The organism is Ruegeria sp. BC2, assembly GCF_056539245.1.
In genome coordinates this window covers 1,575,793-1,686,897 of sequence record NZ_JBQFUQ010000001.1, presented here as the reverse complement: position 1 = coordinate 1,686,897, position 111,105 = coordinate 1,575,793, and the positions used below count along the sequence as shown (strand labels likewise).

The 111,105-nt window shown below is 61.7% G+C and carries 117 protein-coding genes, 1 tRNA gene and 1 riboswitch (2 of these 119 cut by a window edge); of the genes, 65 read left to right on the top strand and 53 right to left on the bottom strand.

The features are described 5' to 3' along the window. A protein-coding gene (locus tag ACR0CU_RS08350) for a hypothetical protein (RefSeq protein WP_480642978.1) crosses the window boundary here: on the top strand, positions 1-595 show its 3' portion. It extends 20 nt beyond the left edge of the window; 595 of the gene's 615 nt are visible here — the last part of the coding sequence; the start codon falls outside the window, past its left edge; it ends in the stop codon at positions 593-595. Positions 596-679: 84 nt separating this feature from the next. Further along, entirely contained in the window at positions 680-1,390 is a 711-nt protein-coding gene (locus ACR0CU_RS08345) for an alpha/beta fold hydrolase (RefSeq protein WP_480642811.1), read from the top strand. On the opposite strand, the gene ACR0CU_RS08340 is transcribed toward ACR0CU_RS08345, so the two are convergent. Both ACR0CU_RS08340 and phaZ read right to left on the bottom strand, forming a co-directional pair. Continuing rightward, on the bottom strand, positions 1,387-1,971 hold the full coding sequence (locus ACR0CU_RS08340; protein WP_480642810.1) for a DUF6151 family protein: 585 nt from the start codon (positions 1,969-1,971) through the stop codon (positions 1,387-1,389). The genes ACR0CU_RS08345 and ACR0CU_RS08340 overlap by 4 nt on opposite strands. Beyond that, a complete protein-coding gene (phaZ, locus tag ACR0CU_RS08335) occupies positions 1,971-3,242 on the bottom strand; it encodes a polyhydroxyalkanoate depolymerase (protein ID WP_170337826.1) in 1,272 nt (423 codons plus the stop codon). Before phaZ ends, ACR0CU_RS08340 begins: the two co-directional genes overlap by 1 nt. A 111-nt stretch (positions 3,243-3,353) precedes the next feature. Here phaZ and ACR0CU_RS08330 point away from each other — a divergent pair, with 111 nt between their 5' ends. The 3 genes from ACR0CU_RS08330 to phaR all read left to right on the top strand — a co-directional run bounded on the left by ACR0CU_RS08330 (position 3,354) and on the right by phaR (position 6,422). Then, positions 3,354-5,156, top strand: coding sequence for a PHA/PHB synthase family protein (locus ACR0CU_RS08330; protein ID WP_480642808.1), 1,803 nt, complete (start codon positions 3,354-3,356; stop codon positions 5,154-5,156). Between the two features lie 128 nt (positions 5,157-5,284). Further along, a complete protein-coding gene (locus ACR0CU_RS08325) occupies positions 5,285-5,731 on the top strand; it encodes a phasin, PhaP (protein ID WP_170338288.1) in 447 nt (148 codons plus the stop codon). A 136-nt stretch (positions 5,732-5,867) separates the two neighbouring features. After that, positions 5,868-6,422 carry a polyhydroxyalkanoate synthesis repressor PhaR gene (gene phaR / locus ACR0CU_RS08320; RefSeq protein WP_170438704.1) on the top strand — a complete coding sequence of 185 codons (555 nt, stop codon included), beginning with the start codon at positions 5,868-5,870 and terminating at the stop codon, positions 6,420-6,422. A 48-nt stretch (positions 6,423-6,470) separates the two neighbouring features. On the opposite strand, the gene ACR0CU_RS08315 is transcribed toward phaR, so the two are convergent. The 5 genes from ACR0CU_RS08315 to ACR0CU_RS08295 all read right to left on the bottom strand — a co-directional run bounded on the left by ACR0CU_RS08315 (position 6,471) and on the right by ACR0CU_RS08295 (position 12,530). Continuing rightward, positions 6,471-7,685: a DegT/DnrJ/EryC1/StrS family aminotransferase gene (locus ACR0CU_RS08315; protein ID WP_170446674.1), complete on the bottom strand. Its 1,215-nt coding sequence runs from the start codon at positions 7,683-7,685 to the stop codon at positions 6,471-6,473. A gap of 111 nt (positions 7,686-7,796) precedes the next feature. Beyond that, positions 7,797-9,101: an NAD(P)/FAD-dependent oxidoreductase gene (locus ACR0CU_RS08310; protein ID WP_170446672.1), complete on the bottom strand. Its 1,305-nt coding sequence runs from the start codon at positions 9,099-9,101 to the stop codon at positions 7,797-7,799. 12 nt (positions 9,102-9,113) lie between these two features. Continuing rightward, positions 9,114-10,472, bottom strand: a complete 1,359-nt coding sequence (locus ACR0CU_RS08305; RefSeq protein WP_170338296.1) for a glutamine synthetase family protein — start codon at positions 10,470-10,472, stop codon at positions 9,114-9,116. Beyond that, positions 10,472-11,152 (bottom strand): type 1 glutamine amidotransferase, encoded by a 681-nt coding sequence (locus ACR0CU_RS08300; protein ID WP_170446670.1) that lies wholly within the window; start codon positions 11,150-11,152, stop codon positions 10,472-10,474. The genes ACR0CU_RS08305 and ACR0CU_RS08300 overlap by 1 nt, the downstream gene beginning before the upstream one ends. 58 nt (positions 11,153-11,210) lie before the next feature. Beyond that, complete coding sequence (locus ACR0CU_RS08295; RefSeq protein WP_170446668.1) at positions 11,211-12,530, bottom strand: glutamine synthetase family protein; 1,320 nt, start codon at positions 12,528-12,530, stop codon at positions 11,211-11,213. 275 nt (positions 12,531-12,805) lie between these two features. Here ACR0CU_RS08295 and ACR0CU_RS08290 point away from each other — a divergent pair, with 275 nt between their 5' ends. Beyond that, complete coding sequence (locus ACR0CU_RS08290) at positions 12,806-13,093, top strand: sll1863 family stress response protein (protein ID WP_170446666.1); 288 nt, start codon at positions 12,806-12,808, stop codon at positions 13,091-13,093. Positions 13,094-13,118: 25 nt separating this feature from the next. Here ACR0CU_RS08290 and ACR0CU_RS08285 read toward each other — a convergent pair whose 3' ends face one another. From ACR0CU_RS08285 to secG, 10 genes are all read right to left on the bottom strand, one after another. Next, positions 13,119-13,925 (bottom strand): ABC transporter permease, encoded by an 807-nt coding sequence (locus ACR0CU_RS08285; RefSeq protein ID WP_170358529.1) that lies wholly within the window; start codon positions 13,923-13,925, stop codon positions 13,119-13,121. Next, on the bottom strand, positions 13,922-14,809 hold the full coding sequence (locus tag ACR0CU_RS08280; RefSeq protein WP_170446664.1) for an ABC transporter permease: 888 nt from the start codon (positions 14,807-14,809) through the stop codon (positions 13,922-13,924). Before ACR0CU_RS08280 ends, ACR0CU_RS08285 begins: the two co-directional genes overlap by 4 nt. Positions 14,810-14,889: 80 nt before the next feature. Further along, a complete protein-coding gene (locus tag ACR0CU_RS08275; protein ID WP_093962541.1) occupies positions 14,890-15,639 on the bottom strand; it encodes a transporter substrate-binding domain-containing protein in 750 nt (249 codons plus the stop codon). Between the two features lie 32 nt (positions 15,640-15,671). Further along, on the bottom strand, positions 15,672-16,448 hold the full coding sequence (locus ACR0CU_RS08270; protein WP_093962540.1) for an ABC transporter ATP-binding protein: 777 nt from the start codon (positions 16,446-16,448) through the stop codon (positions 15,672-15,674). 128 nt (positions 16,449-16,576) lie between these two features. Beyond that, positions 16,577-17,329, bottom strand: coding sequence for a phosphate/phosphite/phosphonate ABC transporter substrate-binding protein (locus tag ACR0CU_RS08265; protein WP_367647554.1), 753 nt, complete (start codon positions 17,327-17,329; stop codon positions 16,577-16,579). Beyond that, positions 17,326-17,763, bottom strand: a complete 438-nt coding sequence (locus ACR0CU_RS08260; protein ID WP_093962539.1) for a tellurite resistance TerB family protein — start codon at positions 17,761-17,763, stop codon at positions 17,326-17,328. Before ACR0CU_RS08260 ends, ACR0CU_RS08265 begins: the two co-directional genes overlap by 4 nt. Before the next feature lie 20 nt (positions 17,764-17,783). Continuing rightward, a complete protein-coding gene (locus ACR0CU_RS08255; protein ID WP_170340012.1) occupies positions 17,784-18,233 on the bottom strand; it encodes a tellurite resistance TerB family protein in 450 nt (149 codons plus the stop codon). A 39-nt stretch (positions 18,234-18,272) separates the two neighbouring features. After that, the gene (locus tag ACR0CU_RS08250) at positions 18,273-18,566 is read right to left on the bottom strand and encodes a DUF1330 domain-containing protein (RefSeq protein WP_170363112.1); all 294 of its coding nucleotides are present in this window, start codon (positions 18,564-18,566) and stop codon (positions 18,273-18,275) included. An 80-nt stretch (positions 18,567-18,646) separates the two neighbouring features. Beyond that, complete coding sequence (locus ACR0CU_RS08245; RefSeq protein ID WP_093963011.1) at positions 18,647-20,290, bottom strand: CTP synthase; 1,644 nt, start codon at positions 20,288-20,290, stop codon at positions 18,647-18,649. Between the two features lie 160 nt (positions 20,291-20,450). Further along, positions 20,451-20,816: a preprotein translocase subunit SecG gene (secG, locus tag ACR0CU_RS08240; protein WP_093962537.1), complete on the bottom strand. Its 366-nt coding sequence runs from the start codon at positions 20,814-20,816 to the stop codon at positions 20,451-20,453. Here secG and ACR0CU_RS08235 point away from each other — a divergent pair. From ACR0CU_RS08235 to ACR0CU_RS08205, 7 genes are all read left to right on the top strand, one after another. Next, a complete protein-coding gene (locus ACR0CU_RS08235; protein WP_480642805.1) occupies positions 20,797-20,952 on the top strand; it encodes a hypothetical protein in 156 nt (51 codons plus the stop codon). The genes secG and ACR0CU_RS08235 overlap by 20 nt on opposite strands. Positions 20,953-20,966: 14 nt before the next feature. Continuing rightward, a complete protein-coding gene (gene nthA, locus ACR0CU_RS08230) occupies positions 20,967-21,581 on the top strand; it encodes a nitrile hydratase subunit alpha (protein WP_170446662.1) in 615 nt (204 codons plus the stop codon). Beyond that, positions 21,578-22,255: a nitrile hydratase subunit beta gene (nthB, locus tag ACR0CU_RS08225; protein ID WP_170446660.1), complete on the top strand. Its 678-nt coding sequence runs from the start codon at positions 21,578-21,580 to the stop codon at positions 22,253-22,255. Before nthA ends, nthB begins: the two co-directional genes overlap by 4 nt. Continuing rightward, positions 22,252-22,578: a nitrile hydratase accessory protein gene (locus ACR0CU_RS08220; protein WP_170446658.1), complete on the top strand. Its 327-nt coding sequence runs from the start codon at positions 22,252-22,254 to the stop codon at positions 22,576-22,578. The genes nthB and ACR0CU_RS08220 overlap by 4 nt, the downstream gene beginning before the upstream one ends. A 218-nt stretch (positions 22,579-22,796) precedes the next feature. Further along, entirely contained in the window at positions 22,797-24,092 is a 1,296-nt protein-coding gene (locus tag ACR0CU_RS08215; protein WP_170337852.1) for an adenylosuccinate synthase, read from the top strand. Further along, the gene (locus tag ACR0CU_RS08210) at positions 24,092-24,334 is read left to right on the top strand and encodes a DUF2842 domain-containing protein (protein WP_093962533.1); all 243 of its coding nucleotides are present in this window, start codon (positions 24,092-24,094) and stop codon (positions 24,332-24,334) included. Before ACR0CU_RS08215 ends, ACR0CU_RS08210 begins: the two co-directional genes overlap by 1 nt. An 83-nt stretch (positions 24,335-24,417) precedes the next feature. Further along, entirely contained in the window at positions 24,418-25,134 is a 717-nt protein-coding gene (locus ACR0CU_RS08205; RefSeq protein WP_480642803.1) for a porin family protein, read from the top strand. Positions 25,135-25,203: 69 nt separating this feature from the next. Here ACR0CU_RS08205 and ACR0CU_RS08200 read toward each other — a convergent pair whose 3' ends face one another. Further along, on the bottom strand, positions 25,204-26,940 hold the full coding sequence (locus tag ACR0CU_RS08200; RefSeq protein WP_170446654.1) for a hypothetical protein: 1,737 nt from the start codon (positions 26,938-26,940) through the stop codon (positions 25,204-25,206). A gap of 124 nt (positions 26,941-27,064) precedes the next feature. Between ACR0CU_RS08200 and ACR0CU_RS08195 the strand changes: the two genes are divergently transcribed. Then, positions 27,065-27,772 carry a thiamine diphosphokinase gene (locus ACR0CU_RS08195; RefSeq protein ID WP_170446652.1) on the top strand — a complete coding sequence of 236 codons (708 nt, stop codon included), beginning with the start codon at positions 27,065-27,067 and terminating at the stop codon, positions 27,770-27,772. Here ACR0CU_RS08195 and ACR0CU_RS08190 read toward each other — a convergent pair. The 3 genes from ACR0CU_RS08190 to ACR0CU_RS08180 are packed head-to-tail and all read right to left on the bottom strand — an operon-like array spanning position 27,717 to position 30,492. Then, positions 27,717-28,631 (bottom strand): DMT family transporter, encoded by a 915-nt coding sequence (locus ACR0CU_RS08190; protein WP_170446650.1) that lies wholly within the window; start codon positions 28,629-28,631, stop codon positions 27,717-27,719. The genes ACR0CU_RS08195 and ACR0CU_RS08190 overlap by 56 nt on opposite strands. 45 nt (positions 28,632-28,676) lie before the next feature. Next, positions 28,677-29,093: a GFA family protein gene (locus ACR0CU_RS08185; RefSeq protein ID WP_170443217.1), complete on the bottom strand. Its 417-nt coding sequence runs from the start codon at positions 29,091-29,093 to the stop codon at positions 28,677-28,679. A 25-nt stretch (positions 29,094-29,118) separates the two neighbouring features. After that, positions 29,119-30,492 (bottom strand): L-serine ammonia-lyase, encoded by a 1,374-nt coding sequence (locus tag ACR0CU_RS08180; protein WP_170446648.1) that lies wholly within the window; start codon positions 30,490-30,492, stop codon positions 29,119-29,121. A 242-nt stretch (positions 30,493-30,734) separates the two neighbouring features. Here ACR0CU_RS08180 and rpiA point away from each other — a divergent pair, with 242 nt between their 5' ends. The 6 genes from rpiA to ACR0CU_RS08150 all read left to right on the top strand — a co-directional run bounded on the left by rpiA (position 30,735) and on the right by ACR0CU_RS08150 (position 36,937). Next, on the top strand, positions 30,735-31,520 hold the full coding sequence (rpiA, locus tag ACR0CU_RS08175; protein ID WP_170337865.1) for a ribose-5-phosphate isomerase RpiA: 786 nt from the start codon (positions 30,735-30,737) through the stop codon (positions 31,518-31,520). Between the two features lie 119 nt (positions 31,521-31,639). Then, positions 31,640-32,998: a glutathione-disulfide reductase gene (gor, locus tag ACR0CU_RS08170; RefSeq protein WP_480642799.1), complete on the top strand. Its 1,359-nt coding sequence runs from the start codon at positions 31,640-31,642 to the stop codon at positions 32,996-32,998. Positions 32,999-33,070: 72 nt separating this feature from the next. Further along, a complete protein-coding gene (gene hflK / locus ACR0CU_RS08165) occupies positions 33,071-34,219 on the top strand; it encodes an FtsH protease activity modulator HflK (protein ID WP_170338334.1) in 1,149 nt (382 codons plus the stop codon). 3 nt (positions 34,220-34,222) lie between these two features. Further along, positions 34,223-35,119 carry a protease modulator HflC gene (hflC, locus tag ACR0CU_RS08160; RefSeq protein ID WP_170338336.1) on the top strand — a complete coding sequence of 299 codons (897 nt, stop codon included), beginning with the start codon at positions 34,223-34,225 and terminating at the stop codon, positions 35,117-35,119. After that, a complete protein-coding gene (locus tag ACR0CU_RS08155; RefSeq protein WP_093962522.1) occupies positions 35,119-35,313 on the top strand; it encodes a DUF2065 domain-containing protein in 195 nt (64 codons plus the stop codon). The genes hflC and ACR0CU_RS08155 overlap by 1 nt, the downstream gene beginning before the upstream one ends. Positions 35,314-35,443: 130 nt before the next feature. Continuing rightward, complete coding sequence (locus tag ACR0CU_RS08150) at positions 35,444-36,937, top strand: Do family serine endopeptidase (protein WP_480642798.1); 1,494 nt, start codon at positions 35,444-35,446, stop codon at positions 36,935-36,937. Between the two features lie 241 nt (positions 36,938-37,178). Here ACR0CU_RS08150 and ACR0CU_RS08145 read toward each other — a convergent pair whose 3' ends face one another. The 5 genes from ACR0CU_RS08145 to ACR0CU_RS08125 form a co-directional block, all read right to left on the bottom strand. After that, positions 37,179-37,847, bottom strand: a complete 669-nt coding sequence (locus tag ACR0CU_RS08145; RefSeq protein ID WP_170337872.1) for a Crp/Fnr family transcriptional regulator — start codon at positions 37,845-37,847, stop codon at positions 37,179-37,181. 131 nt (positions 37,848-37,978) lie between these two features. Then, positions 37,979-38,584: an inner membrane-spanning protein YciB gene (locus ACR0CU_RS08140; RefSeq protein ID WP_170363125.1), complete on the bottom strand. Its 606-nt coding sequence runs from the start codon at positions 38,582-38,584 to the stop codon at positions 37,979-37,981. A gap of 17 nt (positions 38,585-38,601) precedes the next feature. After that, positions 38,602-39,504: an EamA family transporter gene (locus ACR0CU_RS08135; protein WP_093963009.1), complete on the bottom strand. Its 903-nt coding sequence runs from the start codon at positions 39,502-39,504 to the stop codon at positions 38,602-38,604. A gap of 79 nt (positions 39,505-39,583) precedes the next feature. Then, the gene (gene ftsY, locus ACR0CU_RS08130; protein WP_170446642.1) at positions 39,584-40,735 is read right to left on the bottom strand and encodes a signal recognition particle-docking protein FtsY; all 1,152 of its coding nucleotides are present in this window, start codon (positions 40,733-40,735) and stop codon (positions 39,584-39,586) included. A 57-nt stretch (positions 40,736-40,792) separates the two neighbouring features. Continuing rightward, positions 40,793-41,428, bottom strand: coding sequence for a lysoplasmalogenase (locus ACR0CU_RS08125; protein WP_170446640.1), 636 nt, complete (start codon positions 41,426-41,428; stop codon positions 40,793-40,795). Positions 41,429-41,555: 127 nt separating this feature from the next. Between ACR0CU_RS08125 and ACR0CU_RS08120 the strand changes: the two genes are divergently transcribed. Next, positions 41,556-41,948, top strand: a complete 393-nt coding sequence (locus tag ACR0CU_RS08120) for a hypothetical protein (RefSeq protein ID WP_170368712.1) — start codon at positions 41,556-41,558, stop codon at positions 41,946-41,948. A gap of 13 nt (positions 41,949-41,961) precedes the next feature. Here ACR0CU_RS08120 and xseA read toward each other — a convergent pair whose 3' ends face one another. Then, a complete protein-coding gene (gene xseA / locus ACR0CU_RS08115) occupies positions 41,962-43,455 on the bottom strand; it encodes an exodeoxyribonuclease VII large subunit (RefSeq protein WP_480642795.1) in 1,494 nt (497 codons plus the stop codon). A 74-nt stretch (positions 43,456-43,529) separates the two neighbouring features. Here xseA and purD point away from each other — a divergent pair, with 74 nt between their 5' ends. Then, positions 43,530-44,792: a phosphoribosylamine--glycine ligase gene (purD, locus tag ACR0CU_RS08110; RefSeq protein ID WP_170446636.1), complete on the top strand. Its 1,263-nt coding sequence runs from the start codon at positions 43,530-43,532 to the stop codon at positions 44,790-44,792. A 52-nt stretch (positions 44,793-44,844) separates the two neighbouring features. Here purD and ACR0CU_RS08105 read toward each other — a convergent pair whose 3' ends face one another. Together ACR0CU_RS08105 and ACR0CU_RS08100 are read right to left on the bottom strand one after the other, a co-directional pair. After that, entirely contained in the window at positions 44,845-45,591 is a 747-nt protein-coding gene (locus ACR0CU_RS08105) for an FG-GAP repeat domain-containing protein (RefSeq protein WP_170447085.1), read from the bottom strand. 32 nt (positions 45,592-45,623) lie between these two features. After that, positions 45,624-45,947, bottom strand: coding sequence for a 2Fe-2S iron-sulfur cluster-binding protein (locus ACR0CU_RS08100; protein ID WP_093962514.1), 324 nt, complete (start codon positions 45,945-45,947; stop codon positions 45,624-45,626). 262 nt (positions 45,948-46,209) lie between these two features. Here ACR0CU_RS08100 and ACR0CU_RS08095 point away from each other — a divergent pair, with 262 nt between their 5' ends. The 3 genes from ACR0CU_RS08095 (at position 46,210) to ACR0CU_RS08085 (ending at position 47,913) form a co-directional block, all read left to right on the top strand. Then, positions 46,210-46,524: a hypothetical protein gene (locus tag ACR0CU_RS08095; RefSeq protein WP_093962513.1), complete on the top strand. Its 315-nt coding sequence runs from the start codon at positions 46,210-46,212 to the stop codon at positions 46,522-46,524. 102 nt (positions 46,525-46,626) lie between these two features. After that, on the top strand, positions 46,627-47,064 hold the full coding sequence (locus tag ACR0CU_RS08090; RefSeq protein ID WP_170358563.1) for an OB-fold nucleic acid binding domain-containing protein: 438 nt from the start codon (positions 46,627-46,629) through the stop codon (positions 47,062-47,064). Positions 47,065-47,100: 36 nt separating this feature from the next. Further along, a complete protein-coding gene (locus ACR0CU_RS08085) occupies positions 47,101-47,913 on the top strand; it encodes a class I SAM-dependent methyltransferase (RefSeq protein WP_170446633.1) in 813 nt (270 codons plus the stop codon). A gap of 49 nt (positions 47,914-47,962) precedes the next feature. Here ACR0CU_RS08085 and ACR0CU_RS08080 read toward each other — a convergent pair whose 3' ends face one another. Together ACR0CU_RS08080 and ACR0CU_RS08075 are read right to left on the bottom strand one after the other, a co-directional pair. Beyond that, the gene (locus tag ACR0CU_RS08080) at positions 47,963-49,030 is read right to left on the bottom strand and encodes a Hint domain-containing protein (protein ID WP_254437556.1); all 1,068 of its coding nucleotides are present in this window, start codon (positions 49,028-49,030) and stop codon (positions 47,963-47,965) included. 129 nt (positions 49,031-49,159) lie between these two features. Further along, the gene (locus tag ACR0CU_RS08075) at positions 49,160-49,858 is read right to left on the bottom strand and encodes a glutathione S-transferase N-terminal domain-containing protein (protein ID WP_170446631.1); all 699 of its coding nucleotides are present in this window, start codon (positions 49,856-49,858) and stop codon (positions 49,160-49,162) included. A 105-nt stretch (positions 49,859-49,963) separates the two neighbouring features. Next, positions 49,964-50,041, top strand: a riboswitch (SAM riboswitch). Between the two features lie 67 nt (positions 50,042-50,108). Here ACR0CU_RS08075 and metZ point away from each other — a divergent pair. The 5 genes from metZ to ACR0CU_RS08050 all read left to right on the top strand — a co-directional run bounded on the left by metZ (position 50,109) and on the right by ACR0CU_RS08050 (position 56,562). Then, a complete protein-coding gene (gene metZ, locus ACR0CU_RS08070) occupies positions 50,109-51,299 on the top strand; it encodes an O-succinylhomoserine sulfhydrylase (RefSeq protein ID WP_170446629.1) in 1,191 nt (396 codons plus the stop codon). A gap of 192 nt (positions 51,300-51,491) precedes the next feature. Beyond that, on the top strand, positions 51,492-52,595 hold the full coding sequence (gene folE2, locus ACR0CU_RS08065; RefSeq protein ID WP_170446627.1) for a GTP cyclohydrolase FolE2: 1,104 nt from the start codon (positions 51,492-51,494) through the stop codon (positions 52,593-52,595). 109 nt (positions 52,596-52,704) lie between these two features. After that, positions 52,705-53,481 carry a hypothetical protein gene (locus ACR0CU_RS08060; RefSeq protein ID WP_217356787.1) on the top strand — a complete coding sequence of 259 codons (777 nt, stop codon included), beginning with the start codon at positions 52,705-52,707 and terminating at the stop codon, positions 53,479-53,481. Positions 53,482-53,533: 52 nt separating this feature from the next. Further along, positions 53,534-54,982: a TrkH family potassium uptake protein gene (locus ACR0CU_RS08055; protein ID WP_170370728.1), complete on the top strand. Its 1,449-nt coding sequence runs from the start codon at positions 53,534-53,536 to the stop codon at positions 54,980-54,982. After that, the gene (locus ACR0CU_RS08050) at positions 54,982-56,562 is read left to right on the top strand and encodes a thiamine pyrophosphate-binding protein (RefSeq protein WP_170446623.1); all 1,581 of its coding nucleotides are present in this window, start codon (positions 54,982-54,984) and stop codon (positions 56,560-56,562) included. The genes ACR0CU_RS08055 and ACR0CU_RS08050 overlap by 1 nt, the downstream gene beginning before the upstream one ends. 53 nt (positions 56,563-56,615) lie before the next feature. Here the strand turns inward: ACR0CU_RS08050 and ACR0CU_RS08045 are convergent, their stop codons facing one another. Further along, positions 56,616-58,361 (bottom strand): serine protease, encoded by a 1,746-nt coding sequence (locus ACR0CU_RS08045; protein ID WP_480642793.1) that lies wholly within the window; start codon positions 58,359-58,361, stop codon positions 56,616-56,618. Positions 58,362-58,567: 206 nt separating this feature from the next. Between ACR0CU_RS08045 and ACR0CU_RS08040 the strand changes: the two genes are divergently transcribed. The 10 genes from ACR0CU_RS08040 (at position 58,568) to glmM (ending at position 71,815) form a co-directional block, all read left to right on the top strand. Then, positions 58,568-59,497, top strand: coding sequence for a glycine--tRNA ligase subunit alpha (locus tag ACR0CU_RS08040; protein ID WP_093962505.1), 930 nt, complete (start codon positions 58,568-58,570; stop codon positions 59,495-59,497). Between the two features lie 31 nt (positions 59,498-59,528). After that, entirely contained in the window at positions 59,529-60,053 is a 525-nt protein-coding gene (locus tag ACR0CU_RS08035; protein WP_480642791.1) for a DUF6446 family protein, read from the top strand. Positions 60,054-60,062: 9 nt separating this feature from the next. Then, the gene (gene gltS, locus ACR0CU_RS08030) at positions 60,063-61,274 is read left to right on the top strand and encodes a sodium/glutamate symporter (protein WP_170402268.1); all 1,212 of its coding nucleotides are present in this window, start codon (positions 60,063-60,065) and stop codon (positions 61,272-61,274) included. A 9-nt stretch (positions 61,275-61,283) separates the two neighbouring features. Beyond that, complete coding sequence (glyS, locus tag ACR0CU_RS08025) at positions 61,284-63,503, top strand: glycine--tRNA ligase subunit beta (RefSeq protein WP_170446619.1); 2,220 nt, start codon at positions 61,284-61,286, stop codon at positions 63,501-63,503. Positions 63,504-63,569: 66 nt separating this feature from the next. Beyond that, entirely contained in the window at positions 63,570-66,131 is a 2,562-nt protein-coding gene (locus ACR0CU_RS08020) for a putative PEP-binding protein (RefSeq protein ID WP_170446617.1), read from the top strand. A gap of 186 nt (positions 66,132-66,317) precedes the next feature. Then, positions 66,318-66,959: a cell wall hydrolase gene (locus ACR0CU_RS08015; RefSeq protein ID WP_170418097.1), complete on the top strand. Its 642-nt coding sequence runs from the start codon at positions 66,318-66,320 to the stop codon at positions 66,957-66,959. A 79-nt stretch (positions 66,960-67,038) separates the two neighbouring features. Beyond that, positions 67,039-68,415 (top strand): multicopper oxidase family protein, encoded by a 1,377-nt coding sequence (locus ACR0CU_RS08010; protein ID WP_170446615.1) that lies wholly within the window; start codon positions 67,039-67,041, stop codon positions 68,413-68,415. Between the two features lie 102 nt (positions 68,416-68,517). After that, positions 68,518-69,438 carry a dihydroneopterin aldolase gene (locus ACR0CU_RS08005; RefSeq protein ID WP_170370719.1) on the top strand — a complete coding sequence of 307 codons (921 nt, stop codon included), beginning with the start codon at positions 68,518-68,520 and terminating at the stop codon, positions 69,436-69,438. After that, a complete protein-coding gene (gene folP, locus ACR0CU_RS08000; protein WP_170446613.1) occupies positions 69,435-70,433 on the top strand; it encodes a dihydropteroate synthase in 999 nt (332 codons plus the stop codon). Before ACR0CU_RS08005 ends, folP begins: the two co-directional genes overlap by 4 nt. Positions 70,434-70,468: 35 nt before the next feature. Beyond that, positions 70,469-71,815, top strand: coding sequence for a phosphoglucosamine mutase (gene glmM / locus ACR0CU_RS07995; RefSeq protein WP_170446611.1), 1,347 nt, complete (start codon positions 70,469-70,471; stop codon positions 71,813-71,815). Here glmM and ACR0CU_RS07990 read toward each other — a convergent pair. Continuing rightward, complete coding sequence (locus ACR0CU_RS07990; RefSeq protein WP_170358597.1) at positions 71,809-72,711, bottom strand: DMT family transporter; 903 nt, start codon at positions 72,709-72,711, stop codon at positions 71,809-71,811. The two genes, glmM and ACR0CU_RS07990, sit on opposite strands and share 7 nt — an antisense overlap. A 72-nt stretch (positions 72,712-72,783) precedes the next feature. Continuing rightward, positions 72,784-73,806 carry a ketol-acid reductoisomerase gene (ilvC, locus tag ACR0CU_RS07985; RefSeq protein ID WP_170390472.1) on the bottom strand — a complete coding sequence of 341 codons (1,023 nt, stop codon included), beginning with the start codon at positions 73,804-73,806 and terminating at the stop codon, positions 72,784-72,786. 131 nt (positions 73,807-73,937) lie between these two features. Here ilvC and ACR0CU_RS07980 point away from each other — a divergent pair, with 131 nt between their 5' ends. Both ACR0CU_RS07980 and ACR0CU_RS07975 read left to right on the top strand, forming a co-directional pair. Beyond that, positions 73,938-74,393: an Lrp/AsnC family transcriptional regulator gene (locus tag ACR0CU_RS07980; protein WP_170366436.1), complete on the top strand. Its 456-nt coding sequence runs from the start codon at positions 73,938-73,940 to the stop codon at positions 74,391-74,393. Next, complete coding sequence (locus ACR0CU_RS07975) at positions 74,390-74,848, top strand: Lrp/AsnC family transcriptional regulator (protein WP_170363151.1); 459 nt, start codon at positions 74,390-74,392, stop codon at positions 74,846-74,848. The genes ACR0CU_RS07980 and ACR0CU_RS07975 overlap by 4 nt, the downstream gene beginning before the upstream one ends. 3 nt (positions 74,849-74,851) lie before the next feature. Here the strand turns inward: ACR0CU_RS07975 and ACR0CU_RS07970 are convergent, their stop codons facing one another. Then, complete coding sequence (locus ACR0CU_RS07970) at positions 74,852-75,553, bottom strand: GntR family transcriptional regulator (protein WP_170363152.1); 702 nt, start codon at positions 75,551-75,553, stop codon at positions 74,852-74,854. 231 nt (positions 75,554-75,784) lie between these two features. On the opposite strand from ACR0CU_RS07970, the gene ACR0CU_RS07965 reads away from it, so the two are divergent. Beyond that, positions 75,785-76,912 carry an aminotransferase class V-fold PLP-dependent enzyme gene (locus ACR0CU_RS07965; protein ID WP_170390471.1) on the top strand — a complete coding sequence of 376 codons (1,128 nt, stop codon included), beginning with the start codon at positions 75,785-75,787 and terminating at the stop codon, positions 76,910-76,912. 13 nt (positions 76,913-76,925) lie between these two features. On the opposite strand, the gene ACR0CU_RS07960 is transcribed toward ACR0CU_RS07965, so the two are convergent. From ACR0CU_RS07960 to ACR0CU_RS07950, 3 genes are all read right to left on the bottom strand, one after another. Continuing rightward, positions 76,926-78,122, bottom strand: coding sequence for a UbiH/UbiF family hydroxylase (locus ACR0CU_RS07960; protein ID WP_170446609.1), 1,197 nt, complete (start codon positions 78,120-78,122; stop codon positions 76,926-76,928). A 74-nt stretch (positions 78,123-78,196) separates the two neighbouring features. Further along, a complete protein-coding gene (locus ACR0CU_RS07955) occupies positions 78,197-78,445 on the bottom strand; it encodes a hypothetical protein (protein WP_170446607.1) in 249 nt (82 codons plus the stop codon). A 122-nt stretch (positions 78,446-78,567) separates the two neighbouring features. Continuing rightward, a complete protein-coding gene (locus tag ACR0CU_RS07950) occupies positions 78,568-79,212 on the bottom strand; it encodes a pyrimidine 5'-nucleotidase (RefSeq protein WP_005982272.1) in 645 nt (214 codons plus the stop codon). 101 nt (positions 79,213-79,313) lie between these two features. On the opposite strand from ACR0CU_RS07950, the gene ACR0CU_RS07945 reads away from it, so the two are divergent. Further along, positions 79,314-79,961, top strand: a complete 648-nt coding sequence (locus ACR0CU_RS07945; RefSeq protein ID WP_093962488.1) for a GntR family transcriptional regulator — start codon at positions 79,314-79,316, stop codon at positions 79,959-79,961. On the opposite strand, the gene ACR0CU_RS07940 is transcribed toward ACR0CU_RS07945, so the two are convergent. Together ACR0CU_RS07940 and carA are read right to left on the bottom strand one after the other, a co-directional pair. Beyond that, entirely contained in the window at positions 79,918-81,837 is a 1,920-nt protein-coding gene (locus tag ACR0CU_RS07940) for a glycosyltransferase family 2 protein (RefSeq protein ID WP_170446605.1), read from the bottom strand. The two genes, ACR0CU_RS07945 and ACR0CU_RS07940, sit on opposite strands and share 44 nt — an antisense overlap. A gap of 89 nt (positions 81,838-81,926) precedes the next feature. Then, positions 81,927-83,093, bottom strand: a complete 1,167-nt coding sequence (carA, locus tag ACR0CU_RS07935) for a glutamine-hydrolyzing carbamoyl-phosphate synthase small subunit (protein ID WP_170446603.1) — start codon at positions 83,091-83,093, stop codon at positions 81,927-81,929. 183 nt (positions 83,094-83,276) lie between these two features. On the opposite strand from carA, the gene ACR0CU_RS07930 reads away from it, so the two are divergent. Next, a complete protein-coding gene (locus ACR0CU_RS07930; protein WP_170338416.1) occupies positions 83,277-83,762 on the top strand; it encodes a GatB/YqeY domain-containing protein in 486 nt (161 codons plus the stop codon). Positions 83,763-83,768: 6 nt separating this feature from the next. On the opposite strand, the gene ACR0CU_RS07925 is transcribed toward ACR0CU_RS07930, so the two are convergent. From ACR0CU_RS07925 to ctaD, 3 genes are all read right to left on the bottom strand, one after another. Continuing rightward, complete coding sequence (locus ACR0CU_RS07925) at positions 83,769-84,260, bottom strand: DUF2244 domain-containing protein (RefSeq protein WP_170446601.1); 492 nt, start codon at positions 84,258-84,260, stop codon at positions 83,769-83,771. A 43-nt stretch (positions 84,261-84,303) separates the two neighbouring features. Next, the gene (locus tag ACR0CU_RS07920; RefSeq protein ID WP_170438771.1) at positions 84,304-84,903 is read right to left on the bottom strand and encodes a 2-hydroxychromene-2-carboxylate isomerase; all 600 of its coding nucleotides are present in this window, start codon (positions 84,901-84,903) and stop codon (positions 84,304-84,306) included. Positions 84,904-85,058: 155 nt separating this feature from the next. Beyond that, positions 85,059-86,717: a cytochrome c oxidase subunit I gene (ctaD, locus tag ACR0CU_RS07915; RefSeq protein WP_170446599.1), complete on the bottom strand. Its 1,659-nt coding sequence runs from the start codon at positions 86,715-86,717 to the stop codon at positions 85,059-85,061. Between the two features lie 292 nt (positions 86,718-87,009). Between ctaD and ACR0CU_RS07910 the strand changes: the two genes are divergently transcribed. After that, a complete protein-coding gene (locus tag ACR0CU_RS07910; RefSeq protein WP_093962481.1) occupies positions 87,010-87,429 on the top strand; it encodes an HIT family protein in 420 nt (139 codons plus the stop codon). Here ACR0CU_RS07910 and ACR0CU_RS07905 read toward each other — a convergent pair. Continuing rightward, the gene (locus tag ACR0CU_RS07905; protein ID WP_480642784.1) at positions 87,410-87,856 is read right to left on the bottom strand and encodes a MerR family transcriptional regulator; all 447 of its coding nucleotides are present in this window, start codon (positions 87,854-87,856) and stop codon (positions 87,410-87,412) included. The two genes, ACR0CU_RS07910 and ACR0CU_RS07905, sit on opposite strands and share 20 nt — an antisense overlap. A 77-nt stretch (positions 87,857-87,933) precedes the next feature. Between ACR0CU_RS07905 and ACR0CU_RS07900 the strand changes: the two genes are divergently transcribed. Further along, entirely contained in the window at positions 87,934-88,887 is a 954-nt protein-coding gene (locus tag ACR0CU_RS07900; protein ID WP_480642782.1) for a cation diffusion facilitator family transporter, read from the top strand. Between the two features lie 314 nt (positions 88,888-89,201). Here the strand turns inward: ACR0CU_RS07900 and lipB are convergent, their stop codons facing one another. After that, positions 89,202-89,858, bottom strand: a complete 657-nt coding sequence (lipB, locus tag ACR0CU_RS07895; RefSeq protein ID WP_170446591.1) for a lipoyl(octanoyl) transferase LipB — start codon at positions 89,856-89,858, stop codon at positions 89,202-89,204. A 39-nt stretch (positions 89,859-89,897) separates the two neighbouring features. Next, positions 89,898-90,557, bottom strand: a complete 660-nt coding sequence (locus ACR0CU_RS07890) for a DsbA family oxidoreductase (protein WP_170447082.1) — start codon at positions 90,555-90,557, stop codon at positions 89,898-89,900. Between the two features lie 142 nt (positions 90,558-90,699). Between ACR0CU_RS07890 and ACR0CU_RS07885 the strand changes: the two genes are divergently transcribed. The 10 genes from ACR0CU_RS07885 (at position 90,700) to ACR0CU_RS07840 (ending at position 99,196) form a co-directional block, all read left to right on the top strand. After that, positions 90,700-90,786: transfer RNA gene (locus ACR0CU_RS07885), tRNA-Leu, on the top strand. Between the two features lie 139 nt (positions 90,787-90,925). Beyond that, positions 90,926-91,771, top strand: coding sequence for an arsenate reductase/protein-tyrosine-phosphatase family protein (locus ACR0CU_RS07880; RefSeq protein WP_170390461.1), 846 nt, complete (start codon positions 90,926-90,928; stop codon positions 91,769-91,771). After that, complete coding sequence (locus ACR0CU_RS07875; RefSeq protein WP_170446589.1) at positions 91,768-92,766, top strand: ArsJ-associated glyceraldehyde-3-phosphate dehydrogenase; 999 nt, start codon at positions 91,768-91,770, stop codon at positions 92,764-92,766. The genes ACR0CU_RS07880 and ACR0CU_RS07875 overlap by 4 nt, the downstream gene beginning before the upstream one ends. Continuing rightward, entirely contained in the window at positions 92,763-94,040 is a 1,278-nt protein-coding gene (arsJ, locus tag ACR0CU_RS07870) for an organoarsenical effux MFS transporter ArsJ (protein WP_170366406.1), read from the top strand. Before ACR0CU_RS07875 ends, arsJ begins: the two co-directional genes overlap by 4 nt. Then, positions 94,037-95,080: an ACR3 family arsenite efflux transporter gene (gene arsB, locus ACR0CU_RS07865; RefSeq protein WP_170390458.1), complete on the top strand. Its 1,044-nt coding sequence runs from the start codon at positions 94,037-94,039 to the stop codon at positions 95,078-95,080. The genes arsJ and arsB overlap by 4 nt, the downstream gene beginning before the upstream one ends. A 108-nt stretch (positions 95,081-95,188) precedes the next feature. Then, on the top strand, positions 95,189-96,226 hold the full coding sequence (gene dusA / locus ACR0CU_RS07860; protein ID WP_170446587.1) for a tRNA dihydrouridine(20/20a) synthase DusA: 1,038 nt from the start codon (positions 95,189-95,191) through the stop codon (positions 96,224-96,226). Between the two features lie 33 nt (positions 96,227-96,259). After that, the gene (locus tag ACR0CU_RS07855) at positions 96,260-97,084 is read left to right on the top strand and encodes a sulfite exporter TauE/SafE family protein (RefSeq protein WP_170337959.1); all 825 of its coding nucleotides are present in this window, start codon (positions 96,260-96,262) and stop codon (positions 97,082-97,084) included. 59 nt (positions 97,085-97,143) lie between these two features. Then, positions 97,144-97,863, top strand: a complete 720-nt coding sequence (locus ACR0CU_RS07850; RefSeq protein ID WP_367647549.1) for a hypothetical protein — start codon at positions 97,144-97,146, stop codon at positions 97,861-97,863. A 33-nt stretch (positions 97,864-97,896) separates the two neighbouring features. Next, positions 97,897-98,625, top strand: coding sequence for a SpoIIAA family protein (locus ACR0CU_RS07845; protein WP_170337963.1), 729 nt, complete (start codon positions 97,897-97,899; stop codon positions 98,623-98,625). A gap of 352 nt (positions 98,626-98,977) precedes the next feature. After that, the gene (locus tag ACR0CU_RS07840) at positions 98,978-99,196 is read left to right on the top strand and encodes a hypothetical protein (protein WP_170446583.1); all 219 of its coding nucleotides are present in this window, start codon (positions 98,978-98,980) and stop codon (positions 99,194-99,196) included. A gap of 3 nt (positions 99,197-99,199) precedes the next feature. Here the strand turns inward: ACR0CU_RS07840 and ACR0CU_RS07835 are convergent, their stop codons facing one another. From ACR0CU_RS07835 to ccmI, 3 genes are read right to left on the bottom strand one after another with little or no spacing between them, the layout of a single operon-like run. After that, positions 99,200-99,433 (bottom strand): DUF1289 domain-containing protein, encoded by a 234-nt coding sequence (locus tag ACR0CU_RS07835; RefSeq protein WP_170337967.1) that lies wholly within the window; start codon positions 99,431-99,433, stop codon positions 99,200-99,202. An 18-nt stretch (positions 99,434-99,451) separates the two neighbouring features. Continuing rightward, entirely contained in the window at positions 99,452-99,916 is a 465-nt protein-coding gene (ruvX, locus tag ACR0CU_RS07830) for a Holliday junction resolvase RuvX (protein ID WP_170446581.1), read from the bottom strand. Continuing rightward, entirely contained in the window at positions 99,913-101,142 is a 1,230-nt protein-coding gene (gene ccmI, locus ACR0CU_RS07825) for a c-type cytochrome biogenesis protein CcmI (protein WP_170446579.1), read from the bottom strand. Before ccmI ends, ruvX begins: the two co-directional genes overlap by 4 nt. Before the next feature lie 175 nt (positions 101,143-101,317). Between ccmI and ACR0CU_RS07820 the strand changes: the two genes are divergently transcribed. Further along, positions 101,318-102,562 (top strand): sarcosine oxidase subunit beta family protein, encoded by a 1,245-nt coding sequence (locus ACR0CU_RS07820; protein ID WP_170446577.1) that lies wholly within the window; start codon positions 101,318-101,320, stop codon positions 102,560-102,562. Positions 102,563-102,564: 2 nt separating this feature from the next. On the opposite strand, the gene ACR0CU_RS07815 is transcribed toward ACR0CU_RS07820, so the two are convergent. Next, complete coding sequence (locus tag ACR0CU_RS07815) at positions 102,565-102,765, bottom strand: hypothetical protein (protein ID WP_170418158.1); 201 nt, start codon at positions 102,763-102,765, stop codon at positions 102,565-102,567. A gap of 11 nt (positions 102,766-102,776) precedes the next feature. Between ACR0CU_RS07815 and ACR0CU_RS07810 the strand changes: the two genes are divergently transcribed. The 3 genes from ACR0CU_RS07810 (at position 102,777) to ACR0CU_RS07800 (ending at position 106,747) form a co-directional block, all read left to right on the top strand. After that, positions 102,777-103,106: a sarcosine oxidase subunit delta gene (locus ACR0CU_RS07810; protein WP_170446575.1), complete on the top strand. Its 330-nt coding sequence runs from the start codon at positions 102,777-102,779 to the stop codon at positions 103,104-103,106. Between the two features lie 67 nt (positions 103,107-103,173). Next, positions 103,174-106,188, top strand: coding sequence for a sarcosine oxidase subunit alpha family protein (locus tag ACR0CU_RS07805; protein WP_170446573.1), 3,015 nt, complete (start codon positions 103,174-103,176; stop codon positions 106,186-106,188). Next, a complete protein-coding gene (locus ACR0CU_RS07800; protein ID WP_170446571.1) occupies positions 106,181-106,747 on the top strand; it encodes a sarcosine oxidase subunit gamma in 567 nt (188 codons plus the stop codon). Before ACR0CU_RS07805 ends, ACR0CU_RS07800 begins: the two co-directional genes overlap by 8 nt. A gap of 52 nt (positions 106,748-106,799) precedes the next feature. Here ACR0CU_RS07800 and ACR0CU_RS07795 read toward each other — a convergent pair whose 3' ends face one another. Next, entirely contained in the window at positions 106,800-107,129 is a 330-nt protein-coding gene (locus ACR0CU_RS07795) for a hypothetical protein (protein WP_170446569.1), read from the bottom strand. A gap of 165 nt (positions 107,130-107,294) precedes the next feature. Beyond that, entirely contained in the window at positions 107,295-108,056 is a 762-nt protein-coding gene (locus tag ACR0CU_RS07790) for an FkbM family methyltransferase (protein ID WP_170446567.1), read from the bottom strand. A gap of 97 nt (positions 108,057-108,153) precedes the next feature. Here ACR0CU_RS07790 and ACR0CU_RS07785 point away from each other — a divergent pair, with 97 nt between their 5' ends. From ACR0CU_RS07785 to ACR0CU_RS07775, 3 genes are all read left to right on the top strand, one after another. Beyond that, positions 108,154-108,753: a superoxide dismutase gene (locus tag ACR0CU_RS07785; RefSeq protein WP_093962459.1), complete on the top strand. Its 600-nt coding sequence runs from the start codon at positions 108,154-108,156 to the stop codon at positions 108,751-108,753. Between the two features lie 3 nt (positions 108,754-108,756). Next, positions 108,757-109,638 carry a metallophosphoesterase gene (locus ACR0CU_RS07780; RefSeq protein ID WP_170446565.1) on the top strand — a complete coding sequence of 294 codons (882 nt, stop codon included), beginning with the start codon at positions 108,757-108,759 and terminating at the stop codon, positions 109,636-109,638. A gap of 216 nt (positions 109,639-109,854) precedes the next feature. Then, the gene (locus tag ACR0CU_RS07775; RefSeq protein ID WP_170446563.1) at positions 109,855-110,316 is read left to right on the top strand and encodes a host attachment family protein; all 462 of its coding nucleotides are present in this window, start codon (positions 109,855-109,857) and stop codon (positions 110,314-110,316) included. A 48-nt stretch (positions 110,317-110,364) separates the two neighbouring features. Here the strand turns inward: ACR0CU_RS07775 and ACR0CU_RS07770 are convergent, their stop codons facing one another. Beyond that, the gene (locus tag ACR0CU_RS07770) at positions 110,365-110,916 is read right to left on the bottom strand and encodes an LOG family protein (RefSeq protein WP_170338492.1); all 552 of its coding nucleotides are present in this window, start codon (positions 110,914-110,916) and stop codon (positions 110,365-110,367) included. Between the two features lie 127 nt (positions 110,917-111,043). Between ACR0CU_RS07770 and ACR0CU_RS07765 the strand changes: the two genes are divergently transcribed. After that, on the top strand, positions 111,044-111,105 hold the start of the coding sequence (locus tag ACR0CU_RS07765) for a LysM peptidoglycan-binding domain-containing protein (protein ID WP_170446562.1). Its footprint extends 1,354 nt past the window's final position; the window shows 62 of its 1,416 coding nt (coding positions 1-62); it begins with the start codon at positions 111,044-111,046; the stop codon falls past the right edge of the window.

The following is a 111,105-nucleotide window of genomic DNA, read 5'->3' as shown; positions in this document are numbered from 1 at the left end:
GGGCCGCGTGCGTCTGTCGCGCCATTTCTTCATGCGCGATTTCCTATATTCCGAGATCGGGAACTTCCACGAAAAACAGAACCTGCCGGACAACCCGGATCTGGCCATCGAAACCGGCCGTGCATTTTGCGAAACCCTTCTGGACCCGTTGGAGGAAACATTCGGGCGTGTTGCCGTCCGGTCTGGATACCGGTCGCCCTCGCTGAACCGGTTTGGAAACGAGAACAAGTTGAACTGCGCCCGCAACGATCATCCACTTGAATGCCACATCTGGGACCGCGGCACAGGCGAGGCGCGAATTGCCGGAGCCTCGATCGTGATCCCATGGTTTGCCGACCGTTACGCACAAGGCAGAGACTGGCGCGATCTGGCCTGGTGGATGCACGATCATCTGGATTATTCCGAGATCTGGTTCTTTCCCAAACTCTGCGCCTTCAATCTGGTGTGGCGGCCCACCCCGCTGCGCCGGATCGACAGCTACATTGGGCCCCGTGGCAGTCTGCTCAGGGCCGGTGCCGATCCGGATGAGACTCTGAGCGAACGCCGGCGGCGCTATGCGGACTTTCCCGAATTTCGCGCAATCCGCTATCCCTAAAGTTTTTCTTGCCCGTCTGCGCCGAAACTCTCATCCTGATCAACAAAACGGCCGAGCCGATCGGCCAGTACAAGGAGGCCCTGCGTGATCGAGCCGCTGGTCTTGTTGCCAGGATTGATGTGCGATGCACGGCTGTTTCAGCCGCAGACAACCCGGCTGTCTCAGACCCGGCCGGTGATGGTCGCGCCGATCGGCGGCGGTGATCGGATCGAAGAGATTGCCTCGGCGCTTTTGGACCAGTTGCCGCACCGCTTTGCGTTGGCTGGTCTGAGCATGGGGGGCATTGTCGCGCTGGAACTGGTGCGCCGGGCCCCGGAACGCGTGACCCGCCTTTGCCTCATGGCGACGGATGCGCAGGCCGATACCCCCCAGATCGCCGCTGACCGCGAAGAGTTGATCGTTGCGGCGCAGGCTGGCCGTCTTGAGGATGTCATGCGCAAGGTTCTGGGCTCGGACACGCTGGCCCCCGGGCCGCAGCGGATCCCGATATTGAACGACATGCTGGAAATGGCGCTGGAGCTAGGGCCGGAACTGTTCGTGCGCCAAATGCGCGCTCTGCAGCGCCGTCCGGATCAGCAGGGCACCTTGCGGCGAATAAAGATGCCGACCTTGGTTCTGTGCGGGGCACACGACACTTTAACGCCGGTCAGAAAACACAGTTTCATGGCCGAGTTGATCCCCGGTGCAGCCTTGCATGTGGTGGACATGGCGGGGCATCTACCAACGCTTGAAGCGCCGAGTGAAACCACCGACGCGCTGTCCGATTGGTTGAACATACCCGTGCGGGCTTTCTAGTCGTACAGCGCCTTGCGTTCTTCAAGGCTGATGACATGCGGAGCCACGACCGAATCGCCGGTTACGACGTCGAAGAACGGCGTCTGCTTCCAACGACCGGAAAGGCGCGCCGCAATGACTCTGCGGATCATGCCGAGAACAGCAGGAGCCACATTTTCGTGCTTCCATTTGCCATTCGCCTGCGGGACATGGGCGCGGGTCTTCACAGGCCCCAGAGGGGATGGATCGGAAAACCTGGCGACATCAAATCCGGCAAAGGGGAATTTCATGCTGCTGGTGGTGGTCGCCAAAGGCGCGTTGCAGCATTTGGCGTACCATCGGAACAGACCTTTGGGTCCCAGCCGCATCACGGCCAGGTACTCGGCGCCTTTGGTGATGCGGATATATTCGGGCGACATCTGAAAAATGTCTACCGGTCCCGGTGCGGGGTCAGGTTGACCGAAATACAGCTGTCCGGCGCGGCAATCTGGGCAGAAACAGACGACATGGGTGCCACTGGACACCCCTTTGGCCGTGATCTCGCCGCTAATCTCACCGCAGTTGCAGGCGAACGGAAGGGCAGGCGCCGGGTCTGCGGACATCAAGCAACCTTGTTGCTGTTGGCCGCGCGGCGGCGCGGTTTGCGGCTGTTTTCGTTCATGAAGTCTATGACCAGCGGGCGGATATTGTCACGCCAACTGCGTCCGGCGAAGATACCGTAATGGCCCGCGCCGGGTTCGACATGGCTGGCCTTCTTGCTGTCGGGCAGGCCGGTGCACAAGTCCAGCGCCGCGATACACTGACCGGGGGCCGAGATGTCGTCATTGGCGCCTTCGACCGTCTTGACCGCCACATCCGTGATTTTGCCGATGTCGACTTTGTGGCCAGCCACGATGAACTCATTCCGGGCGATCTCACGGTTCTTGAAAACCCGCTCGACCGTCGAGAGGTAGAACTCTGCCGTCATGTCCATCACGGCCAGATATTCATCGTAGAAACGGTTGTGGGCGTCATGATCCGACGCCTCACCCCGCATGACGCGCTGGATCTGGTCGGAGAACGCCTTGCCATGGCGCTCGGCATTCATCGACATGAAGGATGCCAATTGAAGAAGCCCGGGATAAACCATGCGTCCCACGCCCTTGTATTTGAAGCCCACCCGCTGGATCATCGTTTCCTCAAGCTGGCCCATGGTCACCCGGCGGCCGAAATCGGTGACTTCGGTCGGGGTTGCGTCAGGGTCAACCGGGCCACCGATCAGCGTCAGCGTGCTGGGCTGCGCCTTGGGGTCGGTTTCGGCAAGGTACGCCGTCGCCGCAAGGGTCAGGGGCGCGGGCTGGCAGACAGCGACGACATGCGTGTCCGGCCCCAGCTCCTTCATGAAATCGACAAGGTACAGGGTGTAGTCCTCGACATCGAACTTGCCTTCGGACACGGGGATGTCGCGAGCGTTATGCCAATCGGTCACATAGACTTCGCAATTGACCAGCAGGCTCTTGACGGTCGAGCGCAGCAGGGTGGCGTAGTGTCCGGACATCGGCGCAACCAACAGCACCTTGCGCGGTTGCTCTTTGCGGCCATTCACGCGAAAGTGGACCAGATCGCCAAACGGGCGTTCAAGCACGGAGGTGACATCCACCAGATGATCTTTGCCGTCTTCGCAGGTAAACGTTCGGATACCCCAATCGGGTTTCACGACCATGCGTTGAAACGTGCGTTCGGTTACTTCGCCCCACGCGGCCATCCAGTTGAATGCCGGGTTGGGGATCATGGAAAACTGGGGGTAGGATGCCATCGCGCTTGCGGTTGCACCAAGCCATTGGTTGGTGTTGCGCATGGTTTCCATCAGGTCGTAGGTCATCATGTAACGCACGGGAATGGCCTCCTAAATGTCAGCCTGAGAGTTCGGACCATTCGTCGCTTTGCCCCCCGGTGCCCACGACGATATTCTGCACAGCAGCGAGGTTAGGGGGGATTTGTTAAAATGACAACAAGTGAAGGCCACATGCCCGACTTAAGTGACGAACACGTTGAACGCCTTAAGGAAAACATGCTGAAAGTCGAAGATCTGTCCAAGCGGCTGATCGAGGTGATGGCGTCGAAAAAAGCTCATACTCCCGCGCTGGACGGCCCGAATCAGGAACTTTTTGCAAGAGCAGCAACAGCTTATTGGGCCGAGGCCCTGCAGAACCCGGCCAAGTTGTTGGAACAACAGCTGGAATACTGGGGCAAGTCCGTCCTGAATTTTGCTGCGGCGCAGCAGGCCCTGCTGGCCGGCGAAGGCGAAGCGGACGAGGCTCCGACCAAGGATAAACGCTTCTCCAACCCGCTGTGGGATACGAACCCCTATTTCCGTCTCGTCCGTCAGCAATACCTGACCAATGCCGAAGCCATCGCGAACGCGGTGGAGTCGGTCGAGGACTTGGACGCCAAGGACAAGCGGCGGCTGAAATACTTCTCGCAGCAGATTGTCGACATGATGTCGCCGACGAATTTCCTGCCGACCAACCCCGACGCTCTGCAGAAGGCGATCGAAACCGATGGCCAGTCGCTGATCCAGGGGCTGGAGAACCTTGTTGCCGATCTCGAAGCGAATGATGGCGAGTTGATCGTCAAGCTGGCGGATGAAAACGCGTTCAAGGTGGGCGGCAACCTGGCTACAACGCCCGGTGAAGTCGTCTATCGAAGTCGGATGATGGAACTGATCCAGTACAATCCCGCGACCGAGACGGTCTATGAAACTCCCGTCGTTCTGTTCCCACCCTGGATCAACAAGTTCTACATACTGGATCTGAAGGCACAAAACAGTCTGATCAAGTGGATCACCGATCAGGGATATACCTTGTTCGTCGTCAGCTGGGTCAATCCGGATGCCAGCTATGCCGAAACGGGAATGGAAGACTACGTTCAGGACGGATTCCTGACGGCGGTCGAAGAGGCCAAGAAGATCTGCAAGGTCAAACAAGTCAATGCGGTCGGGTACTGCATTGCCGGAACGACCTTGAGCCTCACTCTGTCTCTTTTGAAACAGCGCGGTGACAAGTCGATCAAATCCGCCACGTTCTTCACGGCGCTGACCGATTTTTCGGATCAGGGCGAGTTTACCCCCTTCCTGCAGAATGATTTCATCGACGGGATCGAGGAAGAGGTGAACAAGGAAGGGGTGCTGCGGTCATGGATCATGGCGCGCACGATGTCGTTCCTTCGGTCTCGCGACCTGGTCTATGGACCGGCGATCCGCAGCTACATGCTGGGCGAGACGCCACCCGCCTTTGACCTGTTGTACTGGAACGGGGACGGCGCGAACCTGCCCGCGAAAATGGCTGTGCAGTATCTGCGTGGCTTGTGTCAGCGCAACGAGTTCGCCTCGGACGGGTTTGAATTGATGGGCCACAAGCTGCATGTCCGCGATGTGGATGTGCCGTTGATGGCGATCACCTGCGAGACGGACCATATCGCCGCGTGGAAAGACTGCTATCGCGGCGTGCAGAAAATGGGGTCACGCAGCAAAACCTTCATCGTTTCGGAATCGGGACATATTGCAGGCATCGTCAATCCGCCCAGCAAAAAGAAATACGGTCACTATACCAACCCCGATCTCAAGGCGGATGCCGATACCTGGATGAAAGAGGCAAGCTTCCACGAAGGCTCGTGGTGGCCCCGCTGGGAGGCTTGGTTGAAGAAGCGGTCTGGCAAGCAGGTTCCGGCACGCGAACCGGGTGATTCGAGCCACCCACCGTTGGCTCCGGCGCCGGGAACCTATGTAGTCGCCAAACCAAAGTCTTGATTTCACATTGAAACAAAAAATTCTGCGTCGCAGCAAAAAAAACTTGAAATGCTGCGACGCAGCAATCATATTGTCCTCAAGCTGATGAAACCCGGGGTGGGCCCGGACCGGCTGAAAGGATTAGGACAATGGCAAAGACCCAAGACTTTACCGCGATCATGAAAGACATGATGGGCGCGTTCCCGGTGGACACCTCCGCCGTTGAAAATGCATTCAAATCGACCGCTTCGCTGAACGAAAAGCTGTCGGGCGTTGCTCTGGAAGCTGCCGAGAAATCGGCTGAAATCTCGAACAAGTGGACCAAGGAAACTCTGGCCAAGCTGAGCGAGATGTCGAAAGCCAAGGCAGAGCCGGCCGACTACGCCAAAGCAGCAACCGATTTCGCCAGCGCTTCGGCTGAAGTTGCTGCCGAGAACCTGGCTGCTTTCGCTGAAATCGCCAAGAAAGTTCAGTCGGAAACCGTCGAGCTGCTGATGGCTGCTGGCAAAGAAGCTGCGGAAGAAACCACCGCGGCCGTCAAGAAAGCCACCAACGAAGTGACCGCTGCTGCCAAGAAAGCAACGGCTGCCAAGTAAGCAAGATCCGCGAAACGCACCCATCCCTCCCAAATTGGTGCAATCGCTAAGGGCAGGTCCATTGACCTGCCCTTTCTTTTTGTTCTGCAGTCGCATAACCTCTGCTGCAACGCATCATCCTTGGGGAGGGTAAACGGTGTCGGACAAAGAAAAACCTCTGCTGATCAAGCGGTATGCCAGCCGTCGGCTGTATAACACCGAGACCAGCGACTACGTCACGCTCGAGGACATCGCTGGGTTCATCCGCGACGGGCGCGAGGTTCAGATCATCGACCTGAAAACCGGCGACGACCTGACACGACAGTATCTACTTCAAATCATTGCCGAACATGAAAGCCGGGGTGAGAACGTTCTGCCTGTGAACGTGCTGAATGACCTTGTCCGCAGCTACATGGTGCCGGGCGGGGGCATGATGCCGCAATTCCTGCAGTCCAGCTTTGAGATGCTGCGCGAAAGCCAGGCCAAGATGATGGAAAACATGAATGCGATGAACCCCATGAGCAGCATGCCTGGGTTCGAAGCAATGCAGGCGCAGCAGCAGGCGTTCCTGAAGGCCATGACAGGCGGGCTGTCGGGCAATTGGTCCGGGCCGGACAAGGACGAAGAAGGCAAGTCCGAGTCCAAAGAAGACCTGGACGACATCAAGAAACAACTGGCTGAATTGCAGCAGAAGCTTTCCAAGCTCAGCTGATACCAGACAGGCCCGGACAACCCGGGCCTTGTCTTTCTTGTGTTGGGGTCAGGTGCCGAAGGCCACTTCGGGCGCGGTAACCTCGCCGACCGAGGCCAGGATGATGTCGGCGATTACATCCAGTTCAGCACGGGTCAGGCGCACCGGCAGACGCACGTCACAGGCCGACATCAGCATTGCGCGTGTTCGAGGCAACTCGACCTGCTCTGGCAGAAACTGCCAGTTCCAGAAGGCGCGGGCGTTGTCCTCGCTCAGACCAAAGACCTGCACCTTGACGCCACGGCCCTCGGCGGCAGCGGCAAATGCCTTGATCTGGTCTTTGTTCAGGTCGACAAGGTTGAACTGGATCGAATCCGGCGCACGCCGTTCCGGTGTCAGCGGGTCGGGTACGTGGACGTGCGGTGAGCTGTTCAGGCGCTGCGCGACATAATCGTGGTTGGCCAGCCCGTCCCGCACCCGCCGCGCCAATTCGGGCAGTTGGGGGCGGATCACCGCGGCACTGAGGTTGCTCATGCGCAGATTGTAGAGCGGCAGCTTGTTCTGCCAGCGGGCAAAGGCCAGCTCCAGGTCGGGAGTATTCTGGCCGTGCGGGCCTTTGTGTTTTTTCCAGTTGTGCTCGTAGGCGCCCGACATGATCACGGCGCGGGCGACCAGGTCGGCATCGTCTGTGACAAGGATGCCCCCTTCGCCTGCGTTGATCATCTTGTAGGACTGGAACGAGAAACAGCCCACCTTGCCGATGGTGCCGATGTTGCGGCCATGCCAAGTGGTGCCCAGCGAATGGGCCGCGTCCTCGATCACTGGGATGTCGCGCGTGTCGCACAGCGCCATGATCGCGTCCATGTCCGAGGTATGGCCGCGCATGTGGCTGATGATTACCGCCTGAACCCCGTCGAGCTTGGCCGCAAAATCGTCGATGTCGATGCGGTAATTGTCGCCCACCTCGCACAGGACCGGAACGCAGTCTGCATGCACCACCGACGAGGGCACCGCCGCAAAGGTAAAGCCCGGGATCAGCACCCGCGCGTCCCGCGGTAGCCCCAGCGCCTTGAGCGACAGGAACAGAGCCGCCGAACAGGACGACACCGCCAGCGCGTATTTGCTGCCCAGCAACTCGGCGAACTCTGCCTCAAGCAAAGCAACCGGCGCGTCCTGCGGCGCGGTATAGCGGAACAGGTCCCCGGATTGCATCAGGGACTCGATCGCGTCTTTGGCGGCGGCAGGGATGGGTTCGGCGTCATGGACGTTGGGTGGCAGCGTCATATTTGATAATCCCAAATTCTATGTTTGGAAAAGATAAAATGAAAAGCTGAGCAAACCAAGCCTTCATTCGCCTGCTGGGCGAAATTTCACCGAACCGTCACAAGTGGTGGGTCAAAGGCCCAGCCGATCACGCAGGGCATACCAAGTCATCGCCAGTACCAGCAGAGGGCTGCGCAGGGCCGAGCCTCCGGGAAAAGGCAGAGCGGGCACGCGGGCCATCGTTTCGAATCCTTCGGCCTGGCCCTGGATGGCCAGCGCCATCAACTGACCGGCATGGGTCGCAGTGCCGACCCCATGACCGGAATAGCCCGAGGCCGACAGGATGTTTGGCGCCAGACGCGTCAGGTACGGCATCCGCCGCATGGTGATGGCCAGCGTACCGCCCCAGGCATAGTCGATCCGAGCGTCGCGCAGATGCGGAAAGATCTCGGTCATCGGTTTGCGGACCTTGGCGGCGATGTCGGATGGAAAGCGATAGCCATAGCTCTCGCCACCGCCGAACAACAGCCGCCCATCGGCGCTGAGGCGGAAATAGTTCACCACGAATTTCGTGTCGGCAACGGCCACGTCCTGCGTCAGAACCTTTGCGGCCTCGGCGCCCAGCGGCTCGGTCGCGGCGATGAAATTGTTGATTGGCATGACCCGCGCAGCGACCTTGCGGTTCAGATTGCCTAGATAGCCATTGCAGGCCAGAACCAGATGGTCGGCCGTGACCGAACCCTGTTCGGTGCGAACGGTGACGCGTGGGCCTTCCTCGATGCCCAGAACCTCGGTGTTTTCGTGCAGCGTCAGGCCGGCGGCCAAGGCGGCCTCGGCCAGGCCAAGCGCATAGTTCAGCGGGTGTAGATGGGCCGCGCCCATGTCCAGATATCCGCCCGCATAGGCCGGCGAGGGGCAGAGCGCGCGCCCGGCTTCGGCATCTAGAAGCTCGATCTGGTCATAGCCATAGGCGGTTTTCAGGTGATCGGCGTGAGCGTGCAATTCGGCGCGTTCGCCGTCACTGAAGCCCAACGTGGCGATGCCCGGTTTCAAGTCGCAATCGATGCCCTGGCGTTCGATCAGCGATTTGGTCAGCGTCTTGGCGTCTTCGGCCAGATCCCACAGCTTGGCCGCGTCGTCGCGCCCCACCAGCTTCTCCAGGTCTTCCTGATCCATGCGCTGGGCGCTGCCCAGTTGCCCGCCGTTGCGCCCCGAGGCGCCGAAGCCCACGCGGTGCGCTTCAAGCAGGACCACCCTGAACCCGGCCTCGGCCAGGTGCAGCGCGGTCGAGAGGCCCGTATACCCTCCACCCACGACGCAAACGTCGGCGGTGACATCGCCGCGCAGCGGCTCGGTCGGGGTTCGCGGGTGCGCGGTGGCGGCATACCAGCTGGGCGGGTAGATGCCGCGTTTGTCATTGCTGTACAGCAGGTTCATGGCGCACATGGCTCAGACGTTCAGCAGCAGGTGTTCACGCTCCCACGGCGAAATCACCTGCAGGAATTCCTCGTACTCGGCGCGTTTCACGATGCTGTAGACCCGTGCGAACTCGGGGCCCAGAACCTGATGCAAGGCTTCGGCCTCGTCGAACAGATCCAGCGCGTTGCCCATGACCTGCGGAATGTCGCCGTCACCTTCGTAAGCGTCGCCATAGAACTGACGGCGCGGCCGGTCCTGATTGACCAGACCAAGATAGCCGCAGGCCAGCGACACGGCGATGCCCAGATAGGGGTTGCAATCCATCCCGGCGATGCGGTTTTCCACCCGGCGGCTGTCGGGACCCGACAGCGGCACACGTATCCCCGTGGTACGGTTGTCGCGCGCCCATTCCAGGTTGATCGGGGCGGCATGGTCCTTGACGTAGCGCCGGTAAGAGTTGACGTAGGGCGCCATCACCGCCAGTCCGGCGGGCAGGTGCAGCTGCAGACCGGCGATGAAGTTGTAGAACGCGTCCGTTTCGCCGCCCTGAGGCCCCGAGAATAGGTTTTTGCCCGTCTCCATGTCGATGATCGAGTGATGGATGTGCATGGCCGATCCCGGCTCGTCCTCGATCGGTTTGGCCATGAAGGTGGCAAAGCAGTTGTGGCGCAGCGCAGCCTCGCGGATCAGGCGTTTGAAATAAAACACCTCGTCCGCCAGCTTGACCGGATCGCCATGGCGCAGGTTGATCTCAAGCTGACCGGCGCCGCCCTCCTGGGTGATGCCGTCGATCTCGAACCCTTGCGCCTCGGCGAAATCGTAGATGTCGTCGATCACGGGGCCGAATTCATCCACGGCGGTCATGGAATAGGCCTGCCGTGCGGCAGCCGGACGGCCCGAGCGGCCCATCATCGGCTCGATCCCCTTGGCCGGGTCCACGTTGCGGGCGACCAGAAAGAACTCCATCTCGGGCGCGACAACCGGTTTCCACCCTTTGTCCTTGTACAGCTGGACAACGCGTTTCAGCACGTTGCGCGGGCTGAACGGAATCGGATCGCCGTCCCGGTCGTAGGCGTCATGGATCACCTGAAGGGTCCAGTCACCGGTCCACGGTGCCGCCGAGGCCGTGCTGAAATCGGGCTTGAGGATCATGTCGCGTTCGATGAACCCATCCTCACCCGCGGCCTCACCCCAGTCTCCAGTGATGGTCTGGTAGAAAATGCTGTCGGGTAGATGGAAATAGGCCTGCTTGGCGAATTTCGATGCCGGAACCGCCTTGCCGCGGGCAATCCCCGGCAGGTCCGAGATGATGCACTCGACCTCGTCCAGCCGGTGCCCTTCGATGTAATCCCGTGCTGCTTGTGGAAGTTGGTCTGTCCAGTCGGCCATCAGGCCCTCTCTTTCTTCAGGAACTCTGACATGAAACGCCCGATATTGGCGTTGTCATCCGGAGCGTTCCATCGGGTTTTTGCGTCGTCCATCAGGGCGTCGGGTACCACGCCTTTACCGCGTGTCTCCATGAGGCCCTGAATGAAATCGTTGGAGTATTCGGGATGTGCCTGCACCGTCCAGATCGTGTCCCCGTAGGCAACCATAGCGTTCTTGCAGAACGCGTTGCTGCCCAATAGCTGGGCGCCGTCGGGCAGGGCCGTCACCTGATCCTGGTGCCACGCGTTTAACGACACCTTGCGCCCGTCATAGTCATACTCCGTGCGTCCGATCGCCCAACCCTTGTCGAACTTTTCAACCTTGCCGCCCAACGCCTGAGCGATGATCTGATGGCCGAAACAGACCCCGATCAACGGTTTCCGTGCCGCTTGGATCTCGCGGATCAATTGCTCGAGCTTGGGGATCCACGGATGATCTTCGTAGGCGCCATGCCGCGAGCCGGTAATCACCCATCCATCGCAGTCGCTTGCGCTGTCGGGGAACACATCATCCACCACCGCATAGGTCACGAACTCGAAATCGTTGCCGTCCAGAAGCTGTTGAAACATCAGGTCGTAGTCGCCGAACGATCGTTCCAGCGGTTCGGGCGCGTGGCCGGTCTGCAGTATGCCGATTTTCATGAGTCACCAAATTTGATCAAATTCAATCTACCCGAGTCTCGATCCACGGGCAAGAGGATCATACGGACTCCAGATAGCTCAGCCAGTGACTGTCGGGGTCCATGTCGGCAAAGCGTGCGGATTCCTGCCTTTTGGTCATCACCATGTTTCGGATCAGATCCTCGGAGAAGATGCGCGCGATGATCGGGTCCGTCTCGAATGCCGAAATGGCCGAATCCCAGTCCCCCGCCAATTGCAGTAGCCCTTCGATCTCGTATGCATTTCCCGTGATCGGGGGTGGAGGTTGAAGGCCGTCCTCGATGCCGATCAGAGCCGCGCCCAGAACCGCAGCCAGCATCAGATAGGGGTTGATGTCGCCGCCGGCCACACGGTGCTCGATCCGGCGGGCGGCGGGCGCACCGCCCGGAATGCGGATTGCCGCGGTCCGGTTCTCATAGGCCCAGGCCGCGCCTGTGGGGGCATGGGCTCCGGGCACGAGCCGCGTGTAAGAATTGCCATGCGGAGCAAAGATCAGCGTGCTGCCGGGCATGGCGGCCAGACAGCCGGCGACGGCAGAGCGCAGGATTTCGGTCCCTTCACGCCCGCCATTGTCAAACACGTTGCGTCCCTGGTCATCCAGCACGGAAAAATGCACATGCATTCCGTTCCCAGCATCATCGGCATAGGGTTTGGCCATGAAGGTCGCGGTAAAGCCGTGCTTGCGGGCCAACCCACGGGTCAATGCCTTGAAAAGCCACGTATCATCGGCGCAGCGCATGGCATCCTGATGGTTCAGATTGATTTCGAACTGGCCGATACCGCTCTCTGAGATTGCCGTTTGGGCGGGAATCCCCATTTCGGCGCACCCGTCATAGAGCTCGGTGAAGAAGGCGTCGAAGGCGTCCATTTCGGCCATCGACAACACCGCCTCGCCGCGCAGCCGACGACCGGTAACCGGGTTATGCGGGGGTTTTGGTTGCGCGTCCGAAGAGTCAAGCAGGGTGAATTCTAGTTCGGTCGCGGCAACAACTTTCCATCCGCGCTGGGCATAGCGCGACAGGACCGCGGCCAGCGCATGGCGGGGATCGCCGGCAAAGGGTGTGCCGTGATCGTCGTACAGGCACATCGGCACCAGCGCCGTGGGTGTGGTCAGCCAGGGCATCGGCACCGGGCCGCGCTCGGTCGGGCGCAGCACACCATCGGCGTCGCCTGTTTCGAACACCAGCGGGCTGCCCTCGATATCGGCGCCCCACAGATCGACGTTCAGCGCCGAAAACGGCATGCGCACCGCGCCGCTGTCCAGCTTGTCGGCGTAAGACGGGGGCACGCGTTTGCCGCGCATCTGGCCGTTCAGGTCACAGGCGGCGACGCGAAATGTATGCAGGGCGGCAAGGTCCATCTGGGGCTCCGTAGCTGTGCTGCGGCAAACCTAGTCGAGCTTTCTGCCCTTGTCACGATTTTTGATCAAATTATTCGGGTGACAATCTCGGGCGCGGCAGGAATAAACGAAACATCAGGATATGTACCCATTCCAGCACATGCATTGCACGGTTTTTTGCAACTTCAATCGGCCGGCTCGGATCAACACTCGGTTGCGTATTTGTGGGAATCGCGAGGGCTGGGTTACGCTTTGATCCGCAGTCAGGAAAGTTTTCACAAGAAAGGAATGTTCGGATGTCGGAGAGAGATGTTTACGTCGAAAAAGCCAAGGCCATGCTGGACCAGTGGAACGCCGAAATCGACAAGACCAAGGCCAAAATCGACGAAGCCGCGGCGGACAGTAAAATCCAGTACCAAAAGCAGTTGGAAGAGATGCGGGCGCAGCGGGACAAGGCCGAAGCCGAATTGAAGGAAATGCGCAAGGCCAGTGACGCGGCCTGGGCCGATATGAAAGCCGGGTTCGACAAGGCGTGGGACAACATGTCCGAGGCTTTTGACTCCGCGATGGCGCGCTTTAAGTGAAACGACAGTTAAAGGGCTTGGCGCCTCAGCGCGCCAGGTTCAGGCGGAACCGCATCTTGGCCTTGCGCGCCACCGGCAGGTGCCGGTTCAGCCGCTTGTTGATCAGGCCGAACACGCCCACGATCACCAGCGTCAGCAGGATGAAATAGAACGCCAGGATCGGGTAGGGGACGAACGGGTTGAACGTCTTGTCGGCGAAATAGCTGGCATAGTAAAGCGCGTCCCCGCGTTGCTGCCAGGCCGGAAAGGCCGAGAAGAAGACCAGCGTGGTGGCATGGAACAGGAAAATCGCCTCGTTCGTGTAGGCAGGCCAGGCCAGTCGCAGCATGGTGGGCCACACGATCCGGCGGAAGCGCGACCAGCCGGACATGCCATAGGCATCGGCGGCCTCGATATCTCCCTTGGGGATCGACCGCAGCGCGCCATAGAAGATCTCGCCCGAATAGGCGGCAGTGTTCAGGAACAGCACGATCAGCGCCCCCAGCCAGGCCGAGGTGAAGGCGTCGAACATCGGGTAAGTCTTCTTGAGCGACAGGAACAGGAAGTAGGCAAAGAAGAACTGGATGAACAGTGGTGAGCCGCGGAAGATGAAGATGAACCATTCGGAGGGTTTGCGCAGCCACTTGCGGCTGGACGCCTTGCCCAGGGCCACGGCCGTGGCCAGGAAGAACCCGGTGGCCAGCGCCATCACGCCGAAATAGATGTTCCAGATCATCCCTGAACCGATCAGGGTGAACTGTTCGCACAGGGTGAAATCGCTGCGCGGCAGCAGGCGCTCGCCAAACCCGATCGAACGCAGGCCGTAATCCTGGATGGTCTGCAGGCAGCTCATGCGGTGGTCTCCTTGCGCAGCAGCTCTCCGCCCGATGTGGCCTGACCGTGAGATAGCCGGCGCATCAGCCGTTCGAGGCCGATCTCGGAAACGCGGGTCATGCCAAGGTAGAAAACCAGCAGGAACAGGAAGTACCACATGCGCCAGTCGCCATGCGGATAGGCGGTGAATTTCGAGGTCTTGGTGCCGCCCAGTTCGCGCGCCCAATAGACGATGTCCTCGACCCCCAGCAGGAATAGCAGGGGCGTGGCCTTGATCAGCACCATCCACAAGTTCGACAGACCGGGCAGGGCATAGACCCACATCTGCGGCACGAGAATGCGCCAGAAGGTCTGGCGGCGGGTCATGCCATAGGCCTCGGCGGTTTCAAGCTGCGCAAGCGGCACGGCGCGCATACCGCCGAACAGAACGTTGGCGGCGAAGGCACCGAACACGATCGAGAAAGTGATGACGGCCAGGAAAAAGCCGTAGGTTTCGTGCACCCATTCCGGTGCGGTGCCCAGCGGCAGCTTGGCGGCGGGGCAGACGAGAAAGTCGTTGCCCTGGCGGATCGGATCGGTCCAGTCGGGACACAGCACCTGATGCCGCATCCACTCGAACCCCTGGTCCAGGGCGATCACGAAAAACAGGAAAAACGCAATATCGGGCACACCGCGCACGATGGCGATATAGCCTTTGCCCAGCCAGCCCAGCGGCGGGAAATGCGACCGCGCCGCCATTGCCCCCGCAAAGCCGAAAGCCAACGCCACCGGGGCCGTCACCGCCAGCAAGGCCAGAACCTTGATGAACGACAGGTAGAACGACCAGTGCACGCCGTTGGTCAGATAGCATGAAAACCAGCGGAACGTGCCGAGCGTGTCGGGATCAGCGCAGTAGGAAAACATGGGGCGTCTTTCGAACGTCGGGTCCGGCGCGGGCCGGGGTGGGTTCGGCGCGTGTGGCGCCGAACCGCAGGACCGGATGCTTAGTTGGTGACGACCGAGCCGTCAGGTGCGTAGGTGGCGGTGTCTTCACCAAACCACTTTTTCAGCATCTCGTTCAGGGTGCCGTCCTCTTTCATCGAGGTGATGGCGGCATCGAACTTGCCGCGCAGTTCGGCATCGCTTTCGCGCAGGCCCATGCCGACGCCACCGCCCAGCGGAACCGGATCGCCGACAAAGACCAGTTCGCCATTCGATTCCTCGACCAGCGGCACCAGGTAGTCGCGGTCGGCCAGAACGGCATCAGCCTCACCGTTGCGCACGGCGGCGATGGTTTCCTCGGGCGTCGCGAACTCAACCAGAGTTGCGCCCGACTCGGCCACGTGGCCGGCCTGGATGGTGGCGGTCTGTGCGGCGACGACGCCGCCGGTCACGTCAGCATCCGCCGAGGTTGCGACATAGGCCGAAGCGGTCGGCGGATAGTAGTCCTGGGTGAAGTCGATGACCTCATCACGCTCGGCCGTGATCGACATGCCCGCGATGATGGTGTCGTAGTTGCCCGAGACCAGGTTCGGAATGATCGAATCCCAGTCATTCTTGACCCATTCGCATTCCAGCTGGGCGCGTTTGCACAGCTCGTCGCCGACCTCACGCTCGAAGCCGTCGATCTCGCCGGCGTCGTTGATGAAGTTGTACGGAGGATAGGCGCCCTCGGTGCCCATGCGGACCGTGTCGGCCATGGCCATACCAGCGCCAAGCGCCAGCGCTGCAGTGGTCAGAATCAGGTTTTTCATTGGTAACTCCCCTGTTTGGTTCTGTCCTGATTTTACGCCGCCTTTGTGGCGGAGAGAAAGCCCCGAAGCCTTTCGGATTCGGCAGCAGTGAAAATATCTTCGGGCGAGCCTTCTTCTTCAATCAGGCCCTGGTGCAGAAACACCACGTGGCTTGAGATGTCGGCGGCCATCTGCATGTCGTGCGTGACGATGATCATGGTGCGGCCTTCGGCGGCCAGATCCTTGATCACCTTGATCACTTCCTGTTCCAGCTCGGGATCCAGCGCCGAGGTCGGCTCGTCGAACAGCAGCGCCTCGGGCTCCATGCACAGGCCTCGCGCGATCGCGGCGCGCTGTTGCTGGCCGCCCGACAGTTGCGCGGGATAGGCGTCGCATTTGTCGCCGATGCCAACTTTGTCCAGGTATTTGCGGGCGCTGTCCTCGACCTCGTGCCGGTCACGGCCCAGCACGGTGATCGGGGCTTCCATCACGTTCTGCAAGATGGTCATGTGGGCCCAAAGGTTGAACTGCTGGAACACCATCGACAGGTTGGTACGGATGCGCAGCACCTGTTTGGGATCGGCGGGGCGGCGGTGATCGCGGGTTCCGGTCCAACGCACCGGCTCACCTTTGAACAGGATCTCGCCCTCCTGGCTGTCTTCCAGCAGGTTGCAACAGCGCAGCAGGGTGGACTTGCCCGACCCGGATGATCCGATCAGCGACACCACGTCGCCGCGATGGGCGGTGATGTCCACTCCTTTGAGGACTTCGAGATTGCCAAAGCTTTTGTGCAGGTTCTTGATCTCGATGACGGGAGTGCTGTCTGTCACGGGTCGTCCTGGTGTTGTTGATTGCGTTGGTGCGGTACTAGGGCCGAAAAACAAGAGCAATGCAATGCGCAAATGACAAGTTCAAGTCCCGAAACCTCCGATTCGGCCACGGTCAGTGGTCAAATTGGTCAGCTTTCAGGCAGCAAAGCCGCAGGCGATGGCGGGTTGGGAACGGCTAGGTAGAGATCAGCTGCAATGTCGATCAACCCGCGGATGTGCAGCGCTGCCCGATCAGCCGGGGAAAGGTCTGAGATCGCGGCGCGAACCGCAGAGGCGACCAGGCCCGGATCGCGCTTGATCGCGGTGATGTAGGGCAACGCCGGGGTGGGGCGCGTGATTGCCACTTGGCGCAGGCGCTTGCTCAGATCGGTATGCTCTTGCAGCAGCACCCATGTAAGCGCGTCCAGCGATGCGAAATCGGCATGTCCATCGGCCACGGCCTGCGCCGACAAAGCGTGTCCACCGGTTTCCAGCAGGCGTGCCGGAGCAAGGCCCAGTTCGGACAGATGCGTGACCGGCGCGGCCCAACCCGATTGGGACAGCGCCTCGTTAAAAGCAAAAAAACCTGCCGCCAGTTCAGGCAGATCGCGCGCGTCTTCAGCGCGGGCCACGAAAACCGAGCAGTAGTGTCCCGGCGGACAGCCCGGCAGGTCATAATCTGGAGTGCCAACCAGGTGCACCTTGCCGTGCAGGCGCGTGCGATAAGGCATACCGCAGGTCTGGGCAAAGACCAGGCTCGGATCCTGCCAGATGTCCCAGAAATCACGATCGCGGGCCAAATGGTTCGGACCTTCGCCCAAATGTGCGCGAATCAAACTCCAAAAGCGATCGTTGGCCGGTTGCAAAGCGGGCATGTCGTACATGCCCAGAATCGCCGTCACGATTTGGCGGCCTTCTGCCGGGCTAGAGCTGAATCCACGTCGCTGACGCCCAGAAGGCTGACGACCAGTCGCAGCAGCGAGTCCTCGTCCTGCGAGCGCTGACCGTCGGCCAGCGCCACCGACCACAGCGCCTGAACCACGCCAAGGCGATGGTCGTACGGCACCGCATCCTTGATAGCCCGGGTAAAGCGGACGGTATCAGGGGCCTCGGCCTCGAGATCTTCGGCTTGGGCGCGCAGCCCTGCGGCCTCGAACGGCGAAAGGCCATAGCGCTCGGCCAGAACCTTGTCGATGCGCGACATCTCGGTATCGGCATAGTCATCATCGGACCGGGCAAGGCGAACCAGCAGGGCGGCCAAGGCCAGCCGGGCGTCGTCATCGGTCAGTGGGTCGGGCTGCGGCTGGGTCAGCCGGGACAGAAAGGCGTTGAACATGGCCTAGATATAGCGGCCACTCAGCCCGCGTCCAAGCGGCTTTGCACCCGTTCGCGCGCGGCTTGGCTGTCATTGTAGCTGAGGCCCATGGCGATACGCGCTTCTTCGACGATCTTGATCTCGCCCTCGTCCGAATTGCCGTCGGCCAGCACAACCTCCCAAAGGGCCTCCATTGCCGCCAGACGTTCGTGCAAATCCGTCGTTTCGCGGATCAGTTTGCCGAAGGTATCCGTGTCGGGGGCCGCGGCGTGCAGCTTCTCGCAGGTGGCGCGGACCTTTGCGGCCTCGATCGCGTTGTGCTGATAGAGCCGTGCCAAGATGCGGTCGATCAGGCTGATTTCCTCGATCTTGTAGTCGCGGTCGGCCTGCGCGACACGCACCAGCAAGGCGCCAAGCGCCAGTTCCGCATCGGGGTCCGGCAGCGTGGTCTGCTGAGGAGGGCGCAAAGCCTGCAGGAAGTTCTTTAGCAGTGGCATTGGGGAATCCGTATTTCTGTCACCGTGTCCGTGCTAGGCGTCATACCCTTCGATGATCACCAGATCACCGGATGAAACAGGATCGCGCAAGGCTTTTGCCTTTTGGTACAGGTCGCTTTCATAGCAGGCCAGGGCGGCCTCGTAGCTGGGAAATTCGATAACGACGGTTCGCGCCCGCGCTGCGCCTTCCCGCACCTGCCGATCTCCACCGCGCACCAGAAAACGGGCACCGTATTCGGCAAACGCCTCGCCATTGGCAGCGATGTAGGTCTTGTAGGTCTCCATGTCGTCTACATCGACATGGGCCACCCAGTATCCTTTGCTCACGCGGTCTGCTCCTTTTGTCCGTTCCGGCTCAAACTGAACCGGAACGCTTTGCAAAGCAAGGCCAAGCCGAACAGTCCGCTTCAGACCAGACGCGACGTGTCCTTGGCCGCGCGTACGAAGTCGCGGAACAACGGGTGCGGATCGAAAGGTTTGGATTTCAGTTCCGGGTGGTACTGCACACCGATGAACCACGGGTGGTCTGACCATTCGACGATCTCGGGCAGGCGTCCATCGGGTGACATACCCGAGAAATTCAGGCCTGCTTTCTCAAGCTGTTCGCGATACTTGGTGTCCACCTCATAGCGGTGGCGGTGCCGTTCTTCGATCTGGGTGCTGCCATATACCTCGGCCACTTTCGAGCCTTCGGTCAGAACCGCGTTGTAGGCACCCAGACGCATGGTGCCGCCCTTGTCGTCACCAACCTTGCGTTCGATCTTGGCGTTGCCCTGAACCCATTCCTTGAGGTGATAGACCACCGGTTCAAAGCGTTTTTTGCCGGCCTCGTGGTCGAATTCCTCGGACCCCGCGCCGGAGATGCCGGCCACGTTGCGGGCGGCCTCGATCACTGCCATCTGCATGCCCAGACAGATGCCCAGATACGGCACCTTGTGTTCGCGGGCATATTGCGCAGCCTTGATCTTGCCTTCGGTGCCGCGCTCGCCAAAACCGCCGGGAACGAGGATGGCGTGGAACCCTTCCAGATGCGGGCCGGGGTCTTCGGTGTCAAAGATCTCGGCATCGACCCACTCAACCTTGACCCGGACGCGATTGGCCATGCCGCCATGGGTCAGCGCCTCGGCGATGGACTTATAGGCATCTTCCAACTGGGTGTACTTTCCGACGATCGCGACCTTCACTTCGCCCTCGGCGTTGTGGATTCGGTCGCTGACGTCTTCCCACTTCGACAGGTCTGGCTTGGGCGCCGGGCTGATCTGGAATGCGTCAAGCACGGCCTGATCGAGACCTTCGCGGTGATAGGCCAGCGGCGCGTCGTAAATGGTCGAGAGATCCTGCGCGGCGATTACCGCGTCGGGGCGCACGTTGCAGAACAGGGCCAGCTTTTCGCGCTCTTTCTGCGGGATCGGTCCTTCGGAACGGCAGACCAGAATGTCGGGCGCCAGGCCGATTGAGCGCAGTTCCTTGACCGAGTGCTGGGTGGGCTTGGTCTTCAGCTCGCCAGAGGCCTTGATGTAAGGCAACAGGGTCAGGTGCATGAAAATGCACTGGCCGCGCGGTTTGTCCTGGCTGAACTGGCGGATGGCTTCAAAGAAGGGCAGGCCTTCGATGTCGCCCACGGTGCCGCCGATCTCGCACAGCATGAAATCGACCTCATCCTCGCCGATGGCGATGAAGTCCTTGATCTCGTTGGTCACGTGCGGGATCACCTGAATGGTCTTGCCCAGATAGTCGCCGCGGCGTTCCTTTTCCAGAACGTTTGAATAGATCCGCCCCGAACTGACCGAGTCGGTCTTTCGTGCGGCAACACCCGTGAAGCGCTCGTAGTGTCCCAGGTCCAGGTCGGTCTCGGCTCCGTCGTCGGTGACGAAAACCTCACCATGTTCGAACGGCGACATCGTGCCGGGATCGACATTCAGGTAGGGATCCAGCTTGCGCAGCCGAACCGAGTATCCCCGAGCCTGCAGAAGCGAACCCAGAGCAGCGGACGCCAGCCCTTTGCCCAAGGATGATACAACACCACCAGTGATGAAAATAAATCGCGCCATGTTTCTTCGGCTGCCCCCGTGAGACGTAAACATCAACTGCCCGGCGGTTCGAAAAAACCGCAGCATCACGGGACTTCACGTATAAAGGATTCGCGCAAAAAGCGCAAGAGAACCGCAAGATGCTGTTGTGGTTCTCTTTCAGATTTCTAGGTTTTGTGGATCAGTCGGCCTGTGGGATCAGCGGCGCGTTGTCGCCCTGCGCCGGCGGCAGCAGGTCCTCGGCCGAGGGAACAGCAGGTGTGCTCTCTTCGGTCGCGTCCTGAGCCGGAACGCCAAGCCGGTCGATGACCGAGCTTCCAGCCGATTTTTCTGCGGCAAGAATCGTCAGCGTGATCGAGGTCACGATGAAGCAGGCTGCAAGGATCCAGGTCACCTTCGCCAGTGCCGTCGTTGCCGAACGTCCTGCAATGGCGCCACCGCCGCCGCCACCCATGCCCAGGCCACCGCCTTCGGACCGCTGCAGCAGAACAACGGCGATCAGGCCCAAAGCCAAAAGAAGGTGGATGATGAGAACGACGTTTTCCATGGTGTTCCTGTGCGGCGTGGCGTGTATCGCCGGGTACTTAAGCAAGTTTGAGGCCGGGGGCAAGCCACGAGTTGCCATCACCGCAGGGGATTGTGCCGAACAGGCCAAATGGGGCTGGACACCCGGCGGTGCCTAGCTCAGGCTGCGGCCATGCCACATGACGACCACGACCACCCGCACGCTTTGCTGCCCCCGGACCCCGCTTTGCGCGTCAAAGCGCTTGAGACGATCCTGACCCGCAAGGGTTTGATCGATCCGGTCGCTCTGGACGAGATCATAGACACCTATCAGAACCGGATCGGCCCGCAAAACGGTGCGAAGGTTGTCGCCAAAGCTTGGTCTGACCCGGACTTCAAACGCGCCCTGCTGGACGACGCTACGCCTGTGCTCTCTGAGATGGGGTTTTATGGCCGGCAGGGCGAGCATATGGTCGTGGTCGAGAATACTCCCCGGACGCACAACATGGTCGTCTGCACCTTGTGCAGCTGTTACCCATGGCCGCTGTTGGGTATCCCCCCGGGCTGGTACAAATCTGACGCTTACCGCGCCCGAGCCGTGCGCGAGCCGCGCCGCGTCCTGGCTGAGTTCGGAGTTGAACTGCCCGAAGGTACCACGGTTCGTGTCTGGGATTCGACTGCCGAAGTACGGTATCTGGTCTTGCCCATGCGCCCAGAAGGCACTGACGGTTTGAGCGAAGAGGACTTGGCCGCGCTGGTCACGCGCGACAGCATGATCGGCACGGGTTTGCCGAAGGTGTCGGCATGACCCGTGTCCACGACATGGGCGGGCGGTTCGGTGACGGGCCGGTACGCCCCGAGCCTGAGGACGCGCTGGTTTTTGCCGAAGACTGGCACGCGCGGGCCCTTGCAGTGACGCTGGCTGCGGGCGCGTTGGGCCAATGGAACATCGACACTTCGCGCCATGCGCGGGAAAGGCTGTCCCCCAAGGACTATGCCCGGTTCAGCTATTACGAGAAATGGATTTCGGCCCTGGCCGACCTGTTGGTCGAGACCGGGGTTCTGCGGATCGAGGATCTGCGCGGGCAGGGCGTTGACGGGCCACATCCGCTTGCTCCGCGAAAGCTGCCGGCAGATGCGGTGGCCCGAGTTCTGGCCAAAGGTGGACCGGCCGATCGCCCGTCGAACATCCCTGCCGCTTTTGAGGTCGGCCAGACCGTTCGCACGCTGCGCCCTTCGGCCAATCGTCTTGTTGAAGGGGGGCACACGCGGCTGCCCGCATACGGAGCGGGCGCGACCGGACGCATTTTGCGGTTTCACGGCACACATGTCTTGCCGGACTCCAGCGCGCATGGTCTGGGTGAAGCGCCCGAGCCGCTTTATGCCGTTGCTTTTCCCGCGTCGGAACTGTGGGCCAATCCCGAACACCCGGACGACGAGGTGATTCTGGATCTCTGGCAAAGCTATCTGGAACCCGCATGAGCATCTGTCCCGATCACAACGCCCCAAGTCCGGTTTTTGAGAGCCCCTGGCACGCTCAGGTGTTTGCGGTGACGGTGGCGTTGAATGAGGCCGGCCGGATTTCCTGGAGCGATTGGGCCGCTCGGTTCTCCGAGACTTTGCGGCGCCACGGGCTGAACCGCGAGCTGGACGGGGGCGACGATTATTTCATGGCATGGCTCGAAACGCTCGAGTCCGTTTTGGCCGAGCAGGAAACGGTATTGCCCGAAGAAATCCACGAAATGCGCGCAGCTTGGGAGGAGGCGTATCTGAAGACGCCTCACGGAATGCCGTTGCGCCTGTAGCGCAAGTTGGCTTTCCAGGTGCTGCCCGTTTCGGGGGGTATCCCGGCATCTTTTAAGCCAAATGTACAGCGGCGCGGACTCCGTCCGGTGGCCATGATCCCCGACAAGAGCATTGCGCTTCGGCGCGATTGGTGGCTGCGGCGAAATACCGGTTTCCCTGTTGCCTGCGCCCCGCTATATGGGCCGGGTTTGGTAATTCAGCGCAAAAAGGACCGGATATGGCCAATGTGGTTGTTGTCGGCGCCCAATGGGGTGACGAAGGAAAAGGCAAGATCGTCGACTGGCTCAGCGAGCGGGCAGACGTGATCGCGCGTTTTCAGGGCGGGCACAACGCCGGGCATACGCTGGTCATCGATGGCGAGGTCTACAAGCTGCATGCACTGCCGTCTGGTGTGGTGCGTGGTGGCAAGCTGAGCGTCATCGGCAACGGCGTTGTCCTGGATCCCTGGCATCTGCTGAAAGAGATCGAAACGATCCGCGCGCAAGGCGTCGAGATCACACCTGAAACGCTGATGATTGCCGAAAACACACCCTTGATCCTGCCGATCCACGGCGAGCTGGACCGCGCGCGCGAGGAAGCAGCGAGCAAGGGCACCAAGATTGGCACGACCGGACGCGGGATCGGCCCGGCCTATGAAGACAAGGTTGGTCGCCGCTCGGTGCGTGTGGCCGATCTGGCGGATGAGGCGACTCTCGAGGCTCGGGTCGATAGGGCGTTGCAACACCACGACCCGCTGCGCAAGGGTTTGGGTATCGACGCCGTGGATCGTGACGCACTGATCGCCCAATTGAAGGAAATCGCGCCGCAGATCCTGCCTTTTGCGGCGCCCGTCTGGAAAGTGCTGAACGAAAAGCGCAAAGCGGGCAAGCGCATCCTGTTCGAAGGCGCTCAGGGAGCCTTGCTGGATATCGATTTCGGCACGTATCCTTTTGTGACCTCGTCAAATGTGATTGCAGGGCAGGCGGCGACGGGCGTGGGGATCGGTCCGGGGTCGATCGACTTCGTTCTGGGTATCGTGAAGGCCTACACCACCCGTGTTGGCGAAGGCCCGTTCCCGACCGAACTGCACGACGCCGACGGGCAGCGACTGGGAGAGCGCGGACATGAATTCGGCACCACGACAGGCCGCAAGCGGCGCTGCGGCTGGTTTGACGCCTGCCTCGTGCGACAAACCTGCGCCACAAGTGGTGTCAACGGAATCTCCCTGACCAAGCTCGATGTTCTGGACGGGTTCGAGACGCTGAAAATCTGTGTCGCTTACGAATTGGACGGCAAACGTTTGGACTATTTGCCGACGGCTGCGGATCAGCAGGCGCGGTGCACACCGATCTATGAAGAAATGCCGGGCTGGAGCGAGTCCACCGAAGGCGCGCGCAGCTGGGCAGACTTGCCGGCAAACGCCATCAAATATGTCCGCCGGGTGGAAGAACTGATCGAATGCCCGGTGGCGCTGCTGTCTACCAGCCCGGAGCGGGACGACACCATCCTGGTGACCGACCCGTTTGCCGACTGATGGCAGGCGCGGACAAACCCGGCCTCAGCTACAAGGCCCGCAGGCGGTGGTCGCTGGTTCTGTTGCTGGTGGGGCTGCCGCTGTACATTGTGGCGGTGGTCACCATCGTGAACTGGCTGGACCGACCATCAATCCTGGTCGAACTGCTGGTCTATGTGGTTTTGGGTGTTCTGTGGGCGCTGCCATTCAAATTTGTGTTTCGTGGCGTTGGCAAAGAAGACCCGGATCAAGATCAGCAATAGACCGGACCGTTGTAAGAAACCTGCCGACGTGACAGGCTTGTCCGAAAAACAGTTTCGGTAAGCACAAGTCGGCAGGTGGATCCTTGATGAAAAATGCTGTTTTGGTCACATTGACCAGTCTCGCAACCCTGAGTTCAGGCGCCGTCTGGGCTGATGATTGGGAGTTCGTCATTGCCCCTTATCTCTGGGGGCCGGATTTCAGAACCTCTCTGGACATTGGGCCGAACCCTCCGGTTGATGGCAGCAAATCCATCTTCGACATTCTAAACAGTGCTTTCCTGATCGCGGGCGAGGCCCGGAAAGGGCGTTGGACGATCGGAGGCGAGTTCAACTATCTGAATCTGGGCGACACCGTTTCCATCGGACCGTTCAGCAACGCCGCGAGCTGGGAGCTGGACGGGATCATGACCTCGCTCGCGGGCAGCTACGCGGTGGCAGAGGACAGCCGGTCCCGAATTGAGGTGCTGGGCGGGCTGCGCCATTGGGATCTTGATCTGTCGACAACCGTAGCCGGTTTCACGGCAAGCACTGACCAAAGCTGGACAGATCCAATCATTGGGGCACGATACTCTCGCGCGCTGAATGAGCGTTGGAAGCTTGCGGCCATGGGCAACATCGGTGGTTTTGGCTATGGGTCGAAATTCCAGTGGGAAGCCCTCGTTCAAGCCAATTGGAGCTGGACCGAGACCATCGATGTTGCAGCCGGCTACCGTCATCTGAGCGTTGATTTTGAGGACGGCCGCAACGTTGTCGATCTTATACTTACTGGCCCATACGTGGCGTTGGCGTTCAAGTTCTGAGCTTTTTCGTAAAATGCAAAAAAGGCCGGAGAGGATCTCCGGCCTGTCTTGGGCAGTTGGGGGGTCTTGTCAGCCCGCGGCGCGCTTGTCGTCGGGGCGGAAGCCGATCTGGTTCGAGGCGGCAAAGCGCCCTCCGCCGGCTTTTTCGATCTTTCCATCGCGCAGAAGCTGGCCGAACGAGCGCAAGCTTTCTTCGCGGTTGAACTCATCCTGCTTGAGTGAACGCACCTTGTTCATCAGCTGCGGACGCGAGAACTGCTCCTGACCTTCGATGAAAGACAGGTAGGCCGCCGCCGCCTCCAGCAGGTCGGGCAGGGATTGTGCGCCCTGCTCCTGAGCGAAATGGGCAAAGCCGCCTTCTTCGGATGGGTCGTCGTCTTGTGCTGCGGTCACGCGGCGCGGGGTGACCGGACCGGCGTCCGCGTCCTGCGTATCGATGCGCTGCTCGGCAACCAGCTTGAGCGGCGCGGCCGTATCCGACTCGGGGCGCATGCTGGTGACATGGATTTCGGGACGACGGGGGCTGACGACCGAGGCCAGGTCTCCACGATATTTCTGGTTTTCGTCCTCATCCGCATCGCGGGCCTTGCCGCCTTCAGCTTCGGTGGCTGCTACAGCTGTGCGCAGGTGGGAATAAGTTTCCCGCTTGTCCGAAGTGGCCGGGTCGTCCATTTGGGCGTCGGCCTTCTCCATCAGGCGCAACACGTCCGAGTCCACGTCCTGAGGCTTGTTTGCGTCGCGTTTCGAGCGCGCATCCATTTCCGCTTCGATTTCCGAGATCTCACCCAGGATGCTCTCTTCGTCTTCGGCAGTCAGGACGCCGTCTTCCGCGAGTTCAGAGACTTCCTCATCGGCATCTTCGGGCTGGTCACCCAAAATGTTGAGGATGTCGTCAGCCTCGGGCTCCAAGTCGGTGTCCTCTTCAAGATCCGCGAAGAGAATCTCGGACGAGGCTTCTTCATCACGGGCGGCCTGGTCGTCTTCGGGCGTTTCTTCCGCCGCGGCTTCCTCAGCCTCTTCCAGATCAGCTTCAACTTCCGGAGCATCCTCGGCGCCTTCATCAGCCTCCGCTTCGACTTCCGGTGCTGCCGGGAATTCTTCTTCCGCTTCGAATTCGACCGCGGCCTGAGGTTCTTCCTCGGCCAGGTCGACAAACGGGTCCGTCGGCTGTTGTGTGGCCTCTACCGGAGCATCTTCCTGTATCACCTCTTCAGTTGCATCCAGATCGTCGGGGTTGAGCGCTCCGGCTTCGAATGCGGCCGAGATGGCGTCAATCTGCGGCTCGGGCGAGGCTAGAAAACCGCTTTCTTCGTCTTCGCTGTAGGCGGGGGGCGTCTGGTCATTATGCGAGACGACCGCGCGGATGCGCTGCAGTTTGGCGGCGATGCTGTCGGCGCCTTGGGGGGCTGCGGATTCGACCGGCTCCGCATCGGCAAAGAACGCGGCAGCACCAGCCGCCGGTGCCGTGTCGACCACGCTCAGGTCAGGGCTGGCGGGCGCCGGTGTGCTGGCTGCGGGTGCGGTTTGTTGCGGGGCCGCATCATGGGCTTCGTCCGTGGCGCGCAGCAGCAGTCCGGTGTCGTTCTGCTTGGCTTCCACACGGCGCGAAGCGTCACGCTGAGCGATACGGGTCAACATTTCTGCGTCTGGTTGCGGAGGCTCGGAGCCGAAATACCTGTCATCCGCGGCAAGATCGCGGAAGTATTCGGCAATCGCCTTCATCGTCTCAAAGGAATCGTCAAAGCCTTCCAAAGTGCATGAGAAGGTTCCGTAGGAAACGGTCAATACCTTGTTGTTCTGTACCATCAGACGCACGTCCTCTACAAACTACACAGAGCCAACCCGCGCGACGCTGGGCGCGTCTGTCAGCTCGAACCTGTTCTAAAGAACCTATCATTTTGTGGTCTCAATGTGTCCAAAAGCGGGAAAAATGGTCAATCTTGGAAAAAACGGCGAAATTGTTCATTCCAAAAGACCAATTGCCCTGTTCGGAGGAGGGGAAATCGGCCCCGATGACCTGAATCTGGCGCTAAATCGCGTCAACGGCGCGGTAGCTGCGGATGGCGGGGCCGCCGCATTGATCGATTCGGGGCGCGTTCCGGATGCGGTGATCGGCGACTTCGATTCGTTGGAACACGCTTATCTTGCACGGATACCAGAGGACCGTTTGTTTCCGGTCCGGGAACAGGACAGCACTGATTTCGACAAGGCCCTACGCAATATCCGCGCGCCGCTGGTCTTGGGCGTCGGGTTTCTCGGAGGTCGGCTGGACCACCAACTGGCGGTGCTCAATACGCTGGTTTGCCACCAAGACAGGCCGTGCGTCCTGCTGGGCGCACGCGAAGTGGTCTTTCACGCCCCGCCTAGGATATCACTGTCGCTCACGCCGGGCGACACAGTGTCATTGTTTCCATTTCAGCGGGTAACCGGGTGCAGTTCGGGGTTGGAATGGCCGATCGATGGTTTGGTGCTTGAACCGGGCGGCCGGGTCGGAACATCGAACCGTGCGCTGGCTCAGGTTACTCTCGAGACCGACGGACCCGGGTTGCTGGTCATGGTGCCGCGCGACGCTCTTGATGCTGTCATGCGGGCGTTTGCGTCGGGGCAGACCGGGCGCTGGCCCGCTCGCGCAGGATGACATAAAGCCCGGCCGCGATCGTGATGGCGATCCCCAGGGCCGCCAGACCGTTTGGCAGGTCGTGAAAGATGAGCCAGCCGATCAACGTCGCCACCGGTATTTCCAGATATTGCATCGGCGCCAGCGTTGCCGACGGCGCGAACCGCAGCGCCCATGTCATCAGCAGATGTGCCACGGTTCCGAGAACACCGATGGCCAACAGCAACCAATGAGCGTTGTCTTGCGGCAGGGTCAGTGCCAGATCCGGAAGACCTGTCAAAGCCCCGATCGCAAGCACTGGAGCCAGGACCCCAGTGGCCAGCAGCCCGGACACGGCTTGCAGGGCAATTGGATCGGTTTCTTTGGCAATCTGCCGGGTCACCAGCATGAACAGGGCAAAGACGACAGCCACGATCAGCGGCAAAAGGGCCGGAGCACCAACCTCGGCAAAGCTGGGCTGGATGACCAGCAACGTGCCAGCAAAGCCGACAATGCAGGCGATCAGACGACGATGCCCGACTTCTTCACCCAGCACATACTTGCCCAGCAGCAGCATGATGAATGGCATGACAAAGGCGATGGCGACGGCATCGGCCAGCGGCAGATACTGCAGCGCACTGAACATCGCTGCGATACCGACAATGTGCAGCAGAGTGCGCAGCACGGTCAGCCGCAGCACGCGCCCGCGCATTCGCCAGGTCCGACCCGTCAGCGCCACCAGCGGGATCAGGATGGCCGCCTGCACCGCAAAACGCACCAGCACAAGAACGCCAAGCGGAGTGGTTTCTCCCAACAGCTTGGCCAAGGCATCGCCCAGCGGTGCAAGCACGCAGAAACCAAGCATCAAAACGATGCCGAAGACGGGACGATCCTGTGTCATGGGGGCGACGCTAGACGTTTCCCGCAGAATGGGAAAGGCCCGTCGTCAGTCCTCGGGCAAGGGCTGAACCTTTGTGTAGTCCGGACCGATGCAAGTGGGCAGCTCGTCACCCAGTTCGAGCCACGTCAGTTTCTCTTCATAGGCGACATGCAGCGTTGGCCGCAGGGCTTCGGGGTTCTCCAGTGTCGCTACATAAAGGTGCAAAACGTCGGACATCGTAGTGGATCGGAACGAGATCGGCGTTCCGCAATGCGGGCAAAAGCTGCGCTCGACACCGGGGGAAGAGTTGAACCGCTTCGGTTCCTCTCCGGTCCAACGCCACTGACCGTCGCGCACCCCAAAATATGTGGTCATCGGCGCGGCACACTGGCGGCGGCAGCTGTCACAATGGCAGGAAACACAAGACAGGACTGGAGGGTCGACCTCGAACCCGATTCTGCCGCACAGGCAATGTCCATGCATTGAGCTGCCCTCCCTGTTTGTTCCCTCAGCAGTTTGGCACGTTGACGGCCAGGCCACCCAGCGAGGTTTCCTTGTACTTTTCGTGCATGTCGTGGCCGGTCTGGCGCATGGTCTCGATCACCGCATCCAGCGGCACGAAATGCTGCCCGTCTCCGCGCAGGGCCAGCGACGCCGCCGAAACCGCCTTGATCGCGCCCAGCCCGTTGCGCTCGATGCAGGGAACCTGCACCAGCCCGGCGACCGGGTCGCAGGTCATGCCCAAGTGATGCTCCAGCGCGATCTCGGCGGCGTTTTCCACTTGTTCCGGTGTGCCGCCCATCACCGCGCAAAGACCCGCCGCGGCCATTGCGGCCGCGCTGCCGACCTCGGCCTGGCAACCAGCCTCGGCACCCGAGATCGACGCGTTGTACTTCACCAGACCGCCGATGGCGGCGGCGGTCAGCAGGAAATCCTCGATATGGTTTTCTGACGCGCCGGGAACGTGGTCGAGGTAGTAGCGCAGCACCGCCGGTAGTACGCCCGCAGCGCCGTTGGTGGGGGCGGTGACGACCTGGCCCCCGGCGGCGTTTTCCTCGTTCACCGCCATCGCATAGACGCTCATCCAGTCGTTGATCGTGTGCGGCGCGTTCAGGTTCATGCCGCGCTCGGCCATCAAGGCGTCGTGGATCGCCTTGGCCCGGCGCCGCACCTTGAGGCCGCCGGGCAGGATGCCTTCGGTGCTCAGCCCGCGCTCGATACAGGCGTTCATCACCTCCCACAGTCGAGCGGTGCCCTTCGCGAAACTGTCGGCGCAGCCGCGCGCGATCTCGTTGGCGCGTTTCATTTCGGCGATGGTCTTGCCGCTGCTGCGCGCCATTTCCAGCATTTCGGCGGCGGTCTTGAACGGGAAAGGCACCGGCGGGCCGTCATTTGTGTCCTTGCCTTCGGCCAGTTCCTCTTCGGTCAGGACAAAGCCGCCGCCGACCGAGTAATAAACCTGCCGCAAGATCACGTCGCCCTGCGCGTCGGTGGCCATCAGGATCATGCCGTTGGCATGGCCGGGTAGGGTGTTGTCGTAGTCGAAGATCAGATCGGCCTTTGGGTCGAACTGAAGGGTTGGCAGACCCTCGGGTGTGACAGTGCCGGTTTCGGCAATTGCGGCCAGTGCCGCTTCGGCACGGCCGTGGTCATAGCTGTCGGGGACAAACCCAGCCAGCCCCAGGATCGTGGCGCGGTCCGTGGCGTGGCCGACGCCGGTGAAGGCCAAAGATCCATGCAGAGACGCGCGCAAGCCAGCGAATTCGAATGGCGAGGCGCGCATCAGATCGAGGAACCGCGCAGCCGCCACCATCGGCCCCATCGTGTGGGACGAGGATGGGCCAACGCCCACTTTGAACATATCGAAGACGGATAGAAACATGTCTGGTCGCTGAGCCTTGTGGCGAGTTGGCGGCCGGGCCGGTTTGAACCGCCCGAACCGCTGGGAAACTGTATGCGCTTTATTTACACAACCGAGCCGACCACTGAAGATTTGATTGCGACGTTTCCGATGGGAAACGCGTATTCGAGTATCGATTATTGCGCCGGTCCCGCGGATTTTGGGCCTCGCAGTCGGGCAGGGCTTTCCGTATAAGTTCCCCAAAGAACTGAGGGGAAGCCGCAATGACAGCAGAGTTGTCACCCATCGACCGGGCCAAGAGTGTCGCCGCCTATCGCGCGGCGGAGATGGTCGAAGACGGGATGCGCGTGGGTCTGGGTACCGGATCGACCGCGGCATGGTTGGTACGTCGTCTGGGAGAGCGGGTGCGGGACGAAGGTCTGCGGATCAAAGGCGTTCCGACGTCGACGGCTACGGCACAGCTTGCGCGCGAGGTCGGGATCGAGGTTGTTTCGCTGGATCAGGCGGGTTGGCTGGACGTGACGATCGATGGCGCCGACGAGTTCGACGGTGAATTGAACCTGATCAAGGGCGGCGGCGCGGCGTTGCTGCAGGAAAAGATCGTGGCCACGGCCAGCGACCAGATGATCGTGATCGCCGATGCGGGCAAAGAGGTAGAGGCGCTGGGCGCGTTCCCGCTGCCGGTCGAGGTCATTCCCTTTGGCTGGCAGACCACGCGCACGCTGATCGAGGAGTTGCTGGACACGATGGACGTGCTGGGCACTTCGGCGACCCTGAGGATGAACAACGAGGCGCCGACCGTGACGGATGAGGGAAATCACATACTCGACCTGCACCTGCAACGTATCGGCAACCCGAGGCAACTGGCTCTGGTGCTGAACCAGATACCGGGTGTGGTCGAAAATGGGCTGTTCATCGACATCTGCGACAAGGTCGTGATCGGCCACGGCGACGGCCGGGTCGAGCTGCGCGATTTCAACAGCGGTACGATCGAGCTGGATCGGTTGGGCGACGAGCACGATAACCTCTTTTCGGACCTGGCCGACTGAGCCGACCGCGCACCCTGCTTCACAGCGGTGTGCGATTTCCGGGCCAAGGGGTTGGCACGATCATTCACGCCCCCAAATACTCAGGGCAATTTCAGGCAGGCTGACAAAAGGAACGCGGCATGAGCTTTGACTATGATCTTTTCGTCATTGGAGGCGGTTCAGGCGGTGTCCGCGCGGCGCGCGTGGCGGCGGGCGAAACCGGGGCCAAGGTCGCGCTGGCCGAAGAGGACCGCTATGGCGGAACCTGCGTGATCCGTGGCTGCGTTCCCAAAAAGCTGATGGTGTTTGCCAGCGAATACGCGGGAATGGTCGAGGACGCTCGTGCCTATGGTTGGGACATTCAGCCGGGCGCTTTCGACTGGCCGCAGTTCCGCGGCAAACTGCATGCCGAGCTGGACCGGCTGGAAGGGATCTATCGCAACATCCTCAAGAACAACGGCGTCGAAACCTTTGACCAGCGCGCGAAACTGGTCGACCCGCATACGGTTGAACTGGCCGACGGCTCCCGCAAGACGGCCAAGCACATCCTGATCGCCACCGGCGGGCGCCCTGTGGTGCCGGAATTCCCCGGTTCAGATCTGGCGATCACCTCGAATGAGGTTTTCCACCTTGAGAAGCTGCCCGAGACCATGCTGATCGTCGGCGGCGGCTATATCGCCTGCGAATTCGCCGGAATCATGAACGGCATGGGCGTCAAGACCACGCAGTTTTATCGCGGCGCGCAAATCCTGCGGGGTTTCGACGACGAGGCGCGCGGGCTGATCTGTGAAGAGATGTGCCAAAACGGGGTCGACGTGCATCTGGGCACCAATGTGCTTGAGATGAAAAAGCAGGGCGACAAGATCTGGGTCAAGGCGACCAACGGGTCGGAACAGCTGTTCGATGTGGTGATGTATGCCACGGGCCGGGCGCCAAATGCGGATGATCTGGGCCTTGAGGCGCTGGGCGTCGAACGTGGCCGCAAAGGGCAGATTGTCGTGGACGAATACAGCCAGACCGCGGTGCCCTCGATCTATGCCATCGGGGACGTGACCGACCGGGTGAACCTGACGCCGGTCGCCATCCGTGAGGGCATGGCTTTTGTCGAGACCGTATTCAAGGGCAACCCCACCCCGGTGGATCATGAGCTGATCCCGACCGCGATCTTCACCCAGCCCGAGATGGGCACCGTGGGCCTGAGCGAGGAGCAGGCCGCCGAGCAGGAGCCGATCGAGGTTTACGCGACCTCGTTCAAGCCGATGCAGAAGGCGTTCGCGGGCGGCACGCAACGGGTGTTGATGAAGCTGATCGTCAGCCAGGCCACCCGCAAGGTGCTGGGCTGTCACATTGTCGCCCCCGGCGCGGGCGAAATGATCCAGTTGGCGGGCATCGCGGTCAAAATGGGCGCGACAAAGGAAGATTTCGATCGCACGGTTGCGGTTCATCCGGTGATGGCCGAAGAACTGGTAACCATGCGGCAACCCGTGCGTACCGCTTGATTTGCAACCGCGCGCACACAGGTTACAAGTGATCCCGTAAGAACACGGGCCAAAACAAGGGAAATGAAACACATGGCGGGCAACAGCGGAGGCCCCTGGGGGGGCGGAGGCTCATCCGGTGGCGGAGGAAACCGGGGAAACAATGGGGACGGGCGACGCCCGCCCGAAGGCGACGGGCCGCAGATCCCCGAGATCGACGAGTTGATGAAAAAAGGCCAGGAGCAGCTGCGCGTGCTGATGGGCGGGCGCGGCGGCGGTGGCCGAGGTGGCAACGGATCCGGCCAGGGCGGCGGTGGCGGCCCGGCGATCACCAAAGGCACCATCCTGTTGGGCGGGGTTGCCGCCTTGGTTCTGTGGGGCTTTGCCAGCGCCTATACGGTCAAGCCCGAAGAGCAGTCGGTTGAGCTGCTGTTCGGTCGCTTTACCGGAATCGGCACCGAAGGTCTGAACTTTGCACCGTGGCCTGTCGTCACGGCCGAAGTCATCCCGGTGAAGGTCGAACAGACCGAAACCATCGGATCTGGCGGTCGCGGTTCGGACGCCGGTCTGATGCTGACGGGCGACGAAAATATCGTCGATATCGATTTCCAGGTGGTCTGGAATATCTCGAATCCTGCGGACTACCTGTTCAACCTGCGCGACCCGAAACAAACTATCCAGGCCGTGTCTGAGTCGGCCATGCGCGAGATCATCGCGCAGTCGGACCTCGCGCCGATCCTGAACCGCGACCGTGCTATCATCGCCGAACGGCTTGAGGAACTGATCCAGTCGACTCTGGACAGCTACAACTCGGGTATCAACATCGTCCGTGTGAACTTTGACGGCGCCGACCCACCGGAACCGGTAAAGGATGCCTTCCGCGAGGTTCAGTCGGCTGGACAGGAACGCGACCGGCTGGAGAAGCAGGCCGATGCCTATGCGAACCGGGTTTTGGCCGGCGCGCGTGGTGAAGCCGCGCAGGTGCTGGAAGAGGCCGAAGGCTATCGGGCACAGGTCGTGAACGAAGCTCAGGGTGAGGCCAGCCGGTTTGGCGCGGTTCTCGAAGAATACTCGAAAGCTCCGGATGTGACCCGCAAACGTCTGTACCTTGAACGGATGGAGCAGGTTCTGGGCGACGTGGACAAGATCATCTTGGATGACAGCGCAACAGGCCAGGGGCAGGGCGTCGTGCCTTATCTGCCGCTGAACGAACTGCGCCGCAACTCGGGTGAGGGGAACTAAGACATGCGTAAATCAACCTTTCTCCTACCTGCCATTTTCGTGGTTATTGTGATCGCCCTCTCAGCGATCTTCATCGTGGACGAGCGTGAAAAAGCGCTGGTTCTGCAATTCGGTCGCGTGATCGACGTCAAGGAAGACCCGGGCCTGGCCTTCAAGATTCCGGTCATTCAGGAGGTCGTGCGCTACGATGACCGTATTCTAAGCCGCGAGGTCGGGCCGCTGGAAGTCACGCCGCTGGATGACCGCCGCCTGGTGGTCGACGCCTTCGCGCGCTATCGGATCACCGATGTGCGGCAGTTCCGTGAGGCCGTGGGTGCCGGTGGCATCGACACAGCGGAGCAGCGTCTGGATTCGATCCTGCGCGCCAAAACCCGCGAGGTTCTGGGTTCGGTAAGCTCGAATGACATTCTCAGCTCGGACCGGGCGGCGCTGATGCTGCGCATTCGCAACGGCGCGATCGCCGAGGCCCGCGATCTGGGCCTTGAGGTGATCGACGTTCGCCTGAAACGTACCGACCTGCCGCAGGCCAACCTCGAAGCGACCTTTGCCCGGATGCGCGCCGAGCGGGAACGCGAGGCGGCCGACGAAGTGGCGCGCGGTGAAGAAGCTGCACAGCGGATCCGTGCCCAGGCTGACCGGACCGTGGTCGAACTGGTCTCCGAGGCCCGCCGTGAGGCGGAGATCGTTCGCGGTGAGGCTGATGCCGAACGGAACGCGATCTTTGCGGAAGCTTATGGCAAAGACCCGGAGTTCTTCGAGTTCTACCGCTCGCTTTCGGCCTATGAGAACGCTCTGAAAGGCGGCAACAGCTCGCTGGTGCTCAGCCCGGATTCCGAGTTCTTCAACTACCTCGGATCTCCACAAGGCCGTTCGGCGCCCGCCGCGCCGGCCTCCCAGTAATGGGTATGATCCTGCTGGCCTTCGGGCTGGTGTTGATTGTCGAGGGGCTGGCCTATGCGCTGGCCCCTTCGCTTGTCGAGCGGATGCTTGAGGCGTTGCGCAGCATTCCCGAACCGGCCCGCAGACTGGTCGGACTTCTTTGTGTGGTCAGTGGCTTCGTCCTGTTGTGGACGGCCAATCGGTTGGGGTTTTGATCGGTCGAAGTAAACTGGCAGTGAATTCCTCAACTTCCCGAGTTGCGGGCGGTCGCAAACTGACTACATTGTTTCCCAGCAAGCTGCTCAGGCAGCCACCAACAGAGCAATGTCGACAAGGAGAGACCAAGTGCAGGCAGTAGCACGCAGTGTATCCGTCCGCCGGGACGATGTGGTGACGATGGCGCGGCTTTTATGGCTGGCCTTTGCCGCGGTTTCCCTTTTGTTGTTCCAGACGATGGCTGCACAGGCCCGTCAGGAAAGCCTGGCGCCGCTGGTCAACCGGATCAGCCCGGCCGTGGTCAACATCACCACGACGACCCTGATCGAGGGGCAGTCGGGTGCGCAGGGGATCGTTCCCGAGGGTTCCCCGTTCGAGGACTTTTTCCGCGAGTTCCAGGACCGCAATGGCGACCAGGACAATCGCCCGCGCCGCAGCAATGCCTTGGGATCGGGGTTCGTGATTTCCGAGGATGGCTACATCGTCACCAACAATCACGTCATCGCAGAGGCGGATGAAATTCTGATCGAGTTCTTCCCCGGCGATGGTCAGCCCGTAAAGGAGCTGCCGGCCAAGGTTATCGGAACGGATGAGAAAACGGACATTGCGTTGCTCAAGGTCGAGGCGTCGGGTCCGCTGAAATACGTCACTTTCGGCGACAGCGACACAGCGCTTGTAGGGGACTGGGTGGTTGCCATGGGCAACCCGCTGGGCCAGGGGTTCTCGGTATCTGCCGGGATCGTGTCGGCGCGCAATCGCGAGCTCAGCGGTTCCTATGACGACTATATCCAGACGGATGCGGCCATCAACCGGGGCAACTCAGGCGGTCCTCTGTTCAACATGGACGGTCAGGTAATCGGTGTGAACACCGCGATCTTGTCGCCGAATGGCGGGTCGATCGGTATCGGGTTTTCGATGGCGTCGAACGTGGTGTCCAAGGTTGTCGATCAGTTGCGGGAATTCGGCGAAACCCGCCGCGGCTGGCTGGGTGTCCGCATTCAGGACGTGACCGAGGATATGGCCGAGGCGATGGGCCTGGACAAGCCGGGCGGCGCGCTGATCAGCGATGTGCCGGACGGCCCTGCCAAAGAAGCGGGTCTGCTCGCAGGGGATGTGATTCTCAGCTTTGATGGTGTCGAGGTGAAGGACACGCGCGGATTGGTGCGGCAGGTCGGTGAGACACCGGTCGGCAAGTCCGTGCGCGTGGTCGTTCAGCGGGACGGCAGCACTCAGACCGTGCTTGTCACTCTGGGGCGTCGCGAGGATGCCGAGCGTGCGGAAACCGGTGATGATGATGGTGCGGAAGAGGCGCCGCTGGACGAGAATGCCGACATCCTTGGCCTGACGATTTCGCCGCTGACCGACACATTGCGCGAGGATCTGGGTCTGGACGCGGACGCGGATGGTCTGGTGGTGACGGATGTGGATGAAGCCTCCGAAGCCTACGCCAAGGGCCTGCGGGCAGGCGACCTGATCACCGAGGCTGGTCAGCAGAAAGTGTCGTCGATCTCCGATCTCGAGGATCGGATGGACGAGGCTCGGGAGGCGGGGCGCAAGTCGCTGCTGCTGCTGGTGCGCCGTGGTGGCGATCCGCGCTTCGTCGCGCTGAGCCTCGAAGAGTAGGACAGCCAGTTTGGTCAACATGATCGGCCGGGGCAGATGCTCCGGCCGATTTTCATTTTGGCTGAAGAAATCAAAAGAGCCACACGCCGGGGAGGCGCGTGGCTCTGGTGCAGGGAGATGCCAGTGGACAGATATCGGGGATGATACTCTGGCACCCTACGGTAACAGTTCATTACCTAATGGAAGCGAATCCCGTTGTATGTGAAGCGGATCACATCCGGGCCATTTTCCGGGCAGCAGGTCAGATCAGATCGGATTCGGCGAGTTGGCGCAGGGCGTCAAAGTCGTGGATCTGCAGCCCACCGCGCGAAGCCTCGACCACGTTCGAGCGTTTCCACGTCGAGATCGTCTTGGATACCGCCTCGCGCGTCGCGCCGACGAATTCCGCTAGCTCGCTCTGCGACAGGGCGATGCGCTCGGACGGCGCGTCCTGCTGGTTGGCCAGAAGCAGAAGCTTTCGCGCAAGTCGCACAGGCATCGGCAGGAATACCTGCTCGTTCAACTGCGCCCCCATCCAGCGCATGCGCAGTCCGGCCAGCCGGATCATGTCCTCGGCCAGTTCGGGGTGCTTGCGGATTTGTTCCATCAGATCCTTGCGGCGCACGCGCAGTACACGCGACGGCTCGGCTGCGGTGATGGTGGCGGTGCGCGGGCCGCTGTCGAAGAGGGCGATTTCGCCGAACACTTCGCCCGGGCGCATCAGGCTGAGCGCCAACTTGCGCCCGCTCATGGCCAGGAAGGACACCTCCAAAGCGCCTTCCAGCAAGGCATAGAGGGCGTCCCCCTCGTCGCCTTGTTCGAACAAGACCTCGCCGCGGTCCAGCGAGACAGAAGTGGCTAGCGCAGAGAGCATATCACGAAGCCGGTCTGAAGCTTCGGACAGGAACCCGCTGTTCGGAAAGGCGGTCATGGAAGACACGGTTCTCCGGATGAGTGGTGTGGGTGGTTTCCCAGCTTTCCACAGCTTTGGAGCTAAGCCAAGGATTTTATCCGGTTTTCCTAAGGTTTCCCCAAGGTCCGCCGGCCCGTGTCAGGGACGCATTACTGCTTGTCCGGATCGTCCATATAGCTTTGCAGGATGCTGAATTGCAGCATCAGGAACCCCATCAAAGCGATCGGAAAGCCAAAGGTTTCGATCTTGACCCACAAATCGGTGGACAGGGTGCGCCAGACCAGTTCATTGGCCACGGCCAGCACGGCGAAACAGGCGCAAAGGCGGCGCGTCAGGATCATCCATCCCTCGTGGCGCATCGGCAGCATCTCGTCCAGAACATAGGCGAGGTAGGACTTGCCCTGCAGCAGACCGATGCCCAGCATCAGCGAGAAGAACCCGTAGACCAGCGTGGTCTTCATCTTGAAGAACCGCTCGTCGTTGAACCAGGCGGTCAGGCCACCGAAGAAGATGACCATGATGGCGGTGAAGATCTGCATCCGGCTGAGCTTGCCGGTCAGATACCACAGGATACCCATCGCCCCCAGCATCAGCGGAACGAAAATGATGGTGGCCACGATGAAGCCGGAATATTCGGTGCCGCCGATCAGAAAGCTGTCGTCGCGCAGGCGCAGGTAGATGAAGAAGAAGGCCAGCGGTGGTCCCAGTTCCAGCACCTGTTTCAGAAACGGATTGATCTCTTTCTTGTCTGCCATGCCTGTCGTCCTGCTGTTCACCCGCCCATTTCAACTATAACCGCGCCCAATGCAATCAATGCCATCAGGATAATGCGCCGAGGCCCCACGGTCTCCTTCAGGGCCAGCCAGCCGATCAGGGCGGCAAAGACGGTCGAGGTTTCGCGCAGTACCGCGGCTTCGCCGACCTTGTCCAGCCGGGTGGCCAGCATGATCGCTCCGAAAGACATGGGGGCGATAAGCCCGCCTGCAAGCCCCCGCAGCATCAACGGCCCGATTGCCGGACGGTGAACCATCGCCCGCCAGCGCAGGAAGGCGTAGATCGGCATTGTCGCCCCGTCGATCATGAAGAACCAGGCCAGAAAGGTGAACGGATCGGCCGTGGCGCGGATGCCGTAGGCGTCATACGTGGTGTAGAGCGCCACGAAGAGGCCGGTTGCAACCGCAAGGGCCAATGCGATGCCTAAAGTCTCGCGGTTGGTTTCCAGGAAGCGGAAATTGTAGGCGGCCAGCCCGAAGATGCCGGTCAGCAGCACGGCAACGCCCAGCCATTGGGTCGGTGAGAAGGTTTCATTGAACAGAAGATAGGCGCCGATGACGGTGAACAGTGGGCCGGTGCCACGCACCACCGGGTAAACCACGGTGTAGGACCCCTTGGTATAGGCCATCGCCTGCAGCGTCTTGTAGGCGACATGGATCAGCCAGACCACGGCGAATATCGGCCACATGAAAGGTTCGGGCCAGGGCACGACGAAGAACGCAAAGGGTGCGGCCATCAGGCAATAGCAGGCGTCGATCGCGCCGCGCGACAGCCAGGGGTCGTGCCGACCCTTCTGCAGCGCGCCGAACACCGCATGCAGAAAGGCCGCCATCAGGGCGAGGCCAAGGGCCAGCCTGTGTCCGGCCTCGGTGCCTTCGAGAGAGATCAGCCAGTCGCTCACGCTGCGGGTCTTTCGCTGGTGGAGAAGCTGGGGGTTTTCCACCCCCAGACCCCTGAGGATATTTGGGGCCCGATGAAGGTCAGTTGCTGTCGAGCCCGGTCAGGGCGGCGGCGAATTCCTCGGGGTCGAAGGGGGCCAGATCGTCGATCTGTTCGCCGACGCCGATGGCGTGGATCGGCAGGCCGAACTTGTCGGCCAGCGCCACAAGCACGCCGCCCTTGGCCGTGCCGTCGAGCTTGGTCATCACCAGGCCCGAGACATCGGCCAGCTTGCGGAAGGTTTCCACCTGGCTGAGCGCGTTCTGGCCGGTGGTGGCGTCGAGCACCAGCAGGGTGTTGTGCGGGGCGGTTTCGTCGATCTTGCGGATGACGCGGACGATCTTGGCCAGCTCCTCCATCAGGTCGGCGCGGTTCTGCAGGCGGCCGGCAGTGTCGATCATCAGCAGGTCGGCGCCGTCGGCCTGCGCCTTGGTCAGGGCGTCGAAGGCCAGCGAGGCAGGGTCGGAGCCTTCGGGCGCGGTGAGGACGGGAACTCCGGCGCGGTCGCCCCAGACCTGCAGCTGTTCCACCGCGGCGGCGCGGAAAGTATCGCCTGCGGCGATGACTACCTTTTTGCCGGCGGCCTTGAACTGGCTGGCCAGCTTTCCGATGGTCGTGGTCTTGCCCGAGCCGTTGACGCCCACCACCAGCACCACCTGCGGACGCTTGGGGTAGAGGGGCATCGGTTTGGCAACCGGCTCCATCACGCGGGCGATTTCCTGCGCCAGCAGTTGCTTGATTTCTTGGGTCGAGAGTTTGCGGCCATAGCGCCCCTCGGCCATGTTGGCGGTGACGCGCAGGGCGGTGTCGACGCCCATGTCCGAGGCGATCAGCAATTCCTCGAGCTGTTCGAGCATGTCGTCGTCCAGTGTGCGGCGCACCACAGGCCCGGCATCGCCGCGACCGAAGAGACGCCCGATCAGGCCCTTGGATTGCGCCTGTTCCGGCAGTTCCGGCGGAGGGGGGGCGGGGGTTGGGTCGGCCGGCTCGGGCGAAGGCGTCTCGACCGGTTGCGGTGTGGGCGTGGGTTCGGGGATTTCCGGGACGGGTTGCGGCTCGGGCTCGGGCTGGGGGATCACCGGGTCAGGGGCGGTGGTTTCTTCGCCGCCGTCCTCGACGATTGCCTCAAGCCCCTGTTCGAGGCGGGACGAGGATTTGAACAGCCGGTCCTTGAGCTTGGTAAAAAACGCCATCTTGGTCTCCGCAGGTGTTCCCTTCACCTAATGCGGAATGGCGGCAGTTGCAAAGGGTCAGGTGAAAGCCAGGAAAAAGCCAAACTGCGCACCCCAGTAGAGCGGCCAGACCAGGTATGGCGTCAGCCGCAGGGCCGGGTGGCCGGACGGCAGCAGGAACCTTTCGGTTGCCAGGATCAGGTCCGAGGCGATGAAGGCCATCGCGGCCGGCAATGCCCATCGCAGCGCCCCGGCCTCGGGCAGGGCCAAGACGGTGATGCCCATGCCCAGAATGATCGGGATATAGGCCAGGACCGGTCCGCGCAGATCACCGGCCCGCTGGGCCAGCAGCGTGGCCATCACGATGCCCAGAATGACCAGCGTCCAGGCGTATCCGGGTTTGTCCAGGATCAGGTCGGTGTCGCTTGCCGGATGGGTCAGGAATAGGGCGATGTATACCAGATGCCCGGCGGCGAACGCCCCGATGCCGGCCATGAAGGTGCCTTCGGTCTCACGCGATAGAAGGGCGTCGCCCAAGGCGCAGAGAGACAGCGCGAGGATCAGAAGCAGAGGGCCGGACTGCACCGCCGCCTCGACCGCCAGCAGGGCGACGCTGGCGGTTTTCAACGCCGTGCGTAGCAGGCTGGCCGGACGGGCCGTCAGGGCCAGGTAGGCCAGGGCACAGGCCAGCGCCGCGAGTACGAGTATCGTCATGTCCTGCCTTCCGATGGCTCCGATGCAATGCAGTGTCGCCGCGGAGTGAGTTTACGCTCAACCCATAACGTTGGGGCAGGGCGTTCCAAGATTGGCGCGCGGCCGTGGCATCTGCCAGAATGAAACGATGTGGATACGTTCGTTGATTCTCGGATCTTTGCTGGCCCAGCCGGTCGTCGCGCAGTCTCTGTCAGGGGCGGAATTCGATGCCTACACGCGCGGTAAAACCCTGTTCTACGACTTTGGTGGAACGACTTATGGCGTCGAACGGTATTTGCCCAACCGGCGCGTGGTCTGGTCGTTTCTGGATGGCGACTGCAAGGAGGGCATCTGGTACGAACAGAACGGCCAGATTTGCTTTGTTTACGAAGACCGCACCGACCCGCAATGCTGGGTCTTTACCCGCTCGTCCCAGGGGTTAATCGCGCAGTTCGAGGGCAACCCCGAAGCCACCGAACTGTACGAAGCAGCCGACGTCGACGAAGATATGATCTGTTACGGACCCGAGGTCGGCGTCTGAACGTGGGTCTTCGTCAGAACAACGATCCTTGATCCGGGGCCGGTGGCTTGGACGGTTTCTTGGCGGTCGGGGTTGTCCCGGACAGCGGTTCGGTCTTCAATTCTCCATCGGCAAACTCGATGGTCAGTGCAGCGTGCTTGCTGGCTTGCGCCTTTGTGGTGACCACGCCGCTTTCGGAATGCACCACGGCGTAGCCGCGTTGAAGCGTGGCTTTGTAGCTGAGCGTCTCGCGCAACCGGTCAGTCGCATCCAGTTGCTGGCGGAGCCGGTCCACCCGAAGGGTCTGCGCGGCCGTCATGCGCTGAGCCAGTTGATTGACTCGGTCGCGCTGCTGCTGGATGTCGCGTTGGATCGGGCGGATCGACAGGCGTGAGGACAGGTTGCGCAGCGTGTCCCGCCGCGCGGCCACGAGGTTGCGCAACGTTGACGGGCGCAGGTGCCCAGACAGTTCCACCACCTGCAAGCGGCGGTTCTGCACACCGCGTTGCAACGCAGGAGCCAGACGATCTGCAATCAGGTCCAGTCGCTGGCGCGGACCGTCCAGCAGAGTCTCGGGCCGCGGCAGGGCGCGCGACAGATCGCGCAGGCGTTGCGCCCGGCGTTGTACCGCGTCGGTGGCCGCGCGGGACAGACGCGCGCCCTGTTCGCCGGTCCAGGCCAGCAGTTCCATCCGCACCGGCACGGCCAGTTCGGCGGCGGCTGTGGGGGTCGGCGCGCGACGGTCCGAGACATAGTCGATCAGCGTGGTGTCGGTTTCGTGCCCCACCGCCGAGATCAGCGGGATCTCGGACGCGGCGGCGGCGCGGGCCACGATTTCCTCGTTGAAGCCCCACAGATCCTCGATCGAGCCACCACCGCGGGCGACGATGATCAGGTCGGGGCGGGGCAGCGCGCCGCCGGGTGTCAGGCGGTTGAGGCCCTGGATCGCGTTGGCGACCTCGGACGCGCAATTGGCGCCCTGCACGGCCACGGGCCAGATCAGCACCTTGCGCGGGAAACGGTCGCGCAGCCGGTGCAGGATGTCGCGGATCACCGCGCCCGAGGGCGAGGTGACGACGCCGATGATCTGCGGAAGGAAGGGCAGGGGTTTCTTGCGCTCGGGCGCGAACAGCCCTTCGGATTCGAGCTGTTTCTTGCGTTTTTCCAGCAGCGCCATCAGCGCGCCTTGCCCGGCTACGGCCACCTCGTCGACGTTCAGGTTGTATTTCGACTGCGCGCCAAATGCGGTGAGGCGGCCCGTGACGACGACTTCGAGCCCCTCTTCCGGCACCACCGACAGGCCCGCGATCTGGCCCTTCCACGTGGTGCAGGCCAGCACGTTCCGGTCGTCCTTGATGTCATAGTACAAATGCCCCGAGCGCGCCTTGAACACGCGCCCGACCTCGCCCCGCACGCGGATTCGGCCAAATGTGCCTTCCAGCGTGCGTTTCACCTCGCCCGAGATATCGGACACGGTGTATTCGGGCGTATTCTGGCCGGGAATTGGATCGTCAAGCAGGTCGGACATTTCAGCGCCTTGTTTCGATTGCCCGCGCAGCTTAGAACGCCGCGCAGGCAAGGCCAAGCAGATCGGAGACTTTCATGAACATCCTCATTCTCGGCAGCGGCGGGCGCGAACACAGCCTGGCTTGGGCGGTGATGCAAAACCCCAAATGCGACCGCCTGATCGTGGCGCCGGGCAATGCCGGGATCGCGCAGATCGCCGATTGCGCGGCGCTGGATATCGAGAATGGCGGCGCGGTGGTCAGCTTTGCCGAGGAAAACGCCATCGACTTCGTGATTGTCGGCCCCGAGGCGCCCTTGGCCGCCGGGGTGGCCGACCGGTTGCGCGAGGCGGGCATTCTGGTGTTCGGCCCCTCGGCCGAGGCAGCGCGGCTGGAAGCCTCGAAAAGTTTCACCAAAGAAATCTGCGATGCGGCCGGTGCACCGACCGCCGCCTATGCCCGGTTCACCGAGGCCGAGCCCGCCAAGGCCTATATCCGTCAGCAGGGCGCGCCGATCGTAGTCAAGGCCGACGGTCTGGCCGCGGGCAAGGGCGTGATCGTGGCGATGGATGAAGCGACCGCGCTGGATGCCGTGGACGACATGTTCGGCGGCGCCTTCGGCGGGGCCGGGGCCGAGGTGGTGATCGAGGAGTTCATGGACGGCGAAGAAGCCTCGCTGTTCGTGCTGTGCGACGGCGAGAACATCCTGTCGGTCGGCACCGCGCAGGACCACAAGCGCGTTGGCGAGGGCGATACCGGCCTGAACACCGGCGGCATGGGCGCCTATTCTCCGGCACCGGTTCTGAGCCCCGAGGTCGAAGAACGTGCGATGGAACAGATCGTGCGTCCGACGATGGCCGAGATGGCCCGGCGCGGCACGCCGTTTCAGGGGGTGCTGTATGCCGGGCTGATGATCAAGGGCGGGTTGCCGAGGCTGGTGGAATACAACGTGCGCTTTGGCGACCCGGAATGTCAGGTTCTGATGATGCGGCTGGGGGCGCAGGCGCTGGACCTGATGCATGCGGCGGCCGAGGGACGGCTGGACGAGGCGCGGGTCAACTGGGCCGACGATCACGCCTTGACCGTGGTGATGGCCGCGCAGGGCTATCCCGGGGCATATGAAAAAGGCAGCGTGATCCGGGGGCTGGATGACTTGCCCGAGGACAGCAGCTATATGGTTTTTCACGCAGGCACCAAAGCGCAGGACGGGCAGATTGTGGCCTCAGGGGGCCGGGTTCTGAACGTGACGGCGCGCGGAGCAACACTGCAGGAGGCGCGTGACAACGCTTATGCGATGGTCGAGGCCATCGATTGGCCGGGCGGCTTCTATCGCAGCGATATTGGGTGGCGGGCGCTTTAAGGGCCCGCAGGTAAAGGGGGCCTCGGGATTTCTTGACCAGATGAACCCCGGATCAGCAGTTCAACGCGCTCATAAGGGCTTGTCGGTTTTTTAACGGGCCAAGATCCTGGGTTTGCCAGCCGCCATCGTAGCGGACGGCAATGATCCGGCGCCAATCGCCGCTGGCGACGATCAGCTCGGGTTGGCCGTTGCAGGTACGAAGCCCGCCTGAAATGAAATCCTCTCCGATCCGGTGATTGGTCAGGCCGGGGAGCGCGGCGATTTTCGTCAGTCGGCCGTCTGAGAAGCGCCAGATGCGCAGGATTTTTGCCAAGTGGGGGCGATCGACATAGGCGATTTCGACATGTCCGTCGCCGTCGAGGTCGGCGGCTCCGACCGGGGCAAGCCAACGGAAACGGGTGCCGATATGCGGTGTCGCCGTCATTCGGCCCTGCGGGCCGTAGATGGCAAGGCGCGCGCCCTGTCGTGCGTCACTCTCCACCGCGATGACTTCTGGAAGACCGTCGCCCGTGACGTCGAACACGCGGGGCGCGAGATCTTCGAACACCAGATGATCGGGCAGCGCGAAGCTGCGGCGCTTGCCATTTGAAAGCGTGAGTTCAATCGAACCCCATTCGATCTGGTCACCCAGAACGCCGTGGGGATAGCGGTTGGTCGGATCCGTGTAGCGGGCGGTCGCTATGGTTTCGGCGGCCAAGGCAGGACCTGCCAGCCACAGGCATGCAGCCATCAGCGCGCCGCGCACCCGGCATGGCCAAAAGCGCACCGCCGGACGCGGCGCTTTGAAGCCGCAGCGCATGCCGCCGGACGAGCGGGGCATGCGTCGTCGCATCAGATCTGCTTTTCCGGCATCTGGACGACCAGCCCGTCCAGTTCGTCAGTCACCTTGATCTGGCAGGTCAGTCGCGAACGGGCCGGGTCGGGCTCGTAGGCGAAGTCCAGCATGTCTTCTTCCATGTCGTCCTTGGCAGGCAGTTTCTCGACCCAATCGGGATGGATGTAGACGTGACAGGTCGAGCAGGCGCAGGCGCCGCCGCAATCGGCCTCGATGCCGGGAATGTTGTTGTCACGGGCGCCTTCCATGACGGTCAGGCCGTTGGCGACCTCGACAGTGTGTTCGGTGCCGCCATGCTCGACATAGGTGATCTTTGCCATTGCTCGCGTCTTCCTTCTGCGGTGTTCAGGTTCCTCATTAGTCAAGGGATTTAGGTCTTTCCAGTGCCATTTGCGACCAATCGGGGCGTGATCGGGCAAACGGTCCGTCATTGTCGCCCAAATTCCACGCGTTCGCGCCGCAACCGAATGGTTTGGCCGGTTTGTTCCATCAAAGGTTGAGGCGCGGGTAACGGTTTCGATTGTTGCGTGCATGGATTTGTGTTCTGGTCGTGTGACCGTGATTTGATAAGGGAGTGAGCAGATGCCGTTGACGGTTCAGGACGCAAAGATTGTGGTTGGGATGAACGAGCGGGGCGATGCCGAGCATGACATTGCCGCGTGGTTTGGCGAAAGCCAGGCGAAAATCGTGGAGGTGATCGACGGGATCAGCCATGGTGCATTGGCAGCAGCGAATGACGATGAGCTTCATCCGGTCGGAGCACCGGGCCCCAAGGCTCTGCGGTTGCGCAGTGACGTTTTGCGGGCGCTGGATGCGTTGGACGGGGATGACCTGGCCAAGGCCAAGGCGGTTCTGCGGGAAGGTTTGGCCACGTTCAACGCGCATGACGCCAAGTGACCCTTGTCTGCGCTGCGGTCGCGCGTAGCGCATGACCTTTCTGGCTGTGGTTTCGGTCCCCTGCATCTGGACATTCAGGGCATTTGTTCTATTTTTGTTCTTATGCGTATCGCATCGACACCACAGCCCAGTTCGGGCCGCCCATGGCCCAGACCACCGGCTTGCCTTCCAGCCGACCGACTGGACGACCCGCCCGAGGGTGCGCGGGTTGCTGTGGCGGGATTGGTGATCCTGCGGCAGCGGCCTGGTACGGCCAAAGGGGTGATCTTCATCACGCTCGAAGACGAGACCGGCATCGTGAACGTGATTGTCTGGCGCAAGATCTATGAGCGGTTCCGCCGAGCGGTGATCTCGGGGCGGTTGCTGCGGGTAACCGGGCGGATGCAGCGGGCCCATGCGGTGACCCATGTGATCGCGGAAGAGATTGAGGACATATCGGGCATGCTGGACCTGCTGGTGCGGGGTGACGGGGCGGATGCCTACCGGCCCCAGCCGACTGCAGAGCACAATGAGTTCGCCAAAACGCGCAATTTCGGCTAGTCTTTTGCATCATGCGGTTGCCGGGGGGGAGCGCAGATGTCAACAAATTCGGCTGGTTTCGTGGGCAATATTCCAAGTCATTACGACGCGGGGTTGGGCCCGAATATCTTCACAGACTACGCAGACAGACTTGCCTCCCGTTGCGCCGAAGAGCCGGTGGCCAAGGCCATTGAACTGGCCGCGGGTACGGGGATCCTGAGCCGCAAGCTGTGCGATGTGCTGCCGAGCGAGGCCCAAGTTCTGATCTCGGACCTGAACGCGCCCATGCTGGAGGTTGCAAAGGCCAAATTCTCGGCGGCGGACAACGTCGAGTTCGCGGTCGTCAACGCGATGGATCTACCGTTCGAAGACGGCGCGTTCGACCTGATTACCTGCCAGTTCGGGGTCATGTTCTTTCCCGACAAACCCGCTTCGTTCCATGAGGCGGCGCGGGTGCTCAGACCGGGTGGGCGCTATGTTTTCAACGTGTGGAGCCCGATGTCCGAAAACCCGTTCTCGCAAGTCGCGCACGATGTGGGGGCGCATTTCTTTCCGCAGGATCCGCCGGGATTCTACAAGGTACCGTTTCACTATGGTGACCCCGAGGCTGTCCGGGCTGATCTGAGGGCCGCAGGCTGGACGGATATCGAACACGAAACGATCCGGTTGACGAAGACCATCGTCAACCCAGAAGCCTTTGCCCACGCTCTGGTTTTTGGCAACCCGTTGGTCGATGAGATACGAGAGCGCGGCGGCGTGGAACCCGCGGAGGTGGCGGCGCGGATGTTCTCTGAATTGAAGCGCGTCTTTGGTCCGCAGGGCATGACGATGCCACTGTCAGCGACCACGTTCGTCTGCCGAAAGACCTGACGGTAGGTCGCGGACACTCCGACCCGGGTCAGAAAATACCCAATGACGATCAGGCCAACAACGCCTGACTGTTCTTGAGGTGACGCGAAATCAGAGCGCGCTGCTTGTGACCCTTTGGGATCAGGGCGGCTGGCAGCGGTTCAAAGCCGGGGTCCTCAAGCTCTGGGAAAAGGGCCAATATCTCGGCGCGAGCCGCCTCGGGGATGGACTTCAACGCTTCGGGACCGGCGAACAGGCTTTCGCTTGGGGTGTCGTTGGCAAAGATGACCTGATGCGTGTCGAAAAGAAGGTGGAAATAGCAAACGGACTCCGTGGCACAGACCCGGTCAATGCCGTCCAGCGGCAGCAGCGACTTGGCCGAAACCAGCACCTCGTTGGTGTTGAACATGCGCTGCGCGATCTTTGACCGCACCAGAATGCGGTGCTGGGGTGAAACGATCAGGTCCTGTGTTGGCAGCCCTGCGCAGAGCGCGCCGGCGGAAATCCGGATTGGAACCAGTTTCGGATTGGCGGAGAAGTCGACGCTGTCCAGCTCACGGCGCCCGATCCAGCGGATCGGTTCATAGCTGCCGGCGTAGGTCAGAACCAGATCTCCGACCGACAAGTCTTCGATCCTTGTTGTCCCGTCCTTGGTGGTGATCAGTGTGCCGGCGGTAAAGCATGGGACATTCGAAATCGGCGATGCCTGACCATCACTGCTGCCGGCAACCTCATAGGTCGTACCGGGCGTTGGCAGGACGGGGCCGCTGATGCCGACATTCACGCCATCGATGCGAATGACCCAGAACGTGTCGCCGGAGGTTGTCGTAAAACCGAACTCAAGCTCGACCTGATCGCCGGGCTGAAAGGTCTGTCCGTTGATCGTCACCGCCTGGCTCAATACCTGGTCGTTGTTGGCCGTACTGGGCGACGACCCGTCGCCGGGCGTGTCGATGTAACCGTCCGAAAACAGCTGGCTGGCCGTGCCGTCGTCATCCTCGACGTTGATGACGGTCAGCGCTGCACCAGCATTCAGGGAAAAGGTCGTTCCGACAGGATAGCCGACAGTGTTGTTCGTCGATGCGCCGGTCCATTGGTCGAACCCGTAAATCGGAACCGTGAAATTGAATGTCGCCAAACCTTAACTCCTTGTTACCGCTTGTAGTTACAGAACGGCCAACGCGCAATTCAACTGTCGTCAGGGTCTTGATGCAGAAAGAGGTGCGATACGCTCCAAGTTGCCTGAAATTTCAGCATTTGGTGAACGCTACCGTTTGAACAGAACGTTCTGCGCGTCTTTGCTGCGATGGTCTCCGCGCAGCTCGGCATGCAGGGCACGTCCCGCCTGAACTCCGGGGCGGGCTCCCACGGTTTCCAGCCACCGGACAAAGTGGGGCTTGTACTCCAGCGTCTGCTGTTGACCCTCCCACAGGCTGGCCCAGCCCCAAATCGACATATCGGCGATCGAATAGAAGTCGCCGGCAACATACTCGTTGTCGGCAAGGCGCCGGTCCAGAACGCCGTACAGGCGCGCAACCTCGGTGCGATAGCGGTCCTTGGCATAGGGCAGGTCCTGCGGCGGGTCCAACTGGGGGGCATATTTCAGAAAGTGGTGTGCCTGACCGGCCATCGGTCCGACGCCACCCATCTGCCACATCAGCCATTCCTCGACCGCGATCCGGTCACGCTCGGTCGACCCGTAGAACTGGCCGGTCTTGCGGGCAAGGTACATCAGGATCGCGCCGCTTTCGAAAACCGAGATCGGCGCGCCATCCGGGCCGTCTGGGTCGACGATCGCAGGCATCCGGTTGTTGGGTGAGATTTTCAGAAACTCGGGCGCGAACTGATCGCCTTTGCCGATGTTTATGAGGTGGGTCTGGTAGGGCAGCCCCATCTCTTCAAGGGCAATGGATACTTTCCAGCCATTTGGCGTGGGCCAGAAATACAGATCGATCGGGTGTGTCATGGGGCCTCCGTGTTGCGGGACGATCATGAGCCATTCGCTGCAAAGGGCAAGTGCGCGGTGGATGTCGCGGCTTGACGCCCGCGCGCCCGAGGCGTATGCGCAATCCAGAAACCACGTGGCGATTTGTTACCGGATTGCGGGCCACGCTAAACAACACCGCTAAAAGGTCAGGATGAAAGACCCCTTTCGCTTGACCGCGTCTGGGGTTTTTTTGATTTGCCCTCGGGTTTCGGGGCCGAAAGGTAAAGACATGAGCGAAAGCTGGAACAAACGCACCCAAGCCGTCCACGGCGGTATCCGTCGCAGCCAGTACAACGAAGTCAGCGAGGCGATTTTCCTGACGCAGGGGTTCGTCTACGACACCGCCGAGCAGGCCGAAGCTCGGTTCATCGAGACTGGCCCGGACGAGTTCATCTATGCCCGTTATGGCAACCCGACGGTTGCGATGTTCGAACAGCGCATCGCTGCGCTTGAGGGGGCCGAGGATGGTTTTGCGACGGCGTCCGGTATGGCGGCCGTGAACGGGGCGCTGACCTCGATGCTGAAGGCGGGCGATCACGTGGTTTCGGCCAAGGCCCTGTTCGGGTCGTGCCTGTACATTCTGGAGAATATCCTGACCCGCTATGGTGTCGAGGTGACCTTTGTCGACGGTACGGACATGGACCAATGGAAGGCCGCGATCCGGCCCGACACCAAGGCCGTGTTCTTCGAATCCATGTCGAACCCCACGCTCGAAGTCATCGACATTCGCGCGGTGGCAGAACTGGCCCATGCGGTGGGGGCCACTGTGATCGTCGACAACGTGTTCTCGACCCCGGTGTTCTCGCAGGCGATCGCGCAGGGCGCGGATGTGGTGGTTTACTCGGCCACCAAGCATATCGACGGGCAGGGACGCGCGCTGGGCGGCGTGATCCTGGGCGCCAAGGAGTTCATTCGCGGAACGGTCGAGCCGTACCTCAAACACACGGGCGGCGCACTCAGCCCGTTCAACGCCTGGATCATGCTCAAGGGGCTGGAAACGTTGGCCCTGCGAGTCAATGCCCAGGCCGAGACGGCGCAGAAACTGGCCGACGCGCTGGAAGGCCATGAGACGCTGGAGCGGATCATGTATCCGGGCCTGAAATCTCATGCTCAGAACGCTCTGGTGCAGAGCCAACTGGGGGGCAAGGGCGGTACGGTCCTGTCGCTGGACATCAAGGGGGGCAAGGACGCGGCCTTCCGGTTCCTTAACGCGCTGACGATCCCGGTAATTTCGAACAATCTGGGCGATGCCAAGTCCATCGCAACCCATCCGGCAACGACCACGCACCAGCGGTTGAGCGATGCGCAGAAAGACGAATTGGGCATCACGCCCGGTTTGATCCGCTTTTCTGTCGGACTCGAAGATGCCGACGATCTGCTGGAGGATATCCGGCAGGCATTGTCGGCTGCTGCGGTGTGACGGCGGACACGCGCCGTTGAACACATCGGCAACCGCGCAATGTCGCCCGGGTAAAAGGGCGCAATCCGTTCGGAAATGGCGGTTTTGCGATGGTTTTTTCGATCCGGGCTGCTATCTCACCCGTATTGGGTTACACTGCGGTTTCCGCCGCAGTCACAGATGGCCTGACGACACACCGAGGATACGCAGCCGATGAACATTCATTCGCGCGACATTGACGAAAAACCTGATCGGGACGAGGCCGCTGAGGCTCTCAAGGTTCTGCGGAAATGGGCAAAGGGCGCCAGCGAGGCCGAGATCAGCCAGCTTGATCCAGCCGTGGCGCGTTTGGTGCCCGGATTGATACCGGACAACTACCCTTCGATGTCACGTGAATACCCCGAAGACTTCAAAGTCGACGAAGCCTACAAATCTGCGTTGCCCGATCTCCAGAACGGCCCGTCAAGCCTGATCCGCGGTGCGAAACAGCAGATCCAGCATGTGGGCATCTCGAATTTCCGCCTGCCGATCCGATTTCACAGCAAGAACGGTCCGGACCTGACGCTGGAAACCTCGGTTACGGGCACCGTCAGCCTCGAAGCCGAGAAAAAGGGCATCAACATGTCCCGGATCATGCGGTCCTTCTACAAGCATGCCGAGCGTACGTTCAGTTTCGAGGTGATGGAATCCGCCCTGAGCGATTATCTGACCGACCTCGACAGTTTCGATGCAAGGCTTCAGATGCGCTTCTCCTATCCCGATCGGGTCAAAAGCCTGCGTTCGGGGCTTGAGGGATATCAGTATTACGACATCGCGCTTGAACTGGTCGAACAGGGCGGCGTGCGTCAGAAGATCATGCATCTCGACTATGTCTATTCTTCGACCTGCCCATGCTCGCTGGAACTCAGCGAACACGCCCGGTCGGTGCGCGGACAGCTTGCGACGCCGCATTCGCAGCGGTCCGTGGCGCGCATTTCGGTCGTGGTCGATTGTGACGCCGATTGCCTGTGGTTCGAGGATCTGATCGCCCTGTGCCGCCGTGCCGTCCCCACCGAAACCCAGGTGATGGTCAAGCGCGAAGACGAACAGGCCTTTGCTGAGCTGAACGCCGCCAGCCCCATCTTTGTCGAAGACGCCGCGCGTCTGTTCTGTGCCGAGCTGCTGGCCGATCATCACGTCGGTGACTTCCGCGTCATCGCCAGCCATCAGGAAAGTCTGCACAGCCACGATGCGGTGTCGATTCTGACCGAGGGGCCGACATTTGCATCCACCAGCTTGGACCCGCGCCTGTTCACGACGCTGTTCCACGTCGGCTGACCCAAAAAACGCCGCGAAAACCGGCGTATATTGGGCGGTAGGCGCCTTTTTGCCGCAATGCAGCGGAAAATGCTGCATGCGCGCGATTATTTGCATACATTGAAGATGAATGCAGCTGTGGCGCGCCATGTCAGTTGTGGCGCACCACCCCGAAAGGAAGCCGGGACGTGTTACGCCTTGGACTGCAATACACCTTCGTCCGTCCGCGCGATCGGAACGGCAAGGGCTTTTCTACCTCGGAAATCGGGCTGCTTCATTGCTACAGGAGAGACTTGGAATGAATCCCATTGCCCAACAGCTTGAGCTGCAGGCCGCCGCCGTGCGTCTGGCCGGCTATGCCGTGACCAGCCAGATGAAAATGATGCAGGCATTTGCTCAAACCGTGTTCCCCATACCGGTTGCGTCGGTCACCGAACCAACGAAGCCGGCCGTGAAGTCGGCCAAGAAACCGGTGGCGCGAACCACGGCCAAACCCGCCGCGAAGAAGGCGAATCCTGTGGTCCGGGCCAAGGCCAAGACGGTCGCAAAGCCGGCTCCGAAGCCGAAGGCACCCGCAAAAGCCGCACCGAAACCGGTCACGAAGGCCACAGCCAAGCCCAAAACGCCGCCTGCAACGGCTCAAAAACCGCCGCAGCCCGTCGCAACGGCCACTCCTGCACAGCGCGTCACTCCGGTCGCATCGGAGAAACCCGCAACGGCCGTGACGCCCAAGGCCAAGCCCACCGAGGCAAAACCTGCGGCTTCAACCGAAGAAGCCAAGGCCAAAAAGCCCGTAGCGGCTGCAACAACCAAACCCGCCGAGGCACCGAAACCGGCCACGCGCCGCACGCGTGCGCCGTCCAAGCCACCGGCCATGCCGCCCGTGGCTGAAAAAATGGACGACTGATCACAGATCATCTGCTTGACACTTTCGGGCCGGCGCGCCAACGCTGCCCGTCATGATGGATCTTCGCCCGGTCGGATATGTGATTGGCTTGCTGGTCGCCATACTTGGGGCGACCATGCTGTTGCCGATGCTTGCGGACATCATCGAGGGTCGGGGCGAGTGGAACGTTTTCTTTGAAAGCGGTGTCATCACGATCCTGACCGGCGTGGTTCTGGCCATGAGCTGCTCGAACGGTGTGGGCGAGGGGCTGACCATCCGTCAGACCTTTTTGCTGACCACTGGCGTCTGGGTCGCGCTGCCGCTGTTCGGGGCAATCCCCTTCGTGTTCGGTGAGACCGAGCTTCGATTTGTCGATGCCTATTTCGAAGCCATGTCCGGGCTGACCACCACCGGGTCGACCGTAATCTCCGGGTTGGATGATCTGCCGCGTGGCCTGCTTTTGTGGCGCGGTTTGCTGCAATGGCTGGGCGGGATCGGCATCATTGTCGTGGCCATGGTTTTCCTGCCCGAGCTCAAGGTCGGCGGAATGCAGATATTCCGCTCGGAAGGGTTTGAAACCATGGGGAAAATCCTTCCTCGCGCGCAAGAGATCGCGGGCCAGATTTCGCTGATCTATGTATTCCTGACCGTAGCCTGCGCCCTGGTTTATGCCGGCTTGGGAATGAACTTTTTCGACGCGGTCGTTCATGCGTTCACAACCATGTCCACCGGAGGGTTCTCGAACTATGACGCCTCGTTCGGTACGTTCTCGGGGCCCGCGGAATACGCCGCGTCCATATTCATGATCCTGGCTGCGCTGCCGTTCGTGCGGTATGTGCAATTCGTCAACGGCCGGACAGGCTCGATCCTGGAAGACAGCCAGATCAGGGCCTTTCTGGCCACGATCGCCGTTCTGGTGGCGATCATGGCTGTCTTTCTTACATCGGTCTTTCCGCACCACTGGGAACAGGCGGTGCGCGAGTCGTTGTTCAACATCACCTCGATCATTTCCGGCACCGGCTACGCCAGTGTCGATTACATGACCTGGGGCAGTTTTCCGATCATGATGTTCTTCATGATCGGTCTGATCGGCGGTTGCGCCGGTTCGACGGCCTGTTCCATCAAGATCTTCCGCTATCAGTTGCTGATTGCTTCCATCAAGGCTCAGATCAGCCGGATTCGGTCGCCGCACGGAGTGTTCGTGCCCAAATATGATGGCCGCGCCATCAGCCGCGATGTCCTGACATCGGTCATGAGCTTTTTCATGTTCTTCGCGCTGTCGCTGGGGGCGTTGTCCTGGGCGCTGGCGCTGACTGGTCTGGATTTCATCACAGCGGTATCCGGTGCAGCGACGGCGCTTGCAAATGTCGGCCCCGGTTTGGGTGATCAGATCGGCCCCGCAGGGAATTTTGCCGGGCTGAACGACACGGCCAAGTGGTTGTTGACCTTCGGAATGCTGACCGGCCGGCTGGAGCTGATGGCCGTGTATGTCCTGTTCACCATTCGGTTCTGGAGAGGCTGATGAAAAGACCATTGGGCGCCCAAATCTCGCACATGCTCAAGGATCGGGGGGTCGAAGTCATTTTCGGCATTCCTGGTGTGCACAATCAGGAAATGTACCGTGGAATCGAAGAAGCGGGCATTACTCATGTGCTGGCGCGGCATGAGCAGGGCGCGGGCTTCATGGCTGACGGTTATGCACGGGCGACGGGCAAGCCCGGCGTGGCCTACGTGATCACCGGTCCTGGCCTGTGCAACGTCATGACGCCGATGGGGCAGGGCTATACCGACTCGGTTCCGATGCTGGTTCTGTCCTCCTGTCTGAGCGAAACGCAGGCACAGCGCGGCCAGTTGCACCAGATGAAAGACCAGCGCGCGGCCGCTGAATGCGTGACCGACTGGTCCTGCCAGGCAAACGACGCGCAATCAGCCTATGGCCTGATCGAACGCGCCTTTGAGGAGTTCGCGCTGAAACGTCCGCGCCCCAAGCATATCCAGGTCCCGATCGCGCAGTTGGAGGCCGAGGCCGACCCCGCTCCTTTTCCGAACCAGGACGCGGTGCGGGTCAAGGCTCTGGCGCCGGACATCTCGCCGGTTCTGTCACTGCTGAACATCGCGCGGCGGCCGCTGTTCATACTGGGTGGTGGGTCACGGTCGAACCTGTGGCGCCAGATTCTGTCCCAGCTCGGTGCGGCCTGTTTCACCACTTATGCGGGGCGTGGGTTGGTCGGCACCGGCTATACCCTGGATTTCGGCGCGACCTTGCCGCGACCCGGCAGTGCCGAGGTGATTGGGTCGGCCGATCTGGTCATCGCGGTCGGTGCCGAATTGGGTGAGGTCGACCTTTGGCGCGACCGGTTGGGCCACAAGGCGACCTTGGTGCGGGTTGACCTCGACCCCGAGGTGCTGACCGACCGGCACCGGGCGGCGGTCAAGCTGCAGGCCGACGGCGAAAGTTTTGCCCATTCACTGTGGTCCGCGACCCAAGACTGCAAACCGGCCACCGGCTGGTCGCCGGAAGAGGTGGCCGAAGCCCGAGCGCGCTGGCGCGCCGAGGTCGACGCGGAAAGACCGGGTATCGTGCCGGTTGCCGACGCCTTGCGTGCAGCGATGCCCGCCGACACCATGATCTATTCCGACATGACCCAGTTCGCCTATGTCGCGAAAGAGGTCTGGGACATGGCGCGCCCATACCACTGGCACCACCCGACCGGGTTCGGCACCCTGGGCTATGCACTGCCGGCCGGGATCGGCGGCGCGGTTGCGCGGCGCGGAAAGCCAACTGCCGTGATCGCGGGTGACTACGGGTTCCACTATACGATGCAGGAACTGGGTGCGGCGGTCGAGCTGGGGTTGTCGCTGCCCATCATCCTTTGGGACAACGGCAAGCTGAAAGAGATCGAGGACAGCATGGTCGGCAGCCAGATTGCTCCGAACGCGGTTGTCGCGCGCAACCCTGATTTCTGCAAGCTGGCCGAGGCTTTCGGTGCGCGGTCGGCCGCTCCAAACTCGCTACCTGAAATGCAGGCTGCCGTTCGCGCAGCCTTTGACGCGCCCGTGCCGACCCTTGTGCACGTCACGCCCGATATCTTGAAGGGCTAAAAAAGGCGCCGCAATGTCCTGCGGCGCCCTCAAATTCTATTCGTGACTTTCGGTCAACCCCAGCAATTCACCAGCACGGTCATGCCAGTCGCGCGGCGGTTCAACTCGTCAGGCGAAACTTGCCCGGTCTCCTGCGCGGTCTGAGCCGTTGCCCCGGCCTTTGACAGGATCTCGTGAAGGCGATCGGCCGCGGCAGCCAGGCTGACATCGCGGGGCAGGGTTCGCCCCTCGGTCTGCGCAGGCAGCAGCATTCCGACCACGTTGCCGTGATCATCGAATACCGGGCCGCCAGCGTCTCCTGGTTGTGCGGTCAGGCTCAGGCGGGTCACGCCGGCCTCTCCGTTCAGCCCGCGGATATCGGCGATCTTGCCGTAGGTCAGCGTCGGAGCCCCCAAAGCGCCCTCATATGAGTACCCCGCGACGGCCACTTCGGATTGCAGGCGAGGCTGGGCTTCATTCAAGGCCGCAACGGCCATCGGTGCCAGCGTCTTGTTGGGGCGCAGGACCGCCACGCCCAGTTCGGGATCGCTCCACGCGGTTTGCAGTTCCTGACCGTCCTCAAGGGTGACGCGGGTGCAGTTCTGCACCGCCTCGGCCACGGTCAGGACCAGACCGTCGGGATCGGCAAAAAAGCCCGACCGCGACAACCGTGGTTTTCTGAGTTGGAGACCGGACATCAAGTCGATGCTTTGCTCGGCATTGGCACCAGCCGCAGCATCAAGAACACCATCGGTGGTTTCAAAGCTGGCGATCATTGCCGCCAGAACCCGGGCGCGGCGTGCGTCATCGCCTTCGGGCCAGACAAGGGTGAAGCCTTTGATCTTGCCGTCGCTCAGATTGGCCTGTGTATAGGATACGATCCCGTTGCCACGGCCTTCGATGGTAAACCTGTCGCCACGCAGCTCACGCGGGCCGTTCAGCGGCACGATCTCGAGCGATTGCATCGCCTCGAACAGCGCGCGCAAAGTGGTTTTGCTGCCCTCCTGGCTGATCAAAACGACCCGTGCGTCCAGATCACCGCTGGAATTGAAATGCGCGAACGGCGCCTCGTATCGGTCGAAGGCAACTACCCCAAGCGGCAGGTCGACGGAAATCCCAGCGCGATCATCGACGTGACGGGCCATGCCGACGCTGATCAGCGGGGCATTGTAGTCATCCATCAAAGCCTTGCGCTGTGCCGTCGTCAGGACACCGGTCGGTTCAAAGCCGTTGAACCGCTGCCATTCCGCCATTGACCGGCGTGTACCTTGGCCGAATGCCCCGTCGATGGTCGAACTGTAGAACCCGGCAGCCTGCAATGCGGTTTGCAGGTCTTTTCGTTCCTGTCCGCTCAGCAGCCGCTCGGACTGCAGGGCCTGTGATCTCGTCTCGTCCGAAGGTTGCGGCGTCAGACCGGCCTGTGGCTGCTCTGGCTGCGGCTCGGGCTGAACGGGCGCTGTGATTGCCCCGCGGTTCAGGACGTTGGCGCCGATTGGCCAGAACTGCTGCCCCAGGGCGCCTGAGAATGTGATGAAACTGTCTGAGGGGATCTGCCGTTCGGCCCGGTAGACGCGCAGCACCTGCTCGGCGTCGGCCCGCAGATAGGGGCCGATCACTATGGCGTACCAGCCGCTGTTCAGGCGGAACCCGTTCACGTCGGGCAGGGCATTGGCATAGACTTGCGCCCGGTCCTGTGCCTCGCGCAGCGATGGCTGCGCTTCGACCTGAACCCAGACGCCTGCGTCAGCCCCCTGTTGAGCATACGCAGCGCGCATGCCGACTGTAATCAGTAAAAGAATTGCAACGAATATGCGTGTCATTTTCTGCCCGTTTTATGCGGTGTTTTGGCTTTGCCTCAACTTACGCGATTCAGGGGTGAAAACGCTATGCCCACGATACGGGGAATTTCTGGTGTGGCGGCACAGTGACAGCAGGCGGGCATTGGCCCGTTGACGCCCCTTGGCCCCTTGCATAGGAAGGGCAAAACCGACCGGAACCGGGCAAATCCGCGCCCAAAGGGAATGTCATGACCGAACCGTCCAGCGCACCACGTTCATTTCAGGAAATCATCCTGCGGCTTCAGAACTACTGGGCCTCGAAGGGCTGTGCCATCCTGCAGCCATACGACATGGAGGTCGGTGCCGGTACGTTCCACCCTGCAACCACCCTGCGGGCTCTGGGGTCCAAACCCTGGGCTGCGGCCTACGTTCAGCCGTCGCGCCGTCCGACCGATGGCCGTTATGGTGAAAACCCCAACCGCTTGCAGCATTACTATCAGTACCAGGTGCTGATCAAACCCAGCCCGCCGGACCTGCAGGAGCTGTATCTGGGCAGCCTTCAGGCCATTGGCATCGACATGGACCTGCACGACATCCGTTTCGTCGAGGATGACTGGGAAAGCCCGACCCTGGGCGCATGGGGCCTGGGATGGGAGGTCTGGTGCGACGGCATGGAAGTCAGCCAGTTTACCTATTTCCAGCAGGTCGGCGGCCATGACTGCGCGCCGGTCTCGGGCGAGCTGACATATGGTCTGGAACGTCTGGCGATGTATGTTCTGGGCATCGACCACGTAATGGACATGCCCTTCAACGACCCGCAGTCACCCAGCCCGCTGACATATGGCGACATCTTCAAGCAAACCGAAGAGGAATACGCCCGTTGGAACTTTGATGTGGCCAACACAGAAGTTCTGCTGCGCCACTTCGAAGAGGCCGAGGAAGAATGCGCCGCGATCCTGAGCCAGGAAAACGTTGACCCCAAAACGGGCAAGCGGATCATCATGGCGCATCCTGCTTATGACCAGTGCATCAAGGCCAGCCATATCTTCAACCTCCTGGACGCACGCGGCGTGATTTCGGTGACCGAGCGGCAGGCCTATATCGGGCGGGTGCGCGCGCTGGCCAAGCAATGCGCCGATGCCTTCGTGCAGACCGAGGCGGCAGGCTTTGAGGCCTGATGGCCCGTCGCACCCCACAGGAGGATCGCGCATGACCGGGAAAATGCTGGCAACTCTGTTGGTCGCTTGCGCCGTCATTGCTGGCGTCAGCATGTATTACCTGCAGGTCTACGGCTACTACTACGAGGTCGAACCCTCGCCCGGTCAGGATGTTGTTCTGACCGAAACCGCGACCGGCCAACCGGTGCCAATTGCCTACAGCGCTTTTCAGGCGATCGACGCCGACAGCTCTCCGATCCGGTATCGGGCGTGTTTCCAGACAGATCTGAAGCCGGAACAGCTGGCCGTCCGCTACATGAGCGCCGAAAAGGCCGAGCCGCTGACGGCCCCAGGTTGGTTCGACTGCTATGATGCGGCTACTCTGGCCGAGGCGTTGGCGAACGGATCCGCCCGCGCTTTCATAGGGGTCAAGAACATCCACTATGGCGTTGATCGGATCGTGGCGGTAACGCAGGACGGTTCGGGCTTTGCCTGGCATGCCCTGAACAACTGCGGCGAAAAGGCCTATGACGGAACGGTTGTCGGCGAAGAGTGCCCGCCCCGACCGGAAAACTGAGTGGTCGGGATGGGGTTCATCGTTGAAATCCCCGGATTTCTGACGGCAACGCTGGGCTTTGCCGTCTATCTGATGGGCGCCGAGATCAACGCCCGCACAGAGGTTCTGCGCCGATTCAACATTCCCGAACCCGTAACCGGAGGTCTGTTGGCCTCGCTGGTGGTTCTGACGCTTTATCTGTTGTTCGGGATGGAACTGGAGTTCGACCTGACTGCGCGGGATTTCCTGCTGGTGCTGTTCTTTGCCGGGATCGGCCTGAACGCCCGGCTGTCCGATCTGATCGCTGGCGGAAAGCCTCTGGTGCTGCTGCTGATCCTGACGTTGCTGACGATCGTGGCGCAGAACCTGATCGGCGCGGCGGGGGCGGCGGCCTTCGGCTATCCGGCGCAGTCCGGCGTTCTGTTCGGCTCGGCCGCACTGATCGGCGGCCACGGCACCGCCATCGCCTGGGCGCCCGAGGTCGCGCAGGTCACCGGGCTTGAGGGCGCGACCGAGCTGGGGGTGGCCGTGGCGACCCTGGGCCTGGTCCTGGCCGCTCTGGTCGGTGGCCCCATCGCGCGTCTGTTGATCGAAGGACGCGACCTGTCGCCAAACCGCCCGGACGAGGAACATACAATCGGCGTGCCCGACGAGCCGTCAGACGCGGCCGCGAAGATCGACCACCTGACGGTGATGCGGGTGCTGCTGTACCTGAACATGGCCATTATCGCAGGCTATGCTCTGTCCGAGGTGATCCTGGCCGCGGGTTTGAAACTGCCGCTGTTCGTGCCCTGCCTGATCATGGGTATCGTGATCGGCAACCTGCGCCCGCTGCTGGCCCCGCGCGCCGCGCCGGTGTCGCGCACGCCGTCGCTGGCGCTGATCTCGGAATTCGCGCTGGGCGCCTTTCTGGCCATGTCGCTGATGAGCCTGCAGCTGTGGACCATCGCCGATCTGGGCCTGTCGATCGTGGTGATCATGACGGCGCAGACATTGTTTGCGGTGGCTTTCGTGATCTGGGTTCTGTTCCCGGTCATGGGCGCCAACTACCGCGCGGCCGTGCTGGCGGCGGGGTTCGGCGGCTTCGCGCTGGGCGCGACACCGACCGCAATTGCCAATATGACCGCCGTAACCAAGCGATACGGGCCTTCGCCTATTGCCTTTATCGTGCTCCCCCTTGTATCCGCATTCTTCGTGGATATCGCCAATGCCATCGTCATCCAGACGATCGTCAATTTCTAAGGATCGAAAATGCCCGACCTGCTGATCGAACTGTTTTCCGAGGAAATCCCCGCGCGCATGCAGACCCGCGCCGGCGAGGATCTGAAAAAACGGATCACCGACGGTCTGGTCGAGGCCGGTCTGACCTATGCCCATGCGCACGCCCTGACCACGCCGCGCCGCCTGACGCTGGCGGTCGAGGGGCTGCTGGCGGAAAGCCCCACCATCCGCGAGGAGCGCAAGGGACCCAAGGTTGGCGCGCCCGAAAAAGCCATCGAGGGCTTCCTGCGTGGCGCGGGGATCAGGCGCGACCAGCTCGAGGAACGGGACACGCCCAAAGGTGCGGTCTATTTCGCCACCATCGAGAAACCGGGCCGCCCGGCGGCCGGGATCGTGGCCGAGGTTTTGGCCGACACGATCCGCAACTTCCCCTGGCCGAAATCCATGCGCTGGGGCAGCGGGGCCCTGCGCTGGGTGCGGCCGCTGCATTCGATCCTGTGCATCCTCAGCGATGAAGCCGGCGCGCAGGTCGTGCCGATGGAGATCGACGGGATCACCGCCGGTGACACCACCGAGGGCCATCGCTTCATGGCGCCGGGCCGGTTTGCCGTGACCGGGTTCGAGGATTACGCCGCCAAGCTGAAGCGCGCCTTCGTCGTGCTGTCGCCCGAGGAACGGGCCGAGCACATCTGGAACGACGCGCAGAACCTGGCCTTTGCCGCCGGGCTGGAGGTGGTCGAGGACAAGAGCCTGCTGGCCGAGGTGGCCGGGCTGGTCGAATGGCCGGTTGTGCTGATGGGGCAGATCGACGATGAATTCCTGGACCTGCCGCCCGAGGTGCTGCAGACCTCGATGAAAGAGCACCAGAAATTCTTCTCGGTCCGCAATCCCAAGACGGGGCGGATCGAACGGTTCATCACTGTGGCCAACCGCGAGACCAGCGACAATGGCGCGACCATCCTGGCCGGATACCAGAAGGTGCTGTCGGCGCGTCTGGCCGATGCGAAATTCTTCTGGGAGAACGACCTGCGCGTCGCCAAATCGGACATTACGCAATGGACCCGCGCACTTGAAAACGTGACCTTCCACAACAAGCTGGGCACCCAGGCGCAGCGGATCGACCGCATTGCCGCGCTGGCCCGCGAACTGGCCACGGTCACGGGCGCCGACCCGGACCAGGCCGAGAAGGCCGCGCGGCTGGCCAAGGCCGATCTGAGTTCGGAGATGGTCTATGAATTCCCCGAACTTCAGGGGCTTATGGGGCGGTATTACATTGAGGCGGCTGGAGAAGACGCCGCCGTGGCCGCCGTGGCGCAGGAGCACTACTCGCCGCTGGGCCCGTCGGATGACGTGCCAACCGCGCCGCTCTCGGTGACCGTGGCGCTTGCCGACAAGCTGGACACGCTGACCGGGTTCTGGGCGATTGATGAAAAGCCCACCGGCTCAAAAGACCCGTTTGCTTTGCGTCGCGCTGCTTTGGGTATCTCTCGATTAGTTCTCGAAAACGATCTGCGGCTGTCGTTGGATCGCTTCTTTGACAGCCAACTTATTCGAGCAGAAAGCGCAATCAATGAGGCGTTGCCGGAAGCTAACGTTCTTGATCTGTTGGAAGAAATTGCAGAGCGAGGTGTCTTTGGTGCTGCATTCCAAGCGGTCAAGGACAAAATCGGAGGATTGCCTGCCACGGCCTTTCTTGAACTTGAAAAAAAGGTCCCAGACGCATCTGACGATCTCATCTCCTTTTTCCACGACCGCCTCAAAGTCTTCCTCCGCGACGAGGGCATTCGCCACGACGTGATCGACGCCTGCATCGCGATGGACGGCAATGACGACCTCAACCTGCTGGTCAAACGCGCCCGCGCGTTGAATGCGGTGATCGCGACCGAAGATGGCGAAAACCTGGTGCAGGGCTTCAAGCGCGCCAACAACATCCTGACCCAGGCCGAGGAGAAGGACGGGGTCGAATACTCGTTCGGTGCCGATCTGAAATTCGCCGAGACCGACAGCGAAAAGGCCCTGTTCGCCGCGCTGGATCAGGCACAGGCCAAGATTGCACCGGCACTCAAGGCCGAGGATTTCCCGGCGGCGATGGCGGCCATGGCCGCGCTGCGCGGGCCGATCGACGCGTTCTTCGAGGACGTCCAGGTCAATTCCGACAATGCCGTGCTGCGCCGCAACCGCCTGAATCTGCTGAGCCAGATCCGCCAGATCTGCTCCAGCGTCGCGGACCTGACCAAGATCGAAGGCTGACCCAAAGGGCGCGCTCTGGCGCGCCCACAAGGCCCTTGCGCGGAAGGCTGGGGCGCTTATGCTGCGGTGAAACCAAAAGGTGCCGCAGTGCAGAATAATCCGCATACCACGCTCATCACTCCTGACGCTCCTGTCGCCGCCGACACCCATGGCGGCCGGGCGAAATGTCTGCAGCGCCTTGTGCGGTTGGACCTTCCCGTACCGCGTACGGTGGCCCTGTCCTTCGATCAGGTGCGGCGGATCGCTGACGGCGATATCCCGGCAATCGAAGCCATACTTGAACAGTTCGACGCATCGGCGTTGCTGTGCGTTCGCCCCAGTTCCGAGGACCCTGACTGGGGTGGCCCCGGCGCGGTTCTAAACATCGGGATGAACGATGCCCGTTTCGTGGAATTGTCCGACAAGATGGGTCCCGAGGCCGCTGCCGCACTGTATCTGCGGTTCGTCCAAAGTTATGCGATCCACGTTGCGCGACTGGACGCGGACGTTTTCGACGACATCGAAGCCGATGGCCGCGAGGGCCTGCGCCAGACCCTGCGCGCGTATGAGGACGAAACTGACGAAGCGTTCCCCCAGGATCGCGGCGAGCAGTTGCTGGCGGTCCTGCGCTCGATGGCGCGGGCGTGGGATGGTACGTCCGCCCGCCTGTTGCGGCAGGCCAAGGGCGCTCCGGCGGATGCCGGGCTGGGCCTTGTCATCCAGGAGATGATCCCCGGTGTCGGCCAGGGCGAATGCGGATCGGGTGTGCTGCAGCTGGTGGATACCTCGACCGGCATGCCGCAGATCACAGGCCGCTACCTGAGCCAAAGCCAGGGGCGCGATGCGCTGGGCGAGGGGGTTGCGGCCCTCTACCTTGAAAAGGACCCGCGCGGGCAAGCGCTCGAGGATGTTGCGCCTCAGGCCTTTGCCGACCTCAAGACCCATGCGGCGTTGATGCGGCGCAAATTGCGCGAAGAGATGCAGGTCGAATTCGTGATCGAAAACGGCAAGGTGCATATTCTGGACGGGGTCCGCGTTCAACGCAGCGCCCGCGCCGCCATGCGGATCGCCGTTCGATTGGCGGAGGATGGCATCATCACCCCGCAGGAAGCCGTCATGCGGATCGATCCGCATTCGCTGAATGAGTTGCTGCACCGTCAGGTGCATCCCGAGGCCAAGCGTGACGTGCTGACCACGGGTATCGGGGCCAGTCCCGGGGCGGCCACCGGCCGGATCGTGTTCACTTCGGCCGAGGCACAGGCCAGCGCGGCGCGCGGCGAGCCCTGCATTCTGGTGCGCCGTGAAACCTCGCCCGAGGATGTGCGCGGCATGCACGCCGCGGTCGCCGTACTGACCGAAAAGGGTGGCATGACCAGCCATGCGGCCGTGATCGGGCGTGGGCTGGGGCTGCCCTGTATCGTCGGCGCGTCCGAGATGCGGTTCCAGACCAAGAAAAAGCAGCTTACCGTTCCGGACGGCCGCGTTTTCACCACAGGCGACATTCTGACGATTGACGGAAGCTCGGGCCAGGTGTTGGCGGGCGAGCCGGCGATGCTCGAAGCTGCACTGGATGACTGTTTTCAGACCTTGATGAGCTGGGCCGACGCCGAGCGAGACATATCAATTCGTGCCAATGCCGACACTCCTGCCGACGCGCAGGCTGCGCGAAACTTCCAGGCGCAGGGGATTGGGTTGTGCCGAACCGAGCATATGTTTTTCGACCCCGGTCGTCTGATCGTGATGCGCGAGATGATTTTCGCTCAGACTTCATCGGGACGCGCGGCGGTTTTGGAGCGGTTGCTTCCGATGCAACGCGATGATTTTGTGCAACTTTTCCGGATCATGGAAGGGCAGCCCGTCTGCATCCGACTGTTCGATCCGCCTCTGCACGAGTTTCTGCCGACCACGCGCAGCGGGCAGCGCGAACTGGCCGAAGCGCTGGATCTTCCGGTTTCGGATGTGGAGCGTCGGGTGGACGAAATGAGCGAGTACAACCCCATGCTGGGGTTGCGGGGCGTACGCCTTGGAATAACGGTGCCCGAGATCTATGACATGCAAGCCCGCGCGATCTTCGAGGCGACGCTCGAAGCCAGCAAAAACGGCGCGCCGGTGGTGCCCGAGGTCATGATCCCGCTGGTTTCGGCCAAGCGCGAGGTCGAACTGATCAAGGCGCGGGTGGACACGGTTGCCGCAGCCGTTGCGGCCGAGCGTGGTCAGGAGTTTGAATACCGGTTGGGTGTGATGGTCGAAACCCCCCGGGCCTGTCTGCGTGCCGAGGAAATCGCTCCTCATGCCTCGTTCCTGAGCTTCGGCACCAACGACCTGACACAGATGACTTATGGCCTGTCGCGCGACGACGCGGGACGCTTCATGTCGGCCTATGTCCGGCAGGGAGTGTTCACCGAGGATCCGTTCCATGTTCTGGACGCCGATGGGGTGGGCGAACTGCTCAAGCTGGGCTCGGAGCGGGGGCGTACAGCTCGGCCCGATGTCACGCTTTCGGTCTGTGGTGAACATGGCGGCAACCCCGAATCAATCGCCCTTTGTCGGGATTTGGGGTTCGATTATGTGTCCTGTTCACCCTTCCGAGTCCCGGTCGCTCGGCTGGCTGCCGCTCAGTTGGCGATTTCGTCAAAACTTGGGGGTTGACAGGCCGTCAAAGCCCTAGGAATAGTGGTTTCGGGATGGACCTGTGGCTGATTAATTTTGGTCCCGCGGGCAAGATTTTTCTTGCTTTTTCCTCAGAACTGGACCTTTCGCGCCTTCTGCGTTAAGACCCCGTCGCGCCCGCCGGGGGAGGGTATGGCGCGTGAAGTGCCTGTGCGAGGTTATCTGATGCTACGATATATACTGGCTGTTGCCATTGCGGCGGCAACCGTGATGCCGAGTGCGTCCGTTGCCGAGAGGGAAGCCACCGAGACTGCCAAGCGCGAACTGGTGTCGCGCAACCAGGTGCCGGGACAAAGCTTTCGCGACTATCTGAAGCTGTTCCAGCCCAGGAAAGAGGTCCAACCGGTCGAGATTTCCTACACCAAGGCCTGGCTGGACCAACAGCCCAAAGCCAGCGGTGGCGAAGATCTGAAATGCTTGGCCGAGGCCCTGTATTTCGAAGCGCGCGGAGAGAGCGTGCGCGGCCAATTCGCGGTTGCCGAGGTGATTTTGAACCGGGTGGAAAGCACCCGTTTCCCGAACACCGTCTGCGGCGTGATCCGTCAGGGAACAGGCAAGAAATATCAGTGCCAGTTCACCTATACCTGTGACGGCCGCAAGGAAGTCATTCACGAGAAGAAAGCCTATGAGCGCGTGGCCAAAGTTGCCAAGGCGGCGATCGAGGGGGTCAGCGACCCGCTGACGTCGGGGGCCACGCATTACCACACCAAGGCGGTGCGCCCGTCGTGGTCGCGCGTTTACAAGGAAACAGCGCGCATCGGTGTGCATATCTTCTACCGCCACAACTACCGCACTGCGAGCAACTAGCGCGCATTGACGCACCCGCGCTGGAACGTTGATGGCGCGGGTGAAACCAAGGGCTATATTGCGGTCAAGGAGATCCGCAATGAATCTGAGCCGCCGAAGCCTTTTGAAATCTGCCGCCGCGCTTGCGGTGTTTCCAACGCTGGCGCGCTCCGCGCCGCTGACCCTGACTGCGCGCGAGGGCGCTCAGTTGATTGCCCCTCCGGGGTATCCGGAAACCGATATCTGGGGCTTTGATGGGTCGGTGCCAGGCAGCCCAATCCATCTGCAGCAAGGCGAGCGGGTTCAGCGCCGCTTGGTGAACGAATTACCGCAAGCCACCTCGGTTCATTGGCATGGTATCCGCATCGACAACGCTATGGATGGCGTGCCGGGTCTTACTCAGGAAGCGGTTCCAAGCGGCGCGACCTTCGACTATGATTTCATCGTGCCGGACGCCGGAACCTATTGGTATCATGCGCATAACAAGTCAGTCGAACAGGTGGCCCGTGGCCTGTATGGCCCTTTGATCGTGCACGAGTCCGAAGCGCCGGATGTGGGGCAGGATCTGGTGCTGATGCTCGATGACTGGCGACTTGATCCGGAAACGGCCCAGATTACCCAAGACTTCGACAACGGTCATGACCTCAGCCATGCTGGTCGGCTGGGAAACCTCACTACCGTCAATGGAGCATTCGACCCATCCTTTCCTGTTCAGCAAAACCAACGCCTGCGTCTGAGGTTGGTCAACGCCGCGAATGCGCGTGTCTTCACCGTGGGCCTCGACGGAATGTCCGGATGGATCGTCGCGCTGGATGGAATGCCTTTGGCCGAGCCGATCCCGATTGAGGACACGTTCCCGCTGGCCCCGGCGCAACGTGCGGATTTGTTGGTAGATGTGCTGGCTGCGGATGCGGAAACGGCCAGCCTGTTCAGTCAGGAACGTGACGGCGCCTTTGGTTTGGCCCGATTTTCTGTGGCAGGGCAGGCGGCTTCCACTCCCCGGTCGGGAGTTCGGCCATTGCCGCCGAACCCGCTTCCGGAATTGACGGATATCAACAACGTACCGCGGCACGAGATGAGGCTGCAGGGCGGTGCCATGCGCTGGCTTGAAAGCGCGCGGATTGGCGAGACCGAGCTCTCGGGCCGGGAGCTGGCTCAGCTGGGCCGGTTCTGGGCGTTGAACGGTTATGCCGAACGCCCCGAGGACCCGTTTCTGAATGCGTCCTTGGGAAGCGTTCACCGGATCGCCTTCGTGAACGCAACGGTATTCCCGCACGCGATGCACCTGCATGGTCACCACTTTCGGCTGATCTTGCCGGACGGAAGTCTTGGGCCATGGCGCGATACGGTTCTGGTCGAACGTGGCGAGACTCGCGAGATCGCGCTGGTCACCGATAACCCGGGCAACTGGCTGCTGCATTGCCATATGCTTGGACACGCCGCATCGGGTATGATGAGTTGGTACCGCGTCACCTGACGCCGCATTCGGCGGCTGGAATGGCGTTTGCTTGAATGCTATAGCCGCGCGGAACCACTAAATTGGGCAAACCTGTCCAAGCTGCCCGAAAAGGCCCGTGCCATGAGTACTGAAATCCGCCTTGCCTTTGCGCACCCGTCCGAACGGTCCGAGGCGACTGCGCCACGCGGGCCGCTGGATCGTATCTCGTTGCGCGACCACATTGTCGAGGTCGAGATCGGCGCCTTTCAGGCCGAACGGGGCACCACCCAGCGCATCTGTTTCAACATTGTGGTCGAAGTGCGTCCGCTGACCGAAAACATCGACGATGATGTCGATCGCATCCTGTCCTATGACCGGGTGACCGAGGCCATCGCCTATGAACTCGCGGCCGAGCGTCTGAACTTGCTCGAAACGCTGGCGGATCGAATAGCCGAGCGGATCCTGCTTGAACCTCAGGCGGTAAGAGCTTTTGTACGCATTGAAAAACTGGATCGCGGTCCGGGTGCTTTGGGCGTCGAAATCGTTCGTGGCAAGGATGCCGTCCATCACGATGTCATCGAAGAAGAGCGCCCACATCCCCGGCTGGTCTTTCTGTCGAACGCAGCGATTGAGTCCGAAAATTTGTCGGGCTGGATCGACCAGTTGGAAAACCGACAGCGACCGCTGATTCTGTGCGTAGGCGCCTCCGATCTGCCGGTGCCGCAGACCGGCCATGCCATGACCCAGCGCCGGATCGACCTGTTGGCGATCGAGCAGAACGCTTGGGTGCTGGCCGCGCGTGATCATCGCTGTGTCGTCGTCTCTACCCGGACCGAACTGGACTGGGCCATGAAGAACGGCCAGATCTGTGTCTGGGCACCGTCCAAGATCGTGCTGGACGCGGTCGATGGACCTTCGGCGGCACCGTCCGACGCGGTGGCCTTGGCGGCCTGGTTTGCCGCCACCTTTGAGGCCAGCGAAATGCTGGTCATTGGCGGGGAACTGCCCGAGTCGCCCAAAACGCCGCTCCGGGCGGTTCCGGTGGAGCAGGCGCAACTGTGACCAGTTACTATCGCCCATTGGTGCAACACGGGCCTGTGCGCCCGGACGGGGCCTTGCCGCTGGCGGGGCAGGACCTGTGGTTCACCCATGCCGAATGTCTGCAGCGTGACGCGGCACCCCGGATCGTTGCGGCTGCCGATATCCCTGAAACGTGGCTCGACCGGCTGACGCAACCGCGCGCCGCGATTGCCGGGCTGGAGATGACGCAGCCGCAGATCATGGGCATCCTGAACGCCACGCCCGACAGTTTTTCCGACGGTGGCAAGCACAACACCCCCGACGCCGCGTGTGCAGCAGCCCGGGAAATGGTCGCGCACGGTGCGACCATTCTGGACATCGGCGGTGAATCCACGCGCCCCGGTGCGGATTTTGTGCCCGAGGACGAAGAGATCGCCCGCACCCAGCCCTTGATCCGCGCGATCCGGGCTGAGACACCGGCGCTGATCTCGATCGACACGCGCAAATCCGCCGTGGCCAGGGCCGCAGTCGAGGCCGGGGCAGGGCTGATCAACGATGTTTCAGGCTTTACCTTCGATCCCGCGCTTGGGGCTTTCTGCGCTGAAATCAATGCGCCGGTCTGCGTGATGCACATACAGGGCGACCCGGCCACGATGCAGGACAACCCGACCTATGACGACGTTCTGCTGGACGTCTACGATTTCCTGTCCGGGCAGGTGGCCCGACTGGAAGGCCTCGGGCTGGATCGGGGCCGGATCATCGTTGATCCAGGTATCGGGTTCGGCAAGACCGAGGAGCACAACCTGACCCTGTTGCGCAATCTCAGCCTGTTTCACGGGTTGGGCTGCCCGATCCTGCTGGGCGTGTCACGCAAAGGCTTCATCGGCCGGATCGGCGCGGAACCGCGCAAGGATGCCCGCGCGCCGGGATCAATCGCCGTTGCGTTGGCAGGATTGTCGCAAGGTGTGCAGATCATCCGGGTGCATGACGTGGCCGAGACCGCTCAGGCCTTGCGCCTGTGGGCCGCTGTCCGGTAATCGGGTCGCAGGCAGGACTTTGTGGAGTAGCAGGTATGCGCAAGCTGTTCGGAACCGACGGGGTGCGGGGCACCGCCAACACCTATCCGATGACGGCCGAGATGGCGTTGCGGATCGGCGCGGCGGTGGGGCGGTACTTCCGCCGGGATGGCTCGGGCGTTCACCGGGTGGTGATCGGCAAGGATACGCGCCTGTCGGGCTATATGCTGGAAAACGCGCTGACGGCGGGTCTGACGTCGACCGGCATGAACGTGCTGCTGCTGGGGCCGGTGCCGACACCGGCAGTCGGGCTGATGACCCGGTCGATGCGGGCCGATCTGGGTGTAATGATCTCGGCCAGCCACAACCCGGCCGAGGACAACGGGATCAAGTTCTTCGGCCCCGATGGGTTCAAACTGTCCGATCAGGCCGAACTTGAAATCGAACAGCTGATCGAAGAGGGGGTCAAACCAGCGCAGGCGCAGAATATCGGGCGCGCCCGGCGCGTCGATGACGCGCGGTTCCGCTATGGCGAGCGGGTCAAGTCATCTCTGCCGCGCGAGCTGCGTCTGGATGGCCTCAAGGTGGTGATCGACTGCGCCAACGGCGCCGCGCACCGCACCGCGCCCGAGGTCCTGTGGGAGCTGGGGGCCGAGGTGATCCCGGTGGGAACGGCACCCAACGGCAAGAACATCAACCTGGGTTGCGGCTCGACCCAGCCGCGCGTGGCGGCCGAGGCCGTCGTGGCGCATGGGGCGGATGTGGGCATCTGCCTCGACGGTGATGCCGACCGGGTCGTGATCGTGGATGAAACCGGACAGGTCGCCGATGGCGATCAACTCATGGCTCTTCTGGCTACCGCCTGGGCCTCGTCCGAACGGCTGAAAGGCGGCGCGCTTGTTGCGACCGTCATGTCGAACCTGGGGCTCGAGCGGTTTCTGGGCGCGCGCGGGCTGCGGCTGGAACGGACGGCGGTCGGTGACCGCTATGTGGTCGAGCGTATGCGGGAAGGCGGGTTCAACCTTGGCGGTGAGCAATCCGGCCATATCGTCATGAGCGACTATGCCACCACGGGTGATGGCCTGATGGCGGGGCTGCATTTCCTGGCCGAGATGGTGAATTCGGGGCGCAAAGCCTCGGATCTGGCGCAGCAGTTCGAGACGGTGCCGCAACTGTTGAAGAACGTGCGCTATGGTGAGGGGCAGGCCCCGCTGGAAGCGGACACGGTAAAGGCCGCGATTGCCGATGCCGAGGCGCGGCTGAACGGGCAGGGGCGGTTGCTGATCCGCAAGTCGGGCACCGAGCCCTTGATCCGCGTGATGGCGGAATGCGAGGACGACGTCCTTCTGGCACAGGTCGTCGATGGGATCGTGGCCGAGGTCGAAGCCGCCGCGCGTCAGTAGCCCAACAGCATCCTGCGCAAACTGAACCATTGGCTAATCGCCATTCCGGTCAGGATCAGCGCCAGCGCGATGTAGAACCGCAGCGGCAGCGCCTCGGACAGGATCCATGCGCCGAAGATCATCGACCAGACCGGCACCTGATAGTTCACCAGCGTCATGAAGACCGACCCGGCGCTGCGAATGATCGACACCCGCAGCAACGTCGCAAAGGCCGTTGGCACAAGCCCCAGCACGATTAAGGCAAGCGTGGGGCGCAGACCCCGCGGGGTGGGCACGCCTTCGGTCGCCATCATGATCGGCAGCAGGATCACCGCGCCCACCACCAATGTCAGTGCGGCCAGAACCACCGGGTCGATCGGCGGGCAGCGCCGGGTCAGGATCGACGCCACCGAATAGCAGAACGCCGCCCCGATGCAGGCCAGTTGGGCCAGCGGCTCGGCCCCGCTGCCCAGTTGCGCCAGTCCCGGGCCGATAAGCACCAGCGCTCCGGTGAAACCCAGGGATACCCCGACGAAACGACGTGCGTTCAGGGGTTCGTCCGAGAAGAAATGCGCCAGCGGAAGAACCATCAGCGGAATTGCGGCCATGGACAGTCCGGCAAAGGCCGAGGGTACATATTGCTGCCCCCAGCTGAGCAGCACGAAAGGCAGCGCGGTGGACAGGATGCCGATCAGGATCACCGACCACGCCAGACTTGGTGTCAGGCTGGGGATACGCCGCCCGGTCAGCCCCATCAAGGCCAACAGCATCACCGCGCCCAGCGTCGTCCGCGCAGTGGCCACCGTGATCGGGCCATAGTCTTCCAACGCCATCGCGACGACCATGAAGGTGCCGCCCCAGATCAGGCCCAGGGCAATGACGCCGCTCCAGTCGCGTATGTCGGGTTGAGGCACCATCGCTGCCTGTTCATCCGTTTTGCATGAAAAGGGCGGCCTCCGGGGCCGCCCTTGGGTTCAAGCCGTTCGGGCTTAGTTCTTTTCCTGATCGACCAGCTTGCCGGCCGAAATCCAGGGCATCATGCCCCGCAGCTTTTTGCCGACTTCTTCGATCTGGTGTTCGTCATTGGCACGGCGCGAGGCCTTGATCGTGGGCTGACCGACCTGGTTTTCCAGCATGAAGTCGCGCACGAACTTGCCCTGCTGGATGTCGTTCAGAACCTCTTTCATCGCCTTCTTGGTCTGCTCATAGGGCAGGATGCGCGGGCCGGTCACGTATTGACCGTATTCCGCGGTGTTCGAGATCGAGTAGTCCATGTTGGCGATGCCGCCTTCATAGATCAGGTCCACGATCAGCTTCACCTCGTGCAGACACTCGAAATAGGCCATCTCGGGCGCATAGCCGGCCTCAACCAGGGTTTCAAAGCCGCAGCGGATCAGTTCGACCAGACCGCCGCACAGAACGGCCTGCTCACCGAACAGGTCGGTTTCGCATTCCTCGCGGAAGTTGGTCTCGATGATGCCCGAACGGCCGCCGCCGATGGCCGAGCAATAGGACAGGCCGATTTCCAGCGCCTTGCCGGTCGCGTCGGTGTGGACCGCCACCAGGCAGGGCACGCCGCCGCCTTTGACATATTCGCCGCGCACCGTGTGGCCGGGGCCTTTGGGGGCCATCATGATGACGTCCACGCCCTCTTTTGGCTCGATCAGGCCGAAATGCACGTTCAGGCCGTGGGCAAAGGCGATTGCCGCGCCGGGCTTGATGTTGTCATGCACGTATTTCTTGTAGGTCTCGGCCTGAAGCTCGTCGGGCATGGTGAACATGATGACGTCGCACCAGGCCGCGGCCTCGGCGATGCCCATCACCTGCAGGCCTTCGGCTTCGGCTTTCTTGGCCGAGCGCGAGCCTTCGCGCAGGGCGACGACCAGGTTCTTGGCGCCCGAGTCGCGCAGGTTCAGCGCGTGGGCGTGGCCTTGAGAGCCATAGCCCAGAATGGCCACTTTCTTGTCCTTGATCAGGTTGATGTCGCAATCGCGATCGTAATAGACGCGCATTTTGCCGGTCCTTTCTGTTTCGATTGCTGCGGTTCTATCTGCAGTGATTGCTATTGGCGAGAGCGATGGCATTGGATATTGACGACAGAAGCGAAGAATAATTCTTAGAAACCGGAAAACTTGAAAAAGTCATGCTTGACGACATCGACCGCCGTATCCTGCGCCATTTTCAGGCTGACCCAAGCCTGAGCACCGCCGAGCTGGCCGAGCGGTGCCGGATCAGCAATGGCGTGTGCTGGCGGCGGATCGAGAAGATGCAGGCCGCCGGGATCATTCAGGGGCAGGAGGCCGTGATCGACTGGTCCGCCATGGGCTATGCGGTCGAGGTGTCGCTGCGGGTGACGCTGGACAAAACCCAGCCGCGCGCATTCGACGAATTCACCGAAGCCGCCCGCAAAGTGCCCGAGGTGATCGAGATCCAGACCTTTCTGGGGCGGGTGGATGTCCGCCTGTCCGTCATCGCGCGGGACATGGCGCATTATCAGCAGGTCTATCGCGATCGTATCCTGACCCTGCCGCATATCGCCGATATCGAGGCCCTGATGCACATCGCGCGGGTCAAGCGGGACGAGGTGCTGCCGGTATGATCGAACTGGATGAACTGGACCGCAAACTGCTGCGCGCTTTGGCTCAGGACGCGACGCAGAGTGCAGGTGCGCTGGGGCGGCGTTTCGGTCTGTCGCAGCCTGCCACCTGGCGCCGGATCCGGCGGCTGGAGCAGGCGGGCATCATCAAGGGGCGCAGGCTGCGCCTGAACGCCGAGGCGCTGGGGTTCGGCGTCACCGTATTCTTGGGCGTCAAGCTGGCGCGCAAAGGGCAGGTCAGCCTCGAAGATTTCGAACGCGCCGTCAGCGCCATTCCCGAGGTGCAAACCGTGGAACACGTACTGGGCCTGTATGACTACCGACTGCGGGTGGTGGCACGCGATCTGGCAGATTTCGAGCGTGTTCTGCGGCGTCGTATCATGACCCTGCCGGGGGCCGGGGATGTCGAAGCAAATGTACTGCTGAGCGAAGAACGCCTGCCCGGGCCGATTGGCTAGCGGTCAGTAACGGGTACGGATGCAATAGCCCGGATGGTGGGTCAGGCGGGCAAACGAAACCGGCTGTCCGTCTTTCCAGGTCGTGCGCTCAAGCTGAATCATCGCGGCCCCGGTCGTCGTTCCCATATAATCTGCCAAGTGGCTGTCGGCGGAAATGGCGTAGAGTGCAAGCTCGGCGTCAATGAAGGGGTTCGCATTCAACAGCCATTCATGCGGCCCGACTTCTTCCAGATTGGCATCTTCAACCTCGGGGACGGCCGAAATGTTGATCCAGCGTTCTTCGTGCTGAAACGGGCGGTTGTCGGCATAGTGCATGCACACCAGATGCAGGATCTGCGATTGCGGCGGCAGACCCAGTTGCGAGCTGAGCCAGCCCGGGCTCTTGTCGATGCTGCGCTCGACCAGGGCATAGCGGTAGGTCTGGTTCTGGTCTTCGACGATCTGACGGGCCAGCGACAGTTCCAGCTTGGCCTGTTTGCTGGGTGATTTCTTGACCCGCGTTCCGCTCTTGCGCTTGCGCTCGACGAACCCTTGCTCTGCCAGTTCGCGCAGCGCACGGTTGACGGTTGCACGCGCGCAGTTGAACTCTTCGGCAAGCTGGGTTTCGGTCGGCAGCAAGGAACCTTGGGGCCAGACCCGTGTCTCGATCCGCCGCTTCACTTCGTCCCGAACGAATTGAAAACTGATCCGCTTTTGAACGTTCACGGTCTAAAATATCCTTTCAAGCTCAAGATGTGCGTATCTGTTCAGAAACACGTCAAGGTGTAAAGAGAGAGGTGACACTAATTGGCGTCAATTCGGCCTATCAGGCTGCTGAGACGGGTGTGCAGCCGAGCTTCTGACCGTTGACTTAGGGGGAGCGCATGAGGGTCAATGAGCACTTTACCAACAGATGCAAAGCCTTCAGAAAGTGAGCAACCCAGAAAAGGAGACAACATGCCTGCATTGTTGAATACAGTCGATCCGGACGGGCTCGAAGAATTCTCGGTCGTGTTCACCGACCGCTCGCTCAATCACATGTCGCAAGCGTTCCAGCGGGTGATGCGCGACATCTCAGGGATGCTGCGTGAGGTCTATGGTGCGGACGGCGTGGCCGTGGTGCCGGGCGGCGGAACCTATGCGATGGAGGCCGTGGCCCGACAGTTCGCCCGCGGCGCCAACGTGCTGGTGGTACGCAACGGCTGGTTTTCGTATCGTTGGAGCCAGATCATCGAAACCGGGGGGCTGACGGCCTCGGCCACCGTTTTGAAGGCTCGTCAAACGGGGAATTCCAGCCCGTCGCCCTTTGCGCCGGCGCCGATCGACGAGGTGGTCGAAACCATTCGCAGCCAGCGACCCAGCGTGGTGTTTGCGCCGCATGTGGAAACCTCGGCCGGGGTCATTCTGCCGGATGACTATGTCACCGCGATGGCCGCTGCCGCGCACGAGGTCGGCGCGTTGATGGTGCTCGACTGCATCGCCTCGGGCTGTGCCTGGATCGACATGAAGGCCACCGGCGTGGACGTTCTGATCTCGGCCCCGCAAAAGGGTTGGAGCGCCTCGCCCTGCGCCGGTCTGGCCATGCTGTCCAACCGCGCCGAAGAGCGGCTGGTCGAGACCACCTCGGACAGTTTCGCGCTGGACCTGAAGAAATGGCGCCAGATCATGCAGGCCTATGAGGGCGGCGGCCATGCCTATCACGCCACCATGCCCACCGATGCGCTGCGGGCGTTCCGCGACACGATGCTGGAGACCCGCGACTATGGGTTCGAAAAGTTGCGCGATGCGCAATGGCGGCTGGGGAACGCGGTGCGGGCGATGCTGCGCGACAAGGGGGTCGTTTCGGTCGCGGCCGAAGGCTTTGGCGCGCCGGGGGTGGTGGTCAGCTATACCGACGATCCCGAGGTGCAGAACGGCAGGAAATTCGCCGCGCTGGGCATGCAAATCGCCGCCGGGGTGCCGCTGCAATGTGACGAGCCCGAAGGGTTCAGCACCTTCCGTCTGGGCCTGTTCGGTCTGGACAAGCTGTATGATGTTGATGGCACAGTGGCCCGGCTGAAGCGGGTTCTGGATCAGGTGCTGTAGGCCGGAACGGGCCTCAGCGCACGCCGAGGCCCATCTGCATCAACGTCTTGCGCACCACCGGCATCGAATAAAGCGCGTTCAGCCCGGCAGCGCGCGCATCGCGCAACGGCCGTGCCTCGACCATCGAGGCGCGGTTCAGCAGGTCGATCCCCTTGACGCGCAGTTCGATCTCGGCATGGCGGGCCTTGTGATAGGCCTCGAGCATCTGGGCATCTCCCAGACCCTCGGGCCGGGCCTGGGCCAGGTCCAGCAGGCTGCGTAGATCCCCCAGTGACATGTTCAGCCCCTGCGCGCCAATCGGGGGCACCACATGGGCGGCCTCGGCCATCAGCGCCACGCGCTGGGCCGACAGGCGCTCGGCCGATTGGCTTATGATCGGCCAGATCGTCCGGCGCGAGGCCAGTTTCAGCGGTCCGAACAGGCCGCAGGACCGCTCGGTCATCGCGGCCTCGAACTCGGCCTCGGGCAGGTTCAGCAATTCGACCGCGCGCGGGCCGCGCTCCATCCACACGATCGCCGACGAGGGCTGGCCCTGCCAGTCGGGCAGGGGGACCAGAGTGAACGGCCCGCCGGACCGGTGGATCTCGGTCGAGACGTTTTCATGGGCGATCGGATGCGTCACCGCAAAGGCCAGTGCCTTTTGCCCGTATCGTGTGGTGTGGACCTTGATCCCCGCAGCCTCGCGCATGGGCGAGTTGCGGCCGTCGGCGGCGACCACCAGCTTGGTGCGGATGCGCGTGCCGTCGGACAGGCCCACACGCGCCTCGGCGGTGCGGGTGAACAGGCTGACGGTGCCGGTGCCGGGGCGGAAATCGACATTCGGCAGTTCGTGCAGCCGGGCGACCATCTCGCGCCGCAGCAGCCAGTTGGGCAGGTTCCAGCCAAAGGGTTGATCCGAGATATCGGCGGCGTTGAAATCGCGCACCACGCGCGGCTCGGGGATATCGCCGCCAGCGTCCACGATGCGCATGATCTGGAGCGGCGCGGCGTGGGGTTCAAGCCGGTCCCACAACCCGCAGTGCTGGAGCAGGCCGTGGGCCGGTTGCAGAAACGCGGTGGTGCGCAGGTCGGACCCGTCGGCGTCGCGGTCGGTGACGGGCGGGGTCGGGTCCACGCAGATCACGTCGAACCCTGCGGCGCCGAATACGGCCGCCGCGGTCAGCCCGGCGATTCCGCCGCCGGAAATCAGGATGTCACAACTGTCGGTCATCGCGTCACTCTCCGTTGCCTGCGGACCCTAGTGCGGTTCTGGGGCCTGCGCCAAGTGACATCCTGTCCCGTGGTCTAGCCGCGTGAAATCAGGACCAGAACCAGGAACATCACCGGCACCATCGCCAGGGCCGGCAGATACAGGCCCGGCAGGCCGAACAACAGGGCCGAACAGCCCCACATGCTGACCAGCGCCGCAACGGTATAGCCCAGATCTTCGGGCTTGCCATTGGCCGCATCGCGGGCCAGCCAGCCAAACAGGGGAATTGCAAAAAGCAGGCGTTGCCAAAGGGGCTGGCGGCCGGGCATCTCGATCGCGGTCATCGGAATCTCCAGTTCTGTTCGTCGCTGAGCCTGATGTAGGAACGACTTTGCAGCTGCAGAATGCGCGGATCGTCGCAGTTTCGGGTGGCGCGCAGGCGCATTTCGTCGCAGTCTCGGGTGGTTCAGATCAGGCGCGCGAGAAAGGCGGTCAGGTCATCGGTGTGGTGGTGGATGTGATCCGCGTCATGCGGATCGGGCGCGACATGCACGGTACGCATGCCCATGTCATGCGGGGCCTTCAGGTTGCGCGGCTCGTCCTCGAACATGGCGGCGCGGTCGGGGCGGATGCCGTCGCGGGCAAAGACCGTTTCAAACGCGGCCTTGTCCGGTTTGGGCCGATATCCCGCATGTTCGACCCCATAGATCGCGTCGAACAGCCCATCCAACCCGCGCGAGGCCAGAACCCGCTCGGCATAGGGCGCGCTGCCGTTGGTGTAGACGATGCGCCGCCCCGGCAGAGCCCGGATATGCGCGGCCAGCGCAGGGTCGGGTTCCATGTGGCTCAGGTCGACCTGATGAACCGCGTGCAGATAGGGCTCGGGGTCTAGGTCATGTTCGGCCATCAATCCGGCCAGCGTGGTGCCGTGTTCGCGCCAATAGTGCTGGCGCAGCCGGTCAGCCTCGGCCCGGTCGACGCGCAGGGCTTCGACCACGTATTCCGTCATCAGCACCTCGATCTGATCGAACAGGCGCATGTGAGGCGGATACAGGGTGTTGTCCAGATCGAACACCCATTGTGTGACATGTGAAAATGCGGGCTTGACCATAGGCTTGGGTTTAGGCCGCGGCCACCGGGTTTTCAATGGCGCACTTGATTGCAGGCCCATGGCCCGGATAGACAGGTCCGAACGAGGAGAGACCCGACCCAATGAACCAGTCCCGACAGCCCCAGACCGATGCCTACAGCCTGATCCTCGAAGCGATCGACGTGGGTGTGTACAAACCCGGCGACCGGCTGGTGGAAAGCGAACTGGCCGAGCGGTTTGGCGTGTCGCGCACCCCGATCCGCGAGGCGCTGCAGCGGCTCGAGACGCAGTCGCTGCTGGAACGTGACGGGCGGTCGCTCATCGTGGCCTCGCTGGACCACAACCAGATGGCCGAGCTGTATGTCGTGCGGCGTGAGTTGGAAGGGCTGGCGGCCCGACTGGCCGCGCGCCACGCCACGGATGAGGAAATCAAAGTCCTGCAGGATATGGTCGAAGCCGATGACGCGCTTGTGGATGATCCAGTGGCTCTTTCCCGGGCCAACCGGCGGTTCCACGAGCAGATCCACCTTGCGTCGCACAACCGCTACCTTGTTCAGCAATTGGACCTTGTCCATCGCACCATGGCTCTGATGGCAACGACTTCATTGGCCGCGCAGGGCCGCGGTGAGATCGCTCAGAGTGAGCACAAGGGGATCGTCGAGGCAATCGCGGCTCATGACGAAGAAGCCGCCGACCGAGCTCTGAAGGAACATATCTCGGTCGCGTTCATGACCCGGCTGAAGCAGGATGCAATCCGGCGCGAGAAATAGCTTCCTCGTCTGGCTGCACTTCTTCGCTGGCCTGTCCGTGCTGGGTCTTGTCCCAGAAGAATGGTCTGACCGCCAGTTCCCACAGCGCCTTGTATGCTGCTGCCACGCCCAAGGGGTAGTAGAGTGCCATGGTCGGGACCCACGGCAGCAGGAAACGGCGACCGCCGGCCACCACGCCCAAGCCTCCAACTAGGATGTTCGCGGCCTCGGCGGTCAGGAATAGGTAGACACAGGCGTTCAAGATCTGCGGCGCCAATACAGCTTCAAATGGGTTCATCAGCCCCAAAAAGGTCAGCCAGAAGACCCACAGCACCGGGGCAAGCAGGAATTGTCCGACCGTTCCCAGGAAAAAGGCTTGGACACCCAGAAAGCGCCACATCCCCAGATCGCGCATCAATGCCAGGGGCGAGCGCATGTGGACAAGGTATGTGACCATGAACCCTTTGAGCCAGCGCGAGCGTTGCTTCACCCAAGGCCAGGCACGGAAATTGGCCTCTTCATACGTGGCGGTATTCACGATTTCGGTGCGATAGCCCGCGCGGCTGAGTCGAACCCCCAAATCCGCGTCCTCGGTCACATTGTGAGCGTCCCAGCCCCCCAATTCCAACAGCTTGTCCCTGCGGAAGAAGAACGTCGTCCCGCCCAGGGGCACCACAAGACCCAACCGTGCGATTCCGGGCAGGATCACGCGGAACCAACCGCTGTATTCGATGGTGAAGCAACGCGAGCGCCAGTTGGTGCGCGGGTTGTAGTAGTCCAGAACACCCTGCAGGCAGACCACATCATCGGGCGCGCGGGCGAATTGCTCCACCACGGTCTCGATTTGGTCTGGCAGAGGCGCATCCTCGGCGTCCCAGACGCCCAAAATCTCTCCTCGGCAGAAATCCAGCGCATAGTTCATCGCCCGTGGTTTGGTGGTCAGGTTGCCAAGATCGGGCACCTCCAGCGTTCGGATCCAGCTGGGCAGGGTGGTCTGCGCAAGCGCTGACCGGGTGACGTCATCATGCTCTTCCAAGACCAGGATCACGTCCAACAGCGCCTTTGGATAGGTCAGGCGTGTCAGCCGTTGGATCAGCGCACCGGCGATTTCCCGTTCCTTGTGCAGCGGCACCAGAATGGACACGCAGGGCAGGCGGTGTTGCGCAAGCAGACCGTCTGGTTTCTCGGCCTTTTTGGGGAAGAGATACGATATCAACCCGGCCAGCCGAAGAATCAGGAAAAGGATCAGCGTTGAAACTGCGGCCCAAAACAGCAGGGATAGCCCGGCATTCGGTTGCAGAGCTAGGCTCACAAGCGCAGCCAGCGCCAAGAGTGTCGGCAGGAGACGCGAACTCGCAGTCCATGAGCGGCAGCTTTGCGAAAGCGGCGCCCGTGTTTCCGCCGCCTCAGCCAAAGGTTTTGCGTAATGTCGGGCAATGGCTTGGTCGATGTCATCGGGTGCGGCCAGAACCGGCAGGACGGTCTGGGCGCAATCTGCCAACCCGGGCCTTATTTCATCAAAGCGGTCTGGGTAGGCTGTCGCGACCAAGAGCACGGGCCCGACTCGTAGCCACGGAATGGCATTGTGCGTCAGCCAGAACTGCATCGGGCGCAGCGCGCAAAGGTCAGGGGGTGGCGGCGTGTTTTCCAGATCGGCGATCTGCAGCCCATGTTGTTGGCCCAGCGCCAACAACACATCGCCGCGCGAGGCCATATGCTCGCCAACCAGAATTTCGCCCAGAGGAGCGTTCTGCCGCTCCTGCAGTTTCAGGGCGTGATCCAGTTGAGCGGGGGTGATCACCCCCAAGTCGATCAGGCAAGTGCCCAAAGGTTTGCGGGGGCCAATGCCGGAAACCGGGGTCGCAGGCCCGTGGCCCAGAGAATTCAATTCAACCATCATAGAACCCTGCCCGAAGTGTCGGGTCAGAGTTGCTCAATCAAGGTTAATTCCGGGTTAACGTTGACGCGGTCCGCAAACCTGCGGGATTAAGCGCGCACTTTTCGGTCGGCCATGGCCGCGGCAAACCGTTCAAACAGGTAAAAGCTGTCTTGCGGGCCGGGCGAGGCTTCGGGGTGATACTGAACCGAATACACCGGGCGATCGGACATGCGGATGCCGCAGTTCGAGCCATCGAACAGCGACCGGTGGGTTTCAACCACCCCCGCAGGCAACGATTGGGCGTCGACCGCGAATCCGTGGTTCATCGAGGTGATCTCGACCCTGCCGGTATCCAGGTCCTTGACCGGGTGGTTCGCGCCGTGGTGTCCGTGGTTCATCTTGATGGTCTTGCCGCCCAACGCCAGTGCCAGCATCTGGTGACCAAGGCAGATCCCGAAAATTGGCAGATCCGTGGTTTCAAGTACTTCCTTGATCATCGGCACAGCATAAGTGCCGGTGGCAGCCGGGTCTCCTGGGCCGTTGGACAGGAATACGCCGTCGGGGTCGTGCGCCAGCACCTCAGCCGCGGTTGCGGTTGCGGGCAGGACCGTCACGTCGCAACCGGCCGAGGCCAGGCAGCGCAGGATGTTCCGTTTTGCGCCGTAATCCAACGCGACCACCTTGTGGACAGGCGCTTCCTGCCGCTGGTAGCCGTCCGGCCAGGCCCAGCGCATCTCGTCCCAGCGGTAGCTTTGGGCGCAGGTCACATCCTTGGCCAGATCCATGCCCTCCAGCCCGGCGAAACCACGCGCCGCTGCAACCAGGGATTCGATGTCGAAGTTGCCCTGCGGGTCATGGGCCAACGCAACATGCGGAGCGCCTTGCTGGCGGATCGCACGGGTCAACCGGCGGGTATCGACGCCACCGATGGCGATCCGGCCACGGCGGGCCAACCAGTCGGTCAGCCGCTCGGCCGAGCGCCAGTTCGACGGCTCGGTCGGGTCCCACTTGACCACCATGCCCGCGGCCACCGGATCGGCGGTTTCGTCATCGTCGGGATTGACGCCGACATTGCCGATATGCGGGAAGGTGAAAGTCACGATCTGCCCGGCATAGGACGGGTCGGTCATGATTTCCTGATACCCGGTCATCGCGGTGTTGAAACACAGCTCGGCCACGGTTTGTCCCGTGGCGCCGAACCCGGTTCCGAAGAAGAGTGTTCCGTCGGCCAGAGCCAGACATGCGGTGGGCTTGGACGTGGCTTGATGGGCCATGGCGCGACTCTCCTATCGGGTAAATCGGCGCATAACTAAGGGGGTTGGTGCCTCGGGTCAACCCTGTTCAAATTTTGGGCTATTGTTGTTTTTCAATGATTTAGCCTTATCTGTCTGCTGTTGTGCCTCGGATTTTGTTTAGATATGTTCGGGGTTCCGTTGCCATGGGGATGGACAGAACAGATGGATATGCGAACTCGGGTGACCACTGCCCTGAAGCAAGCAATGAAGGACAAGGATGCCGAGCGTCTGTCGACGCTGCGGCTGGTCAATGCCGCGATCAAGGATCGGGACATCGCGCTGCGCGCGGCCGGAAACGAAGAGGCCAAGGGCTGCGATGACGCGGATGTTCTTGAGATTCTTGGGAAAATGAGCAAGCAGCGCAAGGAAAGCGCGCGGGCCTATGAGGAAGGCGGTCGTTTGGACCTGGCCGAGCGCGAACTGCGCGAGGTGAAGATCATCGAGGAATTCCTGCCCAAGCAGTTGGATGATGATGAGGTCGCAAAGGCGATCCAGACGGCGATCACGGCGACCGGTGCCGGGTCGATCCGGGACATGGGCAAGGTCATGGGCGAGCTCAAGGCCAACTACACAGGCCAGATGGACTTTGGAAAGGTGGGGCCGCTGGTCAAAGACCACCTGTGCGCCGCCTCTAACGGCGACTGCTGACGCGCTTTACTCGGGTGCCGGTTCGCGCAGCCGTTTTACCAGATCATCATACAAGGCAATGCGTTCCTCCTCTGAGAGGAACGCGCCAATCTCGACCACCCGTCCTTCACCCGACAGGGTCACATAGTTCGGGACGGGTCCGCCGGCTTTGTGCATTTCCGGACGGGCCCAGTATCGATTGCAACTCCATTCCTGCTGGCCGGTCCGGGCGCTGTGATGGATTAGGCGTGCTTGGGTTCCGGTAAGGGTCAGTACCTCGAATACGTTTCGGGACCGATAGTTTGCCTGGATCGCAAGCCATAGACCCGCCACCGTCAACAGAAGGAACGGCAATAGCCCCCACAGCAGAACCGATCCCAGAACTGCAAGCAGGGGGATCAGTCCAAACAGGAAAACCGATAGCACGACGGCCATCGCGCCGCGCGGTGGCAGGGAATTGTGCGGCCAAAGGCGCAATTCCTGTTCCGAGTTCGAGCTGTCGTTCCAATGGTAAGGCATATTGCAAAAATAGCGCCTGCTGATCCGGTGTCGATTGCCAATTTCAAACGACGTGTCCGACCCTCGCCCAGGACAGCGCGTCCTCAAGCCGGTCGTCGCCCCAGAACACTTCGCCTCGCGTGACAAAGCTGGGCGCGCCGAATACGCCGAGGCCCACCGCCGTTTCGGTTTCAGCTTTCAACGCGGTTTCGATTTCGGGGCTGCGCGCGCGGGCTAGGACTGGCAGCGGGTCCAGCTGGCAGCGGAACAGAGCCTCGGACATGGCGTTTTCACTGCCGGCTTCGATACCGTCCTCAAACCAGATCCTGTAAAGGTTTTGGGTAAAGCTCTTGCCCCATCCTTCGCGGATTCCCAGCAGCGCGACCTGGTTGGCCAATTCAAGGTTCGAGATCGGATAGGGGGCGGGCAGCTTGGCGTGGATATGGTACTTGGCTGCGCGGCGTTCGATGTCGCGCCACATGTAGGCCGACTTGACGGGTTTGCCCGCAAACGGAATGTTCTTCTGTTCAGACATGACCGCGCGTACGTCGAAAGGGCGCCAGTTAACCTGGGCCTGATGTTCTGCGCACCAATCGTCCAGACGCATGATGGTCAGGAAACTGTAAGTGCTGCCGATGGAGTACCAGAAATCAATATCGGGCATGGTGACCTCGGAGATTGGCCGGACATGCGGCGCGCCAAGGATACCCGATTTTCAACGATATTGCGACCGCCCGCGGAATGCGATGGTCGGTAGAGCGCGAACAGAAAAAGAAAAACCCCGCCGTGAAGGCGGGGTTTTCTGTTTTCGGGAAGGGATCAGTGCGCGTGGCCTTTGTCCCACTCTTCCTGCTTGGGCAGCTGCTCGAACGTGTGCTCGGGCGGCGGCGAGGGCAGGGTCCATTCCAGCGTATCCGCGTATTCGTTCCACGGGTTCGGGCGTGTTTCCTTGGCGCCACGGAACAGAGCGTAGAACACGATCCCGAAGAACAGCAGGAACGAAGCGAACGAGACGAACGCACCGATCGACGACACGAAGTTCCACTGAGCGAAGGCTTCGGGATAGTCGATGTACCGGCGCGGCATGCCCTGACGGCCCAGGAAGTGCTGCGGGAAGAAGGTCAGGTTTGCACCGATGAAGAACATCCAGAAGTGCACCTTGCCCCAGAACTCCGAGTACTGCCGGCCTGTCATCTTCGAGAAGTAGAAGTACACACCTGCAAAGATGGCGAAGACTGCGCCCAGGCTCATCACGTAGTGGAAGTGCGCGACGACATAGTAGGTGTCGTGATAGGCACGGTCGATACCGGCCTGCGACAGAACCACACCGGTCACACCGCCGACGGTGAACAGGAACAGGAAGCCGAAGGCGAACAGCATCGGCGTCTTGAACTCGATCGAGCCGCCCCACATGGTGGCGATCCACGAGAACACCTTGACCCCCGTCGGAACCGCGATGACCATCGTGGCCAGCATGAAGTAGGCCTGCTGGCGCAGCGACATGCCGACGGTGTACATGTGGTGTGCCCACACGACGAAGCCCAGCGCGCCGATTGCGATGATCGCCCACACCATCGGCAGATAGCCGAAGATCGGCTTGCGCGAGAAGGTGGCGATGACGTGGCTGATGATGCCAAAACCGGGCAGGATCACGATGTACACTTCGGGGTGTCCGAAGAACCACAGGATATGCTGGTACAGGATCGGGTCACCGCCACCGGCCGGATCAAAGAAGGTGAAGCCGAAGTTGCGGTCCATCAGCAGCATGGTGATCGCGCCCGCCAGAACCGGCAGCGACAGCAGAATCAGCCACGAAGTGACAAAGATCGACCAGCTGAACAGCGGAACCTTGAACAGGGTCATGCCCGGGGCACGCATGTTCAGGAAGGTGGTGATCATGTTGATCGCGCCGAGGATCGAGGAGGCGCCCGATACGTGCACGGCAAAGATCGCCAGGTCCATGGACATGCCGCCTTCGGTCGTCGACAGCGGCGGGTATAGAACCCAGCCCACACCCGAGCCGGCCTGGTCGTTGCCGCCTGGGGCCAGCAGCGAGGCGATGCCCAGCGAGGTACCGGCGACATACAGCCAGAAGGACAGGTTGTTCATCCGGGGGAACGCCATGTCCGGCGCGCCGATCTGCAACGGCATGAAATAGTTGCCAAAACCGCCGAACAGGGCGGGAATGACCACAAAGAACATCATCAGGACACCGTGATAGGTGATCATCACGTTCCAAAGGTGTCCGTTGGGCGTGCAGGGGTCGGCCATGAAGCCTTCCAGGCACATGTACTGAACGCCCGGATGCATCAGTTCAAGCCGCATGTAGATGGTCATCGCGACCGAGATGAACCCGGCAAAGGCCGAGAAGATCAGGTAAAGGATCCCGATATCCTTGTGGTTGGTCGACATGAACCACCGGGTAAAGAACCCGCGCTGGTCTTCATGATCGTGACCATGAATGGCTGCGTCTGCCATTTAGGTGCCTCCTGTTGCAAATAGACCGCGCAGCCGGACCTCTCCGGCGCGCGGGATTCCTGCTGGTTTTAGAATGCAAGGGGGCGGCCTTCAATGGCCGAGTTTGATCTGGATCAAGAATAATTGTCGCGGGGCAGGAGGACACCCGCGCGATATCGGCCTTGGATGACCGGTATCTGGGGATGATCGGGCGAATTGCAAGGACAGGGGCTGTCCAAGGGCGGAATCACGCCTTGACCCGCTGCGGGCTTGGCCGCAGAACAACACGCAGCCCCTTTGTCGGAGACCCACCATGACCGCTTATGATCCCGAAAACATCTTTGCCAAGATCCTGCGGGGCGAGATCCCCTCGACCCGCGTCTACGAGGATGAGGACACGCTGGCTTTCATGGATATCATGCCGCGTGCGGACGGGCACCTTCTGGTGATCCCGAAAACGCCTTGCCGCAACGTGCTGGATGCCACACCCGAGCAATTGGCCGCAGTCATGACCACGGTTCAGAAACTGGCGCGTGCGGTCATGCGCGCCTTTGACGCCGAAGGGGTGACCATCCAGCAGTTCAACGAGGCGGCCGGAGGGCAGGAGGTGTTTCACCTGCATTTCCATGTCCTGCCCCGGCACGAGGGCGTCTCTCTGCGCCCGCCCGGAAAGATGGGCGATTTCGACGAGATCGCCAAACACGCCGAGCGCATCAGGGCTGCGCTGGCGTGACGGGTGGAGGCACCTGATGCGTCCCTGAACAGGCATCGTGATGCCCAAACGCCTGCAAGACTGAGCAGACGTGGTCGTGCTGCCCGTCGCAGGCGGCTGCGATCCGGGCAAGTTCGGTCTCGAGCCGGCGCAGTTTTGCAATACGATCTTGCAGGTCCGCCAGTTGCCGCTCGGCGATTTCGTGTGCCCGGTTCAGATCGGCGCCTTGGGCGCCTTCCAATGACAGCAGGGCCTCGACATCGGCCAGTGGCAGTCCAAGATCGCGCGTGTGTTTGACAAAGTGCAGCCGCTCGAGCGCGGCGCGGTCATAGCGCCTTTGGTTGCCAGCGCTCCGTTCCGGCGGTGGCAGCAGGCCCCTTTCTTCGTAAAACCGGATCGTGGCGACTTTGACGCCTGTGCGCCGTGACAAATCCCCGATCGAGAACATTTTCCGCAATCCCCCTTGAACCTCTAGTCACTAGAGGAATTAGGTATGGACCATGACCCAGACAAGGACACGACATCATGGCGCATGATCATTCCCACGCCGGACACAAACACCACGCCCAAATCGACGCCGATGCCGGAGACGCGCGGGTGGCATGGGCCATCGCGGTCAACATGTTTCTGACGCTGGCACAGGTGGTCGGCGGAATCTTTTCGGGGTCGCTGGCGCTCATCGCTGACGCGCTGCACAATTTTTCCGACGCGATTGCACTGATCATCGCATTCTTTGCCCGCAAGATCGCGCGACGCCCAGCCGACCCGCGCATGAGCTTCGGATACGGTCGGGCCGAAGTGGTCGCGGCGCTGGTCAACTATACAACGCTGATCGTCATCGCCGTGTACCTGATGTACGAAGGGGTGACCCGGTTCTTTCAGCCCGAGCCGATTGATGGCTGGCTTGTGGTCTGGATTGCCATGCTGGCGTTGGTGGTGGATCTGATCACCGCGCTTTTGACCTATAGCATGGCCAAAACCAGCATGAATATCCGCGCGGCTTTTCTGCACAACGTTGCTGACGCGCTGGGATCGGTTGCAGTGATCGTGGCCGGGGTGGCTGTGATCCTGTTCAACTGGACCTGGGTCGACCCGGTCGTCACCATTCTGATTTCGCTGTACATCCTGTGGCATGTCCAAAGCGAGATCGGAGAAACGATCCGTGTTCTCATGCTTGGCGCGCCGCCCGATCTGGACCCCGAGGAGGTCGCCTCGGCCATTGAGGCAACGGACGGCGTGCGCGAGGTTCACCATGTCCACTTGTGGAGCATGCAGGAAAACCAGCCCGCTCTTACCGCGCATCTGGTGGTCGAAGACTGCGCCTGGTCGCAGGCTGAAGAGGTGCGCGTTCTGGTGAAACAAACTATGCGCAACAGTTTTGGGATCGGCCACCTGACGCTTGAGGTGGAAATGGCCGGTCGGGCCTGCCCACAGACCATGCGGTTCGGCCATGCCACAGACCAATCAGGCGAAAACTGAGGCCCCAAAAACGAGAATTGCCGTTCCGATATGGGGTCGGAACGGCAGACTCGTAACCAAACACTTGATCGATTTTCGCGGGCTGGCCGCGATCACCGGTTAACATACCACTCACTCTTGAACGGTATATTCATGATACCTCAAACTGCGGCTGTTGTGTGGAAGGAAGAAGGAGATTCCCTAAATTTTATGGCAATTCGCGGCAGTCTTCGGAAATTTGCGACCGTATTGAGAAACAGAAGAACCCTGCATCGAGGATTGTCGTTCCGCAGGGTCAGATTCTGCGATTCGAGAACATGGTCGACGCGAAGGGGTCAGGCCACCTCGGGGCCAAAAGCCTCAGTAAAAGTTTTGCGCAGCGCCACATCGACATCGGCCATTGTCACCGGCAATCCCAGATCCACCAACGAGGTCACGCCGAACTCCCGGATACCGCAGGGAACGATGCCCGAAAAATGCTCTAGGTCGGGTTCCACATTGATCGAAATGCCGTGGAAGCTGATCCATTTCCGCAAGCGGATGCCGATCGCAGCGATTTTGTCCTCGGCTGGTTCGCCGCTGACGGTCAGCGGCTTGTCCTTACGCTGCACCCACACACCGACACGGCCTTCGCGGATTTCTCCGTGGACGTTGAACTCGGCCAGTGCCGAGATCACCCAGGTTTCCAGCTGTTTGACAAAGCGGCGGACATCATGGCCGCGCTTTCCGACATCCAGCATGACATAGACGACCCGCTGGCCAGGTCCGTGATAGGTGTATTCGCCCCCGCGCTTGCTGGCATAGACCGGGAATCGATCCGGGTCGGTCAGGTCTTGGGGTTTGGCTGATGTTCCGGCCGTATAGAGCGGCGGATGCTCCAAGAACCAGATGCACTCGTCCGCGGTTCCGGCCGCAATCTCGGCCACCCGCGCCTCCATGAAGGCGACGGCGGTGTCATAGTCGGTCAGTCCGTCGGTGATCTTCCATTCCATGCGCGCCTCATAGCCGTCCTGCTGTCCAAGCGAAAGAGGTTAGGCGGCCTCGGCCCGGCATCGCTGCAGGACCTGAGCGTAGGTCTTGGTGCCCTGCGCACCCGCCAGCAGGTACTTGCCGCCAAAAACCATTGCCGGAACTCCGGTGATGCCTCGGCTGGTCCAGAATTGTTGCTTTTGCCTTACCGGGCCTGCATGCGCGCCCGACTCCAACGCCGCGCGGGCGGCGTCTGGGTCGAGGCCGGCGGTCTGAGCGGCATCCAGCAATACCTCAATTTTCGAAACATCCCGCTGATTTGTGAAATAGGCCTTGAACAAGGCCAGCTTCAGCGGGTGTTGCCTGCCTTGCGTTTCGGCCCAGTCCAGAAGTTGATGCGCTGCAAAGGTGTTCACTATGCGGCTGTCATCATTGAAATTGAACGTGAAACCCAAATCCGCACCCAGCGCGGTCAGCCGGTCTCGGGCCTGCTGGCTCTGCTCGGCGGTCGAGCCGTACTTTTCCATGATGTGCTCTCGCAGGTTCTGGCCATCCGGCCCCATTGCGGGGTTCAACTCGAACGGGTGCCACCGGAGCTGCGCCAGCACGTTCTCCTGCTCCAGCGCCAGATCAAGCTGGCGAAACCCGACGATGCACCACGGGCATACGACATCGGATACGATGTCGACTTGGATGACGGGGCGGGGATCGGGTGTGGTCATCGGATGTTCCTGCTGCGATGTGGCATCGGGTTTCATGACCCCACAGATATGGTTGCAGGCCGGGAATTCCAATGCGGTTGCTTTTGCCTCTTCACATCCTTTTGCCAAGCGTCTATACGCCGCTTACCAAGTCACAGGCAGTGCGGCCGTGGCGGAATTGGTAGACGCGCAGCGTTGAGGTCGCTGTGGGGTAACACCCGTGGAAGTTCGAGTCTTCTCGGCCGCACCATTTTCTTCAATATCAATTCACCCGTCGTTCCGTTTTGGGCGAGGGGCATCTTTGTGGCCAATCGTAAAATCTTGCCTGCGGTTTAAACGCGCCAAAAACGGGCACTTGATTTCGTCTGTAATTCGAATATCCATGAATTATGGAAAAAGTGATTCCCGACCGCCTGTCCACCTTGGGTCATCCGGCTCGGTTGGCCGTTTTCCGGCTGTTGATGCGCCGGTATCCCGATCGCATACCCGCGACCGAGATTGCCATGGCGTTGGACCTCAAGCCGAATACGCTGTCCAACTACGTAAACGCGCTGATGCAGGCCGGCCTTGTGACGCAGGAAAGGGTCGGGACGTCCTTGCGCTACTCGGTGGATATGGACGCCGTGCGGCAGACGTTCGATTACCTTCTGCTGGATTGCTGCCGTGGGCGTCCGGAACTCTGCGCGCCCAGTCCACTCAACGGCGTTGACGCGCATGCGGCCAAGGCCCCGCGTACCTACAACGTATTGTTCATATGCACCGGGAATTCCGCGCGTTCGATTTTCGCCGAGGCCCTGTTGAAGCAGCTTGGCGGCGACCGGTTCAACGTGTTTTCTGCCGGTACACGTCCGCGGTCCCAGTTGAACCCAGCGGCGCTTGAGGTGCTGCGGCAGAATGGGCACGACATCTCGGACCTGCGCGCCAAGAATGTAAGCGAGTTCCAGGCCCCGGGCGCGCCGAAGTTCGATTTCGTGTTCACCGTATGCAATCAGGCTGCGAACGAAGACTGCCCCGCCTGGCCCGGGCAGCCGGTCAGCGCGCATTGGGGTATGCCCGATCCGGTGAAGGCCGAGGGAACAGAGGCCCAAAAACGCCTTGCCTTCCAGCAGGCCTACGGCGCGTTGCGCAACCGGATCCTGACCTTTTCGTCGCTGCCGTTCGAAACCCTAGACCGTATGTCCCTTCAGAAGGCCGTGGATGACATCGGCCAGACCCATACCGGAGAAACCGCATGACCGTTTATGCTCTTAACGGCCTTGGCCGCATCGGCAAGCTGGCCTTGAAACCCCTGCTTGAGAAAGGCGCGCAGATCGCCTGGATCAATGACGCGGTGGGGGACCCCGCGATGCACGCGCATCTGCTGGAGTTCGACACCGTGCATGGCCGCTGGGACGCCGATTTCAGTCATGACGAAAACTCGGTCACCATCGACGGCGTGCGGTTGCCCTTCATTGGAACCCGCAACCTGTCGGATCTGCCGCTTGAAGGCGTCGACGTCGTCATCGACTGCACCGGGGTCTTCAAGACCGAGGCAAAACTGACCCCTTACTTTGACGCCGGTGTGAAGAAGGTGGTGGTCTCGGCGCCGGTCAAGGATGGTGATGCGGCCAATATCGTCTTTGGCGTGAACGAAGGCACCTATGATCTGGCCCGCCACCGTATCGTGACCGCGGCCAGCTGCACCACGAACTGCCTGGCCCCGGTGGTCAAGGTCATCCACGAGAGCCTGGGCATCCGGCACGGCTCGATCACCACGATTCATGACGTGACCAACACGCAGACGATCGTGGACCGTCCGGCCAAGGACCTGCGCCGTGCCCGGTCGGCGCTGAATTCGCTGATCCCCACGACCACTGGCAGTGCCACGGCGATCACCCTGATCTATCCCGAACTGACGGGGCGGTTGAACGGGCATGCGGTGCGGGTGCCGCTGCTGAATGCCTCGCTGACCGATTGCGTGTTCGAGGTTGAACGCGAAACCACGGCCGAAGAAGTGAACGCCCTGTTCAAGGCCGCGGCCGAAGGGCCTCTGGTCGGCATTCTGGGCTATGAGGAGCGTCCTCTGGTTTCGACCGACTATACCAATGACACCCGGTCCAGCATCGTGGATGCACCGTCGACCATGGTGGTGAACGGAACGCAGGTAAAGGTCTATGCCTGGTACGACAACGAGATGGGCTATGCGCACCGTCTGGTGGATGTCGCGATGATGGTCGGGGCATCGCTTTGACCAGCGCTTCCCAACGTCCGGACGGGCTGTCGGCCTATATCTCCGTCACGGCAGCCTATTGGGCCTTCATGCTGACCGACGGCGCCCTGCGGATGCTGGTGCTGCTGCATTTTCACACGCTGGGCTTTTCGCCGGTTCAGCTGGCCTATCTGTTCGTGCTGTACGAGATCGCCGGGATGGCCACCAACTTGGCCGCCGGGTGGATCGCCGCGCGGTTCGGTCTGACCGCGACCCTGTACGCGGGGCTGACGATACAGGTGCTGGCATTGCTGGCGCTAGCGCAGTTGGATCCGGGCTGGACCATCGGTATGTCCGTCGCCTTCGTGATGGTCGTGCAGGGTGCCAGCGGCGTGGCCAAGGACCTGACCAAGATGTCGTCGAAATCGGCGGTCAAGCTGTTGGCCCCCACCGAAGGTGGCGGGTTGTTCCGCTGGGTCGCGGTGCTGACCGGGTCGAAGAACGCGGTCAAAGGGGTGGGCTTCCTGCTGGGAGCGGCCTTGTTGGCAGGGTTCGGCTTCACGGGTGCCGTGGTGGGCATGGCGGGGGTGTTGTTCCTGATCCTGGTGGCGGTGCTGCTGGCGATGCCGCCGGGGCTGCCCAAGGGCCGCAAGGGCGCTAAATTTTCCGAGGTCTTTTCGAAATCGGCCAATGTGAACTGGCTGTCCGCGGCGCGGGTCTTCCTGTTCGGGGCGCGCGACGTCTGGTTTGTTGTCGGCATCCCGATCTATTTCTACGCCGTGCTGTCGGATGGCAGCGAAGCCGGCAACCGCTCGGCCTTTTTTCTGGTCGGCGGGTTCATGGCCTTGTGGATCATTCTGTACGGCATTGTTCAGGCTGCCGCCCCGCGTCTGCTGCGGGCAGGGGCGCGGGATGAGGCCGATCTGGTCGCAGCAGCGCGCAGCTGGGCCTGGGGGCTGGCCTGCGTGCCGGCCGTCCTGACGGTGGCTGCGCTGATGTCCTCTGGGCCCGCGCCGTGGCTGACGCTGACGCTGGTGGGTGGACTGCTGGCCTTTGGCGCGGTCTTTGCGGTGAATTCCTCGCTGCATTCCTATCTGATCCTGGCCTTCACCCGGGCCGAGCGGGTGACGATGGATGTGGGCTTCTACTACATGGCCAATGCGGGCGGGCGGCTGTTGGGTACGCTGCTGTCTGGCCTGACCTATCAATGGGGCGGGTTGCCCTTGATGCTGGGGACGGCGGCCGCCATGGTCGCGCTGTCCGCCCTGGCGGCGGGGCGCTTGCAGCCCCACACAACTTCCGAGATATCTGCATGAGTGTATTTGAACGGTATCTGTCCCTGTGGATCGCGCTGGCCATGGTCGCCGGGATCGCCATCGGCTCATTCGCGCCGGGTTTGGTCCAGGCCATAGCGGCGGCCGAGGTGGCCAATGTCAACCTGGTGGTGGCGGTGCTGATCTGGGCCATGGTCTATCCGATGATGGTGGGGGTGGACCCAAGCAGCCTGCGCGACGTGGTAAAACAGCCCAAAGGGCTGGCGATCACCTTGGTGGTCAACTGGCTGATCAAACCCTTTACAATGGCGGCGCTGGGCGTGCTGTTCTTCGAATACGTCTTCGCCGACCTGATCGCGCCCGCCGATGCCCAGCAATATATCGCGGGGCTGATCCTGCTGGGTGCCGCGCCCTGTACGGCAATGGTGTTCGTCTGGTCGCATCTGACCAAGGGGGACGAGAACTATACCCTGCTGCAGGTGTCGGTGAATGACATCGTCATGGTCTTTGCCTTCGCTCCGATCGTGGCCTTCCTGCTGGGTGTGACCGACATTTCGGTTCCGTGGCAGACGCTGGTCCTGTCGGTTGTCCTGTTCGTGGCGCTGCCCCTGGCGGCAGGTGTCTGGACGCGCAACCGGCTGGGCTCGGCCGAGCGGATCGAGGCGTTCCGCGACCGGATCAAACCATGGGGCGTTGTTGGCCTGATCGCGACCGTCGTCATCCTGTTCGGCCTGCAGGGGCAGGTGATCCTGGACCGCCCGATGGTTATAGCGCTGATCGCCGTGCCGATCCTGATCCAGTCCTACGGGATCTTTGCGGTGGCTTATGCGGCGGCTTTTGCCCTGCGCGTACCTCACCGGATTGCGGCGCCCTGCGCACTGATCGGCACGTCCAACTTCTTTGAACTGGCGGTGGCCGTCGCCATCAGCCTGTTCGGCCTGAATTCGGGTGCGGCTCTGGCCACGGTGGTGGGCGTTCTGGTCGAGGTGCCGGTGATGCTGTCGCTGGTGGCTTTCGCCAACCGGACGCGCGGCAGTTTTGCCGAGCGCTCGGAACAATCTCCAAAGGACGTCCGGGCCTAGCAATCCGATGGTGGAAATCTGGCGTCAAACAGTGGTAGACGCCTAGCGCGGACCCGGCTTGGCCGGGCGCCGCACTTTTGTCTGGGCCACAAAAAGGAACGTGCACTGATGGCTGGGTTTCAATCTCGGGCACATGCTGATCGCAGCGAAGTCACTCGCGCTGCGCGCTTGTCGGTTGCGCCGATGATGGATTGGACCGATCGGCACTGTCGGTATCTGCACCGTTTGCTCAGTGCTGAAACGCTTTTGTACACGGAAATGGTGACGGCCCCTGCTCTGGTACGGGGTGGAGCGCTGCATCTTCTGGACCATAGCCCCGAGGAACATTCCGTCGCTCTGCAATTGGGCGGATCTGACCCGCAGGAGCTGGCTCAGGCGGCCGCATTGGGGGCTGAGGCCGGATATGACGAGATCAACCTGAACTGCGGCTGCCCGTCGGATCGGGTTCAATCAGGAACGTTTGGAGCCGTCTTGATGAAAGAGGCGGGTCGGGTCGCCGATTGCGTGGCCGCCATGCGGGATGCTGTTGACGTCGATGTCACGGTCAAGTGCCGGATCGGCGTGGATGACCAAAACCCCGAGGCCGTATTGCCCGACTTTCTGGATCGGATTCGCGCCGCCGGCTGTCGGCGCGTGACGATACACGCCCGTAAAGCGTGGCTTCAGGGGCTTAGCCCCAAAGAAAACAGGGACATACCGCCGCTGGACTACGATCTGGTTCACCGGATGAAAGCTGATTTTCCAGATCTCCACATCTCGATCAACGGAGGCATCACGACACTGGCCGAAGCCCAGGTGCATCTGGACGCCGGCCTGGACGGGGTGATGATCGGCCGGGCTGCTTATCATCAGCCAACCGATATTCTGGCCGATGCCGACCCGCTGATCTACGGGTCGGGGCAAAAGGCGGACCCGGTTGAAGTCGTGATGAAAATGCTGCCCTATATCGATCGGCATCTTGCCGGCGGGGGGCGGTTGCACCAGATCACCCGACATATGCTGGGATTGTTCGCAGGACGCCCGGGCGCTCGTGGTTGGAGGCGCGCTTTGTCCGAAGGCGCGGTCAAAGACCATGCCGGACCCGACGTGGTTCTGGACGCGCTGTCCCGCGTGGCACCGGATGCCGAGGCGGCGCAAGTAATTTAAGACGGCCCACGGGCCGGGGACCAAGGGGGACGGATGCCCGATACGATGTTGCTGGCCCAGATGCTGGGCCTTTTGCTTGTGATCGGCGCGCTCGCCGGTGTTTTGGCTGGCCTTTTGGGAGTAGGTGGCGGGATCGTTCTGGTGCCGGCCTTCTTCTACGCGTTTCAAACGCTAGGATATGGTGGCCCGCAGCTGATGCAGCTGTGTCTTGCGACGTCACTTGCCACGATCATCGTGACTTCGGTTCGTTCGGTACTGAGTCACAACAAGAAAGGCGCTGTCGATTGGGATATTCTACGCGGTTGGGGTCCGGGTATCGCTGTCGGTGCGATTGTTGGCGTACTGGTCGCCTCGGCCCTGCGCACGGAAGCGTTGCAGGCGCTGTTCGGTATCCTTGGAATGGTGATTGGCGCCTATCTGGGACTTGGCAAGTCCGAATGGCGATTGGGTGATGCCATGCCCGGCGGGCTGAAGCGGTTGGTGATTTCGCCTTTGGTCGGGTTTCTGTCGGTGCTGATGGGAATTGGCGGCGGCAGCTTTGGTGTGCCGCTGATGAGCCTCTACAACACACCGATCCATCGGGCCGTTGCGACCGCCGCGGGCTTTGGCGTGATCATCGCCGTACCCTCGGTACTGGGCTTTCTGTTTCTGCCGATCGCGGCTGAACACCGTCCGCCGCTGACCATCGGTGCCGTCAATCTTGTGGCCTTTGGCGTGGTTGTTGCGATGACGATGATCACCGCGCCCTGGGGGGTGAAACTGGCCCATGCGATGGACCCCAAGCCGCTCAAACGCGTGTTTGCCGTGTTCCTCACGTTGGTGGCGCTGAATATGCTGCGCAAGGCAGTGGGGTGGTAAGGCCTTTCTGGTCACGGGGTTGGGAAGTATTCCCCTGCGACCAGCCCATAGCAGACTGGGTGGCCCACGCCCTACCACTGGCGCAGCAGGCCGCCAGTGACCCAGCCCACCGGCAGTGGTTGGATTGCGAAGGCACCTGGTTCATCGGCGTCGATGCTCTGCCCAATGACGGGGCAGGGCGTGTCGGGGCCTCAGCCCCGTTGAGCGGGCAGGCTGTCGCGTTTCTGGTTGAACACTATGGTTCGATCGAATTGCACAAGGGGCAGGTCTCGGTCGTCTATCCCGGCTATCCGCGCCCGCGCAGGGGCGAGAACGAGGCGACGGCCCGATACCGGGCCAAGCGCGACGCGGCGCATGTGGATGGCCTGAAACCCGGCGGCCCGGACCGTCGGCGCAAGATCGACGAACCTCACGCATGGGTCCTGGGTATCCCACTGACACAGGCGAGCGCAGATGCCGCGCCTCTGGTCGTTTGGGATGGCAGCCACAGGATCATGGGCGCGGCATTCCGGGCTGCGTTGGCCGGTGTTCCTCGCGCTCAGTGGGCGCAGACCGATATCACCGAGGCCTATCAGGCTGCTCGTCGCGAAGTGTTCGAAACCTGCCCGCGTATCGAAGTGTCGGCCTCGCCCGGCGAAACCTACGTGTTGCATCGCCATTGTCTGCATGGGGTCGCGCCTTGGGGGGCGGGGGCAACGGCGGGGCCGGACGGACGGATGATTGCCTATTTCCGGCCCGAGCTGCCGGGCGGTGTGGCCGAATGGATCGAATCCCCGTAACCTTCTGCCATTCTTTGGCTTTGGAGGCTCAAAATGATTACGGTCCACAAGAATTCCGACGGTGCATTGATCGAAATCGAATTGTCCGGCGAAGTTACAAGCGCCGATTACACAAGCACTCTGGTTCCCGCAATCGAGGCTGCGCTGGCGGAACATGACGCCGTCCGCCTCCTGGTTATCGTCGGCCCCGAGTTCAAAGGCTATGATCTGGGCGCTGCTTGGGAAGATACCAAGCTGGGCCTAAGCCATTGGCGCGGCTTCGATCGCGCCGCGGTCGTCGCAGACAAGGGATGGGTCCAGACCAGCGTGCGCCTGGCTGCGCCGCTGATGCCCTGTCCGGTGCAGGTATTCGAGCTGGCCGAGCTGGAAGAAGCGCGCCGCTGGATCCGTGAATCCCTGGGTGCGATCCACATTGTGGATTTGGGCGGGCCATGCGTGCAGGTCAGCCTTATGGGTAAGCTGGACCCCGAAGAATACGAAAAGGCCGAAGCCGATCTGGATGCCATCCTGGGCGACCGGGATGCGTTCCGCTTGCTGATCGATCTGAGGGAGTTCGATGGCTGGCAAGGGCTGACCGCTCTGGCCGCGCATTTCCGTCTGGCCCGCGGTCACGTGGGAATGCTGGATCGGGCAGCCATCGTCGGCGACAAGGCATGGCAGAACATCGCGCAGCGCGTGGGTGGCCACATTCTGGGTACACGTACCCAGTTTTTCCCGTCCGAAGAGATTGAAAACGCCAAGGCGTGGCTGGCTGCCGGATGACGATGGCGCGCGGCCCGAATGATTGGGCCGCGCTGCGCGTCCGGGGGCAAATCCTGGATTGACACATGACGCTGTCGCGGGTCGGTCCAACTTGTTACGTTACGTCCTTTTCGCCCAACCGCGAGGCGCGAAGGCATTGTAACTGTTGAGTCTCTCCGGCTGATTTGTCTAATTGGTAAAAAAATTGAAGCGCGACGGCAGGTTTTCCCCCTTTCTCAAGAGCCTGACTCCGGTATGCGCAAATCGTCGCTGCGGGCCGCCACTCACTCACGCATAGTCATACGGCTCGACCCCCCTTTTTCCGAGCTCTCGACCGGCCCGCAGCGACGCAGATTTATTCAGGAAGGCTCGTATGCGGCTGATCAAGTTTTTGAAAAGAAAATCCATGACCAGCGCGGCTGTCGAAGTTGATTTTCAGGAAGCCAGTCTTCGGCGGTCGCAGACCAGCAAGTCGGAAATCACCCGTTTGTTCCGCAGTGAATTGAAGGCCGGGCAACGGTCCGGTGTGAAGGCATGCGCAGACTCTGCGAAAGATGAAGAAGACGGTCGGAAGACCGACAAAGCCCTTTGATTGTCAGGATTTGTCCAGACGGGCCGCGCGACCACCCCGTCTCTTGGCCAAGCGAGGCTTGCGGGCAGGCAGGTCATTCATGATTTCGGCGCGTTCCGAACTGTCCATTTTCGACCAGCGCGTGATTTCGTCGATGGTGCGATAGCAGCCGGTGCAGATACGCTCGGTCGGATGCACGACGCAGATCTGGACACAGGGGCTTTCGACCTCGTTCCTTTTCCAAATCATGTTCGTCATCGCCGGTCTCCGGGCTCGTTAAAGAAAGCGCAGCCTGTCCAGCGCTCCTTGCAGGATATAACCCGCCGCGACGTGGTCGATAACCTGTCCGCGACGTTTTCGTGTCGTATCCGCCTCCAAAAGTGCCTTTTCTGCCGCAACTGTGCTCAGACGCTCGTCCCAGAATCCGATCGGGATGTCGGTTAGTTGGGACAGGTTGCGGGCAAACGCGCGGGTTGATTGGCACCTTGGACCCTCGGATCCGTCCATATTCATGGGCAGGCCAAGAACGATCCCTCCGATCTCGCGGTCGGCAGCGATTTCCAGAAGACGGGCAGAGTCCAGCTTGAATTTCTTGCGGCGCAAGGTCTCAAGTGGGCTGGCCACACCGCGCATGCGGTCGGAAACAGCCACGCCGATCGTCTTTTCGCCCAGGTCCAGACCCATCAGCGCCTGCATCGGGGGCAGTGCGGCTGCGAAATCTTCGAACACGTCCTGGATCATTGCGACAGGCCAGCCTGCTGCGCGGCCGAGTTGATCAGTTCAAGCGCGGCAGGGTCTTCGGCAAACTTGGTCGCGGCTTCATCGCGGATCGCGGCGGCCTGCTCGGTTTCTCCCAGCACCCCCAACGCCGAGATCAGTCGGGCCCATTCCTGCGGAGAACCACCTTCGGTCGCCAGCCGGTCCGACAATCCGTCAACCATGCCACGGATCATCTCTTGACGCTCCTCGGGCGTCATTTCCGCCGCGGCTTCCATATCCGACTGGCTGGGCCCCGGACCTGACGGAGCAGCTGCCATTTCGGGCGCGTTGAAGACGCCGGCGCGCCAGGCAAGTTCGTCGATCTGGGCGCGAATGGCGTTGGCCCAAGGCGCCCCCGGCGGCGAAGTGCGCAGCGTGTCCATCCAGACGCGATAGGCCTGGTCCGGCCGTCCGATCTGCAGCAGCATCTGTCCCCAGTAATAGCGCGCCGGTCCCGATTGCGGGTCGCGTTCCAGTGCCTGGCGCAAGGCCGCTTCGGCTTCGGGCGAGACATAGCCCCCTGCCGCCAGGATCAGCATTTCTGCAAAGTTCGAATAGGCGTCCGCCGGGGCCTCATCCCCCATCAACTCGATTGCACGGCGCTGGGCTTCATAACCGGCCTGAAAATTGCCCGCGTTGGTTTCGTGCTGCGCCAATAGAATGTGACCCTGAAGATCGTCCGGTCGGTCGGCCACGGTCGTGCGCAGCTGGTTCAGAAGGTTGGCATAGCTGTCTTCAAGCTGAGGCGCTTCGACGGGCGGGGCCATCTGCTCGGCCTCTTCCTGGCCGGGTCTGTTCTCACGCAGTTCGGCGGCCATCTCCATGCGCGCTGAAAGCGGCTGATCAGGGTATCCGGCAGCGCCCAGTTGGCGGTACAAAGCAAACGCTCCGCCGATCAGAACCAGGGCAACGAACCCGATGGCGGCCAACCGAACAGTGGTCGACGGCCCGGTCGTCGCGTCACCGGTACGGATTTGCGCGTCGGCGGCCAGGATACGGCGCGAAATCTCGGTCCGAACCCGCTCGGCGTCGGCTTTGGCGATCACTCCGCGGGCCAGATCGCGATCAACGCTGGCCAGCTGTTCCTTGTAGACCCGCAAATCGTAGGCCGCCGGATGTTCCTGTCGCCGGCGGGTTCGGGTCAGGCCAAAGGCCAGGAATGCGGTGATCGACAGCGCAAAGAGCAGAAGCAGAACCCAGAATGTCATGATCTCTCCGGAATTGTTGCCCTCACTTAGACCTGCGCGCGCCCGGAAAAAAGGGACAAATGGCCGCGAATGGCCTACATGTCGCAATAGTGCGATATTGCGGCGCTGCACGGCAGGGGTAATCTGTCGCCGCACGGCATATCTTCGGCCAATCACGAACCGGACGGATTCGCTCATGAAACACTATTCAGCCTTTGCCGTAGCGCGAGAGGCGCTGCGCTATCACACCGGATGGGAGCGCGCCTGGCGTTCGCCAGAACCCAAGAAACGGTATGACGTGATCATCGTCGGTGCCGGCGGGCACGGTTTGGCGACGGCGTATTATCTGGGCAAGAACTACGGTATCCAGAACGTCGCAGTGATCGAAAAGGGCTGGCTGGGCGGCGGCAATACCGGGCGGAACACGACCATCATCCGCTCGAACTATCTCCAGGACCCGTCGGCGGCGATCTACGAAAAATCGCGCAGCTTGTACGAGGATCTGAGCCAGGATCTGAACTACAACGTGATGTTCAGCCCGCGCGGCGTGATGATGCTGGCGCAAACCCAGCACGAGGTGCGCGGCTATCAGCGTACGGCGCATGCCAACGCCCTGCAGGGGGTCAAGACCGAATGGATCGAGCCCGAGCGCGTAAAGCAGCTGGTCCCGATCATCAACATCGACGGCCCGCGCTATCCGGTCCTTGGCGCGCTGTGGCAAGAGCGCGGAGGTACCGCACGCCACGATGCGGTGGCCTGGGGTTATGCGCGTGCCTGTTCGAATATGGGTATGGACATCATCCAGCAGTGTGAGGTTACGGGCGTCCGGTCTGAAAACGGCCGCGTCACAGGGGTCGAGACGACCAAGGGCGCCATCGAATGTGACAAGCTGGGCATCGTGGTCGCGGGCCATTCGGGCCAGCTGGCCGAGATGGCGGGCTTCCGCCTGCCGGTCGAGGCGCTGGCCCTGCAGGCGCTGGTGTCCGAGCCGATCAAACCCTGCATGGACGTGGTGGTGATGGCCAACACCGTGCACGGCTACATGTCGCAATCCGACAAGGGCGAAATGGTGATCGGCGGCGGCACTGACGGGTTCAACAACTTCACCCAGCGCGGTTCGTTCCATCATATCGAAGAAACCGTCCGCGCCCTGGTCGAGACCTTCCCGATGATCTCGCGCCTCAAGATGCTGCGCCAGTGGGGTGGCATCGTGGACATGACCGGCGACCGCTCGCCCATCCTGTCCAAGACGCCGCTGGGCGGCTGTTTCATCAATTGCGGTTGGGGCACCGGCGGGTTCAAGGCCATCCCGGGCTCGGGCTGGGGCATGGCGCAGCTGATGGCCACCGGGCATTCCCCGCTGACCGAGGCGTTCTCGCTGGACCGGTTCAAAGAGGGCCGCTTCATCGACGAAAGCGTCGCCGCCGGGGTCGCGCACTGATGTCAGTCGCCCCAATGTGCTCCGTGAATGGTTTCAGAACTCTTCGGGCTGTCGGATTTTGGCTTGATGGCCTTCTTTTCCTCAGACCGGAAAATGAAAAACGCGATCAGCCCAAAGACGGCAAGCGTGCCGGCAACGGTCAGAATTATGGTCAAAATATCCATACCCTCGACTTGGGCGTGTGGTCGAAAGAATTCAAGCAAGGAGTAGCCACATGCTGATCCTGAAATGCCCCTATTGCGGCGTCGACGCCGAAGAGACCGAACTGACCGCCGGTGGCGAAGCGCATCTGAAACGCTTCGGTCCCGGGTCGTCGGACGACGATTTCCATGACTATCTCTTCATGCGCGAAAACCCCAAGGGCGTGCATTTTGAACGCTGGCGCCACAGCAACGGCTGCGGCAAGTGGTTCCATGCCGCGCGCTGCACCGCCACGCTCGAGGTGTTCGGCACCTATTCGGCCCAGGTCACCGAGCCGCCGAAGGAGATCCGCGATGCGATTTCGGCCAAACGGCCGGGTTGGACGTGGAGAGAGTTCTCCTGATGCTTCGTCTTCTCATGAATACATCTGCCGGAGGCCTTGGTGCCTCCACCTGCGAAAGGTCCGCAACATGAGCACCCGTCTCGCAAATCAAGGTCGCCTGATCGACCGGTCGAAACCGGTCACGTTTTCATTCAACGGTACTTCGATGCAGGGCTATCAGGGCGATACGCTGGCCTCGGCCCTGTTGGCCAACGATCAGATGATGGTCGGCCGGTCGTTCAAATACCACCGTCCGCGCGGCGTCGTGGCCAGCGGCGCTGAGGAGCCCAACGCGCTGGTGGGGCTGGGGCAGGGCAACCGGTTCGAGCCGAACCAGCGCGCCACTACGACCGAGCTGTTCAACGGCCTGACCGCGATCTCGCAGAACCACTGGCCCAGCCTGGAATACGACATCGGTGCGGTGAACACGGCGCTGGCGCGGTTCCTGCCGGCGGGTTTCTACTACAAGACGTTCATCCACCCCAAGCCGTTCTGGAAACATGTGTACGAGCCGTTCATCCGCCAGTCCGCCGGTCTGGGCAAGGCGCCCGATAAGGACAGCCGCGACGCGGATACCTATGAACACTTCTATGCCTTCACCGACGTATTGGTGATCGGCGGCGGTGTTGCGGGCCTGCAGGCGGCCAAAGCCGCCGCGCAATCGGGCGCCAAGGTCATGCTGATCGAGCAGACCGCCTATTGGGGGGGCCGCGCGCCTGTCGACGGCGGCACCGTCAACGACGAGGCTGTGGATAAGTTCGTGGAACAATTGGTTTCCGAACTCGAAACAATGGGCAACGTCACCATGCGGTCGCGCTGCATGGGGGCTGGGGTCTATGATCACGGTTACGTGCTGGGATACGAGCGTCTGAACGACCACAAACCGGGCACCCAGGGCCCGCGCCACCGCCTTTGGCGCATACGCGCCAAACAGGTCGTTACGGCGACCGGTGCGATCGAGCGCCCGCTGTCCTTTGCCGGCAATGACGTGCCGGGGGTGATGCTGGCCTCGGCCATGCGCGACTATGTGGTCAACTGGGGCGTGACCCCGGGCGAGCGCGTGATCGTTGCTACCAACAATGACGACGCCTATCGCACTGCGATCATCCTGAAACAGGCGGGCGTGGATGTTTTGCGCGTCGTCGATGCCCGTCCCTCGGCCGGGCCGCTGGCGGACGAGGCGCGCAGCCTCGGCATCCGGGTCGATCCCGGCAAGGCCATCGCCAAGGTCAAGGGCGGCAAGCGGGTCAAGAAGGTCGCGATCTGTAACCAGGAAGGCATCGGCGGCGCTCGGGAAGAGGTCGAATGCGATGCGGTCGCCATGTCGGGCGGCTGGTCTCCGGTGGTGCACCTGTGGTCCCATTGCGGCGGCAAGCTGATCTGGGACGAAGCCAAAGGCCATTTCCGCCCCGACCCCGACCGTCCGCCGCTGGGCGCGGATGGCGCAGGCTTTGTCGTGGCCGCAGGCTCGGCAAGCGGGCCGCTGGCGTTGGGCGAGGTTCTGGCCGATGCCCACGCCGCGGGCAAGGCCGCGGCCAAGGCAGCCGGGTTCAAGCCGAAGAACACCAAGGCACCGCGGGGCGAGGCCGAGACCGAAGCGCCCATGCAGGCCGTCTGGCTGATGCCCGCCAAGGCCGAGGTGCAGCTGCGCATGAAGTCGTGGCTGGACTTCCAGAACGACGTGAAGGTCTCGGATGTGCAACTGGCCGCGCGCGAGGGCTATGAAAGCGTCGAGCACACCAAGCGTTATACCACGCTGGGCATGGCGACGGATCAGGGTAAGCTGAGCAATATCAACGGCCTGGCGATCCTTGCGGATGCGCTGGAGTCGGAGATTCCCAAGGTCGGTACCACCACGTTCCGCCCGCCCTATACGCCCATTTCAATGGGGGCCATCGCGGGCGAGGCACGCGGCGAGGTGTTCCAGCCGATCCGCCGCACGCCGATGCATGACTGGCATGACCGGAATGGTGCCGATTGGGAGCCGGTGGGCCACTGGTGCCGCCCTTACGCCTATGTCCGAGCCGGGGAAACCGTGCATGACGCGGTGAACCGCGAGGTCAAGAACACCCGTGAAAACCTCGGGCTGCTGGATGCCTCGACCCTGGGCAAGCTGATCGTCAAGGGCCCGGACGCGGGCAAGTTTCTGGACATGATGTACACCAACATGATGTCCACGCTGAAGGTCGGCAAATGCCGCTATGGCCTGATGTGCTCGGAAAACGGCTTCCTGATCGACGACGGCGTGGTGGCCCGGATCGACGAGGACACCTGGCTGTGCCACACCACCACCGGCGGCGCCGAGCGCATCCATGCCCATATGGAGGAATGGCTGCAGACCGAGTGGTGGGACTGGAAGGTCTATGTCGCCAACGTGACCGAGCAATACGCCCAGGTCGCCGTGGTGGGCCCCAACGCCCGCAAGGTACTGGAGAAGCTCGGCGGCATGGATGTCAGCCGCGAGGCGCTGCCCTTCATGGAGTGGCGCGACGGCCAGATCGGCGGCTTTGATTGCCGCGCCTACCGCATCTCGTTCTCGGGCGAACTGTCCTATGAAATCGCGGTGCCTGCCAGCCAGGGTCAGGCCTTCTGGGATGCCCTGATGGAGGCCGGGAAAGAGTTCGGTGTGATGCCTTATGGCACGGAATGTCTTCACATTCTGCGGGCCGAGAAGGGCTTCATCATGATCGGGGACGAGACCGACGGCACCGTGATCCCGCAGGATCTGGGGCTGCACTGGGCGATCTCGAAAAAGAAAGAGGATTTCCTGGGCAAGCGCGCGCAGGAACGGTCGCACATGACCGACCCGGATCGCTGGAAACTGGTGGGTCTGGAAACTGTGGATGGTTCCGTTCTGCCCGACGGCGCCTATGCGGTGGGCGAAGGCGTGAATGCCAACGGCCAGCGCAACGTGATCGGGCGCGTGACCTCGACCTACTACTCCTCCAACCTGAGCCGGGGCATCGCCATGGGGCTGGTCAAAAACGGGCCGAACCGCATGGGAGAGGTGATCGAATTCCCGGGCACCGACGACAAAATCTACAAGGCCAAGATCGTGGACCCTGTGTTCTACGACAAGGACGGGGAGAAGCAGAATGTCTGAACCCATCAGCGCACTGAACCACGCCAGCTATGACGGCATCGCCCGGATCGAGGAATGCGGCCTGCAGGGGATGATCACCCTGCGCGGCGATCTGTCCGACAAGCTGGTGACCAAGGCGGTCAAGGATGCCACCGGCCAGAAGATGCCCGGCCAGCGCGAGGCTTTCGTCAATGGCGAGACCGGCGTCTGCTGGATGTCGCCGGACGAGCTGCTGGTGCTGGTTCCTTACGCCGAGGTCGAGGCCAAACTGGCCGCCATGCAGGACGCGCTGAGCGGTGTGCATGCATTGGCGGTCAATGTCTCGGACGCGCGGGCGGTGTTTCGGGTCTCGGGGCCGACCGCGCGTGAGGTGCTGGGCAAGGTTGCGCCCGTCGATTTCTCGTCCGATGTCTTCCAGCCCGGTCAGATCCGGCGCACGCGCTTGGCGCAGGTTGCGGGGGCGTTCTGGATCGACGACGCGGAATCCTTTCGCGTGGTGTGCTTCCGATCGGTGGCGGATTACGTGTTCAAGCTGTTGAAGGTTGCGGCGCAGCCCGGCAGCGAGGTCGGATACTACTGAACCCGACTCCACCTTGGCAGAAAGAACAAGCCCCGGACATCACCGGGGCTTTTCATTTTTTGACGACCTCGCATCTGCCGGTTCCGTGGGGTTTGTTCGATGCCCCGAAATTCACGAAACTGCCGCTCACCTTTAGCCCACCGTCTGTTGCAAGATTCGCCTGATAGCGCATTCGAATGGCCTGACCTTCGGTACTTTTGAGCGTCACGTTCCAGATCATCTGATAGCCCTTGGCCCCACGATCCCGAAGCTGCGCGTAGGTCCAGTCATGGTAGTTGCTGTCGGCTTGCGCGGTGCCGGCCTCGGGGTCGATTTGAAAGGCATATTCAGGTGCGACCCAGCCGTGGCTATACTTCTTTGTTATCGTGCACTTGTAAGCCATGGGGGATGCGGCAGCCGCCTGTGCCGTCAGGGCCGCGGCGAGGAATAGAATAAGTCGCGAGTCAATTTTCCTGTGACTTCAGTGGTCAATACAGGAAAATGAACACCGCGTCGCTGGGTGTGCAAAGCCAAACTTTCGTTTGGGTAGAGTTTCGGTTACGGAACTCTATTCCGTGAACAGGACGCTGCGGTACTGGGTCAAGGCGCTCGGGCCCAGCAAGTCCTGGGCCGAGATTGGGCGCCCGGCTTCATCGTGCATGTTCGAGTAGAAAGACAACGTCGCAAGCAGGGCTTCGACCCGTTCGGCGCGGTTGTTTTCGTCCAGCAGGGGCGCGTGCAGAGACAGATACAGGGCTGGCTTCTGATCCTGCAGCCAGTCGGCGAGCGTCGGCAGAACCGCAAACTCCGCCCCTTCGATATCCATTTTGACCAGCGAAATGCCTGTCAGGTCCGTCGCTGTGGCGAACTGGTCCCAGGCGATGGTCAGGGCATCGGTTCCATGCGCGCCGTCATGCAGCAGCGAGCTGGTCGAGTCGCCGCGCTCGCCCCGGACTGAAGCCATGCGCGCCACGCCAAACCGGTCGGATAGCGCGACACCGAAGGCCGAGACATTGCGGATGTCGTTCAGGTCGAGGTTCCAGGCCAGGTGGCGATAGGCGGTCGGGTCGGGTTCGAAACACCAGACATGCCGGGCCTTGCGCGCGCCATACAGAACCGTCGGCCCGATCCATGCGCCGATGTCCAGATAGTCGCGGTCTGGCGAAAGATGGCGGTCGAGCACGGCGAAGGTTTCGGGCTCCCAGTTGCCGGCCGAGGCCTTGCGCCAGAATTTCGAATGGTAGGGGTCCAGCCGGAACGGCTCGCCGTTCAGGTTGCCTGCATAATGACCGCGGGCGCGGTAGAACATCTTGCGCGCCTGCGTCAGCATCGCGGACCTCCGGGTTTTCTGCGCTCGGGCCTTGACCTGCGGCGGTTGCCAAAGCATTTAACCTTGGGAACGCAACACAAATTTACAGGGGGCCGAGATGGCTTTTGAACTTCCTGATCTTCCTTATGCACATGACGCGCTGGCAGCCAAGGGCATGTCGGCGGAAACGCTGGAATATCACCATGATCTGCACCACAAGGCCTACGTCGACAACGGCAACAAGCTGATCGCCGGGACCGAGTGGGACGGCAAGTCGCTGGAAGAGATCATCGTCGGCACTTATGACAAGTCGGCCGTCGCACAGAACGGGATCTTCAACAACATCAGCCAGCTTTGGAACCACAACCAGTTTTGGGAAATGATGGGTCCGGGCGAGTCGAAGATGCCGGGCGAGCTGGAAAAGGCGTTGGTTGAAAGCTTCGGTTCGGTCGAGGAGTTCAAATCGCAGTTCAGCGCGGCGGGAGCCGGTCAGTTCGGTTCGGGCTGGGCGTGGCTGGTCAAGAATGCCGACGGTTCGCTGGCGGTTACCAAAACCGAAAACGGTGTGAACCCGCTGTGCTTCGGCCAGACGGCGCTTCTGGGTTGCGACGTGTGGGAGCACTCCTACTACATCGACTTCCGCAACAAGCGTCCGGCCTACCTGTCGAACTTCCTCGACAACCTGGTGAACTGGGAAAACGTTGCATCGCGGATGTAACTCTTGACCCGACGAGGGTTCATCAAGGGCCTGCTGGCGGTGACGCTGGCAGGCCTTGTTGTTTCGCTGTACGGGTTCTTTATCGAACCGGCTATGCGGCTGCGGGTTCGCAAATGGAAGCTCAAGCGCGCGGACTGGACGGCGCCTCCGCTGCGGATCGCGGTCATCGCCGACCTTCATGCCGGCGAGCCATTCGTTACCGTAAAGCGTATCAAGCAGGTCGTAAGACGCACAAATGCGCTGGATGCCGATCTGGTCTTGCTGCTGGGGGATTTCACCGCCAGCCATAGGATGGTTTCGAAACCTGTCGCGATGGCGGACATCACCGCGGTTCTTGCCGAGCTGACCGCGCGCCACGGGGTTTTCGCGGTTCTGGGAAACCATGACTGGTGGGATGATACGGCCGCGCAACGCCGGGGCGGTGGGCCCAACTTATATGCCGATGCGTTGGCCGCGAGTGGCATCCCGGTCCTATCCAATTCTGCGCAGAAACTGGATGGTCCGGGAATCTGGCTGGCGGGCCTCGAAGACCAACTGGCCATCGTGGAGGGCGATGGGCGATACCGCGGCCTGGACGATCTGTCCGGCACGTTGCGGCAGATTACCGATGACGCGCCCGTCATCCTGATGGCGCATGAACCGGACATCTTTCCCCAAGTGCCAGATCGCGTTGCCTTGACGCTGTCCGGTCACACGCATGGTGGGCAAATCAGACTGTTTGGGTGGTCGCCCGTGGTGCCTTCGCGGTTTGGCAATCGCTATGCCTACGGCCCGGTGCGCGAAGGTGGAAAGGATCTGGTAGTTTCCGGCGGCATCGGGTGCTCGATCCTTCCGGTCCGGTTTGGTGTTACACCCGAGATTACGCTTGTCGAGATTTCTGCCTGATCCGCGCTTCGGGTGGAAACTTGCCGATACGTCAACTTTTGCGCGCATGTGCCGTTGCAAGACGCCAAAGAGTGATTAGCTGGTAGATGCGGGGGGAGAGAACCGCCAAAACCAAAACAATGAGGGAATAGCTGCCAAATTGTGCCGTGGGTGCAAGGTGTTGGCTGTTCTTGTTCGGGCGGGGGACGGCCACGAAAACCACAACGGGAGATCGCAATGGTCGCACTTGCACAGGGTACTTGGGTCATCATCGCCGACGGGGAAAAAGCGCTGTTCACGGAAAACGTGACGGATGCTGAGAACCCCAATCTGGTGGTCGTATCGGTTGAGGAACAGGATCATCTCGCCGCGCGGGGCAAGCCCTCGGATCGGGCGGGACGGCGAAATGATACCGGACCGAACCAGAAATCTGCGGTGGAAGAAGACACCTGGCGCACCCATGCCAAATCCCTGTTCGTTCAGGACGTGGCCAACCTGCTCAACAAAAAAGGGCTGAAGGGCGCGTACAAACGGCTTGTTCTGGTTGCCAGCCCACAGGTCCTGGGCCTGCTGCGCCGGCGCCTTCACAGCGAAGTTCTGGCCAAAGTCGTAGCCGAAGTCGACAAGACCCTGACCAATCATCCACTGCACAAGGTCGAAAAGGTGCTGCAACGCCAACTGCGCAGCTCGACCGCCTGATCTTGCTGGTTCAGGACTCACGGGCGGGGAAGCCGCCCGTGACGCCTATTATTTCAATAACTTGCGCAATTCGTCCATCGCGGACTCGGCGTCGTCGACCCAGGTAATGAAACGGGCCAAGGAGGCATCCGCAAAACCTGCGTCGATCACCTGATCCAAAAGCGTGTGAAGCGCGTCCCAGTATCCGTCCACATTCATCACCAGAATGGGTTTGTCATGCAGGCCCAACTGGCGCCAGGTCAGCGCCTCGAACAGCTCGTCCAACGACCCGGGTCCGCCGGGCAGCACGACCACGGCATCCGCATTCATGATCATGACTTTCTTGCGCTCGTGCATCGTTTCGGTGACCACGAAACGCGTCAGATCTGTTTTTCCCACTTCCCGCCGGAGCAGATGAACCGGTATCACGCCGAAGGTTTCGCCTCCGGCCGCTTGCGTGGCCCGGGCGACTTCACCCATCAGGCCCACGTCACCCGCACCGTAGACCAGCCGCCAGCCCTCGGCGGCCAGCAGCCGTCCAAAGGTGCCTGCGGCCTTTGTGTAGGCCGAATTCGCGCCATTGCGTGACCCGCAATACACACAGATCGATTTCTGGGACATCAAACAGCGACTCCGGGGTTGTGTCAGAGGTTTTGACCCGTGATAGCGGGATTGGTAAATTGGCTCAACCGTTCGGCGGAAAGCTTTTGAGTCAAGGCATTTGCACTGCGGAGTGAAGGAAAAAAACATGGACGCCAAATCGGGAAGCGGTAGGTCGGGTGCATTCGTCTGGGGTATCTTTGCGGGTAT

Coding starts and splice junctions, on each gene's coding strand:
- ACR0CU_RS08340 (WP_480642810.1), bottom strand. CDS start 1,971: ATGTCCGCAGACCCGGCGCCTGCCCTTCCGTTCGCCTGCAACTGCGGT.
- ACR0CU_RS08330 (WP_480642808.1), top strand. CDS start 3,354: ATGACAACAAGTGAAGGCCACATGCCCGACTTAAGTGACGAACACGTT.
- ACR0CU_RS08325 (WP_170338288.1), top strand. CDS start 5,285: ATGGCAAAGACCCAAGACTTTACCGCGATCATGAAAGACATGATGGGC.
- ACR0CU_RS08315 (WP_170446674.1), bottom strand. CDS start 7,685: ATGACGCTGCCACCCAACGTCCATGACGCCGAACCCATCCCTGCCGCC.
- ACR0CU_RS08310 (WP_170446672.1), bottom strand. CDS start 9,101: ATGAACCTGCTGTACAGCAATGACAAACGCGGCATCTACCCGCCCAGC.
- ACR0CU_RS08305 (WP_170338296.1), bottom strand. CDS start 10,472: ATGGCCGACTGGACAGACCAACTTCCACAAGCAGCACGGGATTACATC.
- ACR0CU_RS08300 (WP_170446670.1), bottom strand. CDS start 11,152: ATGAAAATCGGCATACTGCAGACCGGCCACGCGCCCGAACCGCTGGAA.
- ACR0CU_RS08295 (WP_170446668.1), bottom strand. CDS start 12,530: ATGGACCTTGCCGCCCTGCATACATTTCGCGTCGCCGCCTGTGACCTG.
- ACR0CU_RS08290 (WP_170446666.1), top strand. CDS start 12,806: ATGTCGGAGAGAGATGTTTACGTCGAAAAAGCCAAGGCCATGCTGGAC.
- ACR0CU_RS08285 (WP_170358529.1), bottom strand. CDS start 13,925: ATGAGCTGCCTGCAGACCATCCAGGATTACGGCCTGCGTTCGATCGGG.
- ACR0CU_RS08280 (WP_170446664.1), bottom strand. CDS start 14,809: ATGTTTTCCTACTGCGCTGATCCCGACACGCTCGGCACGTTCCGCTGG.
- ACR0CU_RS08275 (WP_093962541.1), bottom strand. CDS start 15,639: ATGAAAAACCTGATTCTGACCACTGCAGCGCTGGCGCTTGGCGCTGGT.
- ACR0CU_RS08260 (WP_093962539.1), bottom strand. CDS start 17,763: ATGTTCAACGCCTTTCTGTCCCGGCTGACCCAGCCGCAGCCCGACCCA.
- ACR0CU_RS08245 (WP_093963011.1), bottom strand. CDS start 20,290: ATGGCGCGATTTATTTTCATCACTGGTGGTGTTGTATCATCCTTGGGC.
- ACR0CU_RS08235 (WP_480642805.1), top strand. CDS start 20,797: ATGAGAACGACGTTTTCCATGGTGTTCCTGTGCGGCGTGGCGTGTATC.
- secG (WP_093962537.1), bottom strand. CDS start 20,816: ATGGAAAACGTCGTTCTCATCATCCACCTTCTTTTGGCTTTGGGCCTG.
- nthA (WP_170446662.1), top strand. CDS start 20,967: ATGCCACATGACGACCACGACCACCCGCACGCTTTGCTGCCCCCGGAC.
- nthB (WP_170446660.1), top strand. CDS start 21,578: ATGACCCGTGTCCACGACATGGGCGGGCGGTTCGGTGACGGGCCGGTA.
- ACR0CU_RS08220 (WP_170446658.1), top strand. CDS start 22,252: ATGAGCATCTGTCCCGATCACAACGCCCCAAGTCCGGTTTTTGAGAGC.
- ACR0CU_RS08215 (WP_170337852.1), top strand. CDS start 22,797: ATGGCCAATGTGGTTGTTGTCGGCGCCCAATGGGGTGACGAAGGAAAA.
- ACR0CU_RS08210 (WP_093962533.1), top strand. CDS start 24,092: ATGGCAGGCGCGGACAAACCCGGCCTCAGCTACAAGGCCCGCAGGCGG.
- ACR0CU_RS08200 (WP_170446654.1), bottom strand. CDS start 26,940: ATGGTACAGAACAACAAGGTATTGACCGTTTCCTACGGAACCTTCTCA.
- ACR0CU_RS08195 (WP_170446652.1), top strand. CDS start 27,065: ATGGTCAATCTTGGAAAAAACGGCGAAATTGTTCATTCCAAAAGACCA.
- ACR0CU_RS08190 (WP_170446650.1), bottom strand. CDS start 28,631: ATGACACAGGATCGTCCCGTCTTCGGCATCGTTTTGATGCTTGGTTTC.
- ACR0CU_RS08185 (WP_170443217.1), bottom strand. CDS start 29,093: ATGCATGGACATTGCCTGTGCGGCAGAATCGGGTTCGAGGTCGACCCT.
- ACR0CU_RS08180 (WP_170446648.1), bottom strand. CDS start 30,492: ATGTTTCTATCCGTCTTCGATATGTTCAAAGTGGGCGTTGGCCCATCC.
- rpiA (WP_170337865.1), top strand. CDS start 30,735: ATGACAGCAGAGTTGTCACCCATCGACCGGGCCAAGAGTGTCGCCGCC.
- gor (WP_480642799.1), top strand. CDS start 31,640: ATGAGCTTTGACTATGATCTTTTCGTCATTGGAGGCGGTTCAGGCGGT.
- hflK (WP_170338334.1), top strand. CDS start 33,071: ATGGCGGGCAACAGCGGAGGCCCCTGGGGGGGCGGAGGCTCATCCGGT.
- hflC (WP_170338336.1), top strand. CDS start 34,223: ATGCGTAAATCAACCTTTCTCCTACCTGCCATTTTCGTGGTTATTGTG.
- ACR0CU_RS08155 (WP_093962522.1), top strand. CDS start 35,119: ATGGGTATGATCCTGCTGGCCTTCGGGCTGGTGTTGATTGTCGAGGGG.
- ACR0CU_RS08145 (WP_170337872.1), bottom strand. CDS start 37,847: ATGACCGCCTTTCCGAACAGCGGGTTCCTGTCCGAAGCTTCAGACCGG.
- ACR0CU_RS08140 (WP_170363125.1), bottom strand. CDS start 38,584: ATGGCAGACAAGAAAGAGATCAATCCGTTTCTGAAACAGGTGCTGGAA.
- ftsY (WP_170446642.1), bottom strand. CDS start 40,735: ATGGCGTTTTTTACCAAGCTCAAGGACCGGCTGTTCAAATCCTCGTCC.
- ACR0CU_RS08125 (WP_170446640.1), bottom strand. CDS start 41,428: ATGACGATACTCGTACTCGCGGCGCTGGCCTGTGCCCTGGCCTACCTG.
- ACR0CU_RS08120 (WP_170368712.1), top strand. CDS start 41,556: ATGTGGATACGTTCGTTGATTCTCGGATCTTTGCTGGCCCAGCCGGTC.
- xseA (WP_480642795.1), bottom strand. CDS start 43,455: ATGTCCGACCTGCTTGACGATCCAATTCCCGGCCAGAATACGCCCGAA.
- purD (WP_170446636.1), top strand. CDS start 43,530: ATGAACATCCTCATTCTCGGCAGCGGCGGGCGCGAACACAGCCTGGCT.
- ACR0CU_RS08105 (WP_170447085.1), bottom strand. CDS start 45,591: ATGCGCTGCGGCTTCAAAGCGCCGCGTCCGGCGGTGCGCTTTTGGCCA.
- ACR0CU_RS08100 (WP_093962514.1), bottom strand. CDS start 45,947: ATGGCAAAGATCACCTATGTCGAGCATGGCGGCACCGAACACACTGTC.
- ACR0CU_RS08095 (WP_093962513.1), top strand. CDS start 46,210: ATGCCGTTGACGGTTCAGGACGCAAAGATTGTGGTTGGGATGAACGAG.
- ACR0CU_RS08090 (WP_170358563.1), top strand. CDS start 46,627: ATGCGTATCGCATCGACACCACAGCCCAGTTCGGGCCGCCCATGGCCC.
- ACR0CU_RS08085 (WP_170446633.1), top strand. CDS start 47,101: ATGTCAACAAATTCGGCTGGTTTCGTGGGCAATATTCCAAGTCATTAC.
- ACR0CU_RS08075 (WP_170446631.1), bottom strand. CDS start 49,858: ATGACACACCCGATCGATCTGTATTTCTGGCCCACGCCAAATGGCTGG.
- metZ (WP_170446629.1), top strand. CDS start 50,109: ATGAGCGAAAGCTGGAACAAACGCACCCAAGCCGTCCACGGCGGTATC.
- folE2 (WP_170446627.1), top strand. CDS start 51,492: ATGAACATTCATTCGCGCGACATTGACGAAAAACCTGATCGGGACGAG.
- ACR0CU_RS08060 (WP_217356787.1), top strand. CDS start 52,705: ATGCAGCTGTGGCGCGCCATGTCAGTTGTGGCGCACCACCCCGAAAGG.
- ACR0CU_RS08055 (WP_170370728.1), top strand. CDS start 53,534: ATGATGGATCTTCGCCCGGTCGGATATGTGATTGGCTTGCTGGTCGCC.
- ACR0CU_RS08050 (WP_170446623.1), top strand. CDS start 54,982: ATGAAAAGACCATTGGGCGCCCAAATCTCGCACATGCTCAAGGATCGG.
- ACR0CU_RS08045 (WP_480642793.1), bottom strand. CDS start 58,361: ATGACACGCATATTCGTTGCAATTCTTTTACTGATTACAGTCGGCATG.
- ACR0CU_RS08040 (WP_093962505.1), top strand. CDS start 58,568: ATGACCGAACCGTCCAGCGCACCACGTTCATTTCAGGAAATCATCCTG.
- ACR0CU_RS08035 (WP_480642791.1), top strand. CDS start 59,529: ATGACCGGGAAAATGCTGGCAACTCTGTTGGTCGCTTGCGCCGTCATT.
- gltS (WP_170402268.1), top strand. CDS start 60,063: ATGGGGTTCATCGTTGAAATCCCCGGATTTCTGACGGCAACGCTGGGC.
- glyS (WP_170446619.1), top strand. CDS start 61,284: ATGCCCGACCTGCTGATCGAACTGTTTTCCGAGGAAATCCCCGCGCGC.
- ACR0CU_RS08015 (WP_170418097.1), top strand. CDS start 66,318: ATGCTACGATATATACTGGCTGTTGCCATTGCGGCGGCAACCGTGATG.
- ACR0CU_RS08010 (WP_170446615.1), top strand. CDS start 67,039: ATGAATCTGAGCCGCCGAAGCCTTTTGAAATCTGCCGCCGCGCTTGCG.
- ACR0CU_RS08005 (WP_170370719.1), top strand. CDS start 68,518: ATGAGTACTGAAATCCGCCTTGCCTTTGCGCACCCGTCCGAACGGTCC.
- glmM (WP_170446611.1), top strand. CDS start 70,469: ATGCGCAAGCTGTTCGGAACCGACGGGGTGCGGGGCACCGCCAACACC.
- ACR0CU_RS07990 (WP_170358597.1), bottom strand. CDS start 72,711: ATGGTGCCTCAACCCGACATACGCGACTGGAGCGGCGTCATTGCCCTG.
- ilvC (WP_170390472.1), bottom strand. CDS start 73,806: ATGCGCGTCTATTACGATCGCGATTGCGACATCAACCTGATCAAGGAC.
- ACR0CU_RS07980 (WP_170366436.1), top strand. CDS start 73,938: ATGCTTGACGACATCGACCGCCGTATCCTGCGCCATTTTCAGGCTGAC.
- ACR0CU_RS07975 (WP_170363151.1), top strand. CDS start 74,390: ATGATCGAACTGGATGAACTGGACCGCAAACTGCTGCGCGCTTTGGCT.
- ACR0CU_RS07965 (WP_170390471.1), top strand. CDS start 75,785: ATGCCTGCATTGTTGAATACAGTCGATCCGGACGGGCTCGAAGAATTC.
- ACR0CU_RS07960 (WP_170446609.1), bottom strand. CDS start 78,122: ATGACCGACAGTTGTGACATCCTGATTTCCGGCGGCGGAATCGCCGGG.
- ACR0CU_RS07955 (WP_170446607.1), bottom strand. CDS start 78,445: ATGACCGCGATCGAGATGCCCGGCCGCCAGCCCCTTTGGCAACGCCTG.
- ACR0CU_RS07950 (WP_005982272.1), bottom strand. CDS start 79,212: ATGGTCAAGCCCGCATTTTCACATGTCACACAATGGGTGTTCGATCTG.
- ACR0CU_RS07945 (WP_093962488.1), top strand. CDS start 79,314: ATGAACCAGTCCCGACAGCCCCAGACCGATGCCTACAGCCTGATCCTC.
- ACR0CU_RS07940 (WP_170446605.1), bottom strand. CDS start 81,837: ATGGTTGAATTGAATTCTCTGGGCCACGGGCCTGCGACCCCGGTTTCC.
- carA (WP_170446603.1), bottom strand. CDS start 83,093: ATGGCCCATCAAGCCACGTCCAAGCCCACCGCATGTCTGGCTCTGGCC.
- ACR0CU_RS07930 (WP_170338416.1), top strand. CDS start 83,277: ATGGATATGCGAACTCGGGTGACCACTGCCCTGAAGCAAGCAATGAAG.
- ACR0CU_RS07925 (WP_170446601.1), bottom strand. CDS start 84,260: ATGCCTTACCATTGGAACGACAGCTCGAACTCGGAACAGGAATTGCGC.
- ACR0CU_RS07920 (WP_170438771.1), bottom strand. CDS start 84,903: ATGCCCGATATTGATTTCTGGTACTCCATCGGCAGCACTTACAGTTTC.
- ctaD (WP_170446599.1), bottom strand. CDS start 86,717: ATGGCAGACGCAGCCATTCATGGTCACGATCATGAAGACCAGCGCGGG.
- ACR0CU_RS07910 (WP_093962481.1), top strand. CDS start 87,010: ATGACCGCTTATGATCCCGAAAACATCTTTGCCAAGATCCTGCGGGGC.
- ACR0CU_RS07905 (WP_480642784.1), bottom strand. CDS start 87,856: ATGTTCTCGATCGGGGATTTGTCACGGCGCACAGGCGTCAAAGTCGCC.
- ACR0CU_RS07900 (WP_480642782.1), top strand. CDS start 87,934: ATGGCGCATGATCATTCCCACGCCGGACACAAACACCACGCCCAAATC.
- lipB (WP_170446591.1), bottom strand. CDS start 89,858: ATGGAATGGAAGATCACCGACGGACTGACCGACTATGACACCGCCGTC.
- ACR0CU_RS07890 (WP_170447082.1), bottom strand. CDS start 90,557: ATGACCACACCCGATCCCCGCCCCGTCATCCAAGTCGACATCGTATCC.
- ACR0CU_RS07880 (WP_170390461.1), top strand. CDS start 90,926: ATGGAAAAAGTGATTCCCGACCGCCTGTCCACCTTGGGTCATCCGGCT.
- ACR0CU_RS07875 (WP_170446589.1), top strand. CDS start 91,768: ATGACCGTTTATGCTCTTAACGGCCTTGGCCGCATCGGCAAGCTGGCC.
- arsB (WP_170390458.1), top strand. CDS start 94,037: ATGAGTGTATTTGAACGGTATCTGTCCCTGTGGATCGCGCTGGCCATG.
- dusA (WP_170446587.1), top strand. CDS start 95,189: ATGGCTGGGTTTCAATCTCGGGCACATGCTGATCGCAGCGAAGTCACT.
- ACR0CU_RS07855 (WP_170337959.1), top strand. CDS start 96,260: ATGCCCGATACGATGTTGCTGGCCCAGATGCTGGGCCTTTTGCTTGTG.
- ACR0CU_RS07845 (WP_170337963.1), top strand. CDS start 97,897: ATGATTACGGTCCACAAGAATTCCGACGGTGCATTGATCGAAATCGAA.
- ACR0CU_RS07840 (WP_170446583.1), top strand. CDS start 98,978: ATGCGGCTGATCAAGTTTTTGAAAAGAAAATCCATGACCAGCGCGGCT.
- ACR0CU_RS07835 (WP_170337967.1), bottom strand. CDS start 99,433: ATGACGAACATGATTTGGAAAAGGAACGAGGTCGAAAGCCCCTGTGTC.
- ruvX (WP_170446581.1), bottom strand. CDS start 99,916: ATGATCCAGGACGTGTTCGAAGATTTCGCAGCCGCACTGCCCCCGATG.
- ccmI (WP_170446579.1), bottom strand. CDS start 101,142: ATGACATTCTGGGTTCTGCTTCTGCTCTTTGCGCTGTCGATCACCGCA.
- ACR0CU_RS07820 (WP_170446577.1), top strand. CDS start 101,318: ATGAAACACTATTCAGCCTTTGCCGTAGCGCGAGAGGCGCTGCGCTAT.
- ACR0CU_RS07810 (WP_170446575.1), top strand. CDS start 102,777: ATGCTGATCCTGAAATGCCCCTATTGCGGCGTCGACGCCGAAGAGACC.
- ACR0CU_RS07805 (WP_170446573.1), top strand. CDS start 103,174: ATGAGCACCCGTCTCGCAAATCAAGGTCGCCTGATCGACCGGTCGAAA.
- ACR0CU_RS07800 (WP_170446571.1), top strand. CDS start 106,181: ATGTCTGAACCCATCAGCGCACTGAACCACGCCAGCTATGACGGCATC.
- ACR0CU_RS07795 (WP_170446569.1), bottom strand. CDS start 107,129: ATGGCTTACAAGTGCACGATAACAAAGAAGTATAGCCACGGCTGGGTC.
- ACR0CU_RS07790 (WP_170446567.1), bottom strand. CDS start 108,056: ATGCTGACGCAGGCGCGCAAGATGTTCTACCGCGCCCGCGGTCATTAT.
- ACR0CU_RS07785 (WP_093962459.1), top strand. CDS start 108,154: ATGGCTTTTGAACTTCCTGATCTTCCTTATGCACATGACGCGCTGGCA.
- ACR0CU_RS07775 (WP_170446563.1), top strand. CDS start 109,855: ATGGTCGCACTTGCACAGGGTACTTGGGTCATCATCGCCGACGGGGAA.
- ACR0CU_RS07770 (WP_170338492.1), bottom strand. CDS start 110,916: ATGTCCCAGAAATCGATCTGTGTGTATTGCGGGTCACGCAATGGCGCG.